We start from the raw sequence: 114,160 nt of genomic DNA on the forward strand, positions 1-114,160 counted from the left end.
TGAGCGACGTCACGACGATGCCCGTCGCGACCCCGACGAGCATCGACCGGGTGGCTGTGACCGCGTTGGCGGCGCCGAAGCGCGTGCTGGCGCGGCGCCGGAGTCCTCGCGAGACCAGCACGGAGGACACGACCAGGTAGCCGAGCGCAGCCGCCCATCCCGCGGGGGAGAGCGGCGTCGAAAGGGCACCGACCACGAGCAGCACGAGTACTCCTGCGGCCACCCAGAACCAGGGCGTGAACTGAACCTTTCGCATCCGGCCTCCGTGTTACTTTCATGGTAGTCATGGGTGACACGACGCAGCGGGCGGTCGAGGTTCACGCGGATCGCTCGGAGGCGGCGACCGCGTGGTGGACGACGGGCCATGGCCGCGGGGAGTTCCGGAGTGAGCCGGTGCGGTCTCCCGGTCCTCGTGAGGCCTCGGTGCGCACCCTCTGGACGGGGATCAGCCGCGGCACGGAGTCGCTCGTCGCGCGCGGCATGGTCCCTCCCTCCGAGCAGGAACGCATGCGCGCGCCCTTCCAGGACGGCGACTTCCCGTTCCCGGTCAAGTACGGCTATTTGAACGTCGGAGTGGTCGAGGAGGGGCCGGCCGCGCTGCGCGGGCGGACGGTGTTCGCGCTGCTCCCGCACCAGTCCCGGTACGTCGCATCCGTGGAGTCCCTGGTTCCCGTGCCGAGCGGTGTCCCGGCGCGGCGTGCGGTGCTCGCGGGCGCGGTGGAGACTGCGGTGAACGTGCTCTGGGACGCGGCCCCCGCCGTCGGCGACCGCGTGCTCATCGTCGGGGCCGGGATGATCGGCTGCGCCCTGGCGCGACTGGCCTGCCGGATCCCCGGTGCCGAGGTCACCGTCGTCGATGTCGATCCGGAGAAGCAGCACGTCGTGGAGGCGCTCGGTGCGCGGTTCGCCGGCGCCGCGGATCCGCCCGGCGAGGCCGACGTGGTGATCGAGGCCAGCGGCTCCGGTGCGGGGTTGCAGATCGCGCTGCAGAGCGCGCCCACGGACGGCGAGATCGTCGTGGCGAGCTGGTACGGCGCCGGACCCGTGCCGCTCGAACTCGGCGCGGACTTCCACTCCCGCCGACTGAGGATCCGGTCGAGCCAGGTCGGGGCGGTCGCGGCGAGCCATCGAGCCCGGTGGACGACGCGGGACCGATTGACCCTCGCGCTCCGACTTCTGGAGGACCCCGCGTTCGACCTGCTGCTCGGGGCGACCGCATCCTGGCGACAGCTGCCCGAAGTGACCGCGGGTCTCGCCGACGGGACGGCGGCAGAGCTCTGCCAGACCATCGATTGGAGCAGGGAATGACTTTCGCCGTGACCGTCCGCGATCACCTGATGATCGCCCACAGCCTCCGCGGCGAGGTCTTCGGCCCCGCGCAGCGGCTGCATGGCGCGACCTATGTCGTCGACGCCTCGTTCCGCGCCGCGGCGCTCGATCCGCACGGGATCGTCGTGGACATCGGGCGGGCTTCGGAGGCGCTGAGGGAGATCGTCGGCGCGCTGTCGTATCGAAACCTCGACGACGAGCCCGACCTCGAGGGCGTCAACACCACGACAGAACGGCTGTGCCAGATCATCGGCGACAGGCTCGCGGAGCGCGTGCGCGATGGCGGTCTCGGCGATGCCCGGCTGACCGGCATCGCGGTGACGCTGCACGAGTCGCACATCGCCTGGGCGTCCTACGAGGTGACGATGTGACCGGCCGTCCGCTCACCTTCCTCGTCCCGGAGGGGATCGACGACCCCGCACGGGTGAGCGGCGGAAACGTGTACGACCGGCGCATGCGCGACGGTCTGGGCTCCCGCGGGTGGCGGGTCACGACCGTCGAGACGAGCGATGGCTCTGGTGCGACGAGCGCGCTTCGCGAGGTGCCGCGCGGAGCGACGGTGCTGGTGGACGGCCTCGTCGCCCTCAGGGCGCCCGAGGCGGTCGCCGCGGCGGCGGCCCGTGTGCGGACGGTGGTCCTCGCGCACATGGTCGCGGCCGCGTTCCCCGACGCGACCGCGCCGACCGTGGCCGCCGAGCGTCTGGCGCTGACGGCGGCCGGCCACGTCGTCGTGACGAGCCGGTGGACCGCGGAAGAGCTCCACCGCCGCGGGCTGGCGGCGCCTGATCGGGTGACGATCGCGCCCCCGGGAGTCGATGTGCCGGCAGAGCATTCGCTCTCCGCTGCGGGAAAGGAGCCGCCCCGGCTCGATCTCCTCTGCGTCGGCGTCGTGGCGCCGCACAAGGGGCAGGACGTGCTGCTCGCCGCACTCGACCGGTTGCAGGGACGGGGCTGGACGTGCCGGATCGTCGGATCCTCGCGGCCCTTCGGCGCCTTCGCCTCCTCGGTGACGCGCGCCGCGCAGCGGTTCTCCGGCAGGGTGCAGCTCACCGGGGTGCTGGACGGTCCGCAGCTCGCCGCGGAGTATCGTCGCAGCGCGCTGCTCGTGGCGCCGTCCCGCGTGGAGAGCTCCGGCATGGCGATCGCCGAGGCCCGCGGCCACGGCGTGCCGGTCCTCGCGGCACAGGTGGGTGGCATCCCCGACACCGTGGCCGGAGGAGGGGCCGTCCTCGTCCCACCCGGCGACCCCGTCGCCCTCGCCGCCGCCCTCGACGCGTGGATGATGGATCCGGCTCTGCGCCGGAGGCTCCGCGCCGAGGCCCGCGCGGCGCGCGCCGGTCTTCCGACCTGGGCCGGCACGGTGGCCGCCCTGTCCACGGCGCTGGAGTCGTCATGAGCTCGCTCTCGACAACCACCCCGTCCTGGCTCGCGCTGCGCGCCTCCGCGGACGACACCGCACGCTCGACCGAGCTCGCCGCTCAGCTCGCACGCCTGTTCCCGCTCGGGCCGGTCGTACTGCACGACCTCGGAACCGGCACCGGCGGCATGATCCGGTGGCTCGCACCGCGGCTGCCCGGTCCGCAGGAATGGGTGCTGCGCGACGGGGATCCGGCGATACTCGACCATCTCGACCTCGACGCCGTCACCGACGATGCCGGGCGGCCGATCCGCGTCACCGCGCTCGTCGAGGCTCTCGAGACCCTGGAGCTCCGGGCGTTCGACGGTGCGTCCGCGGTGACGGCCTCGGCACTGCTCGACGTCGTCACCCGCGAGGAGGCGGCCCGCATCGTGCGCGCATGCGTCGAGGCCCGCGTTCCCGCGCTGTTCAGCCTCTCCGTGACGGGGGCGGTGGTCCTCGATCCTCCCGATGCCCTCGACGCCGCGATCGGAGACGCCTTCAATGCGCACCAGAGGCGGGACGCCGAAGGGCGCCGGCTCCTGGGGCCGGACGCGGCATCGGTTCTGACACGACTGTTCTCCGATGCCGGGTGGCGCACCCGCACGGCCTCGGCGCCGTGGCATCTCGGCGCGGCGGACACGCCTCTGACCGCCGCCTGGTTGGACGGCTGGGTCGGCGCGGCCGTCGAGCAGCGTCCCGAGCTCGCCGACGAGGCCGAGGCCTATCTCGTGCGCAGAGCCGCGCACCTCGCCGAGGGCGCCCTGCGCGTCACCGTCTCGCACCAGGACGTGCTCGCATGGCCGCGGTGAGTCCTGCTCCCGAGGGCGTCGCCGCACACGCGCCGGCCGCATCGGAGACGGGGCGCAACCGCCCGAGGATCCGTCTGGCCCTCCGCGTCGGCGCAGGGATCGCGATCCTCCTCGCGACCGCGCTGGTCGTCGGCTTCGGCCCCTTCCTGCGGGGGATCGCCGCGATCTCGCCGCTGTCCGTGCTGGCGGCCCTCGCGCTGGCGGTGATCGCGACCGCGGCCGCCGCCTGGCGCTGGCGGGTCGTCGCGACCGGGTACGGACTGACGCTGAGCCGGCGCGCGGCGTTCACCGCCTACTACCGGTCGCAGTTCCTCAACGCGGTGCTGCCGGCGGGCGTTCTCGGCGACGTGCATCGCGCATGGGAGCACGGCCGCGATCAGACCCGCGTGGGCGACGCGGCGCGCGCGGTGGCCGTCGAGCGGACCCTCGGGCAGCTCGTTCAGATCGTGCTGACGCTCGCAATCCTGCTGCCGCTGGGCTTCGGGTCCTCGCTCGTGCCGCTCGTGTGGTGTGCGGCGGTGATCGCGGTCGTGGTCGCCGTCGTGGCGGCATCCGCAGCGCTCCTGCCAGGTCCGCGGCGGTTGCTGCGGCGGGAGTGGGCACTGCTGCGCCCTGTGCTGACCCGACCTGCGGCGCTGTCGGCGATCGTCCTGGCATCGGTCCTGGTGGTCACGTCGCACGTCGCACTGTTCGTCGTGGCGGCCCTCGCGGTCGGTCTTCCGGTCGGCGGCGGAACCGCGGCCGTCGGACTCGTCGTGCTGGCGGCGTCCGCGATCCCCCTCAACATCGGCGGCTGGGGGCCGCGGGAGGCGGTCGCCGGAGCCGCCTTCGCGCTCGCCGGCCTCGGCGCATCCGTCGGCGTGTCCGTTTCGACGGCGTTCGGCGTGCTGGCCCTCATCGGCGTCGTTCCGGGCGCGGTCGTGCTGTTGCTCGAACGGAGGAGGAGGTCATGAGCGTACGTCCGTACGTGACGCTCAGCTGCGCGATGTCGATCGACGGGTACCTCGACGGCTCGGCCCCGCGTCGCCTCGCGATGTCGAACGAGGCCGACTTCGACCGCGTCGACGAGGTGCGCTCCCGCAACGACGCGATCATGGTGGGTGCGTCGACGGTGCGCAGGGACAATCCGCGGCTGCTCGTGCGCGACGCCGGACGGCGCGCACGACGGCTGTCCTCCGGGTGCGCCGTGTCGCCTGTGAAGGTGACGGTGACGGCATCGGGCGAGCTCTCTCCTGATGCCGCGTTCTTCACCGTGGGCGACGTGCCGCGCCTCGTGTACACGCCGTCGGAGGGCGAGCGCAGACTGCGCGCCCGGCTCGGCGACCGGGCGACCGTGGTCGGTCTCGGCACGCAGGTCACGATGGCTGCCTTGCTCGATGACCTCGGCGAGCGCCGCGCGGTCCGCCGGCTCATGGTCGAGGGCGGCGGGACCGTGCTCACGCAGTTCCTGCAGGCCGATCTCGTCGACGAGCTGCAGCTCGTGATCGCGCCGTTCTTCGTCGGGGAACCCGGTGCCCCTCGGGCTGCCGCTGCGGGGCGGTACCCGTGGACGGCCTCACGTCGTGCGCGTCTGGCCGACACTCAGCAGATCGGCGACGTGGTGCTCCTGCGCTATGCGCTGTCGGATCGCTGCGACGTCAGGCCGGATCCGGGTGGAACCGCCACCGCGGATGACGCGGCAGCTTCTTCCGAACGCCTATGAGCACCTCCGTCCGGGGCCGGATCCCCTCGGCATCGCGCCTCGGTTCGTCCTCGCGGCGGGGGAGCGGCTTTGCCGCGAAGGCGGTCGCGGTCGCGGCACTCGTCATGGTCCCGCTCGCTCCCGGGCTGCTGGCTGCGGACCGATCCGCCGCGGGGTCGGCCGGTCTCATCGGCATCCCGGTGGAGTCCCTCCTGATCGTGCTTCTGCTCGTGATCGTGCCGTGGCGAGCGGTGCGCCGCGTCCTCGCCGGGATCTTCGGCGCGTTCGTCACCGCCGCGCTCGTGCTCACAGGGGTCGACCGCGGCTTCCGGGCGACCGTCGGCACCCCCTTCGTCCTCGTGGACTGGCCTCAACTCGGATCCGCCTACGGGGTGGTCGTCGACGCGGTGGGCGCCTTCTCCGCCCAGTTGATCCTCGTCGGCCTGCTGTGCGCGATCCTCGCGTGCGCGACGCTGCTGGCCTGGGCCGCGATGCGCGTCGCGCGCATGGTGCGCACGCGTGCGGCGGGACGGGCCGTGATCGCCGCACTCGCGGTCGTCTGGCTGGTCGCGGGCGCCGTGGCGCCGCTGCCGACGGGCGCTCCGCTCGCCGCGGCCGCAGCTGTCGGATCCGTCGAGACCGCGGTGACGCGCACCGAGAGCGTGCTCGCGGCGCAGGCGGCGGTCGCGCGCGCGATCTCGGAGGATCCGTTCGCGGATGTGCCGTCCACGCGGCTCCTTGCGGGACTCCGCGGCAAGGACGTCGTCATCGCGTTCGTCGAGAGCTACGGCCGGGTCGCTCTCGAGGGGCAGGGGATCGCCGAGGGCGTGACGGATGTGCTGCGCGCCGGGAACTCCTCCCTCGCCGCCGAGGGGTACACCGCGCGCAGTGCCTGGCTCACGTCGCCCACCTATGGCGGGCTCAGCTGGCTCGCGCACGGGACGCTGCAGACGGGCGTGTGGACGCCCACGCAGTCGTCGTACGACCAGCTCGTCGCGAGCGATCGTCTCTCGCTGAGCAGGGCCTTCGGCGACGCCGGGTGGCGGACGGTGTCCGACGTGCCCTCGGACTCCGAGACGTGGAGCATCGGGTCGTCGTTCTATCGCTACGACTCCTTGCTCGATGCCAGGGGCGTCGGCTATCGCGGGCCCGGTTTCGGATACGCCCGGATCCCGGACCAGTTCACGCTCAAGCACTTCGCCGACACCGAGCTCGCCGGGCCGCACGATCCCGTCATGGCCGAGATCGACCTGGTGTCGTCGCACACCCCGTGGGCGCCCCTGCCCCAGCTCGTGCCCTGGGAGCAGATCGGCGACGGGTCGGTCTACGACCCGCAGCCTGGTCAGAGCCAGTCCGCCGGCACGGTCTGGCAGAACGCGAAGACGGTCCAGCGCTTCTACGGCCAGTCGGTGCAGTACTCGCTCGGCTCCCTCTTCTCGTTCCTCGAGAACGTCGACGATCCGAATCTTGTGGTGATCGTCCTCGGCGATCACCAGCCCGCCGCGATCGTGAGCGGGCCCGGCGCCTCCCACGACGTGCCGATCAGCGTCATCGCCCGCGATCCGGCCGTCTTCACGGCGATCGACGACTGGGGCTGGACGCCGGGCCTGCGCCCGGGCGGCACCTCCCCGGTGTGGCGCATGGACGCCTTCCGGGATCGCCTGTTCACCGCGTTCAGCGAGAGGCCCTGAACGGAAGCGGGGGAGGGGGCACGTAGGCTGAGGGCGTGGCGAAGAGCATCCTCATCACGTCCATCGAAGGCCACTCCGGCAAGTCGCTGATCGCGCTGGGTGTGATCGACGCGCTGAGCAGGGCCACCGCCAGGGTAGGCGTGTTCCGTCCCGTCACCCGCTCGAGCGATGGCACCGACGACGTGCTGGAGATGCTGCTGACCCGCACCGAGGTCGGGCTCAGCGCGGCCGAGTGCATCGGCGTCGGGTATGACGAGCTCCATGCCGACCCCGACGCGGCACTGGGGAGGATCCTGCAGCGCTATCGGGCGGTCGAGGCGCAGTCCGACGCCGTCGTGATCCTGGGGAGCGACTACACGGACGTGGCGGCCCCCGCGGAGCTCGGGGTCAACGCGCGGATCGCGGCGAACCTCGGGGCGCCCGTGCTGCTCGTGCTCGGTGGTCGCGACACCGCAGGCCACGGCGAGCGCCTCGGTGTCACCGGCGCGCGCACACCCGCGCAGCTGGGCCAGCTGGCCCGACTCGGCGTGGCCGAGCTGGCGCAGGAGCGGGCCGTGCTGTCCGCGATCGTCGTCAACCGCGCCGACGCCGTGCAGCGGGATGAGATCGCCACGGCGGTCTCGGCCGTGCTGGGCGAGCGTCCGGCGGGCGCCGATGACGTGCCCGTCTGGGTGATCCCGGAGGACCGGTCGCTCGTCGCCCCCTCCGTGCGCGGGGTGCGGGCGGCGCTGGAGGGACGCATGGTCCGCGGCGACGAGGAGCTCCTCGACCGCGAGGTGCTCGACGTCGTGATCGCGGGCATGTCGATGGTGAACGTGCTGCCGCGGCTGATCGAGTCGTCCGTGGTCGTGGTGCCGGCGGATCGCGAAGAGGTGCTGCTGGCCACGCTGCTGGCGCAGGCGGCGGGGACCTTCCCGTCGATCGCCGCGATCGTGCTGAACGGGCCGTTCGCGCTGCCGGAGCCGATCGAACGGCTGCTCGACGGACTGGGGCCGCGGGTCCCCATCATCGCGACGGATCACGGCACCTACGACACCACCGTGCGCATCATGAACGCTCCGGGACGCCTCTCCGTGGACGCCCCGCACCGGGTGGGCCGGGCTCTCGCCCTGTTCGAGCAGAACGTCGATGTGCCGGCCCTGATCGCGCAGCTGGGCGTCGCACGCTCCGATGTCGTGACGCCGCTGATGTTCCAATACGAGCTGTTCGACCGGGCGCGCACCGAGCGCCGCACGATCGTGCTTCCCGAGGGCGGGGACGACCGCGTGCTCCGCGCCGCGGGCGCGGTCCTCGCCGGCGGGATCGCGGATCTCGTGATCCTCGGCGAGGAGGTCTCGGTGCGAGCTAGGGCGCGGGAGCTCGGGGTCGACCTGGACGCGGCACGCATCGTGTCGCCCACGGATCCGGACCTGGTGCCGCGCTTCGCGGAGGAGTACGCGCGACTGCGCGCGCACAAGGGCGTCACCGTCGCTCAGGCGGCCGACACCGTGACCGACGTCTCGTACTTCGGCACGCTCATGGTGCACCTCGGACTCGCCGACGGCATGGTGTCCGGCGCCGCGCACACCACCGCGCACACGATCCGCCCCGCGTTCGAGATCATCAAGACGCGGCCCGGGGTCTCCGTGGTGTCCTCGGTCTTCCTGATGGCTCTCGCGGACCGCGTCCTCGTGTACGGCGACTGCGCGGTGATCCCGGATCCCACCAGCGCGCAGCTCGCCGACATCGCGATCTCCTCGGCCGCGACGGCGTCCGCGTTCGGCATCGAGCCCCGTGTGGCGATGCTCTCGTATTCGACGGGGGATTCCGGATCCGGCGCCGAGGTGGAGAAGGTGCGAGCGGCGACCGAGCTGGTGCGCGAGCGCGCGCCGGAGCTGCCGGTGGAGGGGCCGATCCAGTACGACGCCGCCGCCGATGCCGCGGTCGCCCGGGCGAAGCTGCCGGGGTCCTCGGTGGCAGGGCGGGCGACCGTGTTCGTGTTTCCCGATCTGAACACCGGCAACAACACCTACAAGGCGGTGCAGCGCTCCGCCGGCGCCGTCGCGATGGGACCCGTGCTGCAGGGGCTCAACAAGCCGATCAACGACCTCTCCCGCGGCGCGCTCGTCGAGGACATCGTCAACACGATCGCGATCACCGCGATCCAGGCCCAGCAGGGGAGCGCGTCGTGAGCATCGTCCTGGTCATCAACAGCGGATCGTCCTCATTCAAGTACCAGCTCATCGATGCCGACGGCGGCGCCTCCCTGGCCTCGGGCCTCGTCGAGCGCATCGGGCAGCCCGAAGGGCGCGCGGTGCACGTCGATGCCGAGGGCGACGAGACCGAGCGGACGCTGCCGATCCCGGATCACACGGCGGGTTTCCAGGTGATGCTGGACGCGTTCGCGGCGCACGGGCCATCGCTCGCGGAGTTCCCGCCCGCGGCGCTCGGGCACAGGGTGGTGCACGGTGGTGCGCGGTTCTTCGAGCCGACGCTGATCACTCCGCTCGTCGAGATCAACATCGATGAGCTCTCGGCGCTCGCGCCGCTGCACAACCCGGGGGCGCTCCAGGGCATCCGCGCCGCGAAGGCCGCCTTCCCTGACGTGCCGCACGTCGCGGTGGTCGACACGGCGTTCCACCAGACCCTCGCGCCGGCGGCGTACACCTACGCGATCGACCGCGAGCTCGCCGAGGCGCACAGGATCCGCCGCTACGGCTTCCATGGGACCTCGCACAAGTACGTGTCCGAGGCGGCTGCGGCGTTCGTCGGCGGCGAGCGGGAGGATCTGCGTCAGCTCGTCTTCCACCTCGGCAACGGCGCGTCCGTGACGGCTGTGCGCGGCGGGCGCTCGGTGGAGACATCGATGGGCATGACGCCGCTGGAGGGTCTCGTGATGGGCACGCGCTCCGGCGACATCGACCCGGCCGTGCTGTTCACGCTGGCCCGTCGGGCCGACCTGACGATCCACGATCTCGATGAGCTGCTGAACAGCCGCAGCGGGCTCAAAGGGCTTGCCGGCGCCTCGGACATGCGCGACGTCCTCGCCCGTGCCGCCGCGGGGGACGAGGCCGCGGCGCTCGCCTTCGACGTGTACATCCATCGCCTGCGTGCATACGCCGGCGCCTACATCGCGCAGCTCGGCGGCGTCGACGTGATCTCGTTCACCGCGGGGGTGGGGGAGAACAACGCCCGCGTGCGGCGTGAGGCGATGGCGACGCTGGGGTTCGCGGGGGTCGAGATCGACCCTGCGCGGAACGAAGCGCCGGGCGCGGGGATCCGCATCATCTCCACGGAGGCGTCCCGGGTGACGGTGCTGGTGGTGCCGACGAACGAGGAACTCGAGATCGCTCGGCAGACGGTGCAGCTCCTGCCCTGAGACGATCGCGCCGCGGGCGTCAGGCGAACAGGGCGTCGAGCTCGCCCAGATTCACGCGAGGGCCCGGGCTCGCGGCTTTCCGATTCGGCTCGGCGATCCGGGAGTCGACCACCGTCATGCACGCGAGCGCCTCGCTCGTCAGGAACCGGCTCGGCTTTGCCTGCACGTGACGGGCGGTGAACGCGGTCGGGTGCGTGGGGAGCGTCGCCGGGGCGTAGACGCTCAGAGTGTCGCGCGCGCGGGTGAGACCGACGTAGAACAGACGGCGCTCTTCCTCCAGCCCTGCCGGCGAGGTGAGAGCCATGTCGGACGGCATCGCGCCGTCCGTGGCACGGAGGAGGTGCACGTGCGACCACTCCAGTCCCTTGGCGGAGTGGATCGTGGACAGCGTCACCCAGTCCTCGTCCAGATGCGGTTGCGCGGCCCAGTCCCCGGCGCGCGTCACCGGATCGATCGCCTGCTCGCTGACGAACGTGCGCAGGTCGTTCTGGCGACCCGCGGCCTCGGCGATCTCCTGGACGTCCGAGGCCCTGCGCTGCCAGTCGGGATAGTGCTGCTCCAGCAGTCCCGACATGGCGTCATGGCAGGCCTCGACCAGTTCGGACACCGGGGACTCGGCGTCGACGACACCGAGCAGTGAGAGCGTGGTCGCGAGTCCGACGCGGGCAGTCGGGGGTGCGGCGGCGATCGCCTCGGATCCTCCGCCGATGCCCTGATCCGCGAGGATGCCGGCGAGACGCCGTGCGCTGACCTTGCCGAGGCCGCGGTGCCTGGTGAGCAGTCGGTACCACGCGATCTCGTCGGCCGGATTGAGCACGACGCGGAACGCGGCAAGGAGGTCTCGCACATGCGCGGTCTCGAGGTAGCCGATGCCGCCGAATTTGACGAACGGGATGTCGCGGACCTTGAGCTCCACCTCGAGCATCGCGCTGTGCGAACCGGTGCGCATGAGCACGGCCTGCTCTCGGAGCGGCACGCCGTCGGCGTGGACGGCGAGGATCCGGTGGGCGATCGCTCGGGCCTCCTCATCGGCGTTCTCGCAGCGCACGAGCTCGGGCCGGGGTGCGGCTCCCGCCCTGTCCGCGACGAGCCGGATCGGGAAGTCCTCCGGGCGGGCGGCGTTGGCGAGGTCGAGGATCGGCTGGGTGGAGCGGAAGTTCCGCTCCAGGCGGATGAGCTCGGCGTCGGGATGGCTGTCGAGGACCTCCTGCAGCTGTCCGGCGCCGGCGCCGCGGAAGCCGTAGATCGCCTGCGCGTCGTCGCCCACCACGGTCAGACCTCGGCCGTCGGGGGTCAGCCCTCGCACGATGTCCGCCTGCACGCGGTTCACGTCCTGATACTCGTCGACGAGCACCCAGTCCCAGCGCGTGCGCAGTCTCGCCCCCACGTGGGGATCGCGCACGAGCGCGCGCCATGCCACCAGCAGGTCGTCCAGGTCGAGCAGTCCGCGGGCCCGTTTGCGCTGCGCATAGGCGCGCAGGAGCCCCATGATCTCGTCCGTGTGTCCGAGCGCCCACGGGAACTGGTCCGAGATCACCTCGCGACCTGGCTTCTCCAGGCTCACCGCGCGGGACGCGATGTCGGCCATCGCCCTGCTCGTGGGCATCCGCCGGTCGGTGCCGTCCAGACCGTGTTCGCTGCGCAGGAGATCGAGGAGGTCGGTGACGTCGTCGGGCGCCAGCACGGTGACATCCGCGAGACCCAGGTGCTGCGCGTACTCGGCGACGACGCGGTGGGCCACCGCGTGGAAGGTCCCTCCGGCGATGCGCTGGGCGAGCGCCGTGTCGCCGACCATCGCCGCCGCGCGTGCGGTCATCGCGGCGGCCGCGCGCCGCGTGAACGTGAGGAGCAGTATGCGCTCGGGCGGCACGCCTGCGTCGATCAGCCGGGCGACCCTGCTCGTGAGCACTCGGGTCTTCCCCGTGCCGGCGCCGGTGGCGACGACCAGCGGCCCCTCGCCGTGCTCGACGGCACGCCGCTGCATCTCGTCCAGCTCTTCGACCACGTCTGTGCTGCTCACGGATGAGACGGTATCCGCGCCCTCCGACATCGACGCTCGGCGGGGAGCACGATACGCGATGCGCCACGCCCGGCCGACGAGCGCTGTCCGTGGGCTGCCCGCCGATCGGGTATGCTCTTTACCTGTGCCTCAGGCACGGAAAACCCCTAGGGGCGATTGGCGCAGTTGGTAGCGCGCTTCCTTCACACGGAAGAGGTCGTCGGTTCGAGTCCGGCATCGCCCACCAGAGAAAGCCCTTGGTCGAGACCAGGGGCTTTCGTCATTCCCAGCCGGTCACGCGCACCCCACTGCTGTAACCTTTGGGTTGCAGGAGGGTCTTCGCCTCGACTCTCCGGAGCGTCATAGGAGGCACGTCCATGGGGAGCACCGACCGCACAGAGGCCGCCGTCGTCGACGAGGGGGCGTTCTCGGTCACGCGGAGCATCGCCATCGCCGCGCCTGCGGCGAAGGTCTGGCGCGCGATCACCGAGCCGGAGCATCTGTCGCTGTGGTTCGGGCGCACCGTGCTCGATGGCGCGGGTGTCGGCACGATGACCTTCGACGATCACGGCGCCGTCCCGATCCGGATCGAGTCGATCGACGCGCCGCGGTCGGTGACCTACCGCTGGAGCAACGACAACGCCCTCGGACGAATGCCGGACGAGATCGACGAGGAGAACTCGACCGTGTTCACCTTCACCCTCGAGGCCGAGGGGGAGGGGACGCGCCTCACGGTGGTCGAGTCCGGCTTCGAGCGGACGTCGGATCCGATCGCGAACCTCGAGAGCCACCGGGAAGGCTGGAACATCGAGCTCGACAAGCTCGTCGCGCTGCTCGGGGGCCACGAATGACCCCGTCGCTCGTCGCGGTCTTCGCCGCACTGGGAGACGAGACGCGGTGGAGCATCCTCGCCGCCCTCGGAGATGGGGACGCATCGGCATCGGCCCTCGCCGAGAGGTTCCCTGTCTCTCGGCAGGCCATCGCGAAGCATCTGACGGTACTCGCGGAGGTCGGCCTGGTCGAACCCGTCCGCGTGGGACGCGAGGTGCGCTACCGCGTCGTCGGCGCGGAGCTCAATGCCACCGCGCGGCGACTCGACGAGATCGGTCGCCAATGGGAGAACCGGCTTGCGGCGATCAAGGAGATCGCCGAGAAGCTGTAGCCCCTCGCTCCGACATTCTGCAACTTAATGGTTGCAGTGGTGGTTCCGGATGTGCAATTCTGAAGTTGCACAACAACACGGAACGGGAGGCGGCATCATGCTGCTCGAGAACAAGGTCGTACTGATCCACGGTGGTGGCGGGTCGATCGGCGCCGCAGCGGCGAGGGTCTTCGCACGAGAGGGCGCGCGGCTGTTCCTGGCCGGCCGGTCGCTCCCTCGCCTCGAGGCTGCGGCATCCGCGGCCAGGGCTGAGGGAGGAGACGTCTCGGTCGCCGTGGTCGACGCCATGGATCAGGTCGCCGCCGACCGGCATGCCGGCGACGTCGTCGCGGAAGCCGGGCGCATCGATGTCGCGCTCAACGCGGTCGGCTTCGACCATGTGCAGGGCCTGTCGATCGGTGACACGTCGCTCGATGACTATCTCCACCCCGTCGTCGGCTACCTGCAGACGAACTTCGTGACGGCGAAGGCCGTGTCGCGGCACATGATCGCGCAGCACAGTGGCGTCATCCTGACGATCTCGACGCCGGGGGCCCGTCTGACCGGGCGCGGACTGATCGGCAATGCGGCGCAGTCCGCGGGGCTCGAGGGCTTCTCCCGGGCGCTCGCCGGCGAGCTCGGACCCGACGGCGTGCGGGTGGTGTGCGTGCGCCCGCATGCGATCTCCGACGCGCTGGAGACGTCCTACACGCGGGAGATGTTCGGCCGCATCGCCGCTGCCGGCGATGTCCCGATGGACGAGTGGGTCGGGGGACTCGCGGGCACCACACTGCTCGGGCGTCTCCCGGTGCTCGACGAGGTCGCCGAGTACCTCGCATTCGCCGCATCCGAGCGCGCCGCCTCGATGACGGGAGTGATCGCGAACCTGTCGGCGGGCGCGCTCGTCGACTGAGCCGAGGGGCGAGGATGCGGGCGTGCCGGAGGGGGAGGGCGATCGTCGCGATCCCCTTCGGCGCCCCACTGGACACGCCCGAGAACGGGCCCCGGTTTGGCGAAGCCCCGAACCTCGGCTAATGTATTTCAAGTGCCCGGGACACCGGGGAAAACACAAAACGCGGATGTAGCGCAGTTGGTAGCGCACAACCTTGCCAAGGTTGGGGTCGCGAGTTCGAGTCTCGTCATCCGCTCCAGTGCTGAAGCCCCTTCGGGGGCTTCGGCATGTGGGTTCGAATCCACATGGTGGCGTGGCCGAGAGGCTAGGCACCGGCCTGCAAAGCCGTTTACACGGGTTCGAATCCCGTCGCCACCTCGCTTCTCATAAACTGAATAGCCTGAACAGGCGCGATTGGCGCAGCGGTAGCGCGCTTCCCTGACACGGAAGAGGTCACTGGTTCGATCCCAGTATCGCGCACACAGAAACCCCCGGTCCTCCGGGGGTTTTTTTCATGTCCTCAGCTGGCGGGTGCTCATCCCGTGATCGCACCGAAGATCACCCGAACGGCGAGCACCACGACGACGACGCCCACCGCCAGGTCTGTCCATGTCGCGACCGTCTCCTGCGGGTTCTTGCCCTTCTTTGGCAGGTGCATGAGGCCCGCGATGAGAAGGAAGACGCCTCCGGCGAGCGCCGCGGGCAGGGTCCATCCTGGAATGAGCGCGAGCAGTCCCGTGAGTCCCATGGCGATGTTCGCGGTGCCGAGTTCGCGCGTCAACTGCAGCTCCTGCACGCTCGGTGCGGTCGAACCGAGGATCTCGGCGGTCCGCCCCTTGCCCGACACCTGTGCGATCCCGGCGGCGAGCAATCGCGTGCCCACTCCCCAGAACGCCCACCATTTGCCGAACACGAGAATCGGATCCCCGCCGATCGCGAGCAGCTCGATCAGCCCGCTGACGAGCGGCAGAACGACGGTCTGCCCGATCACGATGATGAAATAGCCCATGGCCTGCTCCGATGCTCTGCGGATGCGACTCACGTTGCGAACTCATCGTGCCAGCCCGTACGGCACCGCACCAGGTGTCGACGGCACGACCTAACCTGGGCTCATGCGGAAGTCCCTGTTGGTGACGCTGTCGGCGGGGACGGCCGCGGCAGGGATCGCGTTCCTGCTGTGGGGTGAGGTCGTCTCGGGGCGCGCGAGCGTGCGAAACCTTGAGCGGGGGCGGTCCGGTGCGCGGCGCACCGTTCTCGTGCTGGGATACGGCAATCGCGGACCACGGGCGAACGCCGTCAACCGCTACCGGGTGCGCGCCGGGCTGCGCACGGTGCGGAGCGTCGACGACCTGCTGATCTTCTCCGGCGGCGCAGTGCGGGGGCCGGAGCCGGAAGCGGTGGTCCTCGCCCGTTACCCCGTTGATCAGGGATATCCCGGACAAATCCTTCTGGAGGCGGAGAGCCGCTCGACCGAGGAGAACATCCGGAACTCGATCCCGCTGCTGGAGGACGCGGAGGAGATCGCGATCGTCTCGAACGCGCTGCATGCCGAACGCGCCAGGGGACTGCTGCGGGCGCGACGGCCGGATCTCGCCCTTCGGCTCATCCGTGCCGACGACTACCGGTTCGGCGAGATCCCCGTCATCAAGGCCGTCTCCGCGGCGCTCGCTCTTCTTGAACGCCGTCGGAACCGCGCGGATCCCGCCGCGCGCTAGGTTGGACGCTGCGCATCCAAGGGGTTGGGTGTCCTAGGGGTTGGGGGAGAGCATGACGAACGCGGTCGAGCGGTACCGGCATGGGCTGAGCCCGATGCGCGGGCGCGCACAGCATGAGAAGCACCGGGCGGCGACCCCGCTCGAGGCGCTCTACGACCTGGTCTTCGCGGCGGCGTTCGGCGTCGCCGGGGTGGAGTTGGCGAAGGGCGTCGACGCCGGGCACGGGGGAGCCGCGATCGGAGCCTTCGCCTTCGCGGTCGCCGCGATCATCTGGGCGTGGATCAACTTCTCCTGGTTCGCTTCGGCGTTCGACACGGACGACTGGCTGTTCCGGGTCTTCACGATGGTGCAGATGGCGGGCGTCATCGTGCTCGCGATCGGTCTGCCGACCATGTTCGCGTCGCTCGAGGGCCATGGTGCCTTCGACAACCGGGTCATGGTGTCCGGGTACATCGTCATGCGCGTCGGGCTCCTCGCCCAGTGGCTGCGGGCGTCTCGCGACCCCGCGTACCGTCGGCACGCGCTCACGTACGTGCTGTTCGTCGCCGTCGCGCAGATCGGCTGGATCGTGGTGGCATGGGCGCCGCTGCCGCTCGGCGCCGCCTTCGCGGCCGCTGCCGTGTGCTGGCTGATCGAGCTGGGCGGACCGATCGTCGCCGAGCGCAAGGGCGAAGGCGGACAGCGTGGAACGCCATGGCACCCCCACCACATCGCCGAGCGGTATTCGCTGCTGACGATCATCGCGCTGGGCGAGACGGTGATCGGCACGCTCGCCGCCGCGCAGGAGGTGTCCCATGAGAAGGGCTGGTCCGGGGACGCCGTGGTCGTGATCGGCGCCGGCGTCGCGATGACCTTCGCCCTGTGGTGGTCGTACACGATGATGCCGTCGGGCCCGATCCTCGCCGTGCACCGCAATCGATCGTTCGTGTGGGGCTACGGGCACGCCTTCATCTTCGCGAGCGTCGCCGCCGTCGGTGCAGGACTGCACACGATCGGATACGCCTATCGGCACGAGAATCCGCTCGCCACACCGGTCGTGATCCTCATGATCGCCGTCCCGGTGATCGTGTTCATGGTGTCGATCTCGCTGCTGCACTCCTACCTCGTGCACTCGCTCATGAAGGGGCTCCCGCTGCACGCGATCGCGATGGTCCTGCCGCTGCTCGGGATTCTGCTCGCCTTCGCAGGACTCCCGCTGTGGACGTGCCTGCTGGTCGTGCTCGCGGGCCCTGTCTTCGTCGTGGTCGCGTACGAGGCCGGAGGCTGGCGGCTCGCGCAGCGGCACCTGGACGAGGCTCTGGGCCGCGCCGTGGACGGCACGCCGGAGAGGGCGGCGTAGGATTCTCCTATGGACTTCGCCCGGCTGACGCACGCGACCGCGGTCGCGGTCTCCGGCACGCGAACTCTCAGGGCCTGAGCGGGCAGGGCGCGATCGCGCCCGAAGCTGAGCCGAGACCATCGCCAAACTGGAGAACTTCCTTTGTCTGAGAACCCCGCGTCCGCCCCTGAAATGCCGTCCTACCCCTGCGACGGCTTCGCGCTCTACGGCGCGAACGGCCCCTTCAGCGACCGTTCCGTCGTCGCCATGCTCGTCAACGGGCAGCAGAAGGACCTCGCCGCCGTCGTGAACGAGGACGACGACGTCCAGCCCATCACGATCGACAGCCCCGAGGGCCTCGCGATCCTGCGCCACTCCACCGCCCACGTGCTGGCGCAGGCCGTGCAGCGCATCAAGCCGCAGGCCAACCTCGGTATCGGCCCGCCGATCACCGACGGCTTCTACTACGACTTCGGCGTGGAGACCCCGTTCACCCCGGAGGACGTCAAGGCGATCTCCAAGGAGATGCAGCGGATCCAGCGCGAGGGCCAGCGCTTCGTGCGCCGGGTCGTCAGCGACGACGAGGCGCGCGCCGAGCTCGCCGACGAGCCGTTCAAGCTCGAGCTCATCGGGCTCAAGGGCCCCGGCGCCGACAAGACCGAGGGCGCCTCGGTCGAGGTCGGCGAGGGCGAGCTGACCATCTACGACAACGTGGCCAAGGACGGCGAGGTCGTCTGGAAGGACCTCTGCCGCGGCCCGCACCTGCCGAGCACCCGCATGATCGGCAACGGCTGGGACCTCACGCGCATCGCCGCGGCCTACTGGCGCGGATCCGAGAAGAACCCGCAGCTGCAGCGCATCTACGGCACGGCCTGGCCGACGAAGGACGAGCTGCGCGCGTACCAGCAGCGCCTCGAGGAGGCCGCCAAGCGCGACCACCGTCGCCTGGGCAAGGAACTCGACCTCTTCTCGTTCCCCGATGAGATCGGATCCGGCCTGTCGGTCTGGCACCCTCGCGGCGGCATCATCCGCGGCGAGATGGAGCAGCACGCGCGCCGCCGGCACATCGCCGCCGGGTACAACTACGTGTACACGCCGCACATCTCCAAGGAGGACCTGTTCCTCACCTCCAACCACCTCGTCACCTACCGCGACGGCATGTTCCCGCCGATCCGGATGGACGAGGAGCGCGACGCGGACGGGCACATCACGAAGCAGGGCCAGGACTACTTCCTTAAGCCCATGAACTGCCCGATGCACATCCTCATCTACAAGGAGCGGGCCCGGAGCTATCGAGACCTGCCGCTGCGTCTGGCGGAGAACGGCACGGTCTACCGCAACGAGCTCTCCGGCGCCCTGCACGGGCTCACCCGTGTGCGCGGCTTCACGCAGGACGATTCGCACCTGTTCGTGACGCCGGAGCAGCTGGAGACCGAGGTCGCCAAGGTCCTCGAGTTCATCCTCTCCATGCTGCGCGACTTCGGGCTCAGCGACTTCGAGCTCGAGCTCTCGATGCGCGACGACGAGAAGGACAAGTGGATCGGATCCGATGAGTTCTGGGACTACTCGACGGATGCGCTCCGCAACGTCGCGCTGGCCTCGGGGCTCAAGCTCACCGAGGTTCCCGGCGAGGCGGCCTTCTACGGGCCGAAGATCGACCTGAAGACCACCGACGCGATCGGCCGCGTCTGGCAGCTCTCCACGGTGCAGGTCGACCCGAACCTGCCGGAGCGGTTCGGACTCGAGTTCACCGACAAGGACGGGCAGAAGAAGCGCCCGATCATGATCCACCGGGCGCTGTTCGGCTCGATCGAGCGGTTCTTCGCGATCCTGCTCGAGCACTACGCGGGCGACTTCCCGCTGTGGCTCACGCCGGTGCAGGTCATGGGCATCCCCGTGGCGGACGAGTTCGCGGACTACCTCGATGACGCCGTCGCGGCCCTGCGCGAGGCGGGCGTCCGTGCGGAAGTCGACCACTCCGACGAGCGGATGCAGAAGAAGATCCGCAACCACACCACGGGCAAGGTCCCGCTCATCCTGATCGCGGGGGAGCAGGACCGGGCCGCCGGCACGGTGTCGTTCCGCTTCCGCGACGGGACGCAGGAGAACGGTGTGCCGCTCGCCGCGGCCGTCGACCGTGTGCGCCGTGCGATCGAGAGCCACGAGTTGATCCAGACGGCGGGCGACCTGGCATGACCATCGACGGGGGCGCCGCCCAGGACGCGCAGCTGGAAGACGCCGCGCACCTGGCCGGCGTCCCCGACGAGTTCCAGCGCCTCTGGGTGCCGCACCGGATGACCTACATCCAGGCGGGCCCGGAGCCGCTGCGCGAGGAGTGCCCGTTCTGCGAAGCGCCGAAGCATCCCGATGAGGAGCGGCTGATCGTCGCCAGGGGGCGTACGGCCTACGTGCTCCTGAACCTGTTCCCGTACAACTCCGGCCACCTGCTGGTGTGCCCGTACCGCCACATCGCGACCTATGACGAGGCGACCGCGGAAGAGGTCGCCGAGATCGGCGCACTCACGCAGACGGCGATGCGCGTGCTCAAGGCGACCTCGCGCTGCGACGGCTTCAACATCGGCATGAATCAGGGCGCCGTCGCCGGGGCCGGGGTGGACGCGCACCTGCACCAGCACGTCGTTCCGCGATGGAACAGCGACGCGAACTTCTTCCCGATCATCGCGAAGACGAAGGCGCTGCCGCAGCTGCTCGGCGACGTCCGCAACACCGTCGCGGCGGCCTGGCCCGCCTGAGACTCTCCCCGGGGACGTTGAGCGAGGACGGCGAAGCCGACCGAGACGAAACGCGGTTCCCGTCGGAGTACCGCCGTTTCGTCTCGCTCCGGCTGCGCCGGTGCTCGCTCAACGACCGCGGGGAAGGAACAGCGGTCAGCGCACCTGTCGGGCCTCGAACTGCCGCGGCGGGTTGGCGTACGCCTCCTGCGCCGGGATGAGCTGCAGCTCGCGCTCGTCCGACTCTAGGGTGAGCTTCAGCAGCTCGAAGACGCTCGACACGGTCAGCTCCAGGGCCGTCTTCGCGTCGCCCGTGCGCACGTAGTGCGCGGTGAACAGAGCCGCGGTGACGTCCCCGGATCCGTTCGCCTTCATCGGCAGATGCGGGGTGGCGACGAGCCACGCGCCCTTGTCGTCGACGGCGAGCATCTCGATCGTGCCCTCTTCGCGGTCTGGGCGCTCGACGCTGGTGACGAGCACGGTGCGGGGGCCCATGGCCCGCGCGACGTCGACGGAGGCGAGCGTCGACTCGAGCGTGTCGGGCTCGGTATCCGTGAGGAAGCCCAGCTCGAACTGGTTCGGGGTGATGATGTCGGCGACCGGCACGACCTTGTCGCGCAGCAGCACGGGGATGGCGGGGGCGACGAAGCACCCGGACTTGGCGTTGCCCATGACGGGGTCGCACGCATACACCGCGTTCGGGTTGGCGGCCTTGACCCTGGCGACGGCGTCGATGATCACGTCGCCGATGCCCTCGCCGCCCTGGTAGCCGCTGAGCACCGCGTCGACCTCGCCGAGCACGCCGCGCTCCTCGATGCCCGTGATGACCTCGCGCACGTCGTCGGGGGCGATCAGCGGTCCGCGCCAGGCGCCGTAGCCCGTGTGATTGGAGAAGTTCACCGTGTAGACAGGGAGCACCTCGACGCCGATGCGCTGCAGCGGGAACACCGCTGCGGAGTTGCCGACATGGCCGTACGCGACGGCGGACTGGATGGAGAGCACCTTCAGCATCCCTCGATCCTCTCACCTGCCAGGAGGGGCTCCCGCCACTGTCTGCATGGTGTCGGATTGCATTGCAGACAGCGTATGATCTGTCCTATGACAGAACTTGCACCCGAATCGACCACCGGAACCGGTCGCGTCAAGCGCGGCCTCGCCGAGATGCTCAAGGGCGGCGTCATCATGGACGTCGTCACGGCCGAGCAGGCGAAGATCGCCGAGGATGCCGGCGCCGTCGCCGTCATGGCGCTCGAGCGGGTGCCCGCTGACATCCGCGCGCAGGGCGGCGTGTCGCGCATGAGCGACCCCGACATGATCGACGGCATCATCTCTGCCGTGTCGATCCCGGTGATGGCCAAGGCGCGCATCGGCCACTTCGTCGAGGCGCAGGTGCTGCAGGAGCTCGGCGTCGACTACATCGACGAGTCCGAGGTGCTCTCGCCGGCCGACTACGTCAACCACATCGACAAGTGGGGCTTCACCGTGCCCTTCGTCTGCGGCGCGACCAACCTGGGTGAGGCGCTGCGCCGCATCACCGAGGGCGCGGCGATGATCCGCTCGAAGGGCGAGGCCGGCACGGGCGACGTCTCCGAGGCGATGAAGCACATCCGCACGATCCGCGGCGAGATCGCTCGTCTGTCGACGCTTCCCAAGGACGAGCTCTACGTCGCCGCCAAGGAGCTGCAGGCGCCGTACGAGCTGGTCGCCGAGGTCGCCGAGAAGGGCGCACTGCCGGTCGTCATGTTCGTGGCCGGGGGAGTGGCGACTCCCGCAGATGCCGCCTTGATGATGCAGTTGGGCGCCGACGGCGTGTTCGTCGGATCCGGCATCTTCAAGTCCGGTAACCCGGCGGCACGCGCCGCCGCCATCGTCAAGGCGACCGCCGCCTACGACGATGCCGCCGTGATCGCACAGGTCTCCCGCGGACTCGGCGAGGCCATGGTCGGCATCAACGTGTCCGACCTTCCCGCTCCGCACCGCCTTGCGGAGCGCGGCTGGTGACAGCACCCGTGCGGATCGGCGTGCTCGCGCTGCAGGGCGATGTGCGTGAGCATGCCGCGATCCTCACCTCGCTCGGGGCGGAGGCGGTTCCCGTCCGCCGCCCCGAGCAGTTGGACGGGCTGGACGGTCTTGTGATCCCCGGTGGCGAGTCGAGCGTGATCGACAAGCTGTCCCGGATCTTCGGCGTGCGAGAGCCGTTGCGGGCGCTCATCGCGGACGGCCTGCCCGTCTACGGCACGTGCGCGGGACTGATCCTGCTCGCGGACGAGATCGAAGGGGCGATCGACGGCCAGCTCACCTTCGGCGGGCTCGACGTCACCGTGGCCCGCAATGCGTTCGGCGGGCAAGTCGAGTCTTTCGAGACGGAGCTCACGGTCGCCGGGATCGATGAGCCGGTGGATGCGACGTTCATCCGGGCGCCGCTCATCACCCGGGTCGGCCCCAGAGCCACGGCGATCGCGGCGCTGCCCGACGGCGGAGTCGTGGCCGTGCAGCAGGGCAACCTGCTCGGCACGAGCTTCCACCCGGAGATGAACGGCGAGACGCGCTTGCACGCCCTCTTCCTGGAGCTCGTCGCGGCTCGACGGTCCGCCGTCGCGGCATAGTCTCGCTGTTCCGCGCGCTGTTCGTCGGTGCCTCGAGCGCGGATCTTCTAGAATGGACGATGCCCTGGCGGGATGGACCGCGGGGCTGATACGAGCGGGAGACATATGTCCGGGCATTCCAAGTGGGCCACGACCAAGCACAAGAAGGCCGTCATCGACTCGCGCCGTGCGAAGTCGTGGGCCAAGCTCATCAAGAACATCGAGGTCGCTGCGAAGCTCGGCGGCGCCGATCTCGCGGGCAACCCGACGCTCTTCGATGCGGTGCTCAAGGCCAAGAAGACCTCCGTCCCGAAGGACAACATCGACCGCGCCATCAAGCGCGGCGCGGGCATCGGCGGAGAGTCGGTCGAGTACTCCTCGATCATGTACGAGGGCTACGGCGCCCACGGCGTCGCGCTCATGATCGAGTGTCTGACCGACAACAAGAACCGTGCTGCGGCCGAGGTGCGCACCGCGCTCAGCCGCAACGGCGGAACGCTCGCCGACCCCGGCAGCGTCGCCTACAACTTCACCCGCAAGGGCGTCATCGTCGTCGAAGGCGAAAACACCACCGAGGACGACGTCATGATGGCGGCGCTCGAGGCGGGCGCGGAGGAGATCGAGCCGCACGCGCAGGGCTTCGAGATCATCACCGACGCCTCCGACCTGGTCGCGGTGCGCACCGCGCTGCAGGAGGCGGGCATCGAGTACGAGTCGGCCGATGTCGAGTTCGTCCCGAACCTCAAGGTCGAGATCGACGCCGAGGCCGCGCGCAAGATCTTCCGCCTCATCGACGCGCTCGAGGACAGCGACGACGTGCAGAACGTCTACGCGAACTTCGACCTCACGGCCGAGGTGCAGGCCGAGCTCGAGAACGACGAGTAAGCCGCGAGAGACCCTTCGATGGCCGCGCCGGAGATCGTCCCGTACGATCCGACGTGGCCATCGGTCGCTTCGCAGTGGATCGAACGGATCCGTGACGCGTTCGCGCGTGCGGGAGTCCCTGCCGCGGAATTCCAGCACATCGGTTCGACCGCGGTGCCAGGGCTGGCTGCCAAGCCGTACCTGGATCTCCAGGTCCTCGTGCCGGCGATCCCCGACGAGCGCGCGGTCAGTGCGGCGCTCGGTCCGCTCCTGATCGAGAGGGCGCGCGGATCCCGACCCGACTCGCCCGGAGTCGACACCGACATCCCGCGACCCGGATCCGATCCGCGTCACCACGAGAAGCTGCTCTACTTCCGGGAGCTCGACCAGAACGGACCCGTGCGGGGGCTGATCCTGCACATCCGCCGCGGCGACTCGCCGTTCTCGGACTTCGTGGTCTCGTTCCGCGACTGGCTGCGCGCGGATCCTGCGGCGTCGGCGGAGTACGAGCGGCTGAAGCGGCACCTCGCGGAGGAGAATGCGCATGCCGCCGACTACGACGACTACACGAGGGCCAAGAGCGCGTTCATGGACCGCGCGCAAACCGCGATGGGCTGGCCGCGCGCCTCGGCGCCGAGTAGCGGAACCGCGCCTAGCCTGGAGGGATGACGGGAGTACGGCGGGTTCTGGGCATCGATCCCGGCCTCACACGCTGCGGCGTCGGCGTGGTCGACGTCGATCCGATGCGCCGGGGCACGCTCGTCTATGTGGGCGTGATCCGCACGCCGCCGGACGCGCCGATCGGGGAGCGGCTCGCGGCGGTCGCCGCGGGAATACGCGCGGTCATCGCCGAGCATGAACCCGATGCCGTGGCCGTGGAGCGGGTGTTCGCCCAGCAGAACACGCACACCGTCATGGGGACGGCGCAGGCCAGCGGCGTCGCGCTGCTCATCGCCGCGGAGCACGGGCTTCCCGCCGCGACGCACACGCCGAGCGAGGTCAAGGCGGCGGTGACCGGCTACGGCTCTGCGGACAAGAAGCAGGTGCAGGCGATGATCGCACGCATCCTGCGGCTCGACGCGCCGCCGCAGCCCGCCGATGCGGCCGATGCGCTCGCGATCGCGCTCTGTCACGCGTGGCGAGGGGCAGGCGCGACGGGCGGGGCCGGCGAGAGCGATGCGCAGACTCCGGCGCAGAAGGCGTGGGCCGACGCGGAGCGTGTCGCTCGAACATACATACGAGCACGTGCGTAGACTGCTTTCATGATCTCCTCCCTGCGTGGCACCGTGCTGTCCGCGACCACGGATTCCGTCATCATCGAGGTCGGAGGAGTCGGCTTCTCTGTGGCGGTGCCCGGCGATGTCGCCCACACCGCGCGGGTCGGGCACGAGCTGCGCCTGCACACGTCGCTGATCGTGCGCGAGGACGCGCTGTCGCTCTACGGTTTCGCGGATGCCTCCGAGCTCGAGGTCTTCGGGCACCTGATCTCCGTCACGGGGGTGGGGCCGAAGTCCGCTCTGGGCGTGCTCTCGCACCTCTCCGTCGACCAGATCGCCACGGCCGTGGCCGCGGACGACGATGCCCCGTTCCGCCGCGTGTCCGGGATCGGGCCGAAGACGGCCAAGCTCATCGTGGTGCAGCTCACTGGCAAGCTGCAGGCTCCGGTCGCGGCGCCCTCCTCTGCATCGATCCCCGACGAGATCGGCACACAGCTGATCGCGGCCCTCATCGGCCTCGGCTGGTCCGAGCGCGTCGCCGCCGAGGCCGCAGAGCGGAGCACCACCGAGGCGAGCGAGACCGAACGCGGATCCGTCGCGCTGCTGCTGCGCCGCACGCTCGCAACCCTCGGACCGGCCCAGGGCGGAGCCGCCCGTGGTTGAGTTCCACGATTCCGGCGAGGCCGTCGACGAGGTCGAGCTGGCGATCGAGGGAGCGCTGCGCCCGACGAGCCTGAGCGAGTTCGTCGGTCAGCACAAGGTGCGCGGCCAGATGAAGCTGCTGCTCGAGGCGGCGAGGATCCAGGACCGGCCCGCCGACCACATCCTGCTGTCCGGCCCTCCGGGACTCGGCAAGACGACGCTGGCGATGATCGTGGCGCACGAGAGCGGGCGACCGCTGCGCATGTCGAGCGGTCCCGCCATCCAGCACGCCGGCGACCTCGCCGCGCTGCTGTCGAGCCTGACCCCGGGGGAGGTGCTGTTCATCGACGAGATCCACCGGATGGCGCGCTCCGCGGAGGAGATGCTGTACCTCGCGATGGAGGACTTCCGCATCGACATCATGGTCGGCAAGGGTGCCGGGGCGACGAGCATTCCGCTCGAGCTCGCCCCGTTCACGCTGGTGGGAGCGACCACGCGCTCCGGGCTGCTGCCGAACCCGCTGCGCGACCGCTTCGGCTTCACCGCGCACCTGGAGTACTACGAGGCGGACGAGCTCGAGCGGGTGGTCGAGCGCTCCGCCATCGTCCTCGGCGTCGGCGTGCCCGCCGTGGCACGGGCGGAGATCGGTCGGCGCTCACGCGGAACTCCTCGCATCGCCAACCGCCTGCTGCGGCGCGTGCGCGACTACGCGCTCGTGCACGGGGGAGGATCCTCGGCCTCCGTCGAGGACGTGAAGGCCGCCCTGGAGCTCTACGACGTCGACCGGATCGGCCTGGATCGCCTGGACCGTGCGGTGCTGGACGCGATCGTCCGCCGCTTCCGCGGGGGCCCCGTGGGCCTCAGCACTCTCGCCGTCTCGGTGGGCGAGGAGGCGGACACGATCGAGAGCGTGGTGGAGCCGTACCTCGTGCGGATCGGCTTCCTCGGCCGCACGCCCCGCGGGCGCGTGGCGATGCCGGAGGCGTATGCGCACCTCGGCGTCACGCACCCCGAGGGGGCCGCGTTGTTCGATGACCTATAATCGCTGGAGACTTTCACTGTCCCCACCCTTCTGCGCCCCCACCGCCGGCGCGCGCCCCGAAAGGCACCTCTTCGCATGAATCTCGCGACCTTCTTCTCTCAGTACGGCCTGTTCTTCGTCCTGGCCATCCTGCTCGTCTTCATGGTGTTCTCCACCCGTCGGCGCAACAAGCGCATGAAGGAGGAGCAGGAGAAGAAGGCCACCGAGACCGTTCCGGGCGCCAAGGTGCTGTTGCAGGGCGGCATCTACGGCACGATCGTCGAGTTCGACCCCGAGAACCTGGACCGTCCCGCCCGCGTCGAGGTCGCGCCCGGCGTGATCATCGAGGTGCACTCGCAGGCGATCCTGCGCATCGTCGACGAGGAGCAGAACGCACCTGTCGTCGACGAGACGCACACGCCCCTCGACGAGCAGACCCCGCTGGATGAGCAGACGCCGCTCGACGAGCGCGCCAAGGACATCCGCATCGAGTCGGCCGAGGAGACCCGCGCGCGCCTGGAGCGCGAAGCCGACGACAAGAACTGACGCGGTCCGCGCGCGGCGCACGACCGTCCCTCCGGACAGACCGTCCCCCTCAGAAAGCGAAGAACCTTCGTGGCATCGTCTTCTCCCGTCAAGCACGCCTGGCGGGTCCTGCTCGGCCTGCTCATCGCCATCGGCGTGCTGTTCGGCCTGAACGCGCTCGGCGTGTACGGCTTCGGCAAGAGCTCCTGGACGCCTCAGCTGGCCCTGGACCTGCAGGGCGGTACGCAGATCATCCTCAGCGCGCAGACTGCTGACGGCAAGGATCCGAACGCCGAACAGCTCACCCAGGCGGCGCAGATCATCCGTCAGCGCGTGGACGCGTCGGGTGTCGGGGAGTCCGACATCACGACCGAGGGCGGCCGCAACATCGTCGTCCAGATCGCCGGCAAGGCGGACGAGGCCACGCGCAACCGGATCCAGGCGAGCGCCAAGATGGAGCTGCGCGCGGTGCTCGCGGCCACAGCGCCGTCGACATCGTTCGTCGGCGACGACGGCAAGTCGACTCCGTATCCGACGCCGGCTCCGGACCTCGCGTCCACGCCGTCGCCGTCGCCGACCGACGGCAGTGACATGTCGTGGGCCACGCCGAAGCTCCAGGCCCAGTTCCTCGCATACGACTGCAAGACCAAGCGCGATGCGGCCAAGCTGCCGGCGGATCAGCCGCTCATCGCCTGCGACAGCAGCGATCAGGCCAAGTATCTGCTCGGCCCTGTGGAGCTGGACGGCACGTCGATCAAGGACGCCACGGCGGGCCTGAACCAGCAGAACGGGCAGTGGGAGGTCAACCTGACCTTCGACAGCAAGGGCACCGATTCGTTCGGCAAGGTCAGCCAGCGCCTCTACGCGTTCACCCAGCAGGGTCAGACGCCGCGCAACCAGTTCGCCTTCGTGCTGGACGGCTCCGTCATCTCCGCGCCGACCATGAACGGCGTCATCCTCGACGGACGGCCCTCCATCAGCGGCTCGTTCACGCAGGAGACGGCCAAGAGCCTCGCCGACCAGCTCAAGTTCGGCGCGCTGCCGCTGAGCTTCACCGTGCAGAGCTCTGACACCATCTCGGCCACGCTCGGATCGCAGCAGCTGCAGATCGGCCTCATCGCCGGTCTCATCGGCCTCGGGCTCGTCGCCATCTACTCGCTGCTCAGCTACCGCGCGCTCGGCTTCGTGATCATCGCGTCGATCGGCGTGATGGCCGTCCTCACGTACGTGCTGATCTGCATCCTGGGCTGGCGGATGGGCTTCCGCCTGTCCCTCGCCGGTGTCGCCGGGCTGATCGTGTCGATCGGATTCACGGCCGACTCGTTCATCGTCTACTTCGAACGAATAAGGGACGAGCTGCGCGACGGCAAGTCCATCACCGGCGCGGTGGAGGACGGCTGGAGCCGGGCCAAGCGCACGATCTACATCTCCAAGTCGATCAACATCCTCGCCGCCGTGGTGCTGTACATCCTCGCCGACGCGACCGTGAAGGGCTTCGCGTTCACGCTGGGTCTGACCACGCTCATCGACGTGCTGATCTTCGTGGTGTTCACGCACCCGGTGATGCAGATCCTCGCCCGCACCCGGTTCTTCGGCAACGGTCACCCGCTGTCGGGCATGGACCCCGAGGCGCTCGGCGCCGTCTACCGCGGACGCACCGAGTACCGCGCGGTGGCCGCGGCCTCCCAGGGCAAGGCGGCCCGTGCCGGCCGCTCCCGCGGTGAGGCGGAGCGACGCCAGACCATCGCCGAACGAAAGCGTGCGGAGTCCCTCACCTCCGCGGACCAGGGCGCGAGCCGGAACGGGGAGAACGACTGATGCGCTCCATGAACGAGCTCGGCAACGACCTCTACTCCGGCAAGACCTCCTTCCCGTTCGTCGGGAGGCGGCGGGTCTGGTTCATCATCGCGATCCTGCTCGTGGTCGGATCGGCCCTCGTGCCGCTGTTCCGCCCGGTGCAGTTCTCGATCGAGTTCACCGGCGGCTCGCAGTTCACCGTCGAGGCGCCTGCCGACCGCAACCAGGACACCGCGACCACCGCCGTGCGCTCGGTGCTGCCCAACGTCACCACCAAGGTGACCACGGTCAACAACCGCGACATCCGCGTGCAGACGGCCCAGCTCAAGAACGAGCAGCAGAGCCACGACGTTGCCGCCGCCCTCGCCAAGGCCTACGGCGTCGCCGACGACAAGGTGAACACGTCGTTCATCGGCCCGAGCTGGGGCGAGGGCGTCACCCGGCAGTCGCTGTGGGGCCTTGCGATCTTCCTCGCGCTGACGTTCCTGATCCTCGCGATCTACTTCCGCACCTGGAAGATGTCGGCGGCCTCGATCCTCGGCCTCCTCGACGTGCTCGTGATCACGGTCGGCGTGTACGCCCTGGCGGGCTTCGAGATCTCTCCGGCGGCCGTCATCGGCTTCCTGACGATCCTCGCGTACTCGCTCTACGACACCACGGTGGTGTTCGACAAGATCCGTGAGAACACGAGCGAGGAAGGCACCAAGTCTTCCCGGACCTTCGGCGAAGCCGTGAACCTCGCGGTCAACCAGACCCTGATCCGGTCGATCAACACCGCGGTCATCGCGGCGCTGCCGGTCGGCGCGATCCTGTTCATCGGTGCCTTCTGGCTCGGAGCGCAGACGCTGACCGACATCTCGCTGTCGATCTTCGTGGGCATCATCGTCGCCGCGTACTCGACGCTGTTCGTCGCCGCGCCGCTGTACTCCCTGTTCCGTGAGAACGAGTCGGGGATCCGCGAGCACGACAAGCGCGTGCTCGCCGCCCGGGATCGTGCCACGGTCAGCGCGGTGGAGGTCTGACCGGCCGATGCGTCCTGCCGTTCCGGGCGCTTGTAGGATGATCTGCCTGGAGGTCGGATGAGCGAGGTCGGGACGACGCCTGGGGCGCCGGCGCAGGGGTCGAGTCTGCGCAGGCTCGTGCCTCGGATCTTCTCGCGCGCGCCTCGGATCAACGACCTCGACAACCTCATCCGCACGGTCCGGCAGAATCACCCGCGCGGCGACCTCGCGATCATCGAGCGCGCCTATGCGGTCGCGGCGGAGAAGCATGAGGGCCAGAAGCGCCAGAGCGGCGAGCCGTACATCACGCACCCGCTCGCGGTGGCGCAGATCCTCGCCGATCTCGGGCTGGGACCGCGTGCGATCGCGGCCGCGTTGCTGCACGACACGGTCGAGGACACCGGCTACGCGCTGACCGATCTGACCGCGACGTTCGGCGACGAGGTCGCAATGCTCGTGGACGGCGTCACGAAGCTCGACAAGGTCAAGTACGGCGACAGCGCCCAGGCCGAGACCGTCCGCAAGATGATCGTCGCGATGTCGAAGGACATCCGCGTGCTGATCATCAAGCTCGCCGACCGCCTGCACAACGCCCGCACGTGGGGCTTCGTCCCGCCGGAGAAGGCGGCGAAGAAGGCCACCGAGACGCTCGAGATCTATGCGCCGCTCGCGCATCGACTCGGAATCCAGGCGATCAAGTCCGAGCTCGAGGATTTGTCCTTCGCGGTGCTGCACCCGAAGATCTACGCCGAGATCGACAGCCTCATCAAGCAGCGCACCCCGCAGCGGGAGAAGTACATCCGCGAGGTGGTGGACGCGGTCGAGAGCGACCTGCGCGATCTGCGCGTGCGCGGCAAGGTCGCGGGCCGACCGAAGCAGCTGTACTCCGTCTATCAGAAGATGGTCGTGCGCGGACGCGAGTTCGACGACATCTACGACCTGATCGGGATCCGCGTGCTGGTCGGCACGGTGCGCGACTGCTACGCGGTGCTCGGCGCCATCCACGCGCGCTGGACGCCGCTGCCCGGCCGGTTCAAGGACTACATCGCCACCCCGAAGTTCAATCTCTACCAGTCGCTGCACACCACAGTGATCGGCCCAGGCGGCCGCACCGTGGAGATCCAGATCCGCACCCACGAGATGCACCAGCAGGCCGAGTTCGGCGTCGCGGCGCACTGGATGTACAAGGAGCGGATGAACGGCGGCGGCAAGGGCTCCACGGCCGACGCCGACATGACCTGGCTCGCGCACATCTCCGACTGGCAGGCGGAGACCGCCGACCCCAGCGAGTTCCTGGACTCCCTGCGCTTCGAGATCGGCGCGAAGGAGGTCTACGTCTTCACGCCCAAGGGCCGGGTCATCGGGCTCCCGTCGGGAGCGACGCCGGTCGACTTCGCGTACGCGGTGCACACCGAGATCGGCCACCGCACGATGGGCGCCAAGGTCAACGGCCGCCTCGTGCCGCTGGAGACCGCGCTGAACAGCGGCGACGTCGTCGAGGTGTTCACCTCGAAGAACCCCGACGCGGGCCCCAGCCAGGACTGGCTGACCTTCGTCAAGAGCACCCGTGCGCGCAACAAGATCCGCGGCTGGTTCACGAAGGAGCGCCGCGAAGAGGCGATCGAGCAGGGCAAGGAGGCCATCGCGCGCGCCATGCGCCGGCAGAACCTGCCGCTGCAGCGCCTGATGAACCAGGACTCCTTCGCCGAGGTCGCGCAGCAACTGCGCTACGAGGACGTCTCGGCGCTGTACGCCGCGGTCGGCGAGGGACATGTGTCCACGCAGTCCGTGCTGGAGAAGGTCACCGCGCTCATCTCCACCACCGAGGACACCTCGACCGGCGCGATCGACCTGCCCGCCCACGGGCGCAGCCGGGCCCCGCGCGAGGGCGACTCGGGTGTGCTGGTGCGCGGAGCCTCGGATATCCTCGTCAAACTCGCGAAGTGCTGTACGCCCGTTCCGGGTGACGAGATCGTCGGGTTCGTGACGCGGGGGAGCGGCGTGTCCGTGCACCGCTCGGACTGCGTGAACGTCAAGGCGCTGGCGGTCGAGAAGGATCGCATGGTCGACGTCGAGTGGGCGCCGACCACGCGCAGCATCTTCCTCGTGCAGATCCAGGTCGAGGCGCTGGATCGTTCCGGTTTGCTGTCTGACGTCACGCGGGTGCTCAGCGAACACCACGTGAACATCCTGTCTGCCACCGTGCAGACCACCAACGATCGTCTGGCGCTGAGCCGGTTCGTCTTCGAGATGGGCGACACGGTGCACCTCGACCGCGTGCTGAACGCCGTGCGCCGGATCGACGCCGTCTACGACGTCTACCGCGTCACGTCCTCCTGAGCGTCCGTCGTCGCTCAGGAGGGCGACGGACCCGCCCCGTGCGCGGCGAGGAAACGTGCGGTGCGGTGGTAGCCGGGCCCATGGTGCATGCCCGCCAGGCGAGTGGCCGCGCGCCCGACGAGAGCCGGATCCGCCTGCACCATCAGGAGCGCCCACCCGTGTCGTTCCGGCAGCGTCACGGGCCAGCGCAGCAGATCGATCACGGTGCGCTCGGGAGTCGTCACGGCGACGCCGCCGAGGTGCTGCACGTCCGCGGGATCCAGGGCGGGGTCGTGAACGATGATCCGCCGCGACGCGGGAGCGCGCAGCCGGCGGCCGGAGGCGCTCTGCAGCTCGTGCGTCTCCGGCGCGGCGTCGCCGGCGCCGTGGATCCAGGCTGCGCTCATGCCGGCGAACGCCGCGTCGCGCATCCCCGCGACGAGCGAGGTCAGCGAGGAGGCGCGCAGGACAGCGGTCTCGACGAGATCGGCGGGGGCGAAGGCCTCGCCGAGTCCGACCACATCGCCGTCCAGGCGCGCCGCGGTGAGTTCGGCCAGGGAGAGCCGGTCTCCGGGGATGTGGAGGAACGCGCTGCGCATGCCTTCAGTGTGGGGCAGACGCCACAGGGCGGGGATCCGAAGACCCCCGCCCTGTGGACAACTCCGACGATGGTCGGTGCGCGATGCCTGCTCAGCCGTCGAGCGCGTTCAGCCAGGCGCGACGGGCCTCGAGAGCCTCGGTCGCCTCCTTGAGGGCCTTGGCGTTGCCGGACTTCTCGGCCGCATCGCGCTCGGCCTCGAGCTTGGCGATGGCCTGCTGGAGCTGCTCGCTCATCGCGCCGGCGCGGGCCTTCGTCTCGGGGTTGTTGCGCTTCCAGTCGACGTCCTCACGAGACTTGAGCTCCTGCTCGACGACGCGCAGACGGTCATCCAGCGCGCGCTCCTTCTCGCGCGGGAAGATCCGTCCGACCTCATCCCACTGACGCTGGATGCGGGTCAGGAGCGCACGGGCCTTGGTGAGGTTCGCCTCGTCGGCGACGGCCTTGGCTTCCTCGAGCAGCGCGGTGCGCTCCTCGATGCGGGGAGCGGACTCCGCCTCGGTCGCCGCCGCCTGCTCGGCACGGGCCGAGTAGAGGGCGTCGCCCGCTGCCTTGAACCGGGCCCACAGTGCGTCATCGGCCTTGCGCCCGGCACGGCCGGCGGCCTTCCACTCGTCGAGCAGACCGCGGTAAGCAGGGATCCCGTCCACTCCCTTGGGCGCGAGCGCCTCCGCACGCTCCACCAGACGCGACTTGCGGTCGCGGGCGGCCTTGTGCGTCTCGTCGAGCTCTGCGTAGAACGCGCGTCGCTGGCGATCCACCGTGGCGCGCGCGTCGCGGAACCGCTTCCAGAGCTGGTTCGCCGCGCCCTTGGGCAGGCGGGGGCCGTTCTGCTGGTGGTTCTGCCACGCGTCGAACAGCGCGCCCATCTCCTCGGTGACCGACTTCCACTGCACGGAGGAGAGGTCCTGCGCGGCGATGGCCTCTGAGCGCTCCACCAGGGCGGTGCGCTCGGCGATCGCGGCGTCGACGGCGGCCTTGGCCTCGACCGCTTCCGCGGCGGAGGCGTCGGCGAGGGAGCCGGTCAGCGCGTCGAGGCGGGCGCGCAGGTTCGCGAGATCGCCGACCGCCGCGGCGTCGGTGACCTCCACGACGAGGTGCTGCGCCTGCTTGGCGAGATCCGTGGCACCGGAGCCGCCGGCCTGCACGCGCTGTTCGAGAGTGTTCACCTTGAAGGCGATGTCCTCGAACTTGCGCACGAAGTAGGCGAGAGCCTCCGCGGGGGTTCCGTCGGGGTACTGCCCGACCTCACGCCACTCCTCGCCCTCGCGCACCGACACGGTTCCGTCCTCGGTGACGCGTCCCCATTCGGCGGCGTCGCTCGTGCTCACCGGAGAGGGAGCGACGGGAGCGGCAGGCGCGGCGGGGCGGATCGCCGATGCCGGCGGGCGCGGCATGGCCGGCGGCCGGGGCATCGCCGACGGGCGCGGCGCGGGCGCGGGGACGGGCGGCTGCTCCTCGGCGACCGGGGCCTGCTCGGGTGCGGCGACCTCGGTGGGCGTGACCGCCTCCTCGGCGGGCGCCTCCGCCTCCTCACCGGGAGCGTCGGGCTGCTCTGCAGGGACGGCAACCTCGGCGACGGCGGGCTCGGAAGCCTCCGTCTCGACGACCTCGGACGCATCGGCGACAGGCGTCGTGGCGTTCTCGGTGTCGGGCTGCGAGGTCTGCGCGGCGTCGATCGGGTTTTCGGGGATGTGCTCTTCGGTGGACACGGTGAACTCCTTGCGCGGCGTGCCGCGGGAGGCGGAAAGGACAGGGCCAGCCTAGTACGCCGGACCGGTGCGCGAGAGGGACGCGGCTCAGCCGGCCGGGGTCTCCGTCGTCGTCGGCGCAGGCGTGGGAGCGGGGCTCGGCACGTCCGTCGGGCTGATCGTCGGGGAGGGAGACGGGGCGGGCGCTGTGGCCTCCGCATGCACGACCTGGCTCACGACGGCGCCGATCACGATGACGGCTCCGGCGACCACGGCGATCGTGTTGTCGCGCACTCTGCGCCGGACGCTCCCGGCGTGCAGATCCAGGCGCGCGGCGTGCAGACGGGCGCGCTCCTGCTGGACACGAGCGCGCTGGTCGCGGGCGTTCGTCGGGCGGTGAGCGGCCATGGATCCTCCCTGGATGTCGAGGACCGAGCCTATCGCGAGAGCCTCGGCCCTCTGCGCAATGCGGGGGTCGACGGCGCACCGCGCGTCGCACTGTCGGCGCACGCCGTTAGCCTTGACCGCATGACTCCTGCAGCTCCGCTGATGAGCGGCCAGACGCCGCTCGCCGTGCGGATGCGTCCGATCTCTCTCGACGAGGTCGCCGGACAGCAGCATCTGCTGCGCCCCGGATCGCCGATCGTGAGCCTTGCGGATCCGGCGGCGAAGACCGCGTCGAGTGTCTCGATGATCCTCTGGGGGCCACCAGGGACCGGCAAGACCACCCTCGCGCAGGCCATCGCCCGTTCGTCGGGACGGCGCTTCGTGGAGCTGTCCGCGATCACCGCCGGCGTGAAGGATGTGCGCGAGGTGATGCAGGAAGCGCTGAACCAGCGCGACCTGTACGGCCAGTCGACGATCCTGTTCCTCGACGAGATCCACCGCTTCACCAAGGCGCAGCAGGACGCACTGCTGCCGGGGGTCGAGAACGGCTGGGTCATCCTCATCGCCGCGACCACGGAGAACCCGTCGTTCTCCGTGATCTCCCCGCTGCTGTCCCGGTCTCTGCTGCTCACCCTGAAACCCCTCACCGACGAAGACATCGGCGTCCTGATCGACAGGGCCGTGGCGGATCCGCGGGGCCTCAACGGGCGCGCAGCCCTGGATGATTCGGCCCGCGCCGCCCTGATCCGGCTCGCCTCCGGAGATGCGCGACGCGCGCTCACCGGCCTCGAGGCCGCAGCGGCCGTGGCGGCCTCGCCGGACCGCCTGACCGAGGACGAGACGCCGACCGTCACGGACGACGACGTCGCGCAGGCCGTCGACCGTGCGCTCCTGCGGTACGACCGCCAGGGCGACGAGCACTACGACGTCATCAGCGCGTTCATCAAGTCGATCCGCGGTTCCGACGTCGACGCGGCCGTGCACTACCTCGCCCGCATGATCGAGGCGGGGGAGGATCCGCGCTTCATCGCGCGGCGCCTCGTGATCTCCGCCTCGGAGGACATCGGCCTCGCCGATCCGCAGGCGCTCGTGATCGCCGTCGCGGCGGCCGACGCCGTCGCCTTCATCGGGATGCCGGAGGGGCGGATCCCGCTCGCGGAGGCGACCGTCTACCTCGCGACCACCGCGAAGTCCAACGCCGCGTATCTGGCGATCGATGCGGCGATCGCCGACATCCGTTCGGGCGGGTTCGGGCGGGTGCCCGTGCATCTGCGCGACGCGCACTACCCGGGGGCCAAGCGCCTCGGACACGGCAAGGGCTACCGCTATCCGCATGACAGCGACGCGGGGATCGTGCCGCAGCAGTACCTTCCCGACGAGCTGCAGGGGCGCCGCTACTATCAGCCCAAGGCGCTCGGCGGAGAGCGCGAGGTGCAGGCGCGACTGGAGCGCATCAGGAGGATCCTGGGGGAGGGGTAGACGACCGTGGCACGAGCCGTTCCGAGGATCCCGCCCGACCGTGACCTCTCGATCGACTTCGTCCGTGCGATCTGCCTCCCCGTCGTGGTGCTGCTGCACGCGCTCCAGATGGGCATCGCCGGCGACCCGCTGCGGGCCTTCAACGCCCTCGCGGAGTGGAAGCCGCTGACGGCGATCACCTGGGTGGGCATGATCATGCCCACGTTCTTCATCGCCGGAGGCTTCGCGGGGATCACCACGTGGCGGCGCGTGCACGGCGCCGGAGGAACGGCCGCGGAGTACATCCGCGCCAGGATGCTGCGACTCGCACGCCCTGTGCTGTTCGCGATGCTCGGCGTGCTGGCGGCGATGGGGATCCTCGCGCTGTGCGGAGCGGATCCCGAGTTTCTGCGCACCTTCGCGTTCCGGCTGGCCGAGCCTCTCTGGTTCATCGCGGTCTACGCGATCTGCACGTCGTCCGTTCCGCTGATGGCGGCGCTGCACCGACGCGCCGCGTGGGCGACGTATTTCACGCTCGCCGGTCTCGCTGTGGCGGTCGACCTCGTGGACCGATACCTGCATGTGCCGGTCGGCGCACTGAACTGGCTGTTCGTGTGGCTGTTCGTCCAGCAGCTCGGCTTCGGGGTGCGGGATCAGTGGTACTCGCGCCGTCCGCGCTGGCTGCTGCTCCTGCTCGCGCTGACCGCCTACGCCCTCATGGCGGTCGCCGTACTCGGCATGGGATACGACCCGGACATGATCGCCAACTTGAACCCGCCGACCGTGCTGCTGCTCCTGCTCGGCCTCGCGCAGGTCTACCTGTTCACGCTGCTGCAGCCCGCCATCCGCGCGGCGATGCGACAGCGCCCGGTTCTCGTGGCCATCGGAGCACTCGGCATGTTCGGGATGGTCATCTACCTCTGGCACACGGTGGCGATGGCGGTCGTGGTCGGGGTGCAGCTCGCGCTCGGGCTGCCTTTCCCGCCCGTGCTGACCGCGACGTGGTGGATCACGCGGATCCCCTGGGTGCTCGCCATCGTCGCGGTGGTCGCGGTCCTGTGCCTCATCGTGCCGCGCCTGGAGCGGCTCTGGCCCGACGAGCGATCGCGGCGCATGCCCCTGTGGGCGGCGCTCGTGTGCGCGGCGGCGCTCGTGCTGAGCGTCGGCTGGGTGCTCACCCAGGGGTATCTCACGCCTGGTAGCGCACTGGCCGTGGTCCTGCTCGCCGCGGCGATCGCGTGGCTCACGGCCGGAGGACCCGCGCGAGGTGTTCCGTTCGATGCGGCGCCCTGGCGCTCCGACCGCACCGAGACAGGCGCCCAAGCTTGATCTGATAGCATGGATCGGCTCGAAACCGTGTTTTCGGGCATCTCTCCACTCCTGCACCACCCTCTCGTCCGCCCCGGCGTGCGCTCGTGAGGGGCGGAATCGAGACGATACGTCCGCGAGCCGTGATCGACACGGCCGCGTATCGAAAGGAACACTTCGTGGTTACGAAGTCCCAGGACCGCCGTAAGGTCCGCCTGTCCCGTGCTCTCGGCATCCCCCTCACCCCGAAGGCTGCCAAGTACCTCGAGAAGCGTCCCTACGCTCCGGGCGAGCACGGCCGCACCAAGCGCAAGCAGGACAGCGACTACGCCGTCCGTCTGCGCGAGAAGCAGCGTCTTCGCGAGCAGTACGGCATCCGCGAGAAGCAGCTGGTCATCCAGTTCAACGAGGCCCGTCGCAAGGACGGCCTGACGGGTGAGAACCTCGTCGAGCAGCTCGAGATGCGTCTGGACGCGCTCGTGGTCCGCGCCGGTTTCGCGCGCACCACCGCGCAGGCGCGTCAGCTCGTCGTGCACCGTCACATCCTCGTCGACGGCCAGCTCGTCGACCGCCCGTCCTTCCGCGTGAAGCCGGGTCAGCTCATCCACGTCAAGCCCAAGAGCGAGGGCCTCGAGCCCTTCCAGGTGGCGGCCGCCGGCGGTCACGCCGAGGTGCTGCCCCCGGTTCCGGGTTACCTCGAGGTCGAGCTCGACAAGCTGGAGGCCCGTCTGGTCCGTCGTCCGAAGCGCGCCGAGGTCCCCGTGACCTGTGACGTGCAGCTGGTCGTCGAGTACTACGCCGCGCGCTGAGTTCAGCGACTCTGCTCTCGGAGTTCAGCGAACTCTGAGAACACGCCGAGGAGGCGTCGGGGGTATCCCCGGCGCCTCCTTCGCGTTTGCGCATACGATGGAGACCGTTGTGACGTGCGACCCGATCCGGAGGTGGTGACATGAAGACCCTGCTGTGGTTCCTCATCGGCGTGATCGGCGGCTTCGTCGCCGCGCACTTCCTGAACAAGGATCCGCGCGGACACGACGTGCTGGCGGCCGTCGACGACCGGATCAACGAATTCACCGGCATCCTCGCCGACGCGTTCCACGCGCAGGAGGCCCGCCTCACTCAGGACGGACCCGCGGACTGACGCGGATCCGCCCTCTCCCGATTCCGCGCTTCGGCGCGCCCTGACAGCAAGGACCCCTCGACGAGCATGAAGACCGCGGAGATCGCGCAGCGCTACCTGAGCTACTTCGAGAAGAACGATCACCTGATCGTCCCCTCGGCGTCGCTGGTCAGCGACGACCCCTCGCTGCTGTTCACCGTGGCCGGCATGGTGCCGATGATCCCGTATCTCACGGGCGTGGTCCCCGCTCCGCATTCGCGCATCGCCGACCTGCAGAAGTGCATCCGCACCAACGACATCGAAGAGGTCGGCCGCACGGCGCGGCACGGCACCTTCTTCCAGATGCTCGGCAACTGGTCGTTCGGGGACTACTTCAAGGAAGGCGCGATCCGTTACGCCTGGGAGCTGCTGACCGGTTCCGAGAGCGACGGCGGACTCGGCTTCGACGAGAAGGACCTCTGGGTCACGGTCTTCGAGACGGACGACGAGGCCGAGGCCATCTGGCGCGACGTGATCGGTCTGAAGCCGGAGCGCATTCAGCGTCTGGGCCGTGCGGACAACTACTGGAACACGGGACAGCCCGGTCCCGGCGGCCCGGACAGCGAGATCTTCTTCGACCGCGGACCCGCCTACGGCCAGGACGGGGGACCGGCGGTCGACGACAACCGGTTCCTGGAGATCTGGAACCTCGTGTTCATGCAGGACTTCATCGACAACATCCGCGGCAAGACCGAGTTCGACATCGTGGGCGAACTCCCCATGAAGAACATCGACACCGGCATGGGCCTCGAGCGCGTCGCCTTCCTCAAGCAGGGCGTCGAGAACATGTACGAGACGGATCAAGTGCGGCCCGTGCTGGACCGGGCGGTCGAGCTGTCGGGGCTCCGTTACGGCGCCGAGCACGCCGACGACGTCCGCTTCCGCGTCGTCGCGGACCACGTGCGCTCTTCGCTCATGCTGCTCTCCGACGGCGTGCGCCCGTCGAACGAAGGCCGCGGCTACATCCTGCGCCGGCTCATGCGCCGCACTGTGCGATCGATGCGGCTCCTCGGCGTCGACGAGCCGGTGTTCCCTGAGCTCTTCATCGCATCCAAGGAAGCGATGAAGAGCGCCTATCCGATCCTCGAGCAGGACTGGGCGCAGCTCTCCGCCGCGGCGAACGCGGAGGAGGAGACCTTCCGCCGCACGCTCGACGCGGGATCCACGATCCTCGACCTGGCTCTCGCCGACACGAAGAAGTCTGGCTCGGAGACGCTCAAGGGCTCCGAGGCGTTCCTGCTGCACGACACCTACGGCTTCCCGATCGATCTCACCCTCGAGATCGCCGAGGAGGCAGGGCTCAATGTCGACCGCGTCGCGTTCGACTCCCTCATGCAGGAGCAGCGCTCCCGCGCCAAGGCCGATGCGCGCAACCGCAAGCGTCAGATCGCCGACGTGTCGGTGTACGGAGACCTGCGCGCGAAGGGCGAGACCGCGTTCCTCGGCTACGACGAGCTCGAGGCGAGCTCGACCGTCCTCGGGATCCTCGTCGACGGCCAGCCCGTCCGCAGCGCCGCCGAGGGCCAGGTGGCGGAGGTCGTCCTCGCCGAGACCACGCTCTACGCCGAGTCGGGCGGCCAGGTCGCCGACAAGGGCGTCATCACCGGTCCCGGTTACGCGCTCGAGGTGCTGGACGTGCAGCGTCCCGTTCCCGGCCTGATCAGCCACACGGTCGAGGTGACCACCGGCGTGGTCTCGATCGACGCCCCGGCGACGACGACCGTGGACGCGGCCAACCGCCGCGCCGCGCGCCAGGCGCACTCCGCCACGCACCTCGTGCATGCGGCCCTGCGGGACACGCTCGGCAAGACCGCGACCCAGGCCGGATCCCTGAACCGCGCCGGATACCTGCGCTTCGACTTCTCGTGGGGTCAGGCGCTGTCCGGCGACACCAAGACCGAGATCGAGGAGATCGCGAACCGCGCCGTGCAGGACGGGCTCGAGGTCACCACGCGGATCATGTCGCTCGACGACGCGAAGGCCGCGGGTGCCATGGCGCTGTTCGGCGAGAAGTACGGCTCGACCGTGCGCATGGTCGACATCGGCGGCGCCTGGTCGCGCGAGCTGTGCGCCGGCACGCACGTGGCCTCGAGCGCCGAGATCGGCCTCATCAACCTGGTCGGGGAGTCCTCGGTCGGTGCGTCGAACCGTCGGGTGGAGGCACTCGTCGGTGCGGACGCCTTCCGCGAGTTCGCCGCCGAGCGCGCCCTCGTGTCCCAGCTCACCTCCGCGCTCAAGACGCCGCGCGACCAGCTCACGGAACGCGTGGCCGACCTCGCGGCGCAGCTCAAGGCCGCCGAGAAGCGGATCGCCCAGTTCGAGGCCGCGGAGCGCGCGGGGCGCGTCCCCGCGATCGCGCAGACCGCGACCTCCCTCGGCGCACTGCAGTTCGTCGCGCACGACCTCGGCGAGGTCGGCGGGGCGGACGAGGTGCGCGAGATCGCGACCGGCGTGCGCGACACCTTCGGTTCCGCGGCCGCGGTCGCGGCGATCTCCGGGGTCGCGAACGGCCGGCCGATGGTGGTCATCGCGACCAACGACTCCGCTCGCGCCCAGGGCGCGAAGGCCGGTGCTCTGGCCAAGATCGCCGCGGGCGTGCTCGGCGGCGGCGGCGGCGGTCGTGACGACGTCGCGCAGGGCGGCGGGTCCGATGCGGCGGCGCTGCCTGCGGCGTTCTCCGCGATCGAGCAGGAGCTGCGTCGCGCGTGACCGGGTTCCGACGGGGCGTGCGGCTCGGCATCGATGTGGGCCGCGCCAGGATCGGCGTGGCACGATGCGATCCGGACGGCATGCTCGCCGTCCCGGTGGAGACGGTGCCGCGCGGTGATGCGGATGTCGCGCGGATCGCCGAGCTCGCGGCCGAGTACGCGCCGCTCGAACTCGTCGTCGGCCTGCCGATCAACCTGCGCGGCGAGGACACCGCGTCGACCGTCGATGCCCGCGAGTTCGCGGCGGCTCTCGGCCGGGCGTGCGGCATCGCCGTGCGCCTGATCGACGAGCGGCTGAGCACCGTCACCGCGCACCAGGCGCTGCGCGCCTCCGGACGCACCCAGCGCAATTCCCGCGGTGTCGTGGACCAGGCCGCCGCCGTCGTGCTGCTGCAGCACGCGATCGACACCGAGAAGAACACCGGCAACCCGGCCGGTGCGCCCCTGATTCTCGATGAGGAGAACATCTGACATGTCCGACCGATCGCCGTCGGCCGCCACGCCGGAGAACGAGCCCGTCTCGCACGACCTCTTCGGTGCGCTGCCGGATCCGCAGGTGCAGCCTCCTCGCCCCGCCGAGCAGCCCGCCGTCCCCGGTTCTCGTCGCGCCGTCCGCGAGGCCGCCTCCTCGTCGACTCCGACTCCGACTCCGACTCCGGCGGCGGCGTCGGGTGACGGCGCCCCCGCGGAGCACCACGACCCGATCCACTCGACGCTCGAGGCGCTGTTCCACCACGAGACCGAGCCGCCGAAGACGCCGAAGCGGAAGAAGCGCCGCGGCTGCCTGGTCGCGCTGCTCATCGTGTTCGTGCTCATCGCGGGCGTCGCCACCGGCGGGCTGTGGGTGTGGAACACCTACGGCGACAAGATCAGCGAGGTCATGGGCTGGGGGCCGTCCAAGGACTTCGAGGCGGGTCAGGCCACGGGCAACGCGCTCGTGACGATCAAGAAGGGCGACGGAGGGCAGCAGATCTCGCAGGCGATGTACGACGCCGGCGTGACGAAGACCTCCGGAGTCTTCTACGACATGCTGGTCAAGGAGAACGTCGTCACCACGTTCTACCCCGGCGTGTACAAGCTGCAGCTGAAGATGACGGCGGCAGCCGCCCTCAAGGCGCTCGAAGATCCCAAGAACAAGATGCAGAACTCCGCGGTGCTCCCGGAGGGCCTCTCGGTCGCCGAGACCATCTCGCGCATCGCGCAGAGCGTGGACGTGCCCCTCGCGGATCTCCAGGCCGCGGTGAAGAATCCGGCGGACTACGGCGTGAACGCGCCGTCACTCGAGGGATGGCTGTTCCCGGCGCTCTACGAGTTCCAGCCCGGGGCGACTGCGAAGGATGTGGTGTCGACCCTCGTCCAGCGCACGAGGGACTCTCTGAGCGCCGCCGGGGTGCCGTCCGCGGATGAGCAGCGCGTGCTCACGATCGCATCGATCATCCAGCGCGAGGCGCGCGCGGAAGGCGACTTCTACAAGGTGTCCAGGGTGATCCAGAATCGCCTCGATCAGGGCATGAAGCTGCAGATGGACTCGACGGCGCAGTACGGCTACGGCGAACTCCACAGCGGGTCGGCCAGCACCTCGGACGCGGCGCAGACCGACGACAACCCGTGGAACACCTACGTGATCGACGGGCTCCCGAAGACGCCGATCGCGAATCCGGGGGACAAGGCGATCGACGCTGCCATGCATCCGGCTGCCGGCCCCTGGCTGTACTTCGTGACCGTCAACCTCGACACGGGCGAGACGGTGTTCTCGACGACGTACGCCGAGCACGAGGCCGCCGTGAAGCAGTGGCAGGACTGGTGCAAGGCCAATCCGAGCTCGGGCTGCTGACATGTCCGTCGGCGGTCCTGCCGTGACACGCCTGGCGGTCTGGGGCGATCCGATCGACCACAGCCGCTCGCCAGACCTGCACGGCGCCGCCTACCGGCTGCTCGGAGTGGACTGGGAGTACGGCCGCCGCCGGGTGGACGAGGACGGATTCGACGCGGCACTGGACGGACTCGACGACACCTGGCGCGGGCTCTCGCTCACGATGCCGCTGAAGGAGCGCGCGCATGCCCGCGCCGACCTGCTCGATGAGGACGCAAGGCTCACGGGCGCGGTGAACACGCTGCTGCTGGGCGAGGAGATCCGCGGCTTCAACACCGACGTCAGCGGGCTCACGTCCGCGCTCCTGGCCGGCGGCTTCGGCTCGGCGCGCTCGGCGCGCGTGCTCGGCGGGGGAGCGACGGCCCGGTCGGCCCTGGTGTCGCTGCTGCGCCTCGGAGCCGGCACGGTCGAGCTCAGGACGCGTCGCGCCGAGCAGGCGGCCGAGCTGGCCGGATTCGCGGAGCGGATCGGACTGCGGGCGACCACCGCGGAGCTTGCTTCGGAGGAGATCCCCCCGACGGTCGATCTGACGATCTCGACCCTTCCGGGCACCGCGGTGCTGCCGGACGCCGTCATGATGGCGCTCGCGAGCCGCGGCGGAGCGCTGTTCTCCGCCGCCTACGCCCCCTGGCCCACCCCGCTCGTCCGTGCGTGGACCGATGCGCCCGTCCTGAGCGGTCTCGAGATGCTCCTGCACCAGGCGGTCCGGCAGATCCGGATCTTCCTGCACGGGGATCCCGAGAAGGAGCTGCCCGACGAAGCAGGCGTGCTCGAGGCCATGCGGGCGGCCTTGCGCTGAACGCGCGAAAGTCATGCGGGCGGGCGTGATCTGAACGCAGGGGAAGTCATGCGGGCGGGCGTGCTCTGAACGCATGGGAGACTAGAGAAATGCTCCGCGTGCTCACGGCCGGCGAATCGCACGGCCCCGAACTCATTGCCGTCATGGAGGGTCTGCCTGCGGGCGTCCCGCTGTCGCGTGAGGCGATCCAGTCCGACCTGCAGCGCCGCAAGCTCGGCTATGGGCGCGGGTCGCGGATGAAGTTCGAGCAGGACGAACTTTCGATCTCCGGCGGCGTGCGCCACGGCTTCTCGCTCGGCAGCCCGATCGCGATGCGGATCGGCAACACCGAGTGGCCCAAGTGGGTCGAGGTGATGAGCGCGGATCCCGTCGAGCTCACCGACAAGTCCCGTGGACGCAGCGCGGCGCTGACCCGCCCCCGTCCCGGCCACGCCGACCTCGTCGGCATGCAGAAGTACGGCTTCGACGAGGCCCGCCCGATCCTGGAGCGCGCGAGCGCCCGGGAGACCGCCGCCCGTGTCGCGCTCGGCGCCGTGGCCCGCGCCTTCCTCGGCGAGCTCGGCATCCGCCTGGTCAGCCACACCCTGTCCATCGGACCGGTGCAGGTGCCGGAGGGATCCGATCTGCCGACTCCCGACGACGTCGATGCGCTGGACGCGGATCCGCTGCGCTGCTTCGACCCCGCCACCTCCGCGCGCATGGTCGACGAGGTGGACGCCGCCCGCAAGGACGGCGACACCCTCGGCGGCATCGTCGAGGTGCTGGCCTACGGCCTGCCGCCGGGGCTCGGTTCCCACGTGCACTGGGACCGCCGGCTGGACGCGCGGCTCGCGTACGTGCTCATGGGCATCCAGGCGATCAAGGGCGTCGAGGTGGGCGACGGATTCGAGACCACTCGCCGGCGCGGATCCGCCGCGCACGACGAGCTCTTCGCGACGGACGACGGCATCAGCCGCGGCTCCGACCGTGCGGGCGGCACCGAGGGCGGAATGTCCACGGGAACCGTCCTGCGCGTGCGCGCCGGCATGAAGCCGATCGCCACCATCCCGCACGCGCTGCGCACGGTCGACATCACCTCGGGCGAGCAGGCCACCGCGCATCACCAGCGCTCCGACGTCTGCGCGGTGCCCGCGGCGGGCGTCGTCGCTGAGGCGATGGTCGCGATCGAGCTGGCGAACTCGGTGCTGGAGAAGTTCGGCGGCGACAACGTCGCGGAGACCCGGCGCAATCTCGAGGCGTACCTCGCCGCGATCCCGGAGGAGCTGCGCACCACGCCGGCCTCCGAGGCGGCGTTGATCCTGCACGATGAGCTCGGCTGAGGCGCAGGCGCCGGAACTGCTGGTCCTCGTGGGCCCCATGGGGGCCGGCAAGACCAGCATCGGCCGCAGAGTCGCCAAGGCCACGGGGCTCCGCTTCGTCGACACCGACAAGGCGATCGCGCAGGGGCATGGACCGATCCCGGCGATCTTCGCCGATCACGGCGAGGCGCAGTTCCGGGTGTGGGAGCGCGAGGCGGTCGCCGAAGCGCTCGCGGCCGGCGGGGTGATCTCGCTGGGCGGGGGAGCGGTGCTCGCCCCGGAGACCAGAGCGCTGCTGCGCACCGTGCCAGTCGTGCTGCTCACCGTGTCGCCGGAGGCGGTCGCGGTGCGCATCGCCGGTGAGGGACGTCCCCTGCTGCACGGCGAGGAGGATCCGGTCCAGCGCTGGTCCAGGATCTACGCCGAGCGGCGAGCACTGTACGAAGAAGTCGCCGACGCGCATTTCGACACCTCACGGGTGCCGATGTCGCGGGTCGCCGAGCAGGTCGTGGAATGGATGAGAGGACGAGCATGAGCGCGGAGCAGAACGACGGGGTCACGACGATCGCGGTGACGGGGACCACCCCGTACGACATCACGGTGGGACGGGACATCCTCGATCGCGTCTCCGCGGCTCTGGCGCCGAGCGTCCGCAAGGTGCTCGTCGTGCACCCGCCGACACTCGCCGATCGCGCCGCGAAGCTTCGCGACCGGATCGTCGCCGACACCGCGAACGGTCCGCGCGAGGTGCTGCTGGCCGAGATCCCGGATGCGGAGCAGGGCAAACGCATCGAGGTCGCGCAGTTCCTGTGGCAGATCATGGGTCAGGCCGACTTCACCCGCACCGATGCGGTCGTCGGCTACGGCGGCGGGGCGGTCACCGACCTCGCCGGCTTCGTCGCCGCCACCTGGCTGCGCGGCGTGCAGATCGTCCAGGTGCCGACCACCGTGCTCGGACTCGTCGATGCCGCCGTGGGCGGCAAGACCGGCATCAACACGAACGAGGGCAAGAACCTCGTGGGCGCCTTCTGGGCGCCGCGCGCAGTGATCGGCGACCTCGACGAGCTGTCCAGTCTGACGCCGAACGAGGCGACCGCCGGCTTCGCCGAGGTGGTCAAGGCCGGATTCATCTGGGCGCCGGAGATCCTCGACATCATCGAGGCGGATCCTGCCCGCGCCGTGGATCCGCTCACCCCGGAGTTCCGGCGCGCGGTCGAACTCGCGATCGGCATGAAGGCCAGCGTCGTCTCTGAGGACTTCCGCGAGGCCGGCCAGCGCGAGATCCTCAACTACGGGCACACGCTCGGCCACGCGATCGAGCACGCGGAGCGCTACCGCTGGCGCCACGGCGCCGCGATCTCCGTGGGCATGCTGTTCGCGGCCGAGCTGTCCCGGCTGGCAGGGCGCCTCTCGGACGACGACGCCAACCGGCACCGCGCGATCCTGGAGTCCCTGGGGCTTCCGACCTCGTACCGGGCCGGCGCATGGCCGACTCTGCTGTCCACCATGCAGCGCGACAAGAAGAGCCGCGGCGGCATGCTGCGCTTCATCGTGCTGGACGGCATCGCCAAGCCCACCGTGCTGCAGGCGCCCGACGAGTCGCTGCTCTTCGCCGCGTACCAGGAGGTCGGCGAGTGAGCATCGAGGTGCGCCGGGTGCTGGCCACGGAATGGGCCGACGTCCGCGACCTGCGCCTGCGAGCCCTGCAGGATCCAGTGGCCGCGCTCGCGTTCCTCGACACCTTCGAGAACGCCTCGGCGCAGCCCGACGCGTTCTGGCAGCACCGCACCGCGAACGCGGCTGAGAGAGGCTCGAACGCGCAGTTCGTGGCGATCGCCGACGACGGCGAGTGGTTCGGATCCGCCACGGTGCTGCCTTCAGGGCTCGAGGGCCCGGAGTCCACCGCGCTCATCGTCGGCGTCTACGTGGCCGAGGGGCATCGCGGTGCCGGAGCCATCGAGACGCTCTTCGACGAGTGCGCGACGTGGTCGGCCGAACAGGGCGCATACGGGCTCACGCTCGAGGTGCACGTGGACAACCACCGCGCGCAGGCGGCCTATGAGCGCTGCGGCTTCACGCGCACGGGGCAGATCACCGAGCTCGAGAACGGGCGGGAGTACGTGATGGTGCGCCCCCTGGTCCCCAACGCGCGCTGATACCGTGAGCACGTGACCACGCCGCGCCGCCTGCTCCTCGTCAACGGGCCGAACCTGAATCTGCTCGGCCTGCGCGAACCGGGGATCTACGGGTCCGCGACGCTCGCCGACGTCGAGCGGATCACCGCCGAGGCCGCCGGAGCGTACGGCTACGAGATCCGTGCGGTGCAGAGCAACCACGAGGGCGTGCTCCTCGACGCGATCCATGATGCGCGTGAGGACTGCGGCGGCATCGTGATCAACGCCGGCGCCTACACGCACACCTCGGTCGCCCTGCGCGATGCCCTCACCGGCGTCGCCCTGCCGTTCGCGGAGATCCACATCTCCGACGTGTACGCACGCGAGGAGTTCCGGCACCATTCGTACCTCACGGACGTGGCCGCGGTGCACGTCGTGGGGGAGGGCGTGCAGGGGTACGCGACAGCGACGCGTCGCCTGATCCTGCTGCTCGAGGGCCAGGCGGACGGCTGATCCGCGGCACCGCTCCGGCCGCTCTCACAGGCCGATCGGCGGGCATCCCGTAAGATTGAACGTCGGCCGCTCGGCCGCGAACCTCAGGAACGGACTTCTCAGACCCATGGCATCGACCGCAGACATCAAGAACGGCGTCGTCCTCTCCATCGACGGACAGCTCTGGAACGTCATCGAGTTCCAGCACGTCAAGCCCGGCAAGGGCGGCGCTTTCGTCCGCACGAAGCTCAAGAACGTCGTCAGCGGCAAGGTCGTCGACCGCACCTACAACGCGGGTGCCAAGATCGACATCGAGAACGTCGACCGCCGCGACTTCACCTACCTCTACACCGATGGCGACAACTACGTCTTCATGGACCAGGAGGACTACGACCAGATCAATGTGGCCGCCGCCACGGTCGGCGACGCGAAGAACTTCATGCTGGAGAACCAGCAGGTCCAGATCGCGCTGAACAACGGCAACCCGCTCTACATCGAGCTGCCCGCCTCCGTCGTGCTCGAGGTCACCTACACCGAGCCCGGCCTGCAGGGCGACCGCTCGTCGGCCGGCACCAAGCCCGCCACGCTCGAGACCGGCTACGAGATCCAGGTCCCGCTGTTCCTGGAGACCGGTACCAAGGTCAAGGTCGACACGCGCACCGGCGGCTACCTCGGCCGCATCAACGACTGACGCGTGGGCGCCCGGACCAAGGCGCGCAAGCGCGCCCTCGACATCCTCTTCTCCGCCGACGTGCGCGGCGACGACCTCGCGGTGACCCTCGCCGCCGAGGCCAAGCGCGCTTCCGCCGAGCCCGCCCGCGAAGCCTCCTGGCTCTATGCGCGCGAGATCGTCGACGGGATCATCGATCACCGCGACGAGATCGACGAGCAGATCACCACGCACAGCCGTGACTGGAAGCTCGACCGGATGCCGGCCGTGGACCGGGCGCTGCTGCGCATCGGCGTGTGGGAGATCCTCCGCAACGACGAGGTGCCCACGGCCGTCGCGATCGACGAGGCCGTGGAGCTCGCGAAGGAATTCTCCACCGACGACTCCGGCGCGTTCGTGCACGGCGTGCTCGCGCGGGTCGCCCGCTCGGCCTGATCCGATCGCACCACGATCTCCCGTTTGGGGCGTGTCTGTCCGTTTTGGGGCGCAGGATCCCGGGTTTTCCCGGCGTCCTGCGCCCCAAAACGTAGAAGTGCGCGCCGAAACCCGGCCGGTGTGTCCGTGGCCTGCATGAGGATGGATCATCATGACCTCCGCTGACGCCGACGACTGGCGCGTGCTGCTGCCGTCCACCCGGGCGAGCGGTGCTCCGCTGGCCCTCGGGGTCGAACTGCGCCGACGCGACCGCGCCGATGCGAGGCACTGGGCCTCGCGACCGCTGCGCACGGCCACCGCGCGGGATCTGGCCAAGGATCCGGGCGAGCTGTTCCTCGCCGTCCGCCCGCTGCGGCGCAACGACGCCGGATCCGCCTGGGTGCAGTCGGACGCCGACTGGGACGCCGTCCGTCGTCCCGGCACGCGCTACGACGCGGCGCACTCCCGCTGGTTCGCCGACCTGCTGAGCATCTCCCGCGACTCGCTGCTCTCCGGCACGGCGGGGGACTGGCTGCTGCTGGATCCGGTCGCATCCCCGCTGCTGTGGCCGCATCTGCAGTCGGCATCCGCGGCGGGGATCGTGCTGGTGGCGACGGAGCGCAGCACCCGCCTGCAGTGGTCGGAGGAGCTGCGGATCGTGGTCGACATCGCCGCGGACGGTGACGGCGGGCTCTTGCTCTCCGCCTCGGCGGACGCCGTGGGCGAATCGTTCCCCGCCACAGCGACGCAGGCGGTGGGATCCGGTGGCGCGTACGCGCATCGCGTCGTCGGCAAGAGGATCGATCTCGTGCTCGGACCGGTGCCGCTCACGGACGGCGTACGGGCGCTGCTGTCGGCGCCGGCCGGCCTGACGGTGGCTCCGGTGGACCGGAAGGCCTTCTTCCGGGACGGCTATCCGACGATCATGCGCGGGGCCGCGGTACGCGCGGGTCACGGCGTCACGCTGCCCGCGGCGCCGAAGCCCGTGCCCCTGCTCGTCATCGACTTCCGCCCTGACGACGTCGTGGCGTACCGGTTGCACTGGGACTACCCGGGGTACGCGCGCTTCCCGCTCGACGAGCGCGCCACCGAGTCCGGGATCCGCGACGGCGCGGCGGAAGGGCAGCTGCGTCCTTCCGTGCATACGGCCTGGACCGAGGTCACGGGATTGCCGTTCATGCTCGCCGGCGCGCTGCGCGACGCCGACGCGGCCGAGTTCGTCTCGCACCTCGTGCCGACCCTCGAAGCGCGCGGCATCGCCACGGAGACCACCGGCACGCCGCGTACGTACGCGGAGCTGACCGGCGACCCCGCGATCACCGTCAGCACGGTGGAGAGCACGGATCCGGACTGGTTCGAGCTCGGGATCCTGGTGCGGATCGACGGCCGCACCATCCCGTTCGAGCCGCTGTTCCGCGCGCTCGCACTTCGTCAGGGCAAGCTCAAGCTCGTCGACAACACGTGGTTCTCGCTGCGCCACCCCGCCTTCGACCGGCTGAAGGAGCTCCTGGACGAGGCGGCGGAGCTCGCCGAGTGGGAGACCGGGCCGAGGATCGCGCGCACCCACCTGACGCTCTGGGAGGACTTCGAGGACCTCGCCGACGAGACCGTGCCCGCGCAGGCCTGGCGGGCCGCCGTCGAGGGACTCCGAGCCGATCCGAGTGCGGATCCGGTTCCGGTGCCGGCCGCCATCACCGCCAAGCTGCGCCCGTACCAGCGCGAGGGATTCACGCGGCTCGCCCGGCTGTGGCAGCACCGCCTCGGCGGCATCCTCGCCGACGACATGGGGCTCGGCAAGACCGTGCAGCTGCTCGCGCTCATCGCTCACGCACGGGAGAGCCGGAGCGGCGTCGCCGACGGCGGAACCGCACCGTGGCTGGTCGTGGCGCCGACCTCGGTGCTTCCCGTCTGGCAGCGCGAGGCCGAGCGGTTCGCGCCAGGGCTCCGCGTGGTCCTGGCCGGCCGCACCCGCGACGCGCACGGGGTCGATCTCGCCTCCCATGTCGGCGATGCGGACCTCGTGATCACCTCGTACACCGTGCTGCGCCTGGACGCGGAGGAGTTCGCGCGCCGGCCATGGTCGGGAGTCGTGCTCGACGAGGCGCAGAACGTGAAGAACCCGGCGACCAAGCAGCACCAGGCCGTCGCGGCGCTCGACGCCCAGGCGGTCTATGCCGCGACCGGCACACCGCTGGAGAACGGTCTGGGGGAGCTGTGGGCGCTGCTGAGCCTCACATCGCCCGGCCTGTTCGCCTCGGCGCGGAGATTCCGGGAGGACTTCATCCAGCCGATCGAGCAGGGCAAGGTGCCGGAGAACGCCGAAGGCGCACCTTTCCGTCGATCCCGCATCGACCTGCTGCGACGGCGGATCCGTCCGTTCCTCATCCGCCGCACCAAGGAGCTCGTCGCCCCCGATCTCCCGGAGCGGCAGGAGCAGGTGCTCCGTGTCGAGCTCGCTCCCGCGCACCAGCACCGCTACGACACGGTGCTGCAGCGCGAACGGCAGAAGATCCTCGGCCTTCTGCCCGACCTCGACCGGCAGCGTTTCATCGTGTTCCGCTCGCTCACGATGCTGCGCATGCTGAGCCTGGCACCGGGGCTGATCGAGCCAGACGACGCCGGTATCGCGTCCCGAAAGCTCGAGGAGCTCGTGGAGCGACTGATCGAGCTGCGCTCCGAGGGGCACAGGGCGCTGGTGTTCAGCCAGTTCACGTCGTTCCTGGGGCTCGCGGCCGAACGGCTCCGCCGGGCAGGGCTCCGGGTGTCCTACCTGGACGGATCGACCAGGGACCGGGACCGGGTCGTCCAGGAGTTCAGGGAGGGCGAGCAGGACGCGTTCCTCCTCAGCCTCAAGGCCGGCGGTACCGGCCTCACGCTCACCGAGGCGGACTACGTGTTCCTGCTGGACCCGTGGTGGAATCCGGCGGCCGAGGCGCAGGCCGCCGATCGCGCACACCGGATCGGGCAGCAGAACCGCGTCTTCGTCTACCGGATGATCTCCGAGGGCACGATCGAGGAGAAGGTGCTCGCCCTGCAGCAGCGCAAGGCGCGCCTGTTCTCGGCGGTGCTCGACGACGAGGATCTGTTCGCGCAGTCCCTGACCGCTGACGACATCCGCGAACTGCTCGGCTGAGCCGCGGTCACCGGCGCGGTCGTGGCGGCCCTGGCGGCCGTCGGATTGGTTATGCACGGGCCGTCTCCAGGCCCGATCGCATGGGCCCCGGTAGGATCGACAGGTCCACACAGGAGGAGAAACATGCGGATCACGGGACTCGGGCACGCCGGGATGTTCATCGAGACGGTCGGCGGAGACATCATCTGCGACCCCGTCCTCGGCCCGTCCTTCTACGGATCCTGGTTCCCGTTCCCCGACAACCGCGGCCTCGACTGGGAGCGGCTCGGGCGCGAGGCCGACTTCCTCTACGTGTCGCACCGGCACCGCGACCACTTCGACCCGCGGCTGCTCGAGCGCTACATCCGCAAGGACATCGAGGTGCTCCTTCCGGAGTACCCGACCGACGATCTGGAGAAGGATCTCCGCGCCCTCGGGTACGAGAACATCACCTACGCGCCCGCGGGTGAGATCATCGAGCGCGGTGCGCTGAAGATCATGATCACGCCGCTGCGTGCTCCCAGCGACGGCCCGATCGGCGACTCCTCGCTCAGCGTCGACGACGGCTCCGGATCGGTGCTGAACCAGAACGACTCGCACCCGCTCGACCTGGAGCGGCTGCTCACGTTCGGCAAGCCGGACGCCTACTTCACGCAGGTCTCCGGCGCGATCTGGTGGCCCATGGTCTACGACCTGCCGCTGGATGCCAAGCAGAACTTCGCCCGCCTCAAGCGCGAGGCGCAGAACAAGCGCGCGATGTATTACATCGAGAAGGTCGACGCCCCGCACGTCTTCCCGATGGCGGGCCCGCCGATGTTCCTCCGCGATGAGCTGTTCGACTTCAACGGCATCGGCCGCAACGGCGAGTCGATCTTCACGGACCAGAAGCAGTTCCTGGCGCACATGAACGAGCTCGCTCCGCAGTACGACGGGCATCTGTTCGTGCCCGGCACCGTGGTGACCCTCGAGGACCGAGAGATCGCCTCGGTCGAGCAGACGCTCTACTCCGAGGACGAGCTGCGCCACATCTTCGACGAGAAGTGGGACTACCTCGAGGAGCAGCGGGCCACGCGCCAGCAGGAGATCCGCGACGAGGAGGCTCGTCGCTCGCCGATCCTTCCTCCCGAGGAGATGCTCGCGGCCATCAAGGAGTGGTGGGAGCCGCTGCTCAAGAAGTCCCGCACGATCCGGCTCGGTGTGGGTGGCAACGTCCGTTTCCGCATCGGCGAGCTCGATATGGTGGTCGACTTCCCGAAGGCCAAGGTGCGCGAGTACGCGGGGGAGGAGTGCATCTACTGGTACACGATCCCCGCCGACCTCGTCTCGACCAACATCGCCGACCATGAGATCGACTGGTCGAACTCGATCTTCCTGTCCATGCAGTTCTCCGTCGGCCGCAGCGGCAAGTTCAACGAGTTCCTCACCACGTTCCTCAAGTGCCTGTCCGTCGACCGGATCGAGTACGTCGAGAACTGGTACCAGGAGCAGACCGATCAGACCGAGGACGCCGAGGTCGGCGACTGGATCGTGCAGCGCCGCTGCCCGCACCTGCGCGCCGACCTGACCCGCACCGGATCCGTCGACGAGGAGGGCGTGCTCACCTGCAGCATGCACGACTGGAAATGGGATCTGAAGACGGGCCGTTGCCTGTCCACGAGCGGTCATCCGATCCGGGCCAAGCAGATCGATCCCGTCACCGACGACGCTCTGCGGCTCGGGGTCTGAGCCCCTACCGTCATCGCACGTCCGGAGCCGTCCTCCCCCTGGGGAGGGCGGCTTCTTTCGCGTGCTGCGCACCTGTCCACTCGGGGACCTTTTCTGTCCACTCAGGGACCATTTCGCGCGTCGCGCCGTCCCTAGCATGGGGATCCGGCGGGCGACGAGGCCCGCCCGGACGGAGAGAAACCCGATGGTCACCGCCTTCAGTTCCGCGACCGAGATCGCCCGCGAGATCAGGGTCGGCGCGGTCAGCCCGGTCGAGATCGCCGAGCTCTACCTCGACCGGATCGACCGGCTGAACCCTGCGATCAACGCGATCGTCTGGATCGACCCTGACGCGACCCTGGCCGAGGCCAGGCAGGCCGAGAGGGCGGTACGTGCGGGCACGCCGCTGGGACTGCTGCACGGCATCCCTGTGCCCATCAAGGACCTCACGGCCGCGGCCGGACAGCCCTGCTTCTACGGGTCGCTCGGCACCAACACCGCGGTGCAGACGCAGGACGACCTCATCGTCGGGGCGCTCCGCCGTGCGGGATGCGTGCTGCTCGGCCGCAGTCACGCCCCCGAAGCCGGCACGATGAGCGTGACCGAGACGTCGCGCTTCGGCGTGGCGCGGAACCCGTGGGACCTCAGCCGCTCACCGGCCGGATCCAGCGGCGGGGCAGGGGCGGCGCTGGCCGCGGGCCTCGCGCCGTTCACCCATGCCTCCGACGGCGGCGGCTCGATCAGGATGCCCGCGTCGAGCAACGGCCTCGTCGGGCTCAAGCCCTCGCGCGGGCGAGTGCCCTCGGCGGTCGCCGGATGGGAGCACGCGGCGACGGAGGGTGCGGAGGCACGCACGGTCGCCGACGCCGCCACGATCCTCGACGCGATCAGCGGGCCGGATCCGTTCGTGATGTACAACGCCCCGCGTCCCGAGCGCCCCTTCGCCACGGAGGTCGGACGGCCGCAGGAGCCTCTGCGGATCGGCCTGCTCCTGGAGGCGCCCACCGGCCTTCCCGTCGACGACGAATGCGTGAGGGCGGCGACGGGCACCGCGGCCTTCCTGGAGGCGATGGGGCACGTCGTGACACCCGTGACGCCGAGGTTCTACAGCGAGCGCGCGGTGCTCGGATACGTCACCCACATCATGGACGCGTCCGTCGCCGCGATGCCTTACCTCTGGCCCGAGCTCGCGGAGCCCTATCTGCGCCACCGGATGGCCCGCGCAGGCCGTGCCAGCGCCGTCGACTACGTGCAGAGCGCGATGCTCATCCAGGCCGAGACCTACGACATCGTGTCGCAGTTCGGGCGGGATTTCGACGTGCTGCTCACGCCGACCATGGCGACCGTCCCGGTGCCGGCCGGCGAACTCGTCGCCGAGGCGAACGAGCATCCCGATCTGCCGCGCGTCAGGGAGGGGCGCATGGTGAGCTTCACGAGCTGGGTCAACCTCGCGGGCCTGCCCGCCATCTCGCTGCCGATGCACGTCGCGGCGGACGGCCTGCCGATCGGTGCGCAGCTGGTCGCAGGACCCTGGCGCGAAGACGTCCTGCTGCGGCTCGCCGCGGCACTCGAAGAGGCGGCGCCATGGGTGCATCGCCGTCCCGCCGGATTCGAGGTCTGAGCGGATGATCGAACTCGTCCTCTCGCTCTTCAGCCAGCTGGGCCTGGTCGCGCTGCTGGCGCTCTCGCTCTCGCTCGTGTTCGGCGTCAGCCGGATCGTCAACCTCGCGGTCGGCGACTTCGCGACGATCGGAGCCTTCACGATGGTCGCGACTGCGGGGCTCCCGTTCTGGCTGGGGATCCTCATCGGCCTTGTCGTCTCGGTGCCGCTTCTCTACGTGATCGAACGCGGCCTGCTGAGCAGGCTCGTCGGGTCCCCGCTCGCCTCGCTGCTGGTGACCTGGGGCGTCGGGATGGTGCTCCGCCAGGTGTGCGAGCTCGTCTGGGGTGCGACGGCGCGGGCGGTCCGCGCCCCGGTCGACGGCGTCGTGACCGTCCTCGGGGTCCCGTACCCGTCCTTCCGCCTGCTCGCCGGTCTCGGCGGCGCCGTCGCGGTCGCGATCGTCCTCATCATCGCGTACCGGACGCGGGCAGGGCTCCGACTGCGCGCCGTGGCCGACAACTCCACGATGGCGGCGCTGCTGGGAACCCCGCCGGCGCGGACCAGGACGCTCACGTTCGTGGTGGCGGGGCTCCTCGCCGTCCTCGCGGGAGGTCTCTACAGCCCGCTGCTCGGCGTCAACCCCTCGATGGGCTTCACGATCCTCATCCCCGCGTTCGTGGTCCTCCTGCTCGCCAGGCCCGGCTCGTTCTCCGGGGCCGTCATCGCCGCGTTCTTCGTCGTCGCACTGCAGGTCGTGCTGCGCCGTTTCTTCGCCGACACCGCTGCGGACGCCCTCTTCTACGTCGTCGTGCTCTTCGCCGTCGCCGTCCGTTCCACCTCGACAACCAGGAGGCTCCTGACATGGTCCACCCGATTCCTTCCCTGCGGCCGCGTCGCATGACCCGCCGCAACCGCCTCGCGCTCGGAGCGGTCCTCGCCGCGGGCGCCTTGCTCCTGACGAGTTGCGGGAGCAGCATCGGCGGGGCATCGACGCAGAGCGACGCCGCAGGCCCGCTGAAAGTCGGCGTGATCGTCCCTGCGACCGGCAACATCTCGTCGGCCGGACTCGCTCTCAAGGCGGGCTTCGAGCTCGGCGTCGAGAAGATCAACGCCGAGGGCGGCGTGAACGGCAAGCCGATCGAGTACACCGTCGAGGACGACTCCTCGGACCCTGCGACGTCGACCCAGCTCGCGAAGAAGTACGTGCAGACCGGCGATGTCTCCCTGCTGTTCGGCACCATCACAGGCGACACCGCCGCCGCGGTCGCCTCCGTCGCGAACTCCGCGAAGATCCCCTTCGCGACGTCGATCCTCGGCGATCCCGCGGTCTGCTCGCGCTACGCATGGGGCTTCGGAGAATCGACCCATCAGCTGCTCACGCCGATCGTCCCGGACCTGCTCGCGAAGTACGGCACGCGGGTCGCGATCGTCGGCTCCGACTACAACTTCCCGCGGGACTATGCGGCGAGCGCGGAGAAGATCGTGACAGCCGCGGGAGGGACCGTGGTCGCGCAGGAGTTCAGCCCTCTGGGCACGACCGACTTCGAGTCGACCATCGGGCGCCTCAAAGCCGCAGCTCCCGACCTCGTGCTGTCCATGGTCGTCGGCGCGGACGCGATCGTCTTCACCAAGCAGGCGCAGGCCTTCGGGCTCCTGACACCCACGCTGGGCTATGAAGGCGCCCCGCTCGACGCCGACTACTACCCGGCTGTCGCGGATCAGGTCACGGGCCGAGAGCACGCGGTGCGCTGGAGCGACGGCTTCGCCGATGACGAGAGCAAGGCCTTCGTGGCGGCGTACCGCAAGAAGACAGGGTCGCAGGCACCGATCCCGGAGGTCGCCGCGAACGCCTACTTCGCGATCCGGTTCATCGCCGCGGCCGCGAACGACGCCAAGGCCACGGCGCCCGCCGAGCTCAATACCGCGATCGCCGGCTTCCGTTTCGACTCCCCGCTCGGCAAGGGGACGCACTTCGCGGGTCCCGCGAACATCCTGCAGGCCACCATGTCGACGGTGACCATCGGCGCCGGCGGCGCATATCCCGTCACAAAGGACCACGGGATGGTCGCCGACACCGAGACGACCTGCGGATGACCGCGTCGGCCGGCCGGGGGATCGGCGGTCTCGTCCGTCGCCCCGGCGCGATCCTCGTCGTCGTGGTCGTCCTGCTCGCGGTGCTCCCGTTCGGGCTCGCACCGTACGCGCTCGGCGTCGTCGCCCTCGGCCTCGTCTACGGGCTCTTCACCTACGGGCTGGATCTCTCCTGGGGGCGGGTAGGACTCATCAGCGTGGGACAGGCCGCGTTCTTCGGCCTCGGCGCCTACGCGCTCACGATCGGCGTCTCGCTCGGCGTGCCGTGGATGCTGGCCGCTGCGCTGGGCGTCGTGATCGCCGCCGGCATTGCGGGACTGATCGCGCAGATCGCGCTCGCCGTGAAGGGCGAGACCGCGGTGCCGCTCTTCATCCTCTTCACGCTCGGCATCAGCCAGCTCCTGCAGCGCGTCGCGACCTCGATGCCGGAGGTGACGGGCGGATCCAACGGGATGGTCGCGCCGACGCTCGACCTCGTCCCGACCTACTACCTCGTGCTCGCCGTCACCGTGGTCGTGGTCGGGCTCACGTTCCGGTTCTTCGTGGCGGGGCGGCGCGGTGCGTTCCAGCTCGCGGTGCTGGTGAATCCGGCCAGGGCGGAGCACCTCGGCATCAGCGTGCGCGGGACGCAGACCGCGGCCTTCATGATCTCGGCCGCGGTCTCGGCGGTGGCGGGGGCGCTCTTCGCACCCGTCGCAGGCCTCGTCACCCCCGCGACTCTCGGGCTGGCGCTGTCGACCAGCGTCCTCACCTGGCTCGCGGTCGGTGGCAAGGGTTCGCTGATCGGCCCGTTCCTCGGCGCCGTGCTTCTCACGGTGGCCGCGCAGACTCTCGGCCGCACGTGGCAGAGCTGGTACGTCTTCGGGGTGGCCGCACTCTTCATCCTGGTGGTGCGATTCGCTCCGGGCGGCGTGGCCGGCGGAGCGCGGCGCCTGCTCCTCGGGCGATCGGAGGTGCTGCGCGTCCCCTCGGCCCGGCCGGTGCGACGTCCGAGTGCACCGCCTCCCACCGATGCCCCGTTGCTGCAGGTGGAGGGCGTGGACCAGCGCTTCGGCAGGTCGAGCGTGCTGCAGGACATCTCGCTCACCGTCCGCAGCGGGCAATGCGTGGCACTGATCGGACCGAACGGCGCGGGCAAATCCACCCTGCTCTCGGTGATCGCGGGCCTGCTCCGCCCTTCGGCCGGACGAGTCCTGCTCCGCGGAGAGGACGTCACCCTCTACGGCGTCGACCGCCGGGCCAGGCTGGGCATCGGCCGGCTGTTCCAGGTGCCGAGCGTCTTCACCGCGCTCTCCGTCGCGGACAACCTCACCCTCGCCGCTCTCAGCGGGGGATCGACCGATAAGGCTCCCGCCGATGCCCGCCTCGCCGGCGAGCTGTCGATGGCCGAGCGAAGGCACCTCGAGCTCGACATGGTGCTGCGGGGCCCCTCCGATCTCGTGCTGCTCGACGAACCTGCCGCGGGGCTGTCCCATGCCGACGCGCGCACGCTGGCGCAGCGCCTGCGCCGTGTCGTGGCGGACACCGGATGCGGCATGGTCGTCGTCGAGCACGACATGGAGATCGTGCGGGAGATCGCGGACCGCGTCGTGGTGCTGTCCAACGGCGCGATCATCGCGTCGGGAACCATGGATGAGATCGTCGCGCACGATGCCGTGCGCCATGCCTACCTGGGGAGCTGATGGTGCTTCATGCGCGGGGGATCGCCGGCGGATACGACGGCGTCCGGATCGTCGACGGCGTCGACCTCGAGGTCGGTGCGGGGGAGATCGTGGGACTGCTGGGCAGGAACGGGATGGGGAAGTCGACCCTGCTCGGAGCGCTCTTCGGGACGGTGGAGCGCCTCAGCGGCGCGGTCGAGGTGGGAGGCCGAAGCCTCACGGCGCGGAGCCCCGATCGGTCGGCCGCCGCGGGCGTCGCCTTCCTCCCCGAGGATCGCGGGGTGTTCCCGTCGCTGACCGTCGCGGAGAACCTCCGGCTCGCCCGGCGGGGGTATCGGCCGGCGGTCGATCCGCTCGAGGTCTATCCGACGCTCCGAGAGCGGGCGGTGCAGCCGGCGGGAACGCTGTCCGGCGGTCAGCAGCAGCAGCTCGGGATCGCCCGCGCGATCCTCGCCGGCTCGGCGCTCGTGTGCATCGACGAGCTCACGCACGGCCTGCAGCCGTCGATGGTGACAAGCACGTTCGCGGCGCTGCGCGCTGTCGCGGATTCCGGCGTCGGGGTGCTGTTCGTGGACCAGAACCCCGATCTCGTCACGGCGTCCTGCGATCGGGTACTCGTGATGGAGGCGGGGAGGATCGTGCTGGACCGGAAGGTCGAGGACGGGGTCGTCGAGGAGCTGCGGCGTCTGCTCGTGCTCAGCTGACAGCATCCTCCGCCGCGCGCAGCTCGCGCGGGCTCCGTCCGAACCGCTGCCGGACGACCTTGCTGAGCCGGGAGGGATCGCGGAAGCCCCAGCGGCGCCCCACGGCGGCGAGCGGCTCATCCCTGCTCGCGGTCTGCAGCTCCCGGCGCACCCCCTCCACCCGCCGCGCCAGCACGTGCTCGCCGACCGTGGTGCCGGCGTGACGGAAGACGCGGTGCAGGTAGCTGACCGAGATGTGGTTCGCCTCGGCGATCCTCGCAGGAGTGAGGTCGGGGTCGGCGAGGCGTCCGTCGATCCACTCCACGACGCGGTCGTAGACCACGTCCTCCGCGGAGCGGACGGTCGGACGCTCGCCTCGTGCCTCCCTGACACAGTCGCGGAGCAGCGACAGCGCGACATCGGCGAGCTCGAGCCGCAGCGCGGCGGGCAATGCTCCCCAGCGCTCCGGGACGCCGGCCAGCAGCCCCGTCAGGATGCAGGCCGCGGCCGTGTCGGAGAGGGCCGCGGAGCCCGCCACCGCCGACAGGTCCCGGTCGCTCGCGCCCAGCGCGTCGACGTCCACGGCCAGGACGAGATACCGATAGGGCCCGACGAGGTCGAGGAAGAACGGCGCGGACCGGGAGTAGAGCACCATGCTGCCAGGGCGCAGCGCGGTCTCGGTCCGGTTCTGCGCGAAGGTGCCGGATCCCTCGAGGAGGATGCCGAGGAAGCGCGTGTCGATCGCGGTCGAGAACGCGAGCGGACGGACGCTGACCGAGTAGTCGTCCCTGATGTCGCAGCCGAGCAGGCGCCCGAGCGCCCAGGAGGACGAGCGTGCGCGATACGGATCCTCGTGAGGCCGGACGACCACCGCGTCGCCGGGCGCGCGATCGCTCGGCGCATCGTCGAGGTAGCCGCTGACGACCGCGCCGCCGAGGGTCGAGGTGATGTGCATGGCTCCGCCTTTCTCTTCGTCGAGAGGGAGCGCAGGGTGCCCGATCACTGTATCTCAGGATACCTGCCATTCGGTCCGGCGGCCTGTCTGCGAGCGGTCATCCGGTGCGGGCTGCGGAGATCGCTCCCGTCGTCCTGACGCATGGTGTCCTCATCTGTACCACTGTCCGGGCGGGCGGTACACTCCTGGTATGGCCACCGTACTTCCGCGGATCCAGGTGACGCAGACCCCAGAGCTCGCCGCGGGGCTCGAACTGGCGGAGAAGGAGTGGCCGGGCGCCTCCCGGTCCGAACTCGTCGCGCGTCTTGCAGTGGCGGGGAGCGAGACCCTGGCCGCGAAGCGAGCGGCTCGACGATCCGAGCGGCGCAAGGTGCTGGAGGAGACGCGGGGGAAATTCAACTACCCGCCCAGCTACCTTGAAGACCTTCGGAAGGAATGGCCGGAGTGATCGTCGTCGATGCGAATGTGCTGATCGCCTGGTGGACTCCAGGAGATCGGCACGCGGACCTTGCTGCTGAGATCCTCGACACGGAGGACGATCTGATTCTGCATCCGGTCACGCTCGCCGAGACGCTCGTCTGGCCGGTTCGCGAGGGTCGTGAGGACGAGGCTGTGCAGGACATCGTCCGGTTGGGGATCGATCGGCACGTCCCGCTGCTCGACGAGCCGCTCGATGTTGCGCGCCTCCGTGGCACGACGAAGCTCAGGCTGCCCGACGCCTATGTGCTCGCCACGTCGATCGAACTCAACGCGACTCTCGCCACCTTCGACCCTCGTCTCGCCGATGCCGCCCGCGAGCGCGGCGTCGCCGTCGTGGGTGCGTAGCCGGACCGGGTAGACTGAGGCAATACTTCAAAGCAACCTTTAACACCGTCCCGTGAGGCGGAGAAGGGAGCCGGCAGATGAGCGCACGTATCGTGCTGCAGGAAGCCGACATCAGGCGCGCCTTGACGCGCATCGCCCATGAGATCCTCGAATCCAACCGGGGAGCGGAGGACCTGATCCTCCTGGGCATCCCCACCCGCGGGGTCCCGCTCGCCGAGCGCCTCGCGATGCTGATCACGGAGATCGCGCAGATCGCGGTCCCGGTCGGATCTCTCGACGTCACGCTCTTCCGCGATGACCTCGCGAAGCATCCGACGCGATCGCCGCATCGCACGCACATCCCCGCCGGCGGCATCGACGGCAAGACCGTCGTCCTCGTCGACGACGTGCTCTTCTCCGGCCGCAGCATCCGTGCCGCCCTCGACGCGCTGCAGTCCATCGGCCGCCCCGCCGTGGTGCGCCTCGCGATCCTCGTCGACCGCGGGCACCGCGAGCTGCCGATCCGCCCCGACTTCGTGGGCAAGAACATCCCCTCGTCCCGCGCCGAGCGCGTCAACGTGCGCCTGCGCGAGGACGACGGCGAGGAGTACGTCTCGATCGAGGGAGGCGACGAATGAGGCACCTGCTCGACACCAGGACGCTCGCTCGTGAGGACGCGATGCGCATCCTCGACATCGCCGAGGACATGGCGGACACCCAGTCCCGCGAGGTCAAGAAGCTGCCGACGCTCCGCGGCAAGACCGTGGTGAACCTCTTCTTCGAGGACTCCACCCGCACGCGCATCTCGTTCGAGGCCGCCGCCAAGCGCCTCTCCGCCGACGTGATCAACTTCGCTGCGAAGGGATCCAGCGTCTCCAAGGGCGAGAGCCTCAAGGACACGGCCCAGACGCTCGAGGCGATCGGCGCCGACGCCGTCGTCGTGCGGCATCCCGCGTCCGGCGCCCCGCGCACGCTCGCCACGAGCGGCTGGATCTCGGCCGGGGTCGTGAACGCCGGCGACGGCACGCACGAGCACCCCACCCAGGGCCTGCTCGACGCCTACACGATCCGCAAGCGCCGCTTCGGCGCGGACAGCCGGGGCCGCGACCTCGGCGGGGTGCGGGTCGTGATCGTCGGCGACGTGCTCCACTCCCGCGTGGCGCGCTCCAACGTGTGGCTGCTGTCGACGCTCGGCGCGGAGGTCACCCTGGTCACCCCGCCGACGCTGATCCCGCAGGACGTCACCGGCTGGCCGGCGCGGGTGCTGTACGACCTCGACGCAGCGCTGGCCGAGGAGCCGCACGCGGTGATGATGCTGCGGATCCAGCTCGAGCGCATGCACGCGGCCTTCTTCCCCTCCGAGCGCGAGTACACCCGCCGGTGGGGCCTGGACGCGGCGCGGCTGCGGCGGCTGCCCGACGATACGATCGTGATGCACCCCGGTCCGATGAATCGCGGACTGGAGATCTCCTCCGATGCCGCCGATTCCGCCCGCTCCACCGTGCTGGAGCAGGTCACGAACGGCGTGTCCGTGAGGATGGCGGCGCTGTACCTGCTGCTGGCGGGGGAGCGCCCCGAGCCGGACAAGGCAGGGGCGAGCGCCGCGACCGAGGAGTTCGAGATGAATCGAGGAGACCGATGACCGAGAGCCTGCTTTTCCGAGGCGCGAAGATCCTCGGCGCCGATTCCGCGGACATCCTCGTCCAGGACGGGCTGATCGCCGAGGTCGGTTCCGGCCTCTCCGCGGCCGGCGCGCGCGTCATCGACGCCGACGGGCTGGTCGCTCTGCCCGGGCTGGTGGATCTGCACACGCACCTGCGCGAGCCCGGCTACGAGGCCAGCGAGACCGTGCTGTCCGGCACCCGAGCGGCGGCAGCCGGTGGCTTCACCGCCGTGTTCGCGATGCCGAACACTTCGCCCGTCGCCGACTCGGCCGGTGTGGTCGAGCAGGAGCTCGCCCTCGGCGAGGCCGCCGGCTACGCCACGGTGCAGCCGATCGGCGCCGTCACCGTCGGCCAGAAGGGCGAGCGGCTCGCCGAGCTGGGGGCGATGGCCTCCTCGCGCGCGAACGTCCGCGTCTTCAGCGACGACGGCTTCTGCGTGTGGGATCCGCTCATCATGCGCCGCGCGCTCGAATACGTGAAGGCCTTCGGCGGCGTGATCGCGCAGCACGCGCAGGATCCGCGGCTCACCGAGGGCGCCCAGCTGAACGAGGGCGCCGTCTCCGCGGAGCTCGGCCTCGCGGGCTGGCCCGCCGTCGCCGAGGAGTCGATCATCGCGCGCGACATCCTGCTCGCCGAGCACGTCGGATCCCGGCTGCACGTCTGCCACCTCTCCACGGCCGGCTCGGTCGAGCTGATCCGCTGGGCGAAGAAGCGCGGAGTGGCGGTGACCGCCGAGGTCACCCCGCACCACCTGCTGCTGACCGACGAGCTGGCCCGCGGCTATGACGCGCGGTTCAAGGTCAACCCGCCGCTGCGCACCCAGGAGGACGTGCTCGCCGTGCGCGAGGGCCTCGCCGACGGCACGATCGACATCGTCGCGACCGACCACGCCCCGCACCCGAGCGAGGCAAAGGCCTGCGAGTGGCAGGCCGCCGCCAACGGCATGGTGGGGCTCGAGTCCGCACTGCGGGTCGTGCACCAGGCCATGGTTCAGACGGGCCTGCTGGACTGGACGGATGTGGCGCGCGTCATGAGCTCCGCTCCGGCGCGGATCGGCTCCCTCGCCGGCCACGGCACGCCGATCGCCGCCGGGCAGCCGGCGGAGTTCGCGCTCTACGACGCCGACGCGGTCGGCGTCTTCGCCGAGTCGGATCTGCACGGGCAGAGCACGAACTCGCCGTACCTCGGCCGCGACCTTCCGGGCAAGGTCCTCTGGACGGTGCACCACGGATACGTGACGCTCGAGGACGGCGTGCTGGCCGAGCGGGGAGTGCGCTCGTGAACCAGCAGCTCGCCGGAACGGTCGTTCTCGCGGTCGCCCTGCTGCTGATCCTCGGCGGCGTGTTCGCCTGGCGTGCACGGCTGCGTCGCGACTCCGGGCTCACGGCGCCGCTCGGCGTGCCGGAGCACGCGGAGGTGCAGGCCCGCTACGAGACGCTCTACGTCGCGACGACCAAGCACGATCACTCGCTCGAGCGCCTCGCCGTCCGTCCTCTCGTGTACCGCGCCCGCGGCGAACTCACCATCACCGACCGCGGCGCGGCGCTGAGTCTCGACGGCTCGCCGACCGTGTTCCTCGCATCGTCGCGGCTAATCGGCGCGGACCGGGCGACCGTCACGATCGACCGGGTCGTCGAACCGGGCGGCCTCATCCGCCTCGTCTGGCGCACGGACGAAGGCACCGTCGTCGACAGCTACCTGCGCATCACCGGTGACATCGGGAACACCGATGCCTCCGGCGCCGCGCTCACCGACCTCCAGCGACTCATCAGCTCGCAGCGCCCCGACGCTGCCTCCGAGACAGGAGAATCCGCATGACCCTTCCCCACGACTCCGCCGTGCTCGTCCTCGAGGACGGCACGCGCCACGTCGGGCGCGCCTACGGCGCCCGCGGCACCACCCTGGGCGAGGTCGTCTTCGCGACCGGCATGTCCGGCTACCAGGAGACCCTCACCGACCCGTCCTACGCGGGTCAGATCGTGCTGCAGACCGCGCCGCACATCGGCAACACCGGGATGAACGACGAGGACCCGGAGTCCCGGCGCATCTGGGTCGCCGGGTACATCGTGCGCGACCCCTCGCGGGTCGTGTCGAACTGGCGAGCGAACACGTCGCTCGACGAGACGCTGGTGCGCGACGGGATCGTCGGCATCAGCGGCATCGACACGCGTGCGGTGACCCGCCACATCCGCTCCGCCGGATCCATGCGCGGCGGTGTCTTCTCCGGTGCGGACGCCGCGCTGGACGCCGACGAGCAGCTGCGCCGCGTGACCGAGGCGCCGGAGATGGCCGGTCAGAACCTCTCCGCTGCGGTCTCCGTCGAGCACGCGGAGGTCACGCCGGCGACGGGGGAGCGGATCGGCAACCTCGCCGTGCTCGACCTCGGCGTCAAGCAGTCCACGCTCGACAACCTCGCCGCGCGCGGATTCGACGTGCACGTGCTGCCGCAGTCCTCCACGTTCGCCGACATCGCGGCCGTCGATCCGGTCGCCGTGTTCTACTCGAACGGCCCCGGCGACCCCTCAGCGTCGGACGCGCAGGTCGCGGTGCTCCGCGAGGTGCTCGACGCCGGCCTGCCGTACTTCGGGATCTGCTTCGGCAACCAGCTGTTCGGCCGCGCTCTCGGGCTCGGCACCTACAAGCTCACGTTCGGCCACCGCGGCATCAACCAGCCGGTGCTCGACAAGGCCACAGGCAGGGTCGAGATCACCGCTCACAACCACGGCTTCGCGGTCGAGGCCCCCATCGAGGGCTCCTTCGACAGCCCGCACGGCTACGGCAAGGTCGAGGTCAGCCACGTAGGCCTCAACGACCAGGTGGTCGAGGGGCTCCGCGCCCTCGACATCCCCGCGTTCTCGGTGCAGTACCACCCCGAGGCCGCCGCCGGACCGCACGACGCCAACTACCTCTTCGACCGCTTCCGTGATGTCGTCGTCGCCCACCTCTCCACGAAGGACAGCAAGTAATGCCCAAGCGCGACGACATCCACTCCGTCCTCGTCATCGGATCCGGCCCGATCGTCATCGGTCAGGCCTGCGAGTTCGACTACTCCGGCACCCAGGCCTGCCGCGTCCTGCGCGAAGACGGCGTCCGCGTCATCCTCGTGAACTCCAACCCGGCCACGATCATGACCGACCCGGACTTCGCGGACGCGACGTACATCGAGCCGATCACCCCCGAGGTCATCGAGACCATCATCGCCAAGGAGAAGCCGGACGCGATCCTGCCGACCCTGGGCGGCCAGACGGCGCTGAACGCGGCCATGGCGCTGCACGAGCGCGGGATCCTGGAGAAGTACGGCGTCGAGCTCATCGGCGCAAAGGTCGACGCGATCCAGAAGGGCGAGGACCGCCAGATCTTCAAGCAGCTCGTGCTCGATGCGGGCGCCGACGTCGCTGCGTCCGTGATCTGCCACACGATGGACGAGCTGCTCGAAGGGGCCGAGAAGCTCGGCTACCCGCTGGTCGTCCGCCCGTCCTTCACGATGGGCGGACTCGGATCCGGTTTCGCCTACGACGAGAAGGACCTGCGCCGCATCGGCGGCGCCGGCCTGCACGACTCGCCGACCACCGAGGTGCTCCTGGAGGAGTCGATCCTCGGCTGGAAGGAGTATGAGCTCGAGCTCATGCGCGACACCGCAGACAACACGGTGGTCGTCTGCTCGATCGAGAACGTCGACCCGGTCGGCGTGCACACGGGTGACTCCATCACGGTCGCCCCGGCGCTCACGCTCACCGACCGCGAGTACCAGAACCTCCGTGACATCGGCATCGACATCATCCGCGCCGTCGGCGTGGACACCGGCGGCTGCAACATCCAGTTCGCTGTGAACCCGGAGAACGGCCGGGTCATCGTCATCGAGATGAACCCCCGCGTGTCGCGGTCCTCGGCGCTCGCGTCGAAGGCGACCGGCTTCCCGATCGCCAAGCTCGCGGCCAAGCTGGCCCTCGGCTACCGCCTGGACGAGATCCCGAACGACATCACCGGCGTGACCCCGGCGAGCTTCGAGCCCACGCTCGACTACGTCGTGGTCAAGGCGCCGCGGTTCGCATTCGAGAAGTTCCCCGCCGCGGACGCCACGCTCACGACGACCATGAAGTCGGTCGGCGAGGCGATGGCGATCGGACGCAACTACACGACCGCGCTGCAGAAGGCGCTCCGCTCGCTCGAGAAGCGCGGATCCTCCTTCCACTGGGGCGCGGAGAGCCGCAGCGTCGAGGAGCTGCTCGAGATCTCCAAGACGCCGACCGACGGTCGGATCGTCACCCTGCAGCAGGCGCTGCGCAAGGGCGCTACGATCGAGCAGGCGTTCGAGGCCACGGCGATCGACCCGTGGTTCATCGACCAGATGGTGCTCATCAACGAGGTCGCGGAGCAGATCCGTACGGCCCCCGAGCTCGACGCCGACACGATCCGGCTCGGCAAGGACCACGGCTTCTCCGACGCGCAGTTCGCCGAGCTTCGCGGCATCGGCGAGGCCGAGGTGCGGGGCGTCCGGCACGGGCTCGGCATCCGCCCGGTCTACAAGACCGTCGACACCTGCGCGGGCGAGTTCCCCGCGCTCACGCCCTACCACTACTCCAGCTACGACAGCGAGACCGAGGTCACGCCGTCCGAGCGCACCAAGGTCGTCATCATCGGTTCCGGCCCGAACCGCATCGGCCAGGGCGTCGAGTTCGACTACTCGTGCGTGCACGCCTCCTTCGCGCTCTCGGACGCCGGCTTCGAGACCGTGATGGTCAACTGCAACCCGGAGACGGTGTCCACCGACTACGACACCTCCGACCGGCTCTACTTCGAGCCGCTCACCCTGGAGGACGTGCTCGAGGTGCTGCACGCCGAAGCGCAGAGCGGCACCATCCTCGGCGTCGTCTGCCAGCTCGGCGGACAGACCCCGCTCGGGCTCGCGAAGGGCATCGAGGCTGCCGGTTACACGGTGCTCGGCACGAGCCCCGAGGCGATCGACCTCGCCGAGGAGCGCGAGCTGTTCTCTCGCCTGCTCGACGAGGCGGGCCTCGTCGCTCCGCGCAACGGCACGGCGATCGACGTGGACGGCGCCGTCGCGGTGGCCGAGGAGATCGGCTACCCGGTGCTGGTGCGCCCGAGCTTCGTGCTCGGCGGGCGCGGCATGGAGATCGTCTACGACACCCCTGCGCTGCGCGACTACTTCGTGCGCACGGCGGGCGAGGTCATCATCGAGGAGGGCAAGCCCCTGCTCGTGGACCGCTTCCTGGACGACGCGATCGAGATCGACGTGGACGCGCTGTACGACGGAACAGAGCTCTACATCGGCGGCGTCATGGAGCACCTCGAAGAGGCCGGCATCCACTCCGGCGACTCGAGCTGCACCCTGCCGCCGGTCTCGCTCGGACGCACCGACATCGACCGGGTGCGTGAGGCGACGCTCTCGATCGCCGAGGGCGTGGGCGTGCGGGGTCTGCTGAACGTGCAGTTCGCGATCAGCGCCGGCGTGCTCTACGTGATCGAGGCGAACCCGCGTGCGAGCCGCACCGTGCCGTTCGTGTCGAAGGCTCTGGGGATCCCGCTCGCGAAGGCGGCGAGCCGCATCCTGTCCGGGACCACGATCGCCGCGCTCAAGGACGAGGGCCTGCTGCCCGAGAACGACGGATCCCGCGTGCCGCTGGGCTCGCCGGTCTCGGTCAAGGAGGCCGTGCTGCCCTTCAAGCGGTTCCGCACCGCGGACGGCCGCATCGTCGACTCCGTGCTCGGCCCTGAGATGCGCTCGACCGGTGAGGTCATGGGCATCGACCGCGACTTCCCGACCGCGTTCGCGAAGAGCCAGGCTGCGGCCTACGGCGGAACGCCGACCTCCGGCACCGTGTTCATCTCGGTCGCCGACGCCGACAAGCGCGCCGTGATCCTGCCCGCGCACCGGCTGCACCAGCTCGGGTTCACGATCGTGGCGACCACGGGCACCGCGGAGATCCTCTCGCGCAACGGCATCCCGGTGACGGTCGTCGAGAAGTACAGCGAGACCCAGGCGAGCGGCGAGACGAACATCGTCGACCTGATCGACCAGGGCGCGATCGACATCATCGTGAACACGCCGTCCGGCGGCGCCGCACGTGCCGACGGCTACGAGATCCGCGCGGCCGCGGTCGCCGCGGACAAGGCGCTGTTCACCACGATCGCGACGCTCGGCGCCGCCGTGAGCGGGATGGATGCGGCGGACAAGGGCTTCGAGGTGCGCAGCCTCCAGGAGTACGCCCAGGACCGGCTGGCGCGCGCGTGACCGTGACCTCGTTCGGATCGCGGCTGCGCCGGGCGCTCGACGCGTACGGCCCGCTGTGCGTGGGCATCGACCCGCACGAGGCGCTGCTGGACGTCTGGGGCCTGCCCCAGACGGCCGAGGGCGTGCGCGCGTTCGGGCTCGCCACGGTCGAGGCCGCCGCGGGGCGCGTCGGGATGGTCAAACCGCAGGTCTCGTTCTTCGAGCGCTTCGGATCCCGCGGCTTCGCCGCGCTCGAAGACGTCATGTCGGCGGCGCGTGCGGCGGGGCTCCTGGTCGTCGCCGACGCGAAGCGCGGCGACATCGGCACGACCATGGCCGGCTACGCGCAGGCCTGGCTCGAGCCGGGCGCGCCGCTCGAAGCCGATGCGCTCACGATCAGCCCCTACCTCGGCGGCGGGTCGCTCGCAGAGGCGATCACGCGCGCGCTGCCCGTGGGCAAGGGCGTGTTCGTGCTCGCCGCGACGAGCAACCCCGAGGGCGCGCCGGTGCAGCAGGCGCTGGTCCCCGCGGCCCTCGCGACGACCCAGGGGGAGACCACCGCGCTGCGCATCACCCGGGACGTGACGGCCTACGACGCGCCGGAGAGCGAGCTCGGATCCGTCGGCCTCGTGATCGGGGCGACCATCGACCGGGCCGGTTTCGCCCTGGACGACGACACGCTGCGCACGGTGCCGCTGCTCGCGCCCGGATTCGGCGCGCAGGGCGCGACACCCGCGGATCTGCGTGCGAGATTCGGTACGCTGGCAGGTAACGTCCTGGCTTCCGAAAGCCGGAGCATCCTGTCCGCTGGTCCGGACCGGATCGCAGCGACGATCGAAGAGCGCGCCGCGCGCTACCAGGAGGTCATGGGTGGTTGAACCGGCAGGGCGTGCAGTCCCCGAGGTCGATCGTGTCGCCGCTGCGCGCCGAGCGGTCGAGCGCCGCCGCGCGCGGGCGTCGCTGAAGCGCGATCTGACCATGCGGGTGATCGCTCCGCAGGACGTACTGGCCGCGGCCGCGGCGGACCCGCTCTCGACGGCGGGAACGCTGCGCGTGCCGGACTTCCTCACCGCTCTGCCGGCGATCGGCGCCGGCAAGCGCGATCGCATCCTCGCCGACCTGCAGATCTCGCCGGTCAAGCGACTCGGAGGCCTCGGATCCCGCCAGCAGCTCGCGCTGCGCCACTGGGTCGATGCCCGGTTCCCCCAGCCCGTGCCCCGCGAGGGCCGCAGCCGCCTGCTCGTGCTGGCGGGGCCGACCGCGGTCGGCAAGGGCACGGTCGCGGCGCACATCCGCGAGAACCACCCCGAGATCCACCTGTCCGTGTCCGCGACCACGCGCGCTCCTCGTCCGGGGGAACAGGACGGTGTGCACTACTTCTTCGTCGACGACGCCGAGTTCGACCGCATGATCGCGACGGACGAGCTGCTCGAGCACGCGACCGTGCACAACCGGTTCCGCTACGGCACTCCGCGCAGGCCGATCGACGCGGCGCTGGCCGAGGGCAAGACGGTGCTGCTGGAGATCGACCTGCAGGGCGCACGGCAGGTGCGCGCTGCGGATCCCTCCGCGAACCTCGTGTTCCTGCTGCCCCCGTCCTGGGACGAACTTGTGCAGCGGCTGGTCGGCCGGGGCACGGAGGACGCGGAGGAACGCACCAGACGTCTGCGCACCGCGAAGGTCGAATTGGCCTCTCAGTCCGAGTTCGATCACCGTGTCGTGAACGAGGACGTCGCCACGGCCGCCCGAGAGGTCGTAGAATTGTCCTCGGCGTCTGCGCGCTGACCGCTCTCTCCCGGTCCCTGAGCTTGTCGAAGGGTCCTGAGCCGGTCCGAGGGCCGGTGCGCACGCCCGAATTCTTCGCGACGCGCGTCGCCGAACATCCCACCAACAGGAGGTCCACCATGGCCGGACACAACAACGGCATCATCGACCCGCCCATCGACAACCTGCTCGACCGCGTCGAGTCCAAGTACGAGCTCGTCATCTACGCGTCCAAGCGCGCGCGTCAGATCAACGACTACTACTCCGACCTGCACGAGGGCAACCTGTTCGACAACGTGGGTCCGCTGGTCGACTCCTCCGTCGAGGACAAGCCGCTGACCATCGCGCTGCACGAGATCAACGAGGACAAGCTCCGCATCCGCCACGCGGAGTGAGCTGACCCTCCGGAGCCGCCGTCATCCCTTCCGTGGATGTCGGCGGCTCCGTTCATACTGGGCTCGGGCGCACCGCCCGGCTGCCTGGGGTGCATCCCGCCCCACCCGACCTTCCTCCACACCAAGGAGCACCGATGAGCGCGCTGCGTCTGTTCACCTCCGAGTCCGTCACCGAGGGGCACCCGGACAAGATCTGCGACCAGATCTCCGACTCGATCCTGGACGGCCTGCTCACGGTGGACACCGGGGCGCGCGTCGCCGTGGAGACGCTCGTGACGACCGGCCTCGTGCACGTGGCGGGGGAGATCCGCACCTCCGGCTACGTCGACATCCCGACCATTGTGCGGGATGTCGTCAACGGGATCGGCTACACGTCCAGCGAAACCGGGTTCGACGGCTCCTCATGCGGCGTGAGCGTGTCGGTGGGGGAGCAGTCGGCCGACATTGCGAGCGGCGTGGACCAGGCGCGCGAGCACCGCGAAGGCGGCTCGTCGGATCCCAGGGACCTCCTGGGCGCCGGCGACCAGGGCATCATGTTCGGCTTCGCGACGACCGAGACGCCGCAGCTCATGCCGATGGCGGCGTGGACCGCGCATCGCCTGGCGGAGCGGTTGACCGAGGTGCGCCGCGACGGCACGCTGCCGTTCCTGCGCCCCGACGGCAAGACCCAGGTGACGCTCGGCTACGACGGCTTCACTCCGAAGACGGTCGACGCGGTGGTGCTGTCCACCCAGCACAACCCGGAGATCTCGCAGGAGGAGCTCAAGGCGCTCGTCCGCGAGCACGTGATCGATCCCGTGCTCGCCACGACGGGCCTCGACCTCGACGGCGTCACGCACTACATCAACCCGGCCGGCCCCTTCGTCACCGGTGGCCCGAAGGGCGATGCGGGCCTCACCGGCCGCAAGATCATCATCGACACCTACGGCGGGGCGGCACGACACGGCGGCGGTGCCTTCAGCGGCAAGGACCCGTCCAAGGTCGACCGCTCCGGCGCCTACGCCATGCGCTGGGTCGCCAAGAACGCGGTCGCGGCGGGTCTCGCCGATCGGCTCGAGGTGCAGGTCGCGTACGCGATCGGCGTCGCGCAGCCCGTGGGACTGTACGTGGAGACGTTCGGCACCGGCAAGGTCGACGACGAGACGATCACCCGTGCGATCCGCTCGGTCTTCGACCTGCGCCCGCAGGCGATCATCGAGGAGCTCGATCTGCTGCGCCCGATCTACGCCGCCACGGCGGCCTACGGGCACTTCGGCCGCGAGCTGCCGACGTTCACCTGGGAGCAGACGACGCGCGCCGACGACCTGCGCCGCGCCGCCGGCCTCTGATCGACCCCGCTCACCCGCAAGCTCCGCTCGTGCCACGGCCGATCGCCCGCGTGCTGCTGGACTCGCCGGTCCCGCAGCTGGATCGGCTGTTCGACTACGCCATCCCGGCTGAGCTGATCGATGACGCGATGCCGGGGGTGCGGGTGCGGGTGCCGCTCCGCTCGGCCGGACGACTCATCGACGCGTACCTGGTCGAGCTCGACACCGAGGACGACGACACCAGGACTCTCGCCGAGGTGGACGCCGTGGTGTCGCGCGCACAGGTGCTGCCGGAGCAGCTCTCCACGCTCGCCCGCCGCGTGGCCGATCGCGCCGCCGGCAGCGCCTCGGACGTGCTCCGGTTGATCGTGCCCAAGCGCCAGGTGCGCGTGGAGAAGGCATGGCTCGCGGCCCGGGCCGTCGATGATGCGACCCAGGAAGCGGACGACGCCCCGCGGGATCCGGACGCCGCCGCCGTCTCGCCGAGCACCGCGGTGCTCCCCGCCGTCTCCGACACGATCGCCCAGTACGAGGGGCTCGCCGAGGCGCTCGCGGATTCGGCGCGGGCCGCCGTGGAGGCGATTCCGCGGCTGGCCCCCGACGGATTGCCGGAGTGGACCCGGCTGCTGGCCGCCGCGGCCGCGCGCACCGTCGCAGACGGCGCCTCGGCGATCCTCGTCGTGCCGGACTACCGCGACCTCGATCTGCTCCTCGCCGCTCTCGACGCGCTCGCGCCCGACGCTCCCGTCGCACGGCTGGATTCCCGCCAGACCAATCCCGACCGGTATCGCGCGTATCTCCGCACCCTCGAGGAGGCGCCGTGCATCGTCGTCGGCAACCGCTCCGCCGCGTACGCCCCCGTACGGGCGGGGCTGGTGGCGCTCTGGGACGACGGTGACAGCCTGCTCGGCGAGCCGCTCGCGCCCGGCGTGCATGCGCGCGACGTCGCCCTGCTGCGACAGGAGCAGGAGGGATCGGCGCTGCTCTTCGCGGGTCACACCCGCACGACGGACGTCGAGCGCCTGGTCGAGAGCGGATGGATCCGTGCGATCACGGCGGCGCGACGGCGGCTGCCGCGGGTCGTGCTGGACACCACCGAGGATCTGGACCGCCGCGGTCAGCGTCTGCCGTCCCGCGCCTTCCTGACGGCGCGGGAGGCCGCGGCGACCGGCCCCGTGCTGCTGCAGGTCGCCCGGCCCGGCTTCTCGCCGACTCTGGTGTGCGCGTCATGTCGCGCTCCGGCGCGCTGCACGTCCTGCGGGGGACCGCTCGGCGCCGCGCACCGCGGGGCGACGCCCGTGTGCGCCTGGTGCGGACGCGGTGCGCGGCAATGGGCGTGCGGCTCCTGCGGCGGCGAGACCGTGCGACTGGCCGCGTCCGGCAGTGAACGGACGGCGGAGGAGCTGGGACGCGCGTTCCCCGGTATCAGGGTGATCGTCGCGGACGGCAATCACCCGGTCGAGCGGATCGACGCGAAGCCTGCGCTGGTCGTCGCGACGCGGGGTGCCGAGCCCTTGGCCGAGGGCGGCTATCGCGCGGTCGTGCTGCTCGACGGCTCCCGCATGCTGCAGGCGCCCGAACTGCGGATCGGCGAGTCCTGCCTGCGCTGGTGGTCGAACGCGGCGGCTCTGGCCGCACCCGGAGCGCCGATCCATCTCGTCGGCGTCGACGGCGCGGTCGCCCGCGCCCTCGCCACGTGGTCCCAGGCGTCCTACGCCCGTGCGGAGCTCGTCGAACGCGCGCCGCTGCGCATGCCTCCGTCCGTCAGGGTCGCGCAGCTCGAAGGCACGGGCGCGGGAGTCCGCCGCGCCCTCGATGACATCGCGGCACTCCAGCTTCCGCCGGACGCCGTGCTCGGACCCGTACCGATCGAGGGCGACGACGACGGGCGGGAACGCGCGCTCGTGCGCTTCCCCTATGCGGAGGGCGCGCGGGTGGCCGGCACGCTCCGGGCCGCCGTGGTGGCCGAGGCCATGGGGCGCCGTCGGGCCCGCGGCAAGACCCTACGGACTACGCTCTCGGTGAGGCTCGACGTCACCGAACCCGACCTCTGAACCACCCGAACCACCCGAACCGCGCCGTTCGTCTCGAACATCCCGCAGCACCTTCGAAGGACCCTCCATGCGTCTCGTCTTCGCCGGAACCCCGGCGGCCGCCGTGCCCACCCTCCGTCGCCTCGCCGGCGAGCACGAGATCGTCGCGGTCGTGACGCGTCCCGACGCCCCGCTCGGGCGCAAGCGGATCCTCACGCCTTCGCCGGTCGCCCAGGAGGCCGAGGCTCTCGGGATCCCGGTCATCAAGGCTGCGCGGTTGGATGAGGAGGCCACGGGACGGATCTCCGCGCTGCGCCCGGAGCTCGGCGTCATCGTCGCCTACGGCGGCCTCGTGCGCGAACCGCTTCTGAGCGCCCCCGAACACGGCTGGATCAACCTGCACTTCTCGCTGCTGCCCGCCTGGCGCGGAGCCGCCCCGGTGCAGCGGGCGCTCATCGCGGGCGATGCCGAGCTCGGCGCCACGGTGTTCCAGCTCGTGCCGGCGCTCGACGCGGGGGACGTGCACGCGATGCGCGTGTATCCGGTCGCGGAGGACGCCACCGCCGACGATGCGCTCGCCTCGCTCGCCGTCGACGGCGCCGAGCTCACGGCGGAGGCGGTCGCCGCGATCGCCGACGGCAGCGCCCGCCCGGTGCCGCAGCAGGGCGACGCCACCCACGCCGCGAAACTCGGCCTCGACGACGGGCGGCTGGACTGGACAGAGTCCGCGGATGCCGTGTTCGCCCGCTACCGCGGGGTCACGAGCGAGCCGGGCGCGCACACGACATGGGACGGAGCCCCGCTCAAGGTGCGCGAGCTCGCGCGGGCGGCGGATGCGGATCCGCTTCCGCCGGGTGGGCTCCGCGGGATCAAGGGCGGAGTGCTCGTCGGCACCGGCTCCGTGCCGCTGCTGCTCGTGCGCGTGCAGCCCGCGGGCAAGGCTGCGATGGCGGCCTCCGACTGGTTCCGCGGCCTGCGGGTCGCCGACGGCGCGACCGCGGAGCTCGATGCGGCGTCTTCCCCGAGCGAGGGGAACGAGGCACGATGAGCGGGCAGGGACGGCAGAACCGCGACGACCGTCGGGGTCCGCAGCGACGCGCGGACGGACAGGGCGGACCGCGTCGGGAGAGCACGGGCGGAACGTCGCATCGTGCACCGTCGCGGGGTGCGCGTCCCCGTGACGTGCAGCCTGCGCGCCGCGTCGCCTATGACGTGATCCGCGCTGTCAGCACCTCCGACGCCTACGCGAACCTGCTGCTGCCCGGCGCGATCAGGGAGGCGGGGCTCTCCAGTGCGGATGCGGCCCTCGCGACCGAGCTCGCCTACGGGACGCTGCGCCGCCTCGGCACCTACGACGCGATCATCGCGCAGGCGGCCGGCCGGGACATCGCCGACATCGATCCGCCCGTGCTCGACGCCCTGCGCCTCGGGACGCACCAGATCCTCGCGACCCGTGTGGCGACCCACGCCGCGGTCAACGAGTCGGTGAACCTCGTCGCGCTGCATGCGGGCCGCGGGGCCTCCGGTTTCGCGAACGCGGTGCTCCGTTCCGTCGCCGCGCGTACGCAGGACGAGTGGCTCGATGCGGTCACGGCCGCGGCGCGCTCGGACGACGAGCGCCTCGGACTCCGTTTCGCCCACCCGGTGTGGATCATCCGCGCCCTGCGCCGCGCCCTCGCCGCCGAAGGGCGGGAGGAGGAGCTCGAGGCGCTCCTCGCCGCCGACAACGCCGCGCCCGAGGTCACGCTCGTCGCCCTGCCAGGGCTCGCGGAGCCGCAGGGGCCCCGGCGGCCGTATGCGGCGACGGCGTTCGGATCCGCAGGGGGAGACCCCGGAGCGGTCGTTGCCGCGAACAAGGGGCGCGTGCGCGTGCAGGACGAGGGCTCGCAGCTCGTCGCACTCGCCCTCGTCGGCGCACAGCCGGTCACGGCGGGGGAGCGCTGGCTGGACCTCTGCGCCGGTCCCGGCGGCAAGACCGCTCTGCTCGCCGCGGAGGCTCTGCGCAGCGGCGCGACACTCGATGCGAACGAGGTGGTGCCGGCCAGGGCGGGACTGGTCCGCAAGGCCGTCGCCTCCGTGCCGCTGCATGTGGACGTGGCCGAGGAGGACGGTCGCGTCCTCGCCGTCGACCGCCCCGGTGTCTACGACCGGATCCTGCTCGACGCGCCCTGCACCGGGCTCGGAGCGCTCCGGCGCCGGCCGGAGGCACGCTGGCGGAAGACGGCGGCGGATGTCCCGGAACTCGCCGCTCTTCAGGAGGGGCTGCTGGCCGCTGCGCTCGGAGCGCTCAAGCCCGGAGGCATCCTCGCCTACGTCACGTGCTCGCCGCACCTCGCCGAGACCGCGGCGGTGGTGCAGTCCGTGCTCCGCGACAGGGACGACGTGCAGGAGCTCGACGCCCGCGAGGCGGTCCGCGCCGTGTCGGAACAGCCGATCGACCTGCCGGAGCCGTCGAGCGGATCCGGTCACGCCCAGCTCTGGCCGCACCGCCACGGCACGGACGCGATGTTCCTCTCGCTGCTCCGGAAACAGCCGTAAGGGTCGGGCGCTACTCCGCCCCCACTTCCGAGTCGTCCCCCTCAGCGGACCCTATGGCGTGCGCTGATGGGGACGACCCGGAAGTAGTGACGGGCGGGCCGGGGTGCCGATGCCGGGATAATGGGCGCATGCCCGCATCCCGCGCCGAATTGCCCGCAGCCCCTCGGATCAACCCGTCGATCCTCGCCGCCGACTTCGTGAACATGCAGGCGGATCTCGCCCGCATCGCGACAGCCGACTTCGCGCATGTCGACGTGATGGACAACCACTTCGTGCCCAACCTCACGTTCGGACCGCAGATGGTCGAGCGCATCCAGGCGACGAGCCCGATCCCGCTCGACGTGCACCTTATGATCACGGATCCGGACCGCTGGGCGCCGGGATACGCCGAACTGGGCGCCGCGAGCGTCACCTTCCACCTCGAGGCGGCAACCGATCCCGTCGCTCTTGCGCGGAGGCTCCGCAGCATGGGCGCCAGGGCCGGTATCGCGATCAAGCCCGGCACGGCGGCGGAGCCGCTCTACGACATCCTCGGCGAGTTCGATCAGATCCTCGTGATGACGGTCGAGCCCGGGTTCGGCGGGCAGGGCTTCATGCCCGAGACGATGCCGAAGCTGCGCGCCCTCGCGGACGAGGCGAAGCGTCGCGGATCCGACGTATGGCTGCAGGTCGACGGCGGGATCTCCGACGCGACGATCGCTCAGGCCGCCGCCGCGGGCGCCGACACGTTCGTCGCCGGATCCGCCGTCTACGGCTCACAGGACATCGAAGCAGCCGTCACGCGGCTCCGGGGCCTCGCGCGAGCCGGTAGCCTGGGAGGGTGAAGACCTTCGACGAATTGTTCGCCGAGCTGAGCCGCAAGGCGGCCGAGCGCCCGGAGGGATCCGGGACGGTGCGCGAGCTCGACGCGGGAGTGCACACGATCGGCAAGAAGATCGTGGAGGAGGCGGCCGAGGTGTGGATGGCCGCCGAGTACGAGAGCGACGAGGCCGCGGCCGAGGAGATCTCCCAGCTGCTGTACCACCTGCAGGTGCTGATGCTGGCCAAGGGACTGACCCTGGAGAACGTCTACCGACATCTGTGAAGCGCCCCGACCAGGACCGCTTCGAACGAAAGACCTTCCCATGCTGCGCATTGCCGTCCCGAACAAGGGATCGCTGTCCGAGACCGCCGCCGAGATGCTCGCCGAAGCCGGCTACGCCGGCCGTCGCGACACCAAGACCCTGCACGTGATCGACGCCGACAACGACGTCGAGTTCTTCTTCCTCCGTCCCCGTGACATCGCCACATACGTCGCCTCCGGCGCGCTGGACGTCGGCATCACGGGCCGCGACCTGCTGCGCGACGTGCGCCGCCCCGATGCGCGAGAGGTCGAGCAGCTCGGCTTCGCACGCTCGACGTTCCGCTTCGCGGCGCCTCCGGGCCGATTCAAGACCCTGGAGGACCTCAACGGGGTGCGGGTCGCGTCCGCCTACCCCGGTCTGGTCGACGACTACCTGCGCGAGCACGGTGTCGAGGCGGAACTCGTCCCCCTGGACGGCGCGGTCGAGTCCGCGGTGCGCCTGGGCGTCGCGGATGCGATCGCCGATGTCGTGGAGACCGGCACCACCCTCCGTCAGGCGGGTCTGGAGATCTTCGGGCCCGTGATCATTGAGTCCGAGGCCGTGCTGATCAGCCGCCCCGGCGACGCCGACGGCACCGAGAAGCTGCTGCGGCGCCTGCGTGGCGTCATGGTCGCCCACCGCTTCGTGCTCCTGGACTACGACCTGCCCGCCGACCTCGTCGAGCAGGCGGCCGCGATCGCTCCGGGGCGCGAGTCCCCGACCGTGTCCCCGCTGCGGGATCCGGCCTGGGTCGCCGTGCGGGTGATGATCCCGCGCCGCGGCATGAACCAGGTCATGGATCAGCTCTACGCGCTCGGCGCGCGGGCGATCCTCGTCACCGCGATCCACGCCGCGAGGCTCTGATGTCGCTCACCGCGCGCGTCATCCCGTGTCTCGACGTGGCCGCCGGTCGCGTCGTCAAGGGCGTCAACTTCGAGAACCTGCGCGACATGGGCGACCCGGTCGAGCTCGCGCGGCACTACGCCGCGCAGGGTGCCGACGAGATCACGTTCCTGGACGTGACCGCGACCGTGGACGAGCGCGCCACGACCTACGACGTCGTGCGCCGCACCGCCGAGGAGGTCTTCGTGCCGCTCACGGTCGGCGGAGGGGTGCGCTCGGTCGATGACGTCGCCCGGCTGCAGGGCGTCGGCGCCGACAAGGTCGGTGTGAACTCCGCGGCGATCGCCCGGCCAGAACTCATCGGCGAGATCGCCGACCGCTTCGGCGCCCAGGTGCTCGTGCTCTCGCTCGACATCAAGCGCAGCGCCCGCACGGCATCCGGTTTCGCGGTGACCACCCACGGCGGTCGCACCGAGACCGACCTCGACGCCCTGGACTGGGCCCGCGAGGCGATCGAGCGCGGTGCCGGCGAGCTGCTGGTCAACTCGATCGACGCGGACGGCACCAAGGACGGCTTCGATCTGGAGCTCGTGCGACTCATGCGCGAGGTCTCCAGCGTTCCGGTGATCGCATCGGGCGGCGCGGGGAAGGCGGAGGACTTCGCCCCTGCCATCGCCGCGGGCGCCGATGCCGTGCTGGCCGCGAGCGTCTTCCACTCCGGCCAACTGACGGTCGGCGACGTCAAGGCGGCCCTGAGCGCCGCGGGCGTGACGGTGCGACGCAGTGCGCTGAGCGAACGGAACGAGACGACGTGACCGACGACCGCATCGAGGCCGAACTGGGCCTCGTCACCTGGAACGACCAGGGACTGGTCCCCGTCGTCGTGCAGCAGTGGGACACCCTCGAGGTGCTCATGATGGCGTGGGCCGACGAGGAGGCGCTGCGCCGCACACTGACGACGGGTCGCGCCACCTACTGGTCCCGCTCTCGCCAGCAGTACTGGCGCAAGGGGGACACCTCCGGCCACGTCCAGAACGTGCGCGGCGCCCGCCTCGACTGCGACGGCGACACCGTGCTCCTGCTCGTCGACCAGATCGGTGTGGCCTGCCACACCGGCACGCGCACCTGCTTCGACGGAACGGATCTCGATCCCGTCGTCACCGTGGCACAGGACGGTTCCACCGCAGACAGCGCAGAGCAGGCGACGGAGTGATGCTCACGCGCCGCGCGAAGTCCACGAGCCTTCTGCTGATCCTGCTCGCGGGCGGGATCGGCATCCTCTCCTCGACGCAGACCTGGCTCACGGTCGGGCGCGCCGACGGGGGAGAGGCGCTCGAGGTCGCCGGCAATGCGGCGCTGCCCGTGCTCGCGCCGCTCAGCCTCACCGCGCTGGCTCTCTGCGCGGCCATCGCGCTGGTCGGTCCTGTGATGCGGCGCGTGTTCGCTGCGATCGCGGTCGCCGTCGGCGTCCTCATGTTCGTGCTGACGGCGCGCATCCTTCTGCAGCATCCCCTCGACGCGGTGAGCCCGGCCTTGACCAAGGCCACAGGGCTCGCCGGGGACACCGCACTGTCGGCCATCATCGACGGCATCGCTGTGACGGCCTGGCCCTGGGCGGCGCTCGTCGGCTGGATCCTGCTCGTGCTCGGCGGAGGACTCGCGCTGATCACCGCCGGCCGATGGCGCAGCGGCGGGCGGCGCTACCGCACATCGCCCGTGCCGCACGACGGACCGGTCGACGCCGTGGAGAGCTGGGACGACCTCAGCCGCGGTACGGATCCCACACGCTGACGCCCGCCGCGAAGGCACCCGGTGCCGTCCGGCGTCCTCGCCGGCAGGCGCGATCCCGATAGACTTGAACCCACCACCCGACGCTCGGAGGAGAACATGAGCAACCCCATCGCAGATCCCGGCCACGGACACTCGCCTGCGGCTTGGACCGCCGTGGTGATCATGCTGCTCGGCTTCACGGTCGGCACGACCGCGTTCTTCCTCGAGGTCCCGGTCGTGGTGTGGGTGGGCGTCGCGCTGATCGTCGTCGGCGCGATCTCCGGCTGGGTGCTCTCCAAGGCCGGTTACGGCGCGAAGGGCCCGAAGTACCAGCCGAAGGCGCACTAATGGTGCTCGCCGACCTCACGGCCGGCGCAGTCGAGGACGCGGCCCGTCGCGAGCGGGAGCGTCCGCTCGCGATCGTGGAGCGCGCCGCCCTGGATCGCGCCCCCGCACTCGATGCCCGCGCCGCGCTGACGCCCGCCGACCGAGTGAAGATCATCGCCGAGGTGAAGCGGGCGAGCCCGTCGCGCGGAGCCCTGGCCGAGATCCCGGATCCGGCGCTGCAGGCGTCCCTGTACCAGCAGGGCGGAGCATCTGCGATCAGCGTCCTCACGGAGGAGCGCCGGTTCGGCGGCAGCCTGGCCGACCTCGAAGCCGTCACCGCCGCCGTGCAGGTGCCCGTGCTCCGCAAGGACTTCATCGCCACGCCCTATCAGGTGTTCGAGGCGCGCGCCGCAGGCGCGTCCCTCGCGCTGCTGATCGTGGCGGGTCTGGACCGCGCGAACCTGGAGCGGCTGTACGCCCTCATCCTCGAGTTGGGCATGACTCCGCTCGTCGAGACGCACTCGGCCGAGGAGCTCGAGGTCGCGATCGACCTCGGCGCGCACCTCATCGGCGTGAACGCCCGTGACCTGAAGACGCTCGAGCTGGACCGGAACCTGTTCGGCCGGCTGGCGGAGCGGATCCCCTCGACCTCCGTGAAGATCGCGGAGTCCGCGGTGCTCACGCCCGCCGACGTCGCGCACTACCGCGCGGCCGGCGCCGACGCCGTGCTCATCGGCGAGGCCCTCGTCACCGGCGATCCCGTCGCCACCCTGCATTCTTTCCTGGAGGCCGGATCATGCGACGCACTGAGCGACCGGAGGGAGACGAAGTGAGTCTTCGCGATCAGCCGGGGCCGTTCTTCGGCGAGTTCGGCGGACGTTTCATGCCAGAGTCGCTCATCGCGGCGATCGACGAGCTGACCGAGGCGTACCACGAGGCGATCGCCGACCCGGCGTTCCAGTCCGAGCTCGCGACCCTGCTGCACTCCTACGCCGGGCGTCCCTCGCCCATCACCGAGGTGCCGCGGTTCGCCGCGCACGCCGGCGGCGCGAGGATCTTCCTCAAGCGCGAGGACCTCAACCACACCGGCTCGCACAAGATCAACAACGTGCTCGGCCAGGCCCTGCTGACCAAGCGGCTGGGCAAGACGCGCGTGATCGCCGAGACCGGGGCAGGTCAGCACGGCGTCGCCACGGCGACTGCGGCTGCGCTGTTCGGCCTGGAATGCACGATCTACATGGGCGAGGTCGACACCGAGCGTCAGGCGCTCAACGTCGCCCGCATGCGCCTTCTCGGCGCGGAGGTCGTTCCCGTCACCACGGGCTCGCGCACCCTCAAGGACGCGATCAACGACGCCTACCGCGACTGGGTCGCGTCCGTCGAGACGACCAACTACATCTTCGGCACCGCGGCGGGCCCGCATCCGTTCCCCGCCATGGTGCGCGACTTCCAGAAGATCATCAGCGAGGAGGCGCGCCAGCAACTCCTCGACGAGGCCGGACGCCTGCCGGACGCGGTGCTCGCGTGCGTCGGCGGCGGATCCAACGCGATCGGCATGTTCGACGCGTTCCTCGACGACGAGGGCGTGCGCCTCTACGGCGTGGAGGCCGCCGGCGACGGCGTCGACACGCCCAAGCACGCCGCGTCCATCGAGCGCGGTCGGCCCGGCGTGCTGCACGGCGCCCGCACCTACGTGCTGCAGGACGAGGACGGGCAGACGATCGAGTCGCACTCGATCTCGGCCGGACTCGACTACCCCGGCGTGGGACCGGAGCACTCCTGGCTCGCCGCGATCGGCCGCGCCGAGTACATCCCCGCGACCGACGACGAGGCCATGCAGGCCCTGCGCCTGCTCAGCCGCACCGAGGGCATCATCCCCGCGATCGAGTCCGCGCACGCCCTCGCCGGCGCCATCAGGATCGGCAAGGAGCTCGGTCCCGACGCGATCCTCGCGGTCTGCCTCTCCGGACGCGGTGACAAGGACATGGACACCGCCGCGCGCTACTTCCACCTCTACGACGAGGGCGCAGCAGAGAACGGAGCCGACGCATGAGTCGCGTCGAAGAAGCCATCCAGCGCGCGCACGACGCGGGACGCGGCGCCTTCATCGGCTACCTGCCGGTCGGCTACCCGGATCTGCAGACGAGCATCGACGCGGCGATCGCGCTCGCGCGCAACGGCGTCGACATCATCGAACTGGGCCCGCCGTACAGCGATCCCGTCATGGACGGCGCGATCATCCAGGAGGCGACGCAGGCCGCGCTCGCGAACGGCTTCCGGATGCGCGACCTGTTCACCGCGGTCAAGGCCATCACGGACGCGGTCGATGCTCCCGTGGTCGTCATGACGTACTGGAACCCCGTGCTGCAGTACGGCGTCGACCGCTATGCCGACGACCTGCTCGCCGCAGGCGGCGCGGGGCTCATCACCCCGGACATCACGCCGGAGGCGGCCCCGGAGTGGATCGCCGCGAGTGAGCGCACCGGACTCGACCGCGTCTTCCTCGCCGCGCCCACGTCGACCGACGCCCGGCTCGACCTGGTCGCGTCGAGCTCGACCGGCTTCGTCTACACGGTCTCGACCATGGGCATCACCGGAGAGCGCGCCGAGCTGGACAAGGCGGCCCGCACGCTCGTCGGGCGGCTCCGTGAGCACGGCGCAGGGCGCGCCTGCGTCGGCATCGGCATCTCCACGGCCGACCAGATCGCAGGCGTGCTGGAGTACGCCGACGGTGCGATCGTCGGCACGGCTCTCGTGCGCGCGCTCAGGGACGGGGGAGTGGAGCGGCTCGCCGAGGTGACCCGCGAACTCGCCACGGGCACCGCACGCGCACGGTGACGGCGCCCTGACGACGTAGACTCGTGATCATGCCCTTCGCGCTCCAGAACGCCCTCATCGGCGTGCACGCCAGCATCCCGAGCCCGCCGGTCAGCTTCTTCACGCTGAACATCTTCGGGTGGACGCTGCAGATCCACTTCTACGCGCTGTGCATCATCGCCGGCATCATCGCGGCCACGCTGCTGACCAACCACCGCCTCAGCAAACGCGGTGCGGAGCGCTGGGTCGTCGTGGACATCTGCATCATCGCCGTGCCGCTGGCGATCATCGGAGCGCGCATCTTCCACGTGCTGACGCACCCCGGCTTCTACTTCGGACCGGACAAGAACACCTGGAACCCCTTCGAGCCCGGTTCGGTCTGGGCGATCTGGGAGGGCGGCATCGCCATCTTCGGCGCCCTCATCGGCGGCGCGATCGGCGCCTGGCTCGGCTGCAAGTGGACCGGAGTGCGCTTCTCGGCGTTCGCAGACGCCCTGGCCCCCGGCCTCATCCTGGCGCAGGCGTTCGGCCGCTTCGGCAACTGGTTCAACCACGAGCTTTTCGGGCTGCCCACCGACCTGCCCTGGGGCCTCGAGATCGAGTCCACCAACCCCGCCTTCCCTGCCGGCCTCGCCCCCGGGACGCTGTTCCATCCGACGTTCCTGTACGAAGTCATCTGGAACACCCTGGGCTGCCTGTTCCTGCTCTGGCTCGGCCACAAGCTGCGCCTGCAGTGGGGCAAGCTGTTCGCCGTCTACCTGATCTGGTACGGCGCGGGACGCATGGTCTGGGAGTCGATCCGCATCGATCCCAGCGAGATCTACTTCGGGCTGCGCACGAACGTCTGGGCGGCGCTGTTCGGCGTCGTGCTCGGCATCGTGATCCTCTTCGTCCAGGCCCGCCGTCACCCCGGGTACGAGCCCTCGCCGTACCAGCCGGGTCGGGAGCCGAGCAACGCTGGGGTAGACTCGCAAAACCCCGATGATTTCGTCGATCTGAGCGAGCCTCAGTCCGACGAGAATCGCGCGGAGGCGGACGCCACGAGCGCCGTCTCCCGCCCCTGAGAACGGCACCGACAGGAGCCTCGCTGCGGTGGACGCACGTCCACCGGGAATCACGCACTGAACGAGCGGGCCGACGATGTCCCCGGGTTCATCAGAAATCTGAGGACGGTGACTGGTGTACTTCCAGCCTCCCTACGGCGCCTCGGGCGCCTACCCCCCGAAGCAGGGGATGTACAACCCCGCGTTCGAGAAGGACGCCTGCGGCCTGGCCATGGTCGCGACGCTCCGCGGGGAACCAGGCCATGACATCATCGCGCTCGCCCTGGAGGCGCTGCGCAACCTGGAGCACCGCGGCGCGATCGGATCGGATGCGGGAACCGGCGACGGCGCCGGGATCCTGACCCAGATGCCGGACGCGTTCCTGCGGGCCGTCACCTCCTTCGAGCTTCCCCCGGTCGGCGAGTACGCCGCGGGACTCGCTTTTCTCCCGCTCGACTCGCGCAGCCGCCGCGAGCAGAAGGCAGGGATCGAGAAGATCGCCCGCGCGGAAGGGCTCACCGTCCTCGGCTGGCGCGAAGTCCCGACCGCGAACCAGCATCTCGGCAAGCTGGCCGATGAGGCACGTCCCGCGTTCGAGCAGCTGTTCGTCTCGCGTCCCGCTTCCAGCGGCGCCGAGGGCCTCTCCGGCATCGCGCTGGACCGCGTCGCGTACCGGCTGCGCAAGCGCGCGGGCCATGAGCTCGGCGCCTACTTCGTCTCGCTCTCCGCGCGCACCCTCGGCTACAAGGGCATGGTCACGACCCTGCAGCTGGAGCCGTTCTACCCCGACCTCCAGGACGAGCGCTTCGCCTCTGAGCTCGCGGTGGTGCACTCCCGGTACTCGACCAACACGTTCCCCTCGTGGCCGCTCGCGCAGCCGCTGCGCATGCTGGCTCACAACGGCGAGATCAACACGGTCGGCGGCAACCGCAACTGGATGCGGGCGCGCCAGTCCCAGCTCGAGTCCGAACTGCTCGGGGACATCCGCCCGCTGCTGCCGATCTGCACCGACGGGGCGAGCGACTCGGCCTCGTTCGACGAGGTGCTCGAGCTGCTCACCCTCACCGGGCGGAGCCTGCCGCACGCCGTCATGATGATGGTGCCGGCGGCCTGGGAGCGCCAGACGGATCTGGATCCCGATCTGCGCTCGTTCTACGAGTACCACGCGAACCAGATGGAGCCATGGGACGGCCCCGCCGCCCTTATCTTCACCGACGGCACGGTCGTGGGCGCCACGCTCGACCGCAACGGCCTTCGTCCCGGCCGCTGGACCGAGACGACGGACGGCCTCGTCGTGATCGGCAGCGAGACCGGCGTCCTCGAGTTCGAGCCGGAGCGCATCAAGCGCCGAGGCCGTCTGCAGCCCGGCACGATGTTCGTCGTCGACACCGCGCAGCGCCGGATCGTCGAGGACGAGGAGGTCAAGCGCGACCTCGCGACCCTGCACCCGTGGCAGGAGTGGCTCGACGAGGGTCGCGTGCGCCTCGCCGACCTCCCGGAGCGCGAGCACATCGTGCACCCCGTCGCCTCGATCACCCGCCGGCAGCGCACCTTCGGCTACACCGAGGAGGAGGTGCGGATCCTGCTGACCCCGATGGGGCAGACGGGCGCCGAGCCTCTCGGTGCGATGGGCAGCGACACCCCGATCGCCGTGCTCTCGGAGCGGCCGCGCTTGCTCTTCGACTACTTCGTGCAGCAGTTCGCGCAGGTCACCAACCCGCCGCTCGACGCGATCCGCGAAGAGGTCGTGACCAACCTCTCTCTCGGCCTCGGCCCCGAGCGCAACCTGCTGGACTGGGGACCCGACCACGCGCGGACGATCGTGCTGGACTTCCCGGTCATCGACAACGACGAGCTCGCGAAGCTCCGTCACATCGACCGGGCGCGCCCCGAGCGCTCCAGCGCCACGATCAAGGGGCTCTACCACTTCGACGTGGGTCCGCACGCGCTCGCGCAGCGTCTCGACGAGATGTGCGCCGAGGTCGACGCGGCGATCGAGGACGGCGCGGAGCTGATCATCCTCAGCGATCGCGACTCGAACAAGGATCTCGTCCCGATCCCGTCGCTGCTCATGCTGTCCGCCGTGCATCACCACCTCATCCGCCGCGAGGACCGGATGAAGGTCGGTCTGATCGTCGAGGCGGGCGACGTCCGCGAGGTGCACCACGTCGCGACGCTCATCGGCTACGGCGCGTCCGCCGTGAACCCCTACCTCGCGATGGAGACGGTCGAGCACCTCGTGCGCACGGGCTACATCACCGGCATCACGCCGGAGAAGGCCGTTCGCAACCTCATCTACGCGCTCGGCAAGGGCGTGCTGAAGATCATGTCCAAGATGGGCATCTCCACGGTCGGCTCCTACGCCGGCGCGCAGGTGTTCGAGGCCGTCGGTCTCGGCCAGGATCTCGTCGACGCGTACTTCACCGGCACCGAGACCAAACTCGGCGGCATCGGCATCGAGGACGTGTTCACGGAGAACCAGGCGCGGCACGACTTCGCCTATCCCGAGGACGCGGCGGCGCGCGCGCACGAGCGCCTCTGGACAGGCGGCGAGTACCAGTGGCGCCGCGACGGATCCCCGCACCTGTTCAACCCGGAGACGGTGTTCCGGCTGCAGCACTCGACCCGCACCCGCAGGTACGACGTCTTCCGGGAGTACACCCAGCTCGTCGACGATCAGGCCAAGGAGCTGAAGACGCTGCGCGGCCTCTTCGAGCTGCGCACGGGGGAGCGCCCGCCGGTCCCGATCGACGAGGTCGAGTCGGTGTCGTCGATCGTGAAGCGGTTCTCGACGGGTGCGATGAGCTACGGCTCCATCTCGCAGGAGGCCCACGAGACGCTCGCGATCGCGATGAATCGTCTCGGCGCGAAGTCGAACACCGGTGAGGGCGGTGAGGACGCGGATCGCCTGGTCGACCCGGAGCGCCGCAGCGCGATCAAGCAGGTCGCGTCCGGGCGGTTCGGCGTCACCAGCCAGTACCTCACCGAGGCGGACGACATCCAGATCAAGCTCGCCCAGGGTGCCAAGCCCGGCGAGGGCGGTCAGCTGCCGCCGCAGAAGGTGTATCCGTGGATCGCGCGAACCAGGCACGCGACGCCCGGCGTGGGCCTGATCTCACCGCCGCCGCACCACGACATCTACTCGATCGAGGACCTCAAGCAGCTCATCTTCGACCTGAAGCGCGCCAACCCGAACGCCCGCATCCACACCAAGCTGGTCAGCCAGTCCGGGATCGGGGCGGTCGCCGCGGGTGTCGCCAAGGCGCTCAGCGACGTCGTGCTCGTCTCCGGGCATGACGGCGGTACGGGCGCGAGCCCGCTGAACTCGCTCAAGCACGCCGGCACCCCGTGGGAGCTCGGCCTCGCCGAGACGCAGCAGACGCTCATGCTCAACGGCATGCGCGACCGCGTCGTGGTGCAGGTCGACGGCCAGCTGAAGACCGGCCGCGACGTGATCATCGGCGCCCTGCTGGGCGCGGAGGAGTTCGGCTTCGCCACGGCGCCGCTCGTGGTGAGCGGCTGCATCATGATGCGCGTGTGCCACCTGGACACCTGTCCGGTCGGCGTCGCGACGCAGAACCCGGTGCTGCGCGAGCGGTTCACCGGCAAGCCCGAGTTCGTCGTGAACTTCATGGAGTTCATCGCGGAGGAGGTGCGCGAGCATCTCGCTGCGCTCGGCTTCCGCAGCCTCGAGGAAATCGTGGGACGCGCGGACCTGCTGCGCACGGACGCCGCGATCAAGCACTGGAAGGCGGATGGCCTCGACCTCGCCCCGGTGCTCGAGGGGCCGGCGTTCCCCGCGGACGAACCGCGTCGCAGCGCCCGCGCGCAGGACCACGAGCTGGAGAAGCACTTCGATGCGCCTCTGCTCGAGGCCGGCCGTGAGGCGATCGCCCAGGGCACGCCGATCTCCTTCGATCTGCCCATCCGCAACACCGAGCGGGCCGTCGGCACCATGCTCGGCCACGAGGTCACGGTGCAGCACGGCGGGGAGGGTCTGCCCGCGGGCACGATCGGCATCTCGCTGCACGGCACCGCTGGTCAGTCCCTCGGGGCCTTCCTCCCGCGGGGCATCTCGATCGCCCTGGAGGGCGACGCCAACGACTACGTCGGCAAGGGCCTCTCCGGGGGCGAGATCGCGATCCGGCCGCACCGCCACGCGACGTTCGAGCCGCACCGCAACGTGATCGCCGGGAACGTGATCGGCTACGGTGCGACGAGCGGCACGATCCACATCTCCGGCGTCGTCGGCGAGCGCTTCCTGGTCCGCAACTCCGGCGCGGTCGCGGTCGCCGAGGGCGTGGGCGACCACGCGCTGGAGTACATGACCGGCGGTGTCGCGGTGATCCTCGGCAGCACCGGCCGCAACCTCGGCGCCGGCATGTCCGGCGGCATCGCCTATGTGCACGACCTGCAGGTCGAGCGCGTCAATCCGCTGTCGCTGGGCTCGGGGGAGCTGGAGCTCCTCCCGCTCGACGAGGTGGACACCCAAGAGCTTCGCGAGCTGCTCGCACAGCACGTGGAGCGCACAGGATCCCCGCTCGCCGCGTCGATCCTGGCGGACGACGACTTCGCCGCCGCCTTCACGAAGATCCTGCCGCGGGACTACGCGGCGGTGCTGCGCACCCGCGCAGAGGCAGAGGCCGAGGGGATCGACCCCGACGGCTCCATCGTCTGGACCCGCATCCTGGAGGTGACCGGTGGCTGATCCCAAGGGCTTCTTGACCGTCACGGAGCGCGAGCTCCCCGCACGCCGGCCCGTCCCGGTCCGCATCATGGACTGGAAGGAGGTGTACGAGCCGGGCGATTCGGCCGTGCTCCGCCGCCAGGCCGGCCGCTGCATGGACTGCGGCGTGCCGTTCTGCCATCAGGGGTGCCCGCTCGGCAACCTGATTCCGGAGTGGAACGACCTCACCTGGCGCGGCGAGGGCCGCGCCGCGATCGACCGCCTGCACGCGACGAACAACTTCCCGGAGTTCACCGGCCGGCTGTGCCCCGCCCCGTGCGAGAGCGCATGCGTGCTCGGCATCAACCAGCCGGCCGTCACGATCAAGCAGATCGAGGTCTCGATCATCGACGAGGCGTTCGCGTCGGGCTGGGTCGAGGCGCAGCCGCCGGCTCGTCTCACCGGCAAGACCGTCGCCGTGGTCGGATCCGGTCCCGCCGGCCTCGCCGCCGCCCAGCAGCTCACGCGCGCCGGGCACACGGTGGCCGTGTTCGAGCGCGACGACCGCATCGGCGGGCTGCTGCGCTACGGCATCCCCGACTTCAAGATGGAGAAGTCGCACCTCGACGCGCGCCTGCGGCAGATGTCCGAGGAGGGCACCCGCTTCCGCGCGGGAGTGAGCATCGGCACCGACATCAGCTGGGCCGACCTGCGCACCCGGTACGACGCCGTGGTGATCGCGACCGGGGCGACCCTGCCGCGCGAGCTCGCGATCCCCGGACGCGACCTCGACGGCGTGCACTTCGCCATGGAGTACCTGGTCGAGTCGAACAAGGCGATCGCCGGGGATCCGGTGTCGAACCAGATCTCCGCCGAGGGCAAGCACGTGATCGTGATCGGCGGCGGCGACACCGGTGCCGACTGCATCGGCACCGCGCACCGCCAGGGCGCGCTCAGCGTGACGAACCTCGCGATCGGCCGCCAGCCGTCGGCGGGACGGCCGGAGCACCAGCCCTGGCCGATGATGCCGACCGTGTTCGAGGTCTCCTCTGCGCACGAGGAGGGCGGAGAGCGGCAGTATCTCGCCTCCACCGTCGAGTTCCTCGGCAACGAGGCCGGCGAGGTGCGCGCACTGCGCGTCGCTGAGACCGAGTTCGTGGACGGGCGACGCGTTCCCAAGAGCGGCAGCGAGCGGGAGATCCCCGCGGATCTGGTGCTCATCGCGATGGGCTTCACCGGACCGGAGTACGAGGCGTACGGCGAGGACGGACCGCAGCGCACCGACCGCGGTGCATTCCGCCGCGACGAGGACTACGCCTCGACCATCCCCGGTGTGTTCGTCGCCGGCGATGCCGGACGCGGTCAGTCCCTCATCGTGTGGGCCATCGCCGAGGGCCGCGCCGCGGCTGCGGCGGTCGACCGGCATCTCATGGGACAGACTGTGCTCCCCGCTCCGGTCCGCCCGTCGGATGTCGCGATCGGGGTCTAGCCCGCGTAGGCTGGGCCCGGCAGCGTGGCCCTTTATTCCATCCCCCTGACATTTATCGGAGAACGCATTGAGACGTGCCAAAATCGTGGCCACACTCGGCCCCGCAACCTCGACGTATGAAACGGTGCGGGCCCTGATCGATGCGGGCGTCGACGTCGCCCGACTGAACCTCAGCCACGGGGACTACTCCGTGCACGAGAACAACTACGCCAACGTCCGTCGCGCCGCGGAGGACTCCGGCCGCGCGGTCGCCGTCCTCGTCGACCTGCAGGGGCCGAAGATCCGCCTCGGCAAGTTCGAGGCCGGCCCCTACGAGCTCGCCGTGGGAGACATCTTCAAGATCACGACCGAGGACATCCTCGGCAACAAGGAGATCTGCGGGACGACCTTCAAGGGCCTCCCGCAGGACGTCAAGCCCGGCGACTTCCTGCTCATCGACGACGGCAAGGTCCGCGTCGAGGTCGTCGAGACCGACGGCACCGTCGTCACCACCCGCGTGATCGTGGCCGGTGCGGTGTCCAACAACAAGGGCATCAACCTGCCCGGCGTCGCCGTCAGCGTCCCCGCGCTGAGCGAGAAGGACGAGGACGACCTGCGCTGGGGTCTGCGCATCGGCGCCGACCTCATCGCCCTGTCGTTCGTCCGCGATGCGACCGACGTCACCCGTGTGCACGAGATCATGGCCGAGGAGGGCGTTCGCGTCCCGGTCATCGCGAAGATCGAGAAGCCGCAGGCCGTCGACAACCTCGAGAGCATCGTCGACGCGTTCGACGGCATCATGGTCGCCCGCGGCGACCTCGGTGTGGAGCTGCCCCTCGAGGCCGTCCCGATCGTCCAGAAGCAGGCCGTCGAGCTCGCGCGCCGCATGGCGAAGCCTGTCATCGTCGCGACGCAGATGCTCGAGTCGATGATCTCCAGCCCGGTTCCGACGCGCGCCGAGACCTCCGACGTCGCCAACGCCGTCCTCGACGGCGCCGACGCGGTGATGCTCTCCGGCGAGACCAGCGTGGGGGAGTACCCCGTCATCGTCGTGGAGACCATGGCGCGGATCATCGAGTCCACCGAGGACCACGGGCTGGAGCGCATCCACCCGCTGACCACGAAGCCGCGCACCCAGGGTGGGGCCATCACGCTCGCCGCCCTCGAGGTCGCCGAGTTCGTCGAGGCCAAGTTCCTCTGCGTGTTCACTCAGTCGGGTGATTCGGCGCGACGCCTCTCGCGGCTGCGTTCGCGCATCCCGATGCTCGCGTACACGCCCGACCCGGCCATCCGTCGTCGCCTGGCCGTCACGTGGGGCGTCCGCACGAGCCTGGTGAACTTCGTGCCGCACACCGACATGATGTTCCACCAGGTCGACGAGCACCTGCTCGGATCCGGCCTCGCAGAGGTGGGCGACAAGGTCGTGGTCATCTCCGGGTCCCCTCCCGGAATCATCGGCTCCACGAACGACCTGCGCATCCACCGGGTCGGCGACACCGTTCAGGGTGCCGCTCCGGCCTACCAGGTCAAGTAGGACGCGCGCACGAGGGCCGGTTCCCACGGGGACCGGCCCTCGTCGTATCCCCGGGTGCGCTACAGTCGATCCGGGCCGGCGTGGCGGAATGGCAGACGCGGAGCACTCAAAATGCTTTGTCCGAAAGGACGTGTGGGTTCGAGTCCCACCGCCGGCACCAGAAGCGTTGTGGAACAGCCGCCAGGCCGTTCCACAACGCTCGCAGCACCCGTGGTTCACAAGATCCGAATCTCCTGTCCAGTAGGATGGATCCGTGACTGAAGAGCAGCAGCCTGAGCAGCCCGCCTCGTCCGCTCCGCGACGCGTCGTCGTCGCCGAGGACGAGTCGCTGATCCGCCTCGACATCGTCGAGATCCTCCGCGACAACGGTTTCGACGTGGTCGGCGAGGCCGGAGATGGGGAGACCGCGGTACAGCTGGCGACCGAGCTTCGTCCCGACCTCGTCATCATGGACGTGAAGATGCCGCAGCTGGATGGCATCAGCGCTGCCGAGAAGCTGCACAAGGGCAATATCGCCCCTGTCGTGCTGCTCACCGCCTTCAGCCAGAAGGAGCTCGTCGAGCGTGCGAGCGAGGCCGGCGCGCTGGCCTACGTCGTCAAGCCGTTCACCCCGAACGACCTCCTGCCGGCGATCGAGATCGCGCTCGCGCGTCACGAGCAGATCATCACGCTCGAGGCCGAGGTCGCCGACATGGTCGAGCGCTTCGAGACCCGCAAGCTCGTCGACCGTGCCAAGGGACTGCTGAACGAGAAGATGGGCCTCTCCGAGCCCGAGGCGTTCCGCTGGATCCAGAAGGCGTCGATGGACCGTCGCCTCACGATGCAGGACGTGGCGAAGGCGATCATCGAGCAGCTGGCTCCGAAGAAGTAGCGGCATGGATCTCGGCGACGGGATCCTGCTCCGCCCGCTCCTGGCCGGCGACGGCGAGGAGCTCGCAGCGGCGTACAGCCGCAACCGCGTGCACCTCGAGCCGTGGGAGCCCCTGCGCTCCGAGGAGTTCTTCACCGGGCCACGTCAGCATCAGCTGATCGCGGAGTCACTGCGGGCCGTCGCCGACGGTCGCGGCGCCTCCTACGTGCTCGAGGACGGTGCGCACCGCATCGTCGGGCGGGCGAACCTCAGCGACATCGTCCGCGGCGCGTTCTGGAGCGCGCATCTCGGCTACTGGATCGACGGGCGACTGGCGGGCCGGGGTCTCATGCGGTGCGCTGTGGACCTGGTCTGTGCGCTCGCGCGCGACGACCTCGGGCTCCATCGCGTACAGGCGGCGACGCTCGTGCACAACGAAGCCTCGCAGCGCGTGCTGCGGGCGACAGGCTTCACCGAGATCGGCCCGGCCCCGCGCTACCTGCGCATCGCAGGGGAGTGGCAGGACCACCTGCTGTTCCAGCGGATCCTGGAGGAGGACTCTCCGGAGAGCGCCGCCTGACGGATCAGGCGTTCGGCAGATCCTTGATCATGTTCGTGATGCGGATCGTCGAGCAGCGTCGGCCCTGATCGTCGCTGACGGCGATCTCGTGGACGGTGACGCTGCGGCCGAGATGGATCGGCGTGCACACGCCGGTGACGACGCCGCTCGTCGCCGAGCGGGTGTGGGTGGCATTGATGTCGACGCCCACCGCGAGCCGTCCTGGCCCCGCGTGCAGATTCGCCGCCATCGAACCGAGCGACTCGCCGAGCACCACGTAGGCGCCGCCGTGCATGAGTCCGACCGGCTGCGTGTTGCCCTCGACGGGCATCGTGGCGACGCAGCGGTCCACCGAGAATTCGACCCAGCTCAGGCCCATCTTCTCGGCCAGAGCACCCATGCCGCGCTCGGTCGCCCACTCCAGTCCGGGGCTCGTCCGCGCGGTGCTCGCGTCGACCTGCTCGCTCACGCGGGGTCCTCCTCGATTCGATGTCCGCCGGGGTCGTTAGGCTGGAAGTCGTGACGGACTCCGCAAAGCCTACCCTCATGGTCGTCGACGGCCATTCGCTCGCATACAGGGCCTTCTTCGCCCTTCCGGTGGAGAACTTCACCACGAAGGACAACCAGCACACGAACGCCATCTACGGGTTCCTGTCGATGCTGGTGAACCTCATCAAGGCGGAGCAGCCGACCCATCTGGCGATCGCCTTCGACACCTCGCGGCACTCGTTCCGCACGGACGAGTACCCGGAGTACAAGGCCACGCGCTCGGAGACGCCGTCGGAGTTCCGCGGGCAGATCCCGCTGCTGCAGGACTGCCTCGCCGCGATGTCCATCCCGGTGCTGACGAAGGAGGGCATCGAAGCCGATGACATCCTCGCGACGCTCGCCGCTCAGGGATCGGCGCAGGGCTTCGACGTCCTCGTCGTCTCCGGTGACCGCGACACGATCCAGCTCGTGAACGATCAGGTCACGCTGCTCTACCCGAATGTGCAGGGGGTGTCGCAGCTCAAGCGGTACGACCCTGTCGCCGTGCAGGAGCGGTACGGTGTGCGCCCGGAGCAGTATCCCGACATCGCCGCGCTCGTGGGCGAGACCAGCGACAACCTGCCCGGCGTGCCGAAGGTGGGAGAGAAGACCGCCGTGAAGTGGCTCACCCAGTTCGGGACGCTCGACGAGCTGCTCGAGCGCTCGGGGGAGATCAAGGGCGTCGTCGGCGGAAACCTGCGCGACCACATCGAGGACGTGCGCCGGAATCGCAAGCTGAACCGCCTCCTGCAGGACGTGGAGCTCCCGCTCGGTCCGACCGACCTCGAGACGCGCCCGATCGATGCGCAGGCCGTGCGTGACATCTTCGCGCGGCTGGAGTTCCGCACGCTGCTTCCGCGCGTTTTCGAAGCCGTCGGCGAAGACGCTCCCGAAGAGGAGCATGTCGCCACAGTCGCCCTCCCCGATGTAGCCGAGCTCGCCGCGGAGGGCCTCGCGACCTGGCTGAAAGCCGCCACCGGGGATGTCGCGGTCGAGGTGACCACTGCCGGCGGCCTGCCGCAGCGCGTGGGTCTCGCACACGGCGACGACCTGGTCGAGCTCTCGTGGTCCCCCCAGGTGCAGGCAGCCTTGGCGGACTGGCTCGCTTCGGACGCGCCGAAGATCTTCCACGACGCCAAGTCGCAGGTGAAGGCGCTGCACACCGCGGGCATGCGCGTCGGCGGTCTGGCCTACGACACCAACCTCGCCGGCTGGCTGCTCCGTCCGAGTTACCCGGACAAGACGCTCGCGGATCTCGTGGATCGCTATCTGGGCGAGAAGCTCCCGGAGGCGGATCCCACCCAGCTCGTGCCGGAGACCGAGGGCGCCTCGCCCGCGCAGCTCGCCTGGTTCACGGCGCGGGTCGCCACCTCCCTCCGCACGGACGTGCCGGAGAGCGTCGACCGGGTGCTCCGCGAGATCGAGCTGCCCACCCTCATCACGCTGGCCGACATGGAGCTCGCGGGCGTCGCCGTCTCGCACGAGATCCTCTCCGGTTTCTCGCAGGAGCTCGGGGAGCGCGCGGGTCGCATCGCCGAGGAGTCCTTCGCGATCATCGAGCGCGAGGTGAACCTCGGCTCGCCCAAGCAGCTGCAGGAGGTGCTGTTCGAGCAGCTCGAGCTGCCGAAGACGCGCAAGACGAAGACCGGATACTCGACCGACGCGGCCGTGCTGGCCGACCTGCAGGAGAGTCACCCGCACCCGTTCCTCGATCTGCTGCTGCAGCACCGCGAGGCCACGAAGCTCCGGCAGATCATCGAGTCGCTCGACACCGCGATCCGCGCCGATCACCGCATCCACACGACCTACGTGCAGACGGGCAGCCAGACCGGCCGGCTGAGCAGCACCGACCCGAACCTGCAGAACATCCCGGTGCGCACCGAGGAGTCGCGGCGGATCCGCAGCGCTTTCCAAGTCGGCGAGCGCTACGAGACGCTCCTCACCGCGGACTACTCGCAGATCGAGATGCGCATCATGGCGCACCTGTCCGGCGACGAAGGACTCATCGAGGCCTTCAACTCGGGGGAGGACCTGCATCGCTTCGTCGGCGCCCGCGTCTTCGGCGTCGAGCCGGAGGAGGTCAGCTCCGCGATGCGCACCAAGGTCAAGGCGATGTCCTACGGCCTGGTCTACGGGCTCAGCGCCTTCGGCCTGTCCAAGCAGCTGCGCATCGAGCAGTCCGAGGCCAAGCAGCTGATGATGGAGTACTTCGCCCGGTTCGGGGCTGTGCGGGACTACCTGCGCGCCTCCGTGCTCGCGGCGAAGGAGGTCGGCTACACCGAGACGATCTTCGGGCGCCGTCGTCCGTTCCCGGATCTCGTCAGCCCGAACCGCGTGCTCCGCGAGAACGCCGAGCGCGCGGCGCTCAACGCCCCCATCCAAGGCAGCGCGGCCGACATCATGAAGATCGCGCTGTTCCGGATCCACTCGGATCTCCTCGACGAGGGACTCGCATCGCGGGTGCTGTTGCAGATTCACGACGAACTCGTTGTCGAGGTCGCACCAGGGGAGTGGGACGCGACCGAGCGCATCGTGCGCGATCGCATGGGCGGCGCGGCCGAGCTGTCGGTTCCGCTCGACGTGCAGGTCGGCCGCGGCGGCGACTGGAACGAAGCCGCGCACTGACCCATCGAGCCGCCATGGGCCCCGCTCCACGACCCGTCCTCCGGGACGCGTCGTTCCATGGAGCGGGGCCTGTTCCATGGATAGGCTCAGGGGATGACCGCAGAGCAGCCCACGACGCGCACGCCGTCCACCATCGATCAGATCGCGGAGGGCTGGGTCGACACCCTCGCCGAGCTCTCGCCGATTCTCGGCACCTACATCGGCCGCAACGAGGTCAACGGCCGTCTCGACGACTTCAGCCCCGCCGGCCATGAGCACGCGATCGCGGAGACCCGTCGCGTTCTCGCCGAGCTCGACGCTCAGGAGCCCGTCGACGAGATCGACCGCGTGACCAAGACGGATCTCTCCGCCGAGCTCCGTCTCTCGATCGAGCAGCACGACGCCCAGTGGCACCTGCGCGACCTCAACGTCATCGCCTCCGCCGCACAGGATGTGCGTCAGGCCTTCGACCTCATGCCGACGGCGACGGCCGACGACTGGAGCGTCGTCGCCGAACGTCTCGGCGCGATCCCCGCCGCCCTGGACGGATATGTCGAGACGCTGCGCGAGGGCATTGCGAAGGGCGTCGTACCGGCCCGGCGTCAGGTCGTCGAGGTCGCCACGCAGATCGCCCGCTACACCGCGGACGACGGCTTCTTCGCCGCATTCGTCGCCGACGCCTCGACGGACGAGGGACAGCTGCCCGCGAGCCTCGCCCGCGACCTCGCCGACCGCTCTGCGGCCGCCCGCGTCGCGTACGACGGTCTGCGCTCGTTCCTCAGCGCGGAGCTCGCACCGGTCGCCGGAGACCAGGACGCCGTGGGGCGTGAGCTGTACGCTCTGGCCTCGCGCCGGTTCCTCGGTGCGACGATCGACATCGACGAGACGTACGAGTGGGGCCGCGAAGAACTCGCCAGGATGGTGGCGGAGCAGACGGCCATCGCGAACGAGATCCTCCCCGGTTCCACGGTCGAGGAGGCCGTCGCCCACCTGGAGGCGGACCCCGCGCGGAAGCTCGTCGGTACGGACGCCCTGCAGCGCTGGATGCAGGAGACCAGCGACCGGGCCATCGCCGAACTCGGCGCCTCCCACTTCGACATCCCGGAGCAGATCCGCGAGCTCGAGTGCATGATCGCGCCGACTCAGGAAGGCGGGATCTACTACACGGGCCCGACCGACGACTTCTCCCGCCCCGGCCGCATGTGGTGGTCCGTGCCGGAGGGCGTGACGGAGTTCGACACCTGGCGCGAGCTGACGACCGTGTACCACGAGGGTGTTCCCGGCCATCACCTGCAGATCGCGCAGGCCACGTACAACCGTGCGGAGCTGAACACCTGGCGGCGCGTGCTCGCCGGCACATCGGGCCACGCCGAGGGGTGGGCCCTCTACGCGGAGCGCCTCATGGAGCAGCTCGGCTACCTCGACGACCCCGCCGACCGCCTCGGCATGCTGGACGGGCAGCGCATGCGCGCTCTGCGCGTGGTGCTCGACATCGGCGTGCACCTCGGCAAGCCGCGCCTGGACGGCGACGGCGTGTGGGACCACGACTACGCGCTCGACATGATGCGCCGCAACGTGAACATGTCCGATGAGTTCCGGCAGTTCGAGGTCAACCGCTACCTCGGCTGGCCGGGGCAGGCACCGTCGTACAAGGTCGGCCAGCGCATCTGGGAGCAGGTCCGCGACGCGGTCAAGGAGCGCGAGGGCGACGCCTTTGACATCAAGGCGTTCCACAAGCGCGCGCTCGACATGGGCGGCGTCGGGCTCGACACGCTGCGGTCGGTCTTCCAGGTCGGCTGAGATCCGCATCCCATCATGGGAATGAGCCCTGCCCCTTGAGGGTTCATTCATCTGAATACGAAAGGGGCAGGGATGGATCTGCAGTTCGGATTGGGCACATTCGGCGACGTGAGCCGCGGAGCCGACGGGGAGATGCTGAGCGGCGCGCAGTCGATCCGCAACATCGTCGCGCAGGCCGTGCGCGCCGAGGAGGTCGGCGTGGGCTACTTCGGCGTGGGGGAGCACCACCGGCGCGAGTTCGCCGTGTCGAGCCCCGAGATGGTGCTCGCCGCCATCGCGTCCCGCACGGAGCGGATCCACCTCGGCACCGCGGTGACGGTGTTGTCGTCCGACGACCCGGTGCGCGTGTACGAGCGCTTCGCGACGCTGGACGCGCTCTCGAACGGCCGCGCCGAGGTCGTTCTCGGACGAGGGTCGTTCACCGAGTCGTTCCCGCTGTTCGGTTACGACCTCCGCGACTACGACCGCCTGTTCGAGGAGAAGCTCGAGCTGTTCGTCGAGCTCCTCAAGGAGGAGCCGGTCACGTGGCAGGGGACCGTGCGGGCGCCGCTCGAGAACGCGGACGTCTTCCCGAAGACCGAGAACGGCCTGCGCACCTGGGTCGGCGTCGGCGGGTCGCCGGAGTCCGTCGTCCGCGTCGCACGCTACGGTCTCGGGCTCACGCTCGCGATCATCGGCGGCGCAGCGGCACGCTTCAAGCCGTTCGTCGACCTCTACCACCGCTCCACGTCGGCCTTCGGTACGGCGGTGCACCCCATCTCAGTGCACTCGCCCGGCCACATCGCCGACACCGATGCCGCGGCCTGGGACGCGGCCTACGAGGGCATGGAGGCGATGAACAACACCATCGGCCGGGAGCGCGGGTGGCCCGCCTACAGCCGTGCGCGGTTCCAGAACGACGTGGGTCCCGAGGGGGCGATGTACAGCGGCTCTCCGGACCGCGTCGCGCGGAAGATCGTCGACACGGTGCGCGCCCTCGGCATCGGCCGGTTCGAGCTCAAGTACGCCTCCGGACCGCTTCCGCACGAGGCGATGATGCGCAGCATCGAGCTGTACGGCACCGAGGTGATCCCGCGGGTGCGGGCGATGCTCGCCGACGACTGACCTGGGGTCGCGACGGCGCCGGGCGGACGATCATCCGCTCGGCGCCGTCGTCGTAGGCTGAGGGGATGAGCACTGTCCGTTTCGTCGCCATCGGAGACTCGTTCAGCGAGGGCGTCGGTGATGAACTGTCCGACGGCACCGTCCGAGGATGGGCGGACCTTGCGGCGATCGGCTGGGCCGACGCGATCGGAGAGCCGATCGAGTACGCGAACCTCGCGATCCGCGGTCGGCTCGCCTGGCCGGTGGTCGAGGAGCAGCTCGAACCCGCCCTCGCCCTGAAGCCGACGCACCTGTCCTTCAACGCGGGCGGCAACGACATGCTGCGCCCGAAAGCCGATATCGAGCACATCGCCGATGCGTTCACGCGTGTGCTGCGACGGTGCGATGAGGCCGGCACCACGCTCATCGTGCTCTCCGGGGCGAACCCGTCGGCGCAGCTGCCGCTGACCTCGCTCATCCAGCGCCGCGGAGACGAACTGTCCGCGGCCGTGCTCCGCAGGATCCAGGATCGGGCCGACGTGCTGCAAGCGCTGAACTGGCCCGATCGTGAGCTCAGCCGGCCCGAGTACTGGGCGGAGGACCGTCTGCACATGAACGCGAACGGCCATCACCGCGTCGCCGCGCGAGTACTCGATGCCGTCGGCGCCGGAGCTCCGGAGGAGTGGTGGCATGCGCACGACGTGCCGGAGGAGGAGCCACTCAGCACGGCCGCGTACTACCGACGGCACGTCGGCCCGTGGATCAAGCGCCGTGTCACGCGGCGCTCGTCCGGCGACGGCCGCCGGCCGAAGTTCGCCGAGTGGACCGAGATCCGCCCGTCGTCCGCGGGCTGAGCAGGCGCTACCGCCGGCCGCTCAGCCCGCCCAGAGTCTTCAGTGCGGAACGCGGGCGAGGAACTCCGCGGTCGCGGGATGCTGTGGCGCGTCGAAGATCTGCTCGGGCGGCCCCTGCTCGATGAGCACGCCGTCCTTGAGGAAGACGACCCGGTCGGCGACCTCGCGGGCGAAGGACATCTCGTGGGTGGCCATGAGGATCGTCGTGCCGCGTCCCTTGAGTTCGCGGACCAGATCGAGGACCTCGCCGACGAGCTGCGGATCGAGCGCGCTCGTGATCTCATCCAAGAGCAGCAGCTCCGGGTCCGTGAGGATTGCGCGCACGATCGCGACGCGCTGCTGCTGTCCGCCCGAGAGACGGTCGGGGTAGGCGTCGGCCTTGTCCCCGAGGCCGAGCGTCGTCAGCAGCTCGAGGCCGCGTCGGGCGGCGTCCGCCTTCGACAGCCGATGCACACGGCGAGCCGCGAGCGTGACGTTGTCGAGCACGGTGAGGTGCGGGAACAGATTGAAGTGCTGGAACACGACCCCGATCCGCGCACGGATCGCATCCGCGTCGATCCGGGGATCCGTGATGTCCGTCCCGGAGAGCAGGATCTGTCCGTCGTCGACGCGCTCGATGAGGTTCATCGTGCGCAGCAGCGTGGACTTGCCGGATCCGGACGCGCCGATCAGCACGACGACCTCATGCGCGTCGACCGCGAGGTCGATGCCGCGCAGCACATCGTGGTCGCCGAAGCGCTTGCGGACGCCGAGCGCTTCGATCACAGCGGTCATACGATCCCTCCGGCCTGCTCGCGCTTGTTGAGACGCGACGTGACGACGTCGGTGAGCCGGATCATCGGCCAGCTCAGGATCACGAAGAAGAGCCCGGCGACGACGTACGGCGTGAAGTTGAACGTCTCGGCGACCTGGAGCTGCGCCGCGCGGACTGCGTCGATCGCGCCGAGGACCGAGATGAGCCCGACGTCCTTCTGCATCGAGACGAAGTCGTTCATGAGCGCGGGGACCACCTTGCGCACGCCCTGCGGGATGACCACGATCCGCAGCGTCTGCCCGTGCGTGAGCCCGAGCGAGCGCGCCGCGACCCGCTGCGAGGGGTGCACGGCCTCCATCCCGGCGCGGAGCACCTCGGCGACGTACGCCGAGTAGCTGATGACGAGCGCGATCGTGCCCCAGAACATCGCGGGCATGCGGGGGAAGATCATGAGCGCCGGGATCCCGAAGCCGACCAGGTAGAGCACGATCAGCAGCGGCACGCCGCGGAAGAAGTCGGTGTACGCCGCGGCGAGCAATCGCAGCGGGAAGAACACAGGACCGCGCAGCGAGCGCAGGACGGCGAGCAGGGTGCCGAGCAGCGCCACGCAGACGGCGGAGATCACGAGCACGACGATGTTGAGGAGCAGACCCTGGAAGATCGGGCCCACGCTCGCCAGAGCGACCTTCGGGTCGAAGAACGTCTCGCGGACGACCTTCCAGCCCGGGGTGTTCGCGATCACGATGACGAGCACCCCGGCGACCGCCAGACTGCTCAGCAGCGCGAGCAGAACGGACCACACCGTCGCGCGGCGTCGAAGCGCGCGGCGGGACAGCTCGAGCGCGCTCGGCTGCCACGCCGCGTCGGCCAGGGGAGCGGTCACTTCAGGACGGGGACGTTCACGGCCTCGCTGAGCCACTTCTTCTGCAGCTCGGCGATGGTGCCGTTCTTCTGCAGCGCGTCGACGGCCTTCGTGACGGCGGGCGTGAGCGAGGAGTTCTTCGGGAGCACGAAGGCGAACTGGTCGCCGCCCTTGTCGTCGGCGAACTGCCCGACCACAGCCGCGTTCTCGAGCTGGGCCGCGGTCACGTAGAACGCGCCGGGCAGGTCCGTGATCATCGCGTCGATCTGGCCGCCCTTGAGCGCCTGGACGACGTCGTCGACCGAGTTGAAGACGCTGAGGTCGCCGGTGCCGAGCTGCGCCTTCGCGACGGTGTAGCTCGTCGTGCCGGTCGCGACGCCGACCTTGGCCTTCTTGAGATCGGCGACGCTCGTGGCCGAGGCGGCGGGCGTGCCCTTCGCCGCGACGACCGCCTGCGTGGTCGTGTAGTAAGACGACGAGAAGTCGACGGCCTTCTTGCGATCCTCGGAGATCGAGAACTGCTGGATGTTGAGGTCCCAGTCCTTGGGGCCAGGGGCGATGGCGGCGTCGAAGCCGGTGCGCGTCCACACGATCTGCTTCTCCGAGAAGCCCAGCTCGGCAGCGACCGCGTGGGCGACGGCGCCTTCGAAGCCCTTGCCGTTCGACGGCTCGTTGTCCACGAACCACGGCTCGTAGTCGGGGTCGCCGGTCGCGATCGTCAGCTTGCCCGCGGTGACGGTCTGCAGGGCCGCGCCGGTGGCATCGGCGCCGGCGGACGGGGCAGATGCAGCGGATCCGCTGCACGCGGCGAGGGAGAGAGCGGCGGCGACGATCGTCGAGACGAGCGCGACACGGCGCAGAGCGGGTGCGAGGGACACGGAGACTCCTGAGATGCGGGTGCGGGGGCGGACGGGTGTGACTGCAGGCGCAGGTGCCCCGTTCATACCGTAGAGGAATCGGCGAGTCGCCAGTCGGCGAAGTCGAAACCGGGCGAAACGAAACAGGAGACCAGCACCTCGCGGTCATCCAGCGGGCGAGCGGCCTGCCACACCCCCGCGGGAACGAGCGCCTGCGCAGCGTCGTCGGGGCCCAGCACGATCGTCTCGGCGTCTCCCGGCACGGACTCGGATCCGCCCAGGCTGAGTTCGAGGCGGCCGGGGCCGTGCCAGAGCCAGAGCTCGTCGCTGGACACGACGTGCCAGGCGCTGGATTCCTCCGGAGTGAGGAGATAGTGGATGCAGGTGGCCGCGGGGCGCGTGCCGCCGGCGGTCTCGATCAAATTCGGGCTGGTCCAGGTGCGGCGGAACCAGCCGCCCTCAGGGTGGGGCTCGAGACCGAGGCGGATCGCGGTCGAGGGGACGGGTGCCGTCATGGGGTGCCTCCGTTGCAGGCGGTCAGGGGGTCTCGAAAGCCGTGGTGGAGTGACGGATCTCGCCGGCGATCACGGTCGCGGCAGATCGTCCTGCCCCGGCCTCGACGAGCTCCACCACCGCATCGGCACCCGGCGGGACGTCGAAGAACGCGAGATCCGCGAGGGCTCCGACGGCGAGGTAGCCGGTGCGGTCGGGACCGACGTCGATCCCCATGGAGTGTGCGCCGCCGAGGGTCGCGGCGTTCAGGAGCCGTGCGTGCAGGTCGCGATCGGTGTACCCCTGGGACCGGGCGATGCGGGCGAGCTCGGCGACGTCGGCGAGCAGGTCGAGCGAAGGACTCGACGAGAGCGAGTCGGTGCCCACAGCGATCGGATTGCCCTCGCGCAGGTAGGCCGCGATCGGCGGTTCCTCCAGCCCGATCACCGCGTTCGAGCGGGGGCACAACGCGACGCTCGTGTGGCGCTCCCGCAGGATCGCACGGTCGCGGGCGCTCATGTAGACGCCATGCGCGATATGGCAGTCGGGGCCGAGCACGCCGAGCTGGTCTACGAACTCGGTCGCGCTGGTTCCGAAGCCGGCATCGCGCAGCTCCTGGAAGCTCGCGAGACCGGCCGTGTGCCAGGCATGGGCCTGGTCGTGCGCGAACTCGCTCTCGAACGCCGCCTCACCGAGGTGGATGTGGATCCGGCTGCCGCGCTCGCGGACGATGTCGGGGATCTCCAGCAAGGGTTCGATGTCGAGGGAGTACGGAGCGTGCGGCGACAGCCCGGTTCCCGGCGGCGTGGGCAGCGCATCCAGGGAGTCCTCGACCTGACGACGCCCGGTGCGCGCCCAGTCCGCATTGGTCCAGCTCATCACCTCCCAGTAGGTGATGCCGTGCAGACGGGCGTCGTGCAGCGCGGACGCGGCAGCCCTGTCTGTCACTACGTCGGCGGCGGCGGTCGTGCCGGTGCGGATCAGCTCCGCAGCGCCGTCCGCCGCCTCCGCGGCCCAGTTCCGCCCGGCCTCGTACACCGGGTCGAACGCCGTCACCCAGTCCTCGAAGCCCTGATAGCGGCCTCGTCCGACCTCGGCCATGCCGGTGTACTGCAGATGGGTGTGCGCGTTGACGAGCCCGGGGATCAGCACGCCGGGCCAGTGCACTTCGGTGGGCGTGGCGCCGCGGTCGGCGAGGGAGCGTTGCACCCAGGCGCGCTCGCCCACGTGCAGGATCCTGCCGTTCTGCACGGCGACGGCACCATCGGTGATCGGCGGGGCGGTGATGGGGAAGACCTGCCCCGCGGAGTACAGGGTCACGCCGTTCATGCCGTCGCCTCCCGGTACCGGGGCGAACGCCAGTCGTCCTGGGCGCGGACCTGCGCGTCGCTGCGGACGTCGAGCAACTCGCCGCGCACCGCCAGCGCGGCGCGCGCGACCAGCTCGTCGGCGTCCACGGGGAAGGGATGCACGCCTGCAGGCAGGGACGCGTCGAGCAGCTGTGCCACGGCGGAGAGCTGCACCGCGAAGGAGAGATCCATGATCTCGATCGGATTGCCCTCTGCGGCCGCGAGATTGACGCACCCGCCCCGCGCCAGCAGGAGCGCACCATCGCCCGCGCGTTGGAGATGGGGGAGCGCGGCGCCGTCGAGCTCGAACGGGAGCAGCCCGGCGACGTCGACATCGACCTCCCCTGGTACGCCTCCGGCGACCGCCACGATCCGCGCCGTGTGCAGGGTCTCGGCATCGATGGTGTGCGGGGCGCCGGTGGCAGAGACGACCAGAGCACCGGGCGCCACAGCGCGCAGTCGTCCGGTCCGGTAGCCGTCGTGCGCCGCACGGAGCGCCCGCACCGGATCGGTCTCCGTGACGCTGACCTGCGCGCCGAGGGCCCGCAGGTGCGCCGCGACGCCCTCACCGACGGGGCCGTATCCCACGACGACCGCCGGCTGGTCGCGCACACAGATGCCCGCCGCGTCGAGCACATCCGCGATCGCGAACACGCAGGACTGCCCTGTGCCGTACCGGTTGTCGAACGCGGTCTTCATCGGCGCGTCGTTCACGGCGACCACCGGGATCCGCAGCACGCCTTCCGCCGCCATCCGTCGGAGGGGAGTGAGGCCGCTCGTCGTCTCCTCCGCGGCGCCTCTGACACCGGCGAGGAGCTCCTCCTGATGGGCGAGCCGGATCAGGTGCGAGCCGTCGTCCAGCAGCAGGTCGTGGCCACGACGAAGGAAGGCGATCGCCGCCTCGCGCTCGGCCGCTCCTGACAGTGATGGGTTCCCGTCGACCGGGACCCCTCGTGCGCGCAACGCGGCGGCGACCTCGGGGTCGATCTCGTCGGGGTGCGCGTACACCGCAACGTCTGCGCCCGCGTCGCGCAGCTGCAACGCGAGCTGCGCAGTCTTCGGCTCGAGCACCATCGCGATGCCGATCCGGATGCCGTGGACCGTTTCCGCGGCGTGCAAGGCCTCGGCGAGCCCTCGGGAGACGGGCATATGCGATCCCGCGAAGTCGATGCGTTCATCGGCGGTCGCGCGCGGGGGCAGTGGAGCGCCGTCGAGCAGGATCTCCGTCGCGGTCCCCGGTGCGAACACGACCGCGCCGTCGCCGATCCGGGCGCCCAATCGCGAGAGGAGCGCGCGCAGCTCGTCGGCCACGTCGTCTTCCCCGATGACGCCGATGGTGCGGCCCGCCACCAGCAGATTGGTGTCACGGGCGAACCGGCGCACGAGTCGTTCGGCGATCAGGAGGGCGTCGGGCACCTGTTCAGCGTAGAGGTTCCGCCGGCCCGCTCGCCGCCGTGCGACATCGCTCCGTCACTCACCGCCGGTAGGCGGCGACAGGCGATAGGTGAGCTCGGCGAAGGGCCCTGCCTGGCGCACTCCGGTGAGCTCGAGGCGGGAATGGCCGAGGTCGCGTGGCAGCAGCGGCCTGCCCGAGCGGAGCGTGGCAGGGGCGAACGTCACGACGATGTCGTCGAGCAGACCTTCGTCGGCGAACTGTCCGGCGAGGTCGCCGCCCCCGACGATCCACACATCGCGGGCACCGGCGGCTGCGACGATCTCGTCCCAGTGCTCGCGGACCGGACCCCGAACGAACCGGATGTCCGCGCCCGGAACCCGGGGGAGCTCTCGCGACGTGAAGACGAAGGTGGGGCGGTCGCCGTAGAACTGCTGCCAGCGCTCGGGGTGGTCGAGCAGGCCCTCCTCCCGGAGGAGCCACTCGTAGGTCGAGGAACCCTCGACGAAAACGCCGACCTTTTCGGTGAACGCGGCGATGTCGGCGGTCGCCGCGTCCTGAGGGATCGAGAGCAACCAGGACAGCGAGTCGGCGTCGTCGGCGAGGAAGCCGTTGAGGGTCGAGGCGGTGTAGAAGATGGCGCGCGTCATGCGGGCGACGCTATCCGAGGCCTCCGACATCGGCGGCGGCCTCGCGGCGTCGCAGGTGCAACTGCCACTCGCGTGCAGTGAGGACCACGATGAACACGTCGAAGAGCGTGAGCGCGAGCATCCACCAGCTGAAATGGACGATCAGTTCGTAGCACTGCAGAACGATGAAGACCCCGAGCGCGGCGAGCATCCACGGATATGCCCAGAGCTGCTGTCTCAACAGCGCCCAGACCAGCACCACCTTGATGATGCCGTGCAGGAGCAGATACGCGGCCGCGAAGAGCGTCGTCCTCGGGCCCCAGGAGTCGCCGAGGTGGATCGCCCAGTGGAACACGGGAGAGTGCTCGTGGCCCACGAGCACGAAGGAGACGACATCCCCGAGGGCTTCGCGCAGCGCCGCGGGGGAGATGAACAGCAACGCGAGCCCGCCGATCAGCTCGGCCACGCCGTCCAGCCCCTTGAGCACGATGCTCACGGCGAACACCCGGTCCAGGGTGCGGTGGGAAGCGGTGGCCGTCATAGACCCGATGGTAGGTCCGGCGGCTTTTAGACTGCCCTGAGATGAGTGACATCGAGATGCGCGCCCTGCCGGCTGGTTCCGTCGCCCTGCACGACGCCCGGAGCAAGCGCCGCTGGCACGTGGACCTGGAGCCGTTCGAGATCGGCGTGTTCGCCGTGACCGAGGAGCACGTGTCCGAGCTGCTCGGGATCGCGGCGGAGCATCCGGACCGCCCTGCCGTCGACGTCTCCTGGCAACGGGCGATCCGCTTCTGCAACGCGGCCTCGGAATGGGAGGGACTGGATCCGGTATATCGGTTCGATGGCGCGGACGTGCGCTGGGACGTCGATGCGGACGGCTACCGGCTTCCGACCGAGGCGGAGTGGGAGTACGCGTGCCGCGCCGGGTCGACCGCGCCGCACTACGGACCCCTTCAGGATGTCGCGTGGACGGCGGCCGACGGCCTGCGTCACCCCCAGCGCGTGGGGGAGAGGATGCCCAATCTGAACGGGCTCTTCGACACGCTCGGCAACGTCTGGGAGTGGTGCTGGGATCTGCTGGATCCGGCACGCTACGGGGAGTATCGCGTGTTCCGCGGAGGCGGGTTCGCGGACGACGCGTGGAGCGTCCGTGCCTCGGTGCGGCGCGGGGGAGACCCGCGCACCGCTCAGGACGATCTCGGCTTCCGCGTCGCGCGCGGTGGATTCGACCGAGTGGACGCTGCTCAGGGCTGGTCTCTCGCCGCCGATGAGGAGCGGGCGCTGCTCGCCGGCCCGCTGCCGCCGGGCTGGACGCCCCGACGCTGACGCGGGGATGGGCGCTACTTTCCGCGCGCCTCAGCGAGCACATCTCGAATCGCCGACGCGACCAGGTCCGGCTGCTCCACCTGGATCCCGTGCCCGCTGTGCGTCGCGCTGAGGTGCGTGGCGTGCGACGCCCGCGCGAGTTCGTCCTGTGCCGCGAGCCATGCCGGCCACGTCGATGCACCGGGCGTCACACCGAGATCCCACGGCTGGTCCGAGGAGAGCACGGTCGTCGGCAGGTCCGGTGCAGGCCGGGCGGCGGCGAACTCCTGCAGCGACGGCTCGTAGGCGGGTCTCTCCGCGGTACTGTCGGTGCCTGCCGCGGCGATGGCAGCCATCCACGCCTGCCACTGATCGGCGCTGAGCGTCTGCGCGAGCCACGTCGATGCCGAATCGACGAGGACCAGACCGACGACCTGTCGCGGGTAGGTGCGCGCGTACAGCTGGGCGATCATGCCGCCCCAGGACGCGCCCACCAGCAGCACAGGTCCACGCTCACCCGCCGCATCGAGAAGGTCGCGAAGATCCCGCACCCCGTGCAGGGCGGTCGTGGGTTGCGGGACCGGGGTCGTCGGCGAGAGATCACCGTCCTCCCGGGTGGTGCCTGGCCGGTCGTAGGCGCAGACGCGCGCATCCGAGGCGAGTGCCGGCAGCACCGCGGTCGCGGAGGCACGGGTTGCAGGGGGTGATGATGGCGGCGGCAGCGTCGTCCATTCATCGGCCGCGCCGCCCGTACCGGACATCAGCACGACCGTGGGCGATCCGGATCCGCGGCACGTGAGGTACATGTCGCGCGACGAGCTCAGTGACACCATGCCCGCACGATCCTTCATCGTCGACACGAGTGGCGCGTGCGTGTTCCCAGGCGGGAGCCGTGTCTGCGGAGCGCACCCGCTCACGACGGCAGCCAGCAGCACGCCGGCGATGAGCGCGGTCGTGGCTCTGCTCCGCATCGCGTGCCTCCTGGGCGTGGATGATCCTGGCGGCAGGTTAGTCCCTCGTCCGACGGCGGGGAAGTCAGGGCAGCGAGCGCACCAGGACGAGCGAGCCCTCGAATGCAGCTTGATTGCGGAGCGCACCGTATCGGCGGTCCCACTCGCCGGAGTCGATCGCTTTCCGCAGTCGAACGACGTAGTCCCTCGCGCGCTCGGGATCCACGAAGCTCCAGGCCGAGCAGGCCGCCCGCGCTCCCGCATCGAGCAGCGCCTCCGGCCTGCCGTAGTAGGCCTCGTTGAAGCCGTCGGTGCAATCGAGGGAGATCGGCACCGGGTCGACCGTAACCGTTCCGCCAAGGGCGGAGGCGAGCCGGGCGACCGCCGGATAGCGCCGGCGCTCGGTCTCGATCACGTCCGGCGCGTACTCGGCGAGCCAGAATCGATCCAGGAGATCCGGGTCGCACGTCAGGATCGCGACGGGCCCGCGTGTGACACGGCGGACCTCCGCGAGTCCGGCGGAGAGGTCGCTCCACTGGTGCACGGAGAACGTCGTCATCGCGGCGTCGAACGTCGCGTCGGGGAACGGCAGCGACTCCGCCACGGCATCGATCGCGGGGACCAGATGCGGCGGGCGCTGCGCGCGCATGCTCGCGGACGGTTCGACGGCCGTCACCTCCAGATCGACCGGCTCGTAGCTCCCTGCGCCCGCGCCGATGTTGAGCACCGTGCGGGCATCGCCGAGCGCAGCACGCACGATGGTCGCGATCCTCGGATCCGGCCGGCGGAAGTCGCTGTAGGTCGAGCCGATGACGCCGTAGTCGGCGTCGCCGGCGCTGCCGTCCTGAGTCCGCGACAGATCCGTCATGCCTTCGATCCTGACACGGACGCGCGCGCCGACACCCGCACGCGTCGCGATGGGATGATGAGGTCATGCTCGAGGAATCGCGCGCAGCGACGCTCACGACAGAGCGCCTATACCTGAGGCCTCAACAGGTGCAGGACGCAGATGTCTTCCGGCGGCTGTGGACCGAACGCGACGAGCGGGTTCCTCCACACCGTCGGCTCGATGCGGCGGGACATCCAACGCTGGCGGAGATCGCCGACGATATCCGCCAGAAGAGCGCTCGTGCACAGCCGGGACTGCTCACGGTCGTGCTCCGCGAAAGCGACGCGGTGATCGGCTACTGCGGGTTGGTGTTCGACGACGACGGCGAACGGCCCGAGTTGGCCTTCGAACTGCTGAGTGCCGTGCACAATCGCGGATACGCCACCGAGGCCGGGCGCGCCGTCATCGAGTGGGCGAGGAGGGCGGGCTTCCCTCGACTGTGGGCGAGCGTGTGGGACTGGAATCAGGCTTCACGGCGCGCGCTGGAGAAGCTCGGCTTCGTGGACACCGGGACCGTCGTCAAGGAGAGCGCCTACGGTCGCTCTCTGCTCACCGTGCGAGAACCGACGGACTGAGCATGGCGACGATCGACGACGTGAGGGCCCTCGGATCCACGCTCGAGCGCTCCTATGAGGTCTACGTCCGAGGCCGTCTGAAGTTCCGCGTGGGGCAGATCGTGTACGTCGCCTTCTCGTCGGACGAGCGCATCATGGAGTTCGGGTTCCCCAAGGAGTTTCGCGAAGGACTCGTCGGCGGCCAGCCCGACAAGTTCCAGCTGCCGTCGCCGTCCGACATGCGCTTCCACTGGGTGCGCTCCGACCTCGCGGCCCTGGATCCGGGGGAGGCGCGGGAGTTCGTCGTGGATGCGTGGCGCATGGTCGTCCCGCAGAAGCTATCCCGCGCCTACGACCTGGCGCATCCGGACGGGCCGGCCTGATTCACGTCTCTGGGCCTTCACTCAGGTGACAAGGGGATATGCTCGACCTTAGGTTGTTGAAGTTGTGGTTTCTGCCCGAGTCCTGCTCCGGACCAGCTTCTGGGCTCGGTCATCGGCCGAGCGGGTATTCAGTTCAGTGACTCTGGTTGCGTCAGCCATCGTGATGCACTCCTCACCGGTTGGTTTTCTGATCTCTCCTGCTGTTCCCGTAACTCTCCCGCGGCCCGTGTCGGCCTCGGGGATCATGTGGACCCCTCCCCGCACGTCGGATCGACGACCAGACCGAGCGCCTGCCGGCGCGACCCCATACTTCCCGACGGCATCGTCGCGGATTCGCGGACCGTTCAACGGGTCCCAGACAAGAAGGAATGACGACATGGCCACTGGCATCGTCAAATGGTTCAACACCGAAAAGGGCTTCGGATTCATCGCGCCCGACGACGGCTCCGCCGACGTCTTCGCGCACTTCAGCGCGATCACGGGTGACGGCTACCGCAACCTCGAGGAGAACCAGAAGGTCTCGTTCGACTCCGAGCGTGGCCCCAAGGGCATGCAGGCTGCGAACATCCAGGTCATCTGAGTTCTCACGAAAAGCGGGCGTCACGGCATGCACATGCCGGGACGCCCGCTTTTCGTTGCGCGGAGCGTCGTCCTATGCGGGAGCCCCGCGCCGGGGGCGAACGGTTCGGCGGACCTATCATGGGGACGGTGACTCAGGAATCTGCGGCCGCACGGCAGGACCTCCCGGACGCCGCGCTGGTCGCCCGGCTTCTCCGGGAACAGGCTCCGCATCTCGCCGGACAGGACCTCCGCCCCAGCGCGGCGTCGGGGAGCAGCAACTGGGTGTTCCGCCTGGGCGACGGGCAGGCTGTTCGTCTGCCTCGGTCTGAGGGCTACGCCGAGGACCTTCTCAAGGAGGTGCGTTGGCTCCCGAGACTCGGGCCTGCCCTTCCCACACCGGTTCCTCGCGTCGAGTTCGTCGGTGACGCGTCAGAAGCGTTCCCGAGACCATGGACCGTCGTCTCCTGGTTGCCAGGAGATCCGCCTGCCGACCTCGACAGCACGCAGCAGGCCGAACTGGCGACGACGCTCGGCCAGTTCCTGCAGAGCCTTCATGACATGGACGCCTCAGGAGTTCCGGAAGGCGCGGAGCACTGGGGATACCGCGCGGGTGAACCCGTCACGGACACGATCGACGAGTGGGCCGACTACGCGGCGACGCAACTCTCCGACGTGTTCGACCCGGAAGCGGTCCGTCGAGCCTGGCGACTTCTGCGCGATGTCCCGCCCGCGACGACGTCGCCCTGCTGGATCCACACCGACCTGTCGGCCGAGAACATGCTCGTCGACTCTGACGGGAGCTTGAGCGGGGTGATCGACTGGGGCGGTCTAGGAGTGGGCGATCCCGCCGTCGACCTGCTCTACGCGTGGAGCATGTTCGATGCTCCGGCGCGCGACGTGCTTCGCGCAGCTGCCGCAGCCGACGACGCCAGTTGGGTCAGAGCCCGCGCCTGGGCGTTCGTTGGTCCAGGACTGCTCACGATCGAGAACTACCGCCAGACGATGCCAGGGCGAACCGCCAAGCTCATCGCGATGGTCACGACCATCGCCGCGGAGGTCGGCATCCGGATTCGTTGAGTCGGTCACGGCGTGGCGACGATCTGAGTCTCGTCCTGGTAGAGGATGCGGCCAGGTCGGAACGATTCGCGTCGCTCATACGGCACGTCGTAACTGTCCAGGATGTCGAGATAGAGACGGACCTTTTCGAGAACCAGCCCGGCTTCGGCGCGAAACCAGCACGCGGCACGCGGATTCCGCGCGTACAGAGACGGGTCGATCGTGGACGGGTCGACGCAATGCGCGTCGTACCATTCGTTGGCCGCGTGCCATCGCCGCATGTCTGCGGGGGAGAGCAGCCCCCCGCGCCCCAGCTCGCCCGCCAGGAAGAAGACTCCGGGGTTGATTCCGGCGTCAGAGGTCGTGGGGGACTGGTACCGGATGAAACGCGCAGATTCGGCCGCGCTCCTACTCGTCATGACTGACATCATCGCGGAACATCGACGCAACCTCGTAGGAAGCCGAGGAAGTTTCGGCACAAGAAGCCGAGGCACGGGTTATCCGCCGCGAACAGTACTCGAAGGGGATCCCGTGGTGCTGCGGATGCCGAGTCCGTATCCTTCAGGCATGAGCGAGCCCTCGATTCCCCGGCCCACCCGGGGCTATGCCGTCGCCGTGTGGGCCGCGGCGGTCCTGATCGGCGCCACCCTAGGGGTCGCCGCCGGACTGGTGACGCAGAACGCGTGGATCGGCATCGGGGTCGGCGCGGCTGTCATCGCCCTGGTGG

The 114,160-nt window shown here is 70.1% G+C and carries 110 protein-coding genes and 5 tRNA genes (2 of these 115 cut by a window edge); 95 read left to right on the forward strand and 20 right to left on the reverse strand.

The annotated features are described in order from the left end of the window. Positions 1–256, reverse strand: partial view of a CDP-alcohol phosphatidyltransferase family protein gene (locus tag RS86_RS14685; protein WP_045273027.1) — the 5' portion only. Its footprint begins 491 nt before the window's first position; 256 of the gene's 747 nt are visible here — the first part of the coding sequence; the start codon lies at positions 254–256; its stop codon lies off the left edge, out of view. Positions 257–285: 29 nt separating this feature from the next. Between RS86_RS14685 and RS86_RS14690 the strand changes: the two genes are divergently transcribed. Genes RS86_RS14690 through RS86_RS14730 form a run of 9 tightly spaced genes read left to right on the forward strand, consistent with a single transcriptional unit; the run spans position 286 to position 10,267 of the window. Then, complete coding sequence (locus tag RS86_RS14690; protein WP_045273028.1) at positions 286–1,308, forward strand: zinc-dependent alcohol dehydrogenase; 1,023 nt, start codon at positions 286–288, stop codon at positions 1,306–1,308. After that, entirely contained in the window at positions 1,305–1,700 is a 396-nt protein-coding gene (locus RS86_RS14695) for a 6-pyruvoyl trahydropterin synthase family protein (protein ID WP_045273029.1), read from the forward strand. Before RS86_RS14690 ends, RS86_RS14695 begins: the two co-directional genes overlap by 4 nt. Next, the gene (locus RS86_RS14700) at positions 1,697–2,725 is read left to right on the forward strand and encodes a glycosyltransferase family 4 protein (protein ID WP_045273030.1); all 1,029 of its coding nucleotides are present in this window, start codon (positions 1,697–1,699) and stop codon (positions 2,723–2,725) included. The genes RS86_RS14695 and RS86_RS14700 overlap by 4 nt, the downstream gene beginning before the upstream one ends. Continuing rightward, on the forward strand, positions 2,722–3,537 hold the full coding sequence (locus RS86_RS14705) for a class I SAM-dependent methyltransferase (RefSeq protein ID WP_045273031.1): 816 nt from the start codon (positions 2,722–2,724) through the stop codon (positions 3,535–3,537). Before RS86_RS14700 ends, RS86_RS14705 begins: the two co-directional genes overlap by 4 nt. Continuing rightward, positions 3,525–4,490, forward strand: a complete 966-nt coding sequence (locus RS86_RS14710; protein WP_082076811.1) for a lysylphosphatidylglycerol synthase transmembrane domain-containing protein — start codon at positions 3,525–3,527, stop codon at positions 4,488–4,490. The genes RS86_RS14705 and RS86_RS14710 overlap by 13 nt, the downstream gene beginning before the upstream one ends. Beyond that, positions 4,487–5,239: a RibD family protein gene (locus RS86_RS14715; RefSeq protein ID WP_045273032.1), complete on the forward strand. Its 753-nt coding sequence runs from the start codon at positions 4,487–4,489 to the stop codon at positions 5,237–5,239. The genes RS86_RS14710 and RS86_RS14715 overlap by 4 nt, the downstream gene beginning before the upstream one ends. Beyond that, positions 5,236–6,909, forward strand: a complete 1,674-nt coding sequence (locus RS86_RS14720) for a hypothetical protein (RefSeq protein ID WP_052680298.1) — start codon at positions 5,236–5,238, stop codon at positions 6,907–6,909. Before RS86_RS14715 ends, RS86_RS14720 begins: the two co-directional genes overlap by 4 nt. A gap of 35 nt (positions 6,910–6,944) precedes the next feature. Next, positions 6,945–9,080, forward strand: a complete 2,136-nt coding sequence (gene pta / locus RS86_RS14725; protein WP_045273033.1) for a phosphate acetyltransferase — start codon at positions 6,945–6,947, stop codon at positions 9,078–9,080. Next, positions 9,077–10,267, forward strand: a complete 1,191-nt coding sequence (locus RS86_RS14730; RefSeq protein ID WP_045273034.1) for an acetate/propionate family kinase — start codon at positions 9,077–9,079, stop codon at positions 10,265–10,267. Before pta ends, RS86_RS14730 begins: the two co-directional genes overlap by 4 nt. A gap of 19 nt (positions 10,268–10,286) precedes the next feature. On the opposite strand, the gene RS86_RS14735 is transcribed toward RS86_RS14730, so the two are convergent. Further along, complete coding sequence (locus RS86_RS14735) at positions 10,287–12,287, reverse strand: ATP-dependent helicase (RefSeq protein ID WP_160299696.1); 2,001 nt, start codon at positions 12,285–12,287, stop codon at positions 10,287–10,289. 150 nt (positions 12,288–12,437) lie between these two features. Between RS86_RS14735 and RS86_RS14740 the strand changes: the two genes are divergently transcribed. From RS86_RS14740 to RS86_RS14770, 7 genes are all read left to right on the forward strand, one after another. Beyond that, positions 12,438–12,513 (forward strand) — tRNA-Val (locus RS86_RS14740). A 130-nt stretch (positions 12,514–12,643) separates the two neighbouring features. After that, complete coding sequence (locus RS86_RS14745; protein WP_045273036.1) at positions 12,644–13,117, forward strand: SRPBCC domain-containing protein; 474 nt, start codon at positions 12,644–12,646, stop codon at positions 13,115–13,117. Further along, positions 13,114–13,428: an ArsR/SmtB family transcription factor gene (locus RS86_RS14750; protein ID WP_045273037.1), complete on the forward strand. Its 315-nt coding sequence runs from the start codon at positions 13,114–13,116 to the stop codon at positions 13,426–13,428. Before RS86_RS14745 ends, RS86_RS14750 begins: the two co-directional genes overlap by 4 nt. Before the next feature lie 97 nt (positions 13,429–13,525). Beyond that, positions 13,526–14,320, forward strand: a complete 795-nt coding sequence (locus RS86_RS14755) for an SDR family NAD(P)-dependent oxidoreductase (RefSeq protein WP_045273038.1) — start codon at positions 13,526–13,528, stop codon at positions 14,318–14,320. A 162-nt stretch (positions 14,321–14,482) separates the two neighbouring features. Next, a tRNA-Gly gene (locus RS86_RS14760) sits at positions 14,483–14,558 on the forward strand. A 48-nt stretch (positions 14,559–14,606) separates the two neighbouring features. Then, positions 14,607–14,677 (forward strand) — tRNA-Cys (locus RS86_RS14765). Positions 14,678–14,707: 30 nt separating this feature from the next. Beyond that, a tRNA-Val gene (locus RS86_RS14770) sits at positions 14,708–14,779 on the forward strand. A gap of 55 nt (positions 14,780–14,834) precedes the next feature. Here RS86_RS14770 and RS86_RS14775 read toward each other — a convergent pair. Further along, a complete protein-coding gene (locus tag RS86_RS14775; RefSeq protein ID WP_152642191.1) occupies positions 14,835–15,341 on the reverse strand; it encodes a hypothetical protein in 507 nt (168 codons plus the stop codon). 70 nt (positions 15,342–15,411) lie between these two features. On the opposite strand from RS86_RS14775, the gene RS86_RS14780 reads away from it, so the two are divergent. The 4 genes from RS86_RS14780 to RS86_RS14795 all read left to right on the forward strand — a co-directional run bounded on the left by RS86_RS14780 (position 15,412) and on the right by RS86_RS14795 (position 20,085). After that, on the forward strand, positions 15,412–16,014 hold the full coding sequence (locus RS86_RS14780; protein ID WP_045273040.1) for a YdcF family protein: 603 nt from the start codon (positions 15,412–15,414) through the stop codon (positions 16,012–16,014). Positions 16,015–16,066: 52 nt separating this feature from the next. Then, a complete protein-coding gene (locus RS86_RS14785) occupies positions 16,067–17,353 on the forward strand; it encodes a low temperature requirement protein A (protein ID WP_200892820.1) in 1,287 nt (428 codons plus the stop codon). Positions 17,354–17,524: 171 nt separating this feature from the next. Then, positions 17,525–19,528 carry a threonine--tRNA ligase gene (gene thrS, locus RS86_RS14790; protein ID WP_045273041.1) on the forward strand — a complete coding sequence of 668 codons (2,004 nt, stop codon included), beginning with the start codon at positions 17,525–17,527 and terminating at the stop codon, positions 19,526–19,528. Then, entirely contained in the window at positions 19,525–20,085 is a 561-nt protein-coding gene (locus RS86_RS14795; RefSeq protein WP_045273042.1) for an HIT family protein, read from the forward strand. Before thrS ends, RS86_RS14795 begins: the two co-directional genes overlap by 4 nt. Before the next feature lie 135 nt (positions 20,086–20,220). Here the strand turns inward: RS86_RS14795 and pdxY are convergent, their stop codons facing one another. Next, entirely contained in the window at positions 20,221–21,072 is an 852-nt protein-coding gene (pdxY, locus tag RS86_RS14800; RefSeq protein WP_045273289.1) for a pyridoxal kinase PdxY, read from the reverse strand. 90 nt (positions 21,073–21,162) lie between these two features. On the opposite strand from pdxY, the gene pdxS reads away from it, so the two are divergent. From pdxS to RS86_RS14855, 11 genes are all read left to right on the forward strand, one after another. Next, positions 21,163–22,065, forward strand: a complete 903-nt coding sequence (gene pdxS / locus RS86_RS14805; protein ID WP_045273043.1) for a pyridoxal 5'-phosphate synthase lyase subunit PdxS — start codon at positions 21,163–21,165, stop codon at positions 22,063–22,065. After that, a complete protein-coding gene (pdxT, locus tag RS86_RS14810) occupies positions 22,062–22,670 on the forward strand; it encodes a pyridoxal 5'-phosphate synthase glutaminase subunit PdxT (RefSeq protein WP_045273044.1) in 609 nt (202 codons plus the stop codon). The genes pdxS and pdxT overlap by 4 nt, the downstream gene beginning before the upstream one ends. A gap of 105 nt (positions 22,671–22,775) precedes the next feature. Then, the gene (locus RS86_RS14815; RefSeq protein WP_045273045.1) at positions 22,776–23,534 is read left to right on the forward strand and encodes a YebC/PmpR family DNA-binding transcriptional regulator; all 759 of its coding nucleotides are present in this window, start codon (positions 22,776–22,778) and stop codon (positions 23,532–23,534) included. Between the two features lie 18 nt (positions 23,535–23,552). Then, the gene (locus RS86_RS14820) at positions 23,553–24,182 is read left to right on the forward strand and encodes a GrpB family protein (protein WP_052680299.1); all 630 of its coding nucleotides are present in this window, start codon (positions 23,553–23,555) and stop codon (positions 24,180–24,182) included. After that, the gene (ruvC, locus tag RS86_RS14825; RefSeq protein ID WP_045273046.1) at positions 24,179–24,766 is read left to right on the forward strand and encodes a crossover junction endodeoxyribonuclease RuvC; all 588 of its coding nucleotides are present in this window, start codon (positions 24,179–24,181) and stop codon (positions 24,764–24,766) included. Before RS86_RS14820 ends, ruvC begins: the two co-directional genes overlap by 4 nt. 9 nt (positions 24,767–24,775) lie before the next feature. Continuing rightward, positions 24,776–25,393, forward strand: a complete 618-nt coding sequence (gene ruvA, locus RS86_RS14830) for a Holliday junction branch migration protein RuvA (protein ID WP_045273047.1) — start codon at positions 24,776–24,778, stop codon at positions 25,391–25,393. Next, entirely contained in the window at positions 25,386–26,414 is a 1,029-nt protein-coding gene (ruvB, locus tag RS86_RS14835) for a Holliday junction branch migration DNA helicase RuvB (protein WP_045273048.1), read from the forward strand. Before ruvA ends, ruvB begins: the two co-directional genes overlap by 8 nt. A gap of 75 nt (positions 26,415–26,489) precedes the next feature. After that, the gene (locus RS86_RS14840) at positions 26,490–26,939 is read left to right on the forward strand and encodes a preprotein translocase subunit YajC (protein ID WP_045273049.1); all 450 of its coding nucleotides are present in this window, start codon (positions 26,490–26,492) and stop codon (positions 26,937–26,939) included. Between the two features lie 69 nt (positions 26,940–27,008). After that, positions 27,009–28,736: a protein translocase subunit SecD gene (gene secD, locus RS86_RS14845; RefSeq protein WP_045273050.1), complete on the forward strand. Its 1,728-nt coding sequence runs from the start codon at positions 27,009–27,011 to the stop codon at positions 28,734–28,736. Beyond that, positions 28,736–29,737, forward strand: a complete 1,002-nt coding sequence (gene secF / locus RS86_RS14850; protein WP_045273051.1) for a protein translocase subunit SecF — start codon at positions 28,736–28,738, stop codon at positions 29,735–29,737. The genes secD and secF overlap by 1 nt, the downstream gene beginning before the upstream one ends. A 57-nt stretch (positions 29,738–29,794) precedes the next feature. Further along, the gene (locus RS86_RS14855; protein ID WP_045273052.1) at positions 29,795–32,056 is read left to right on the forward strand and encodes a RelA/SpoT family protein; all 2,262 of its coding nucleotides are present in this window, start codon (positions 29,795–29,797) and stop codon (positions 32,054–32,056) included. 14 nt (positions 32,057–32,070) lie between these two features. Here the strand turns inward: RS86_RS14855 and RS86_RS14860 are convergent, their stop codons facing one another. The 3 genes from RS86_RS14860 to RS86_RS20660 form a co-directional block, all read right to left on the reverse strand. Further along, a complete protein-coding gene (locus RS86_RS14860) occupies positions 32,071–32,634 on the reverse strand; it encodes a type IV toxin-antitoxin system AbiEi family antitoxin (RefSeq protein ID WP_052680300.1) in 564 nt (187 codons plus the stop codon). 91 nt (positions 32,635–32,725) lie between these two features. Next, positions 32,726–34,345 (reverse strand): DUF349 domain-containing protein, encoded by a 1,620-nt coding sequence (locus RS86_RS14865; RefSeq protein WP_327037104.1) that lies wholly within the window; start codon positions 34,343–34,345, stop codon positions 32,726–32,728. A gap of 87 nt (positions 34,346–34,432) precedes the next feature. After that, positions 34,433–34,732 (reverse strand): hypothetical protein, encoded by a 300-nt coding sequence (locus tag RS86_RS20660; RefSeq protein WP_045273053.1) that lies wholly within the window; start codon positions 34,730–34,732, stop codon positions 34,433–34,435. A gap of 120 nt (positions 34,733–34,852) precedes the next feature. On the opposite strand from RS86_RS20660, the gene RS86_RS14875 reads away from it, so the two are divergent. The 22 genes from RS86_RS14875 (at position 34,853) to RS86_RS14980 (ending at position 59,879) form a co-directional block, all read left to right on the forward strand. Beyond that, complete coding sequence (locus tag RS86_RS14875; RefSeq protein WP_082076837.1) at positions 34,853–36,190, forward strand: replication-associated recombination protein A; 1,338 nt, start codon at positions 34,853–34,855, stop codon at positions 36,188–36,190. A 6-nt stretch (positions 36,191–36,196) separates the two neighbouring features. After that, positions 36,197–37,498, forward strand: coding sequence for an acyltransferase family protein (locus RS86_RS14880; protein WP_052680301.1), 1,302 nt, complete (start codon positions 36,197–36,199; stop codon positions 37,496–37,498). Positions 37,499–37,656: 158 nt separating this feature from the next. After that, on the forward strand, positions 37,657–38,286 hold the full coding sequence (gene rpsD / locus RS86_RS14885; protein ID WP_052680324.1) for a 30S ribosomal protein S4: 630 nt from the start codon (positions 37,657–37,659) through the stop codon (positions 38,284–38,286). A gap of 140 nt (positions 38,287–38,426) precedes the next feature. Continuing rightward, the gene (locus RS86_RS14890; RefSeq protein WP_045273054.1) at positions 38,427–38,618 is read left to right on the forward strand and encodes a hypothetical protein; all 192 of its coding nucleotides are present in this window, start codon (positions 38,427–38,429) and stop codon (positions 38,616–38,618) included. A 66-nt stretch (positions 38,619–38,684) separates the two neighbouring features. Beyond that, entirely contained in the window at positions 38,685–41,345 is a 2,661-nt protein-coding gene (gene alaS / locus RS86_RS14895) for an alanine--tRNA ligase (RefSeq protein ID WP_045273055.1), read from the forward strand. Further along, positions 41,342–41,815 (forward strand): Holliday junction resolvase RuvX, encoded by a 474-nt coding sequence (ruvX, locus tag RS86_RS14900; RefSeq protein ID WP_045273056.1) that lies wholly within the window; start codon positions 41,342–41,344, stop codon positions 41,813–41,815. Before alaS ends, ruvX begins: the two co-directional genes overlap by 4 nt. A 1-nt stretch (position 41,816) precedes the next feature. After that, positions 41,817–43,178 carry an endolytic transglycosylase MltG gene (gene mltG, locus RS86_RS14905; protein WP_045273057.1) on the forward strand — a complete coding sequence of 454 codons (1,362 nt, stop codon included), beginning with the start codon at positions 41,817–41,819 and terminating at the stop codon, positions 43,176–43,178. A 22-nt stretch (positions 43,179–43,200) separates the two neighbouring features. Further along, the gene (locus RS86_RS14910) at positions 43,201–44,016 is read left to right on the forward strand and encodes a shikimate dehydrogenase family protein (RefSeq protein ID WP_235281792.1); all 816 of its coding nucleotides are present in this window, start codon (positions 43,201–43,203) and stop codon (positions 44,014–44,016) included. An 89-nt stretch (positions 44,017–44,105) separates the two neighbouring features. Beyond that, positions 44,106–45,335 carry a chorismate synthase gene (gene aroC / locus RS86_RS14915; RefSeq protein WP_045273059.1) on the forward strand — a complete coding sequence of 410 codons (1,230 nt, stop codon included), beginning with the start codon at positions 44,106–44,108 and terminating at the stop codon, positions 45,333–45,335. Then, positions 45,322–45,849, forward strand: a complete 528-nt coding sequence (locus tag RS86_RS14920; RefSeq protein ID WP_045273060.1) for a shikimate kinase — start codon at positions 45,322–45,324, stop codon at positions 45,847–45,849. The genes aroC and RS86_RS14920 overlap by 14 nt, the downstream gene beginning before the upstream one ends. Next, positions 45,846–46,952, forward strand: a complete 1,107-nt coding sequence (gene aroB, locus RS86_RS14925; protein ID WP_045273061.1) for a 3-dehydroquinate synthase — start codon at positions 45,846–45,848, stop codon at positions 46,950–46,952. The genes RS86_RS14920 and aroB overlap by 4 nt, the downstream gene beginning before the upstream one ends. Then, positions 46,949–47,470, forward strand: coding sequence for a GNAT family N-acetyltransferase (locus tag RS86_RS14930; RefSeq protein WP_045273062.1), 522 nt, complete (start codon positions 46,949–46,951; stop codon positions 47,468–47,470). The genes aroB and RS86_RS14930 overlap by 4 nt, the downstream gene beginning before the upstream one ends. Positions 47,471–47,482: 12 nt before the next feature. Beyond that, the gene (gene aroQ, locus RS86_RS14935; protein WP_045273063.1) at positions 47,483–47,941 is read left to right on the forward strand and encodes a type II 3-dehydroquinate dehydratase; all 459 of its coding nucleotides are present in this window, start codon (positions 47,483–47,485) and stop codon (positions 47,939–47,941) included. A 106-nt stretch (positions 47,942–48,047) separates the two neighbouring features. After that, entirely contained in the window at positions 48,048–48,611 is a 564-nt protein-coding gene (gene efp, locus RS86_RS14940) for an elongation factor P (RefSeq protein WP_045273064.1), read from the forward strand. Between the two features lie 3 nt (positions 48,612–48,614). Beyond that, positions 48,615–49,025: a transcription antitermination factor NusB gene (gene nusB / locus RS86_RS14945; protein ID WP_045273065.1), complete on the forward strand. Its 411-nt coding sequence runs from the start codon at positions 48,615–48,617 to the stop codon at positions 49,023–49,025. A gap of 151 nt (positions 49,026–49,176) precedes the next feature. After that, positions 49,177–52,137 carry a DEAD/DEAH box helicase gene (locus tag RS86_RS14950; RefSeq protein ID WP_045273066.1) on the forward strand — a complete coding sequence of 987 codons (2,961 nt, stop codon included), beginning with the start codon at positions 49,177–49,179 and terminating at the stop codon, positions 52,135–52,137. A 123-nt stretch (positions 52,138–52,260) separates the two neighbouring features. Beyond that, positions 52,261–53,841 (forward strand): Rieske 2Fe-2S domain-containing protein, encoded by a 1,581-nt coding sequence (locus RS86_RS14955; protein ID WP_045273067.1) that lies wholly within the window; start codon positions 52,261–52,263, stop codon positions 53,839–53,841. A gap of 184 nt (positions 53,842–54,025) precedes the next feature. Then, complete coding sequence (locus RS86_RS14960) at positions 54,026–55,441, forward strand: amidase (RefSeq protein ID WP_045273068.1); 1,416 nt, start codon at positions 54,026–54,028, stop codon at positions 55,439–55,441. Positions 55,442–55,445: 4 nt separating this feature from the next. Next, positions 55,446–56,324 (forward strand): branched-chain amino acid ABC transporter permease, encoded by an 879-nt coding sequence (locus RS86_RS14965; RefSeq protein ID WP_045273069.1) that lies wholly within the window; start codon positions 55,446–55,448, stop codon positions 56,322–56,324. Beyond that, on the forward strand, positions 56,321–57,517 hold the full coding sequence (locus RS86_RS14970) for an ABC transporter substrate-binding protein (protein ID WP_160299697.1): 1,197 nt from the start codon (positions 56,321–56,323) through the stop codon (positions 57,515–57,517). The genes RS86_RS14965 and RS86_RS14970 overlap by 4 nt, the downstream gene beginning before the upstream one ends. Further along, positions 57,514–59,196 (forward strand): ATP-binding cassette domain-containing protein, encoded by a 1,683-nt coding sequence (locus RS86_RS14975; protein WP_045273071.1) that lies wholly within the window; start codon positions 57,514–57,516, stop codon positions 59,194–59,196. Before RS86_RS14970 ends, RS86_RS14975 begins: the two co-directional genes overlap by 4 nt. Beyond that, positions 59,196–59,879, forward strand: a complete 684-nt coding sequence (locus tag RS86_RS14980) for an ABC transporter ATP-binding protein (RefSeq protein ID WP_045273072.1) — start codon at positions 59,196–59,198, stop codon at positions 59,877–59,879. The genes RS86_RS14975 and RS86_RS14980 overlap by 1 nt, the downstream gene beginning before the upstream one ends. On the opposite strand, the gene RS86_RS19955 is transcribed toward RS86_RS14980, so the two are convergent. Then, positions 59,872–60,813 (reverse strand): helix-turn-helix transcriptional regulator, encoded by a 942-nt coding sequence (locus RS86_RS19955; RefSeq protein WP_052680302.1) that lies wholly within the window; start codon positions 60,811–60,813, stop codon positions 59,872–59,874. The two genes, RS86_RS14980 and RS86_RS19955, sit on opposite strands and share 8 nt — an antisense overlap. Before the next feature lie 190 nt (positions 60,814–61,003). Here RS86_RS19955 and RS86_RS14990 point away from each other — a divergent pair, with 190 nt between their 5' ends. From RS86_RS14990 to RS86_RS15145, 32 genes are all read left to right on the forward strand, one after another. Further along, complete coding sequence (locus RS86_RS14990; RefSeq protein ID WP_152642193.1) at positions 61,004–61,261, forward strand: hypothetical protein; 258 nt, start codon at positions 61,004–61,006, stop codon at positions 61,259–61,261. Then, on the forward strand, positions 61,258–61,638 hold the full coding sequence (locus tag RS86_RS14995) for a type II toxin-antitoxin system VapC family toxin (RefSeq protein ID WP_052680303.1): 381 nt from the start codon (positions 61,258–61,260) through the stop codon (positions 61,636–61,638). Before RS86_RS14990 ends, RS86_RS14995 begins: the two co-directional genes overlap by 4 nt. 77 nt (positions 61,639–61,715) lie before the next feature. Next, positions 61,716–62,255 (forward strand): bifunctional pyr operon transcriptional regulator/uracil phosphoribosyltransferase PyrR, encoded by a 540-nt coding sequence (pyrR, locus tag RS86_RS15000; RefSeq protein ID WP_045273074.1) that lies wholly within the window; start codon positions 61,716–61,718, stop codon positions 62,253–62,255. Beyond that, entirely contained in the window at positions 62,252–63,259 is a 1,008-nt protein-coding gene (locus tag RS86_RS15005) for an aspartate carbamoyltransferase catalytic subunit (protein WP_045273075.1), read from the forward strand. Before pyrR ends, RS86_RS15005 begins: the two co-directional genes overlap by 4 nt. Continuing rightward, positions 63,256–64,563 carry a dihydroorotase gene (locus RS86_RS15010; RefSeq protein ID WP_045273076.1) on the forward strand — a complete coding sequence of 436 codons (1,308 nt, stop codon included), beginning with the start codon at positions 63,256–63,258 and terminating at the stop codon, positions 64,561–64,563. The genes RS86_RS15005 and RS86_RS15010 overlap by 4 nt, the downstream gene beginning before the upstream one ends. Beyond that, complete coding sequence (locus RS86_RS15015; RefSeq protein ID WP_045273077.1) at positions 64,560–65,099, forward strand: hypothetical protein; 540 nt, start codon at positions 64,560–64,562, stop codon at positions 65,097–65,099. Before RS86_RS15010 ends, RS86_RS15015 begins: the two co-directional genes overlap by 4 nt. Continuing rightward, on the forward strand, positions 65,096–66,247 hold the full coding sequence (carA, locus tag RS86_RS15020) for a glutamine-hydrolyzing carbamoyl-phosphate synthase small subunit (protein WP_045273078.1): 1,152 nt from the start codon (positions 65,096–65,098) through the stop codon (positions 66,245–66,247). Before RS86_RS15015 ends, carA begins: the two co-directional genes overlap by 4 nt. Further along, entirely contained in the window at positions 66,247–69,534 is a 3,288-nt protein-coding gene (carB, locus tag RS86_RS15025) for a carbamoyl-phosphate synthase large subunit (protein WP_045273079.1), read from the forward strand. Before carA ends, carB begins: the two co-directional genes overlap by 1 nt. Before the next feature lie 2 nt (positions 69,535–69,536). After that, positions 69,537–70,391 (forward strand): orotidine-5'-phosphate decarboxylase, encoded by an 855-nt coding sequence (gene pyrF, locus RS86_RS15030; protein ID WP_045273298.1) that lies wholly within the window; start codon positions 69,537–69,539, stop codon positions 70,389–70,391. Further along, positions 70,384–71,298 carry a guanylate kinase gene (gmk, locus tag RS86_RS15035; protein ID WP_045273080.1) on the forward strand — a complete coding sequence of 305 codons (915 nt, stop codon included), beginning with the start codon at positions 70,384–70,386 and terminating at the stop codon, positions 71,296–71,298. The genes pyrF and gmk overlap by 8 nt, the downstream gene beginning before the upstream one ends. Positions 71,299–71,417: 119 nt before the next feature. After that, the gene (gene rpoZ, locus RS86_RS15040; RefSeq protein ID WP_045273081.1) at positions 71,418–71,672 is read left to right on the forward strand and encodes a DNA-directed RNA polymerase subunit omega; all 255 of its coding nucleotides are present in this window, start codon (positions 71,418–71,420) and stop codon (positions 71,670–71,672) included. 134 nt (positions 71,673–71,806) lie between these two features. Beyond that, entirely contained in the window at positions 71,807–73,000 is a 1,194-nt protein-coding gene (gene metK / locus RS86_RS15045) for a methionine adenosyltransferase (protein ID WP_045273082.1), read from the forward strand. A 29-nt stretch (positions 73,001–73,029) separates the two neighbouring features. Next, positions 73,030–75,033: a hypothetical protein gene (locus RS86_RS15050; protein WP_045273083.1), complete on the forward strand. Its 2,004-nt coding sequence runs from the start codon at positions 73,030–73,032 to the stop codon at positions 75,031–75,033. Positions 75,034–75,100: 67 nt separating this feature from the next. Continuing rightward, entirely contained in the window at positions 75,101–76,060 is a 960-nt protein-coding gene (gene fmt / locus RS86_RS15055) for a methionyl-tRNA formyltransferase (RefSeq protein ID WP_045273084.1), read from the forward strand. Continuing rightward, positions 76,057–77,550 carry an RsmB/NOP family class I SAM-dependent RNA methyltransferase gene (locus tag RS86_RS15060; protein ID WP_082076813.1) on the forward strand — a complete coding sequence of 498 codons (1,494 nt, stop codon included), beginning with the start codon at positions 76,057–76,059 and terminating at the stop codon, positions 77,548–77,550. The genes fmt and RS86_RS15060 overlap by 4 nt, the downstream gene beginning before the upstream one ends. Before the next feature lie 128 nt (positions 77,551–77,678). Then, entirely contained in the window at positions 77,679–78,374 is a 696-nt protein-coding gene (gene rpe / locus RS86_RS15065) for a ribulose-phosphate 3-epimerase (RefSeq protein ID WP_045273085.1), read from the forward strand. Continuing rightward, positions 78,371–78,634, forward strand: a complete 264-nt coding sequence (locus tag RS86_RS15070; RefSeq protein WP_045252002.1) for a phosphoribosyl-ATP diphosphatase — start codon at positions 78,371–78,373, stop codon at positions 78,632–78,634. Before rpe ends, RS86_RS15070 begins: the two co-directional genes overlap by 4 nt. A gap of 40 nt (positions 78,635–78,674) precedes the next feature. Continuing rightward, on the forward strand, positions 78,675–79,517 hold the full coding sequence (gene hisG / locus RS86_RS15075) for an ATP phosphoribosyltransferase (RefSeq protein ID WP_045273086.1): 843 nt from the start codon (positions 78,675–78,677) through the stop codon (positions 79,515–79,517). Further along, positions 79,517–80,311 (forward strand): imidazole glycerol phosphate synthase subunit HisF, encoded by a 795-nt coding sequence (gene hisF / locus RS86_RS15080; RefSeq protein WP_045273087.1) that lies wholly within the window; start codon positions 79,517–79,519, stop codon positions 80,309–80,311. Before hisG ends, hisF begins: the two co-directional genes overlap by 1 nt. Further along, a complete protein-coding gene (hisI, locus tag RS86_RS15085) occupies positions 80,308–80,709 on the forward strand; it encodes a phosphoribosyl-AMP cyclohydrolase (protein WP_045273088.1) in 402 nt (133 codons plus the stop codon). Before hisF ends, hisI begins: the two co-directional genes overlap by 4 nt. Beyond that, positions 80,709–81,287, forward strand: a complete 579-nt coding sequence (locus tag RS86_RS15090; RefSeq protein WP_045273089.1) for a Trp biosynthesis-associated membrane protein — start codon at positions 80,709–80,711, stop codon at positions 81,285–81,287. The genes hisI and RS86_RS15090 overlap by 1 nt, the downstream gene beginning before the upstream one ends. Positions 81,288–81,383: 96 nt before the next feature. Beyond that, positions 81,384–81,614: a DUF6704 family protein gene (locus RS86_RS15095; protein WP_045273090.1), complete on the forward strand. Its 231-nt coding sequence runs from the start codon at positions 81,384–81,386 to the stop codon at positions 81,612–81,614. Between the two features lie 2 nt (positions 81,615–81,616). After that, positions 81,617–82,426, forward strand: a complete 810-nt coding sequence (gene trpC, locus RS86_RS15100; protein WP_045273300.1) for an indole-3-glycerol phosphate synthase TrpC — start codon at positions 81,617–81,619, stop codon at positions 82,424–82,426. After that, positions 82,423–83,646 (forward strand): tryptophan synthase subunit beta, encoded by a 1,224-nt coding sequence (gene trpB, locus RS86_RS15105; protein WP_045273091.1) that lies wholly within the window; start codon positions 82,423–82,425, stop codon positions 83,644–83,646. The genes trpC and trpB overlap by 4 nt, the downstream gene beginning before the upstream one ends. Beyond that, positions 83,643–84,431, forward strand: coding sequence for a tryptophan synthase subunit alpha (gene trpA, locus RS86_RS15110; protein WP_045273092.1), 789 nt, complete (start codon positions 83,643–83,645; stop codon positions 84,429–84,431). Before trpB ends, trpA begins: the two co-directional genes overlap by 4 nt. A gap of 29 nt (positions 84,432–84,460) precedes the next feature. After that, the gene (lgt, locus tag RS86_RS15115; protein ID WP_045273301.1) at positions 84,461–85,474 is read left to right on the forward strand and encodes a prolipoprotein diacylglyceryl transferase; all 1,014 of its coding nucleotides are present in this window, start codon (positions 84,461–84,463) and stop codon (positions 85,472–85,474) included. Between the two features lie 169 nt (positions 85,475–85,643). After that, positions 85,644–90,161, forward strand: coding sequence for a glutamate synthase large subunit (gltB, locus tag RS86_RS15120; protein WP_082076838.1), 4,518 nt, complete (start codon positions 85,644–85,646; stop codon positions 90,159–90,161). Then, positions 90,154–91,608, forward strand: a complete 1,455-nt coding sequence (locus tag RS86_RS15125; protein WP_045273094.1) for a glutamate synthase subunit beta — start codon at positions 90,154–90,156, stop codon at positions 91,606–91,608. Before gltB ends, RS86_RS15125 begins: the two co-directional genes overlap by 8 nt. Positions 91,609–91,675: 67 nt before the next feature. Beyond that, the gene (pyk, locus tag RS86_RS15130; RefSeq protein ID WP_045273095.1) at positions 91,676–93,121 is read left to right on the forward strand and encodes a pyruvate kinase; all 1,446 of its coding nucleotides are present in this window, start codon (positions 91,676–91,678) and stop codon (positions 93,119–93,121) included. 74 nt (positions 93,122–93,195) lie between these two features. Continuing rightward, a tRNA-Leu gene (locus tag RS86_RS15135) sits at positions 93,196–93,281 on the forward strand. 93 nt (positions 93,282–93,374) lie between these two features. After that, positions 93,375–93,992: an ANTAR domain-containing response regulator gene (locus RS86_RS15140; protein WP_045252013.1), complete on the forward strand. Its 618-nt coding sequence runs from the start codon at positions 93,375–93,377 to the stop codon at positions 93,990–93,992. Between the two features lie 4 nt (positions 93,993–93,996). Continuing rightward, positions 93,997–94,551, forward strand: coding sequence for a GNAT family N-acetyltransferase (locus RS86_RS15145; RefSeq protein ID WP_045273096.1), 555 nt, complete (start codon positions 93,997–93,999; stop codon positions 94,549–94,551). A gap of 4 nt (positions 94,552–94,555) precedes the next feature. On the opposite strand, the gene RS86_RS15150 is transcribed toward RS86_RS15145, so the two are convergent. Beyond that, on the reverse strand, positions 94,556–94,930 hold the full coding sequence (locus RS86_RS15150) for a hotdog fold thioesterase (protein ID WP_045273302.1): 375 nt from the start codon (positions 94,928–94,930) through the stop codon (positions 94,556–94,558). A gap of 119 nt (positions 94,931–95,049) precedes the next feature. Between RS86_RS15150 and polA the strand changes: the two genes are divergently transcribed. The 4 genes from polA (at position 95,050) to RS86_RS15170 (ending at position 101,399) form a co-directional block, all read left to right on the forward strand. Next, the gene (polA, locus tag RS86_RS15155) at positions 95,050–97,683 is read left to right on the forward strand and encodes a DNA polymerase I (RefSeq protein WP_045273097.1); all 2,634 of its coding nucleotides are present in this window, start codon (positions 95,050–95,052) and stop codon (positions 97,681–97,683) included. A 93-nt stretch (positions 97,684–97,776) separates the two neighbouring features. Further along, a complete protein-coding gene (locus RS86_RS15160) occupies positions 97,777–99,462 on the forward strand; it encodes a DUF885 domain-containing protein (RefSeq protein ID WP_045273098.1) in 1,686 nt (561 codons plus the stop codon). Positions 99,463–99,534: 72 nt separating this feature from the next. Beyond that, positions 99,535–100,566 carry an LLM class flavin-dependent oxidoreductase gene (locus RS86_RS15165; RefSeq protein WP_045273099.1) on the forward strand — a complete coding sequence of 344 codons (1,032 nt, stop codon included), beginning with the start codon at positions 99,535–99,537 and terminating at the stop codon, positions 100,564–100,566. A gap of 65 nt (positions 100,567–100,631) precedes the next feature. Further along, positions 100,632–101,399 carry an SGNH/GDSL hydrolase family protein gene (locus RS86_RS15170; RefSeq protein ID WP_045273100.1) on the forward strand — a complete coding sequence of 256 codons (768 nt, stop codon included), beginning with the start codon at positions 100,632–100,634 and terminating at the stop codon, positions 101,397–101,399. Positions 101,400–101,438: 39 nt separating this feature from the next. Here the strand turns inward: RS86_RS15170 and RS86_RS15175 are convergent, their stop codons facing one another. From RS86_RS15175 to RS86_RS15210, 8 genes are all read right to left on the reverse strand, one after another. Next, a complete protein-coding gene (locus tag RS86_RS15175; RefSeq protein WP_045273101.1) occupies positions 101,439–102,173 on the reverse strand; it encodes an amino acid ABC transporter ATP-binding protein in 735 nt (244 codons plus the stop codon). Next, the gene (locus RS86_RS15180) at positions 102,170–103,036 is read right to left on the reverse strand and encodes an amino acid ABC transporter permease (protein ID WP_045273102.1); all 867 of its coding nucleotides are present in this window, start codon (positions 103,034–103,036) and stop codon (positions 102,170–102,172) included. The genes RS86_RS15175 and RS86_RS15180 overlap by 4 nt, the downstream gene beginning before the upstream one ends. Then, a complete protein-coding gene (locus RS86_RS15185; protein WP_045273103.1) occupies positions 103,033–103,893 on the reverse strand; it encodes an ABC transporter substrate-binding protein in 861 nt (286 codons plus the stop codon). The genes RS86_RS15180 and RS86_RS15185 overlap by 4 nt, the downstream gene beginning before the upstream one ends. Positions 103,894–103,955: 62 nt before the next feature. After that, a complete protein-coding gene (locus RS86_RS15190; protein WP_045273104.1) occupies positions 103,956–104,387 on the reverse strand; it encodes a cupin domain-containing protein in 432 nt (143 codons plus the stop codon). Positions 104,388–104,409: 22 nt separating this feature from the next. Then, positions 104,410–105,693 carry an amidohydrolase family protein gene (locus RS86_RS15195; protein WP_045273105.1) on the reverse strand — a complete coding sequence of 428 codons (1,284 nt, stop codon included), beginning with the start codon at positions 105,691–105,693 and terminating at the stop codon, positions 104,410–104,412. Continuing rightward, positions 105,690–107,129 carry an adenosylhomocysteinase gene (locus tag RS86_RS15200; protein WP_045273106.1) on the reverse strand — a complete coding sequence of 480 codons (1,440 nt, stop codon included), beginning with the start codon at positions 107,127–107,129 and terminating at the stop codon, positions 105,690–105,692. Before RS86_RS15200 ends, RS86_RS15195 begins: the two co-directional genes overlap by 4 nt. Positions 107,130–107,183: 54 nt before the next feature. After that, positions 107,184–107,756, reverse strand: coding sequence for a dihydrofolate reductase family protein (locus RS86_RS15205; protein ID WP_045273107.1), 573 nt, complete (start codon positions 107,754–107,756; stop codon positions 107,184–107,186). A gap of 10 nt (positions 107,757–107,766) precedes the next feature. After that, positions 107,767–108,276, reverse strand: a complete 510-nt coding sequence (locus RS86_RS15210; protein ID WP_045273108.1) for a DUF2127 domain-containing protein — start codon at positions 108,274–108,276, stop codon at positions 107,767–107,769. A 41-nt stretch (positions 108,277–108,317) separates the two neighbouring features. Here RS86_RS15210 and RS86_RS15215 point away from each other — a divergent pair, with 41 nt between their 5' ends. Continuing rightward, the gene (locus RS86_RS15215) at positions 108,318–109,061 is read left to right on the forward strand and encodes a formylglycine-generating enzyme family protein (protein WP_045273109.1); all 744 of its coding nucleotides are present in this window, start codon (positions 108,318–108,320) and stop codon (positions 109,059–109,061) included. A gap of 14 nt (positions 109,062–109,075) precedes the next feature. Here the strand turns inward: RS86_RS15215 and RS86_RS15220 are convergent, their stop codons facing one another. Both RS86_RS15220 and RS86_RS15225 read right to left on the reverse strand, forming a co-directional pair. Next, a complete protein-coding gene (locus RS86_RS15220) occupies positions 109,076–110,011 on the reverse strand; it encodes an alpha/beta fold hydrolase (protein WP_052680305.1) in 936 nt (311 codons plus the stop codon). A 64-nt stretch (positions 110,012–110,075) separates the two neighbouring features. Then, positions 110,076–110,858, reverse strand: coding sequence for a class I SAM-dependent methyltransferase (locus RS86_RS15225; RefSeq protein ID WP_152642194.1), 783 nt, complete (start codon positions 110,856–110,858; stop codon positions 110,076–110,078). A 65-nt stretch (positions 110,859–110,923) separates the two neighbouring features. Here RS86_RS15225 and RS86_RS15230 point away from each other — a divergent pair, with 65 nt between their 5' ends. The 4 genes from RS86_RS15230 (at position 110,924) to RS86_RS15245 (ending at position 113,454) form a co-directional block, all read left to right on the forward strand. Beyond that, positions 110,924–111,454, forward strand: coding sequence for a GNAT family N-acetyltransferase (locus tag RS86_RS15230; RefSeq protein ID WP_045273110.1), 531 nt, complete (start codon positions 110,924–110,926; stop codon positions 111,452–111,454). Positions 111,455–111,456: 2 nt separating this feature from the next. Then, positions 111,457–111,816 carry an MmcQ/YjbR family DNA-binding protein gene (locus RS86_RS15235; RefSeq protein ID WP_045273111.1) on the forward strand — a complete coding sequence of 120 codons (360 nt, stop codon included), beginning with the start codon at positions 111,457–111,459 and terminating at the stop codon, positions 111,814–111,816. A 376-nt stretch (positions 111,817–112,192) separates the two neighbouring features. Beyond that, the gene (locus RS86_RS15240; RefSeq protein WP_045273112.1) at positions 112,193–112,396 is read left to right on the forward strand and encodes a cold-shock protein; all 204 of its coding nucleotides are present in this window, start codon (positions 112,193–112,195) and stop codon (positions 112,394–112,396) included. Between the two features lie 128 nt (positions 112,397–112,524). Further along, entirely contained in the window at positions 112,525–113,454 is a 930-nt protein-coding gene (locus tag RS86_RS15245) for an aminoglycoside phosphotransferase family protein (RefSeq protein WP_235281793.1), read from the forward strand. Positions 113,455–113,459: 5 nt separating this feature from the next. Here RS86_RS15245 and RS86_RS15250 read toward each other — a convergent pair whose 3' ends face one another. Further along, the gene (locus RS86_RS15250) at positions 113,460–113,864 is read right to left on the reverse strand and encodes a hypothetical protein (RefSeq protein ID WP_082076817.1); all 405 of its coding nucleotides are present in this window, start codon (positions 113,862–113,864) and stop codon (positions 113,460–113,462) included. A gap of 136 nt (positions 113,865–114,000) precedes the next feature. Here RS86_RS15250 and RS86_RS15255 point away from each other — a divergent pair, with 136 nt between their 5' ends. Next, a protein-coding gene (locus RS86_RS15255; RefSeq protein WP_045273113.1) for a hypothetical protein crosses the window boundary here: on the forward strand, positions 114,001–114,160 show its 5' portion. It continues 107 nt past the right edge of the window; the window shows 160 of its 267 coding nt (coding positions 1–160); its start codon is at positions 114,001–114,003; the stop codon falls past the right edge of the window.

The organism is Microbacterium azadirachtae (genome assembly GCF_000956505.1).
In the GTDB taxonomy this organism is placed as follows: domain Bacteria; phylum Actinomycetota; class Actinomycetes; order Actinomycetales; family Microbacteriaceae; genus Microbacterium; species Microbacterium azadirachtae_A.

Excerpts from the sequence above, each read along its gene's own strand:
- RS86_RS14690 (WP_045273028.1), top strand. The coding sequence starts at position 286 with ATGGGTGACACGACGCAGCGGGCGGTCGAGGTTCACGCGGATCGCTCG.
- RS86_RS14695 (WP_045273029.1), top strand. The coding sequence starts at position 1,305 with ATGACTTTCGCCGTGACCGTCCGCGATCACCTGATGATCGCCCACAGC.
- RS86_RS14705 (WP_045273031.1), top strand. The coding sequence starts at position 2,722 with ATGAGCTCGCTCTCGACAACCACCCCGTCCTGGCTCGCGCTGCGCGCC.
- RS86_RS14710 (WP_082076811.1), top strand. The coding sequence starts at position 3,525 with ATGGCCGCGGTGAGTCCTGCTCCCGAGGGCGTCGCCGCACACGCGCCG.
- RS86_RS14715 (WP_045273032.1), top strand. The coding sequence starts at position 4,487 with ATGAGCGTACGTCCGTACGTGACGCTCAGCTGCGCGATGTCGATCGAC.
- RS86_RS14720 (WP_052680298.1), top strand. The coding sequence starts at position 5,236 with ATGAGCACCTCCGTCCGGGGCCGGATCCCCTCGGCATCGCGCCTCGGT.
- RS86_RS14745 (WP_045273036.1), top strand. The coding sequence starts at position 12,644 with ATGGGGAGCACCGACCGCACAGAGGCCGCCGTCGTCGACGAGGGGGCG.
- RS86_RS14750 (WP_045273037.1), top strand. The coding sequence starts at position 13,114 with ATGACCCCGTCGCTCGTCGCGGTCTTCGCCGCACTGGGAGACGAGACG.
- RS86_RS14755 (WP_045273038.1), top strand. The coding sequence starts at position 13,526 with ATGCTGCTCGAGAACAAGGTCGTACTGATCCACGGTGGTGGCGGGTCG.
- RS86_RS14780 (WP_045273040.1), top strand. The coding sequence starts at position 15,412 with ATGCGGAAGTCCCTGTTGGTGACGCTGTCGGCGGGGACGGCCGCGGCA.
- RS86_RS14785 (WP_200892820.1), top strand. The coding sequence starts at position 16,067 with ATGACGAACGCGGTCGAGCGGTACCGGCATGGGCTGAGCCCGATGCGC.
- thrS (WP_045273041.1), top strand. The coding sequence starts at position 17,525 with ATGCCGTCCTACCCCTGCGACGGCTTCGCGCTCTACGGCGCGAACGGC.
- RS86_RS14795 (WP_045273042.1), top strand. The coding sequence starts at position 19,525 with ATGACCATCGACGGGGGCGCCGCCCAGGACGCGCAGCTGGAAGACGCC.
- pdxS (WP_045273043.1), top strand. The coding sequence starts at position 21,163 with ATGACAGAACTTGCACCCGAATCGACCACCGGAACCGGTCGCGTCAAG.
- RS86_RS14815 (WP_045273045.1), top strand. The coding sequence starts at position 22,776 with ATGTCCGGGCATTCCAAGTGGGCCACGACCAAGCACAAGAAGGCCGTC.
- RS86_RS14820 (WP_052680299.1), top strand. The coding sequence starts at position 23,553 with ATGGCCGCGCCGGAGATCGTCCCGTACGATCCGACGTGGCCATCGGTC.
- ruvC (WP_045273046.1), top strand. The coding sequence starts at position 24,179 with ATGACGGGAGTACGGCGGGTTCTGGGCATCGATCCCGGCCTCACACGC.
- ruvA (WP_045273047.1), top strand. The coding sequence starts at position 24,776 with ATGATCTCCTCCCTGCGTGGCACCGTGCTGTCCGCGACCACGGATTCC.
- RS86_RS14840 (WP_045273049.1), top strand. The coding sequence starts at position 26,490 with ATGAATCTCGCGACCTTCTTCTCTCAGTACGGCCTGTTCTTCGTCCTG.
- secF (WP_045273051.1), top strand. The coding sequence starts at position 28,736 with ATGCGCTCCATGAACGAGCTCGGCAACGACCTCTACTCCGGCAAGACC.
- RS86_RS14855 (WP_045273052.1), top strand. The coding sequence starts at position 29,795 with ATGAGCGAGGTCGGGACGACGCCTGGGGCGCCGGCGCAGGGGTCGAGT.
- RS86_RS14860 (WP_052680300.1), bottom strand. The coding sequence starts at position 32,634 with ATGCGCAGCGCGTTCCTCCACATCCCCGGAGACCGGCTCTCCCTGGCC.
- RS86_RS20660 (WP_045273053.1), bottom strand. The coding sequence starts at position 34,732 with ATGGCCGCTCACCGCCCGACGAACGCCCGCGACCAGCGCGCTCGTGTC.
- RS86_RS14875 (WP_082076837.1), top strand. The coding sequence starts at position 34,853 with ATGACTCCTGCAGCTCCGCTGATGAGCGGCCAGACGCCGCTCGCCGTG.
- RS86_RS14890 (WP_045273054.1), top strand. The coding sequence starts at position 38,427 with ATGAAGACCCTGCTGTGGTTCCTCATCGGCGTGATCGGCGGCTTCGTC.
- alaS (WP_045273055.1), top strand. The coding sequence starts at position 38,685 with ATGAAGACCGCGGAGATCGCGCAGCGCTACCTGAGCTACTTCGAGAAG.
- mltG (WP_045273057.1), top strand. The coding sequence starts at position 41,817 with ATGTCCGACCGATCGCCGTCGGCCGCCACGCCGGAGAACGAGCCCGTC.
- aroC (WP_045273059.1), top strand. The coding sequence starts at position 44,106 with ATGCTCCGCGTGCTCACGGCCGGCGAATCGCACGGCCCCGAACTCATT.
- RS86_RS14920 (WP_045273060.1), top strand. The coding sequence starts at position 45,322 with ATGAGCTCGGCTGAGGCGCAGGCGCCGGAACTGCTGGTCCTCGTGGGC.
- aroB (WP_045273061.1), top strand. The coding sequence starts at position 45,846 with ATGAGCGCGGAGCAGAACGACGGGGTCACGACGATCGCGGTGACGGGG.
- efp (WP_045273064.1), top strand. The coding sequence starts at position 48,048 with ATGGCATCGACCGCAGACATCAAGAACGGCGTCGTCCTCTCCATCGAC.
- RS86_RS14950 (WP_045273066.1), top strand. The coding sequence starts at position 49,177 with ATGACCTCCGCTGACGCCGACGACTGGCGCGTGCTGCTGCCGTCCACC.
- RS86_RS14955 (WP_045273067.1), top strand. The coding sequence starts at position 52,261 with ATGCGGATCACGGGACTCGGGCACGCCGGGATGTTCATCGAGACGGTC.
- RS86_RS14960 (WP_045273068.1), top strand. The coding sequence starts at position 54,026 with ATGGTCACCGCCTTCAGTTCCGCGACCGAGATCGCCCGCGAGATCAGG.
- RS86_RS14965 (WP_045273069.1), top strand. The coding sequence starts at position 55,446 with ATGATCGAACTCGTCCTCTCGCTCTTCAGCCAGCTGGGCCTGGTCGCG.
- RS86_RS14970 (WP_160299697.1), top strand. The coding sequence starts at position 56,321 with ATGACCCGCCGCAACCGCCTCGCGCTCGGAGCGGTCCTCGCCGCGGGC.
- RS86_RS14975 (WP_045273071.1), top strand. The coding sequence starts at position 57,514 with ATGACCGCGTCGGCCGGCCGGGGGATCGGCGGTCTCGTCCGTCGCCCC.
- RS86_RS14980 (WP_045273072.1), top strand. The coding sequence starts at position 59,196 with ATGGTGCTTCATGCGCGGGGGATCGCCGGCGGATACGACGGCGTCCGG.
- RS86_RS19955 (WP_052680302.1), bottom strand. The coding sequence starts at position 60,813 with ATGCACATCACCTCGACCCTCGGCGGCGCGGTCGTCAGCGGCTACCTC.
- RS86_RS14990 (WP_152642193.1), top strand. The coding sequence starts at position 61,004 with ATGGCCACCGTACTTCCGCGGATCCAGGTGACGCAGACCCCAGAGCTC.
- pyrR (WP_045273074.1), top strand. The coding sequence starts at position 61,716 with ATGAGCGCACGTATCGTGCTGCAGGAAGCCGACATCAGGCGCGCCTTG.
- RS86_RS15005 (WP_045273075.1), top strand. The coding sequence starts at position 62,252 with ATGAGGCACCTGCTCGACACCAGGACGCTCGCTCGTGAGGACGCGATG.
- RS86_RS15010 (WP_045273076.1), top strand. The coding sequence starts at position 63,256 with ATGACCGAGAGCCTGCTTTTCCGAGGCGCGAAGATCCTCGGCGCCGAT.
- carA (WP_045273078.1), top strand. The coding sequence starts at position 65,096 with ATGACCCTTCCCCACGACTCCGCCGTGCTCGTCCTCGAGGACGGCACG.
- carB (WP_045273079.1), top strand. The coding sequence starts at position 66,247 with ATGCCCAAGCGCGACGACATCCACTCCGTCCTCGTCATCGGATCCGGC.
- rpoZ (WP_045273081.1), top strand. The coding sequence starts at position 71,418 with ATGGCCGGACACAACAACGGCATCATCGACCCGCCCATCGACAACCTG.
- metK (WP_045273082.1), top strand. The coding sequence starts at position 71,807 with ATGAGCGCGCTGCGTCTGTTCACCTCCGAGTCCGTCACCGAGGGGCAC.
- fmt (WP_045273084.1), top strand. The coding sequence starts at position 75,101 with ATGCGTCTCGTCTTCGCCGGAACCCCGGCGGCCGCCGTGCCCACCCTC.
- RS86_RS15060 (WP_082076813.1), top strand. The coding sequence starts at position 76,057 with ATGAGCGGGCAGGGACGGCAGAACCGCGACGACCGTCGGGGTCCGCAG.
- rpe (WP_045273085.1), top strand. The coding sequence starts at position 77,679 with ATGCCCGCATCCCGCGCCGAATTGCCCGCAGCCCCTCGGATCAACCCG.
- hisG (WP_045273086.1), top strand. The coding sequence starts at position 78,675 with ATGCTGCGCATTGCCGTCCCGAACAAGGGATCGCTGTCCGAGACCGCC.
- hisF (WP_045273087.1), top strand. The coding sequence starts at position 79,517 with ATGTCGCTCACCGCGCGCGTCATCCCGTGTCTCGACGTGGCCGCCGGT.
- RS86_RS15090 (WP_045273089.1), top strand. The coding sequence starts at position 80,709 with ATGCTCACGCGCCGCGCGAAGTCCACGAGCCTTCTGCTGATCCTGCTC.
- RS86_RS15095 (WP_045273090.1), top strand. The coding sequence starts at position 81,384 with ATGAGCAACCCCATCGCAGATCCCGGCCACGGACACTCGCCTGCGGCT.
- trpA (WP_045273092.1), top strand. The coding sequence starts at position 83,643 with ATGAGTCGCGTCGAAGAAGCCATCCAGCGCGCGCACGACGCGGGACGC.
- lgt (WP_045273301.1), top strand. The coding sequence starts at position 84,461 with ATGCCCTTCGCGCTCCAGAACGCCCTCATCGGCGTGCACGCCAGCATC.
- gltB (WP_082076838.1), top strand. The coding sequence starts at position 85,644 with ATGTACAACCCCGCGTTCGAGAAGGACGCCTGCGGCCTGGCCATGGTC.
- RS86_RS15145 (WP_045273096.1), top strand. The coding sequence starts at position 93,997 with ATGGATCTCGGCGACGGGATCCTGCTCCGCCCGCTCCTGGCCGGCGAC.
- RS86_RS15150 (WP_045273302.1), bottom strand. The coding sequence starts at position 94,930 with ATGGGTGCTCTGGCCGAGAAGATGGGCCTGAGCTGGGTCGAATTCTCG.
- RS86_RS15160 (WP_045273098.1), top strand. The coding sequence starts at position 97,777 with ATGACCGCAGAGCAGCCCACGACGCGCACGCCGTCCACCATCGATCAG.
- RS86_RS15165 (WP_045273099.1), top strand. The coding sequence starts at position 99,535 with ATGGATCTGCAGTTCGGATTGGGCACATTCGGCGACGTGAGCCGCGGA.
- RS86_RS15170 (WP_045273100.1), top strand. The coding sequence starts at position 100,632 with ATGAGCACTGTCCGTTTCGTCGCCATCGGAGACTCGTTCAGCGAGGGC.
- RS86_RS15175 (WP_045273101.1), bottom strand. The coding sequence starts at position 102,173 with ATGACCGCTGTGATCGAAGCGCTCGGCGTCCGCAAGCGCTTCGGCGAC.
- RS86_RS15190 (WP_045273104.1), bottom strand. The coding sequence starts at position 104,387 with ATGACGGCACCCGTCCCCTCGACCGCGATCCGCCTCGGTCTCGAGCCC.
- RS86_RS15195 (WP_045273105.1), bottom strand. The coding sequence starts at position 105,693 with ATGAACGGCGTGACCCTGTACTCCGCGGGGCAGGTCTTCCCCATCACC.
- RS86_RS15205 (WP_045273107.1), bottom strand. The coding sequence starts at position 107,756 with ATGACGCGCGCCATCTTCTACACCGCCTCGACCCTCAACGGCTTCCTC.
- RS86_RS15210 (WP_045273108.1), bottom strand. The coding sequence starts at position 108,276 with ATGACGGCCACCGCTTCCCACCGCACCCTGGACCGGGTGTTCGCCGTG.
- RS86_RS15215 (WP_045273109.1), top strand. The coding sequence starts at position 108,318 with ATGAGTGACATCGAGATGCGCGCCCTGCCGGCTGGTTCCGTCGCCCTG.
- RS86_RS15220 (WP_052680305.1), bottom strand. The coding sequence starts at position 110,011 with ATGCGGAGCAGAGCCACGACCGCGCTCATCGCCGGCGTGCTGCTGGCT.
- RS86_RS15225 (WP_152642194.1), bottom strand. The coding sequence starts at position 110,858 with ATGACGGATCTGTCGCGGACTCAGGACGGCAGCGCCGGCGACGCCGAC.
- RS86_RS15230 (WP_045273110.1), top strand. The coding sequence starts at position 110,924 with ATGCTCGAGGAATCGCGCGCAGCGACGCTCACGACAGAGCGCCTATAC.
- RS86_RS15235 (WP_045273111.1), top strand. The coding sequence starts at position 111,457 with ATGGCGACGATCGACGACGTGAGGGCCCTCGGATCCACGCTCGAGCGC.
- RS86_RS15240 (WP_045273112.1), top strand. The coding sequence starts at position 112,193 with ATGGCCACTGGCATCGTCAAATGGTTCAACACCGAAAAGGGCTTCGGA.
- RS86_RS15250 (WP_082076817.1), bottom strand. The coding sequence starts at position 113,864 with ATGATGTCAGTCATGACGAGTAGGAGCGCGGCCGAATCTGCGCGTTTC.